This is a genomic window from Terrimonas sp. (genome assembly GCF_003075435.1).
Classification (GTDB): Bacteria; Bacteroidota; Bacteroidia; order Chitinophagales; family Chitinophagaceae; genus Agriterribacter.
In genome coordinates this window covers 1-115,343 of the sequence record NZ_QCZJ01000003.1, presented here as the reverse complement: position 1 = coordinate 115,343, position 115,343 = coordinate 1, and the positions used below count along the sequence as shown (strand labels likewise).

Genomic DNA, 115,343 nt, shown 5'->3' with positions numbered 1-115,343 from the left:
GCTGTTGTTCGGGATGCCAGCTCACAGCAACTCGCAAACACCTGGTAATGGTGTAAAAAAATTACTCCTGTACTGCTTCAAGATGTAAGATAACCAGCAGGAATATTATATAACCATGAATTTATCAAAGTAAAATTATTTACTTTGTTAAGATTAATTCATTTAATGTTAACATGATCTGAATGAAAATAATACATCGCCACGAACAGCCGCAGATCAACCGGTATCCATTTAAAAATAGAAGTTTAGCAGATATAAAAGGAGAGCAATGGAAGCCGATAGATGGTTTTGATGAGGTATTTTGGATCTCCAATAAAGGGAGAGTTAAAGCATGTGCCAGGCTCATTCAGAAAAAGTCGGGAGGCTCATACTGGATAAAAGAGAAAATTATAGGTCAAAATTTTCAAAAAACACTTAATAAATTCACGGGCGATTATACATACCAGTTATATACTGGAGTGGTTTATGAAGGCAGGCGTTGTCGTTTTAACATCAGACGGCTCGTATATCATCACTTCGTATCTCCCCTGCCTGAAAACGAAAACTCTGATACGGTAGTTTCAACAAAAAATGGAGATGGATTGAATTGCAGGGCAAATAATTTAACACTTATATCAATTTCTGCGAGACAAAAGAAAATATTTACTAACCAGCGGGGAGAATCTTCATTTAAAAAACTTACTGTTGATGAAAGAAAAAAAATTATAGAGAAAAACACCAGCAGAATGCTGGCTGTAAAACAATATAATATTGATGGAAAATTATTGAATCAGTACAAAAGCATTACTCTCGCGGCTAAAAAATCCGGTACAAACTTAGCAGGCATTTGTTTGTCTGCAGGTAAAAAAATGAAGTTTGCCGGTGGTTTTGTTTGGCGGTATGATAATGACTTTTATAATGGAGAGTATAAAAATATTGCACGTTACAGGAAAATTGTGCAATACAATCTTGCAGGAAAGAAAATCAAAACATATTCATCACTTAACGAAGCAGCAACGGCCGCAAAAGCAAACAAAAATTATATAATGCAGGTTTTAAAAGGAACAGGTAAACAAGCGGGTGGATTTGTGTGGAGGTATGAAGGAGAAGCCTATAATGGAGAGTTTTCCGATGTCAGAATAAAAAGGGCAAGAAAAATTGAAATGTTATCTCTTTCGGGAAAATTGATAAAAAGATACATATCTATTGCAGAAGCCTCAAGGCAAACAGGTGTAGACGGCACCTGTATTGTTATGGCTGCAAGGGGTTCACGTAAACATGCCGGCAATTTTTTATGGAGATATGCTGATTAGCAAACAAGATTTCTTCCCTGATGACGCATATCCCATAATGGATAATGGACATTGAACAGCCGACACACATGATCGGGAGTTAGGGCTTTGCGTAGAAGCCGGGAGTAGAATGGAACAGCGAATACAAAGGAAAACAATAACGGATATCCCCTTGCGCCACTGCATCGGCGTGATCTCCCTGAGAAAATTTTTTATACCGGGCAGAGCTCATGTAATATCTTTTCCCATTCTTCAGGGTTACTGCTTTTGGAGATAAAGCTATTTACCCCGCAACGCAGCATTTTTTCTTTCTTGACTTCGTTATAAAATACCGAAGTAGCGAGTATTTTAATTGACGGATGATGCTTACGTAAGTGTTGGGCTGTTTCATAGCCATCCATAATCGGCATATCTATATCGAGCAGGCATAGATCTGGCAGGCGAGTTGCATAGCTAAGCTGCTCCAACAGGTGTTGCCCATTGCCGGCCTGAATAATTACGCTATACCCGTGACTAAGCAAAAATTCTGTTAATGTGCTCCGCATTAAACTATGATTATCAGCAATGGCAACTGTTGGCCTGATGTTATTCATATTGATGAATTTGGTTAGTATACGATAGAGCTTCTATTATCACAAATATACAATAGTTATCATTTAAGATAACCGACAATCCTTCGTAAATCAGGACTTTTCCTACCTTATGACCAAGATCAGCAAAGAGGATAATGTGTTTCTGAAAGCATTGGGTAAACGAATCAGGGATATCAGGAAAGAAAAAGGTTTTACCCAGGTTGAGCTGGGCGATATGATTGATATGGAGAAACCCAACATGAACCGACTCGAAAAAGGAGGTACTAACCCCACTATACTGACGCTTAAAAAAATATGTATTGCGCTTGGAATAACTTTAGACTATCTGCTGTTGGGTTTGCAGCAAAATGATTAGAAGATATAACGTGCAAGCCTTTTCCCGCTTCCTTGTTGTGCTTTAATATTTTTACTTCATTGCGGGATAGCATCTATCTACGAAGCCGTTCACTTTATTTTCAGGAGATCTATCGGCAGGTATATCACCCACGGTATTGCCTCATGTGAATCCTGCGATACATGTTCGTGAGATCCTAAACAACACTTAGGCCCAATATAATCCGGAAAATCAACCATTTACCTAACTTCGCCCAGGTTATTCACAGTTATGCACATATATCCACAGAATATACAGTGCCCATTCGTAAAAACACCACCAAATTCTCTGCAAACTCAATCCTGTTAAGGCTTTTAAAAAATCTTTTGCTGTGGATAAAATAATTAAATTAAAACTTGCGTTTAAGGTGGGAAAATGTGTTATTTTGTGGGAATAAATGGGAAATTGATATAACATTTTGTAAATGATACGGTTTTTAGGGGAATATGAAGCTACACTGGACGCAAAAGGTCGGTTTCTCTTTCCAACGGGATTTAAAAGGCAGATCCCGGAAGGAGAAACCGGTAGCTTCTTTATTAACAGGGGCTTTGAGCGTTGCTTAACCCTTTACCCCATGAAAAACTGGGAGCCGATTTTTGAGGAAATGAGCAGGAAGAATGATTTTGATGCGAAGGTGCGGGAATTCAGGCGCTACTTTTTAAACGGGGTTACAGTGGAAGCGGATAGTGCTGGCAGGTTACTGTTACCCAAAAACCTGATGGAATATGCCGGGCTGCAAAAAGACATTGTATTGCTTTCCGCCATTGATAAAATAGAAATCTGGGATAAAAATAAGTACCAACAGCTCTTTGACACTTTTTCACCCGAAGCATTCAGCACACTGGCTCAGGAGGTAATGGCTAATAAACCACCACAGGCTTAGCGGAATTTGGTGAAAGGTTGAAGATAAAAAGATTCAAGTTTTCAATACCTGCCGCTTTCCGAAACGGCGGGTTTCACTTTTTTAACCGGCAACTGTGTTACAGCAATACCACATACCCGTTTTAGCAAAGGAAACGATTGACCTGCTTCAGATTAAACCTGGCGGCATATACGTTGACTGCACTTTTGGAGGGGGCGGGCACAGCAGGGCTATTCTTGATAAATTAGGTGATACCGGAAAACTCATCGCTTTTGACCAGGATGCCGACGCGAAAGCAAATATTCCCGGTGATGCAAGAATCACTTTTCTTCAATACAACTTCCGGCATGTTCAAAAAATGCTGCGCCTGCATAAAATAGCTGAAGTAGATGGCATTCTTGCTGACCTTGGTGTATCGAGCCATCAGTTCGACGAAGGAGCAAGAGGCTTTTCCACCCGCTTTGCAGATGCCGAACTTGATATGCGGATGGATCAGCGGCACCCAACCACCGCCGCAGATGTGATTAAAACTTATGGCGAGCAGGAACTGCACAAAATTTTTGAACGCTATGGCGAGGTTACCAATTCAAAAACCCTGGCCAAAACCATCGTTCAGCAAAGGCAGGTTAGTTCCCTAAAAACAGTGAATGATTTTAAGCATGCCGTTGCTTCGGCAGTGAAAGGTAATCCCAACAAATATTTTGCCCAGGTATTTCAGGCTTTACGCATTGCAGTGAATGATGAAATTGGAGCACTGGAAGAAATGCTGCAACAAATCCCCAACATCCTGAAGAAAGGCGGCCGCGCTGCCATCATCACTTTTCACAGCATTGAAGACAGAACGGTAAAAAATTTTTTCCGCTATGGCAGTTTCGATGAACCTGAAACTGATTCCATATACGGCACAAAATCCGAAAGTCCTTTTAATGTAATCACCAAAAAGCCAATATCCCCTTCAACAAAGGAGTTGAATGAAAACCCGAGAAGCAGAAGCGCAAGATTAAGAGTAGCTGAAAAAAAATAAAGGGAGATAGTAAAATGGAGCAAACAGAAAACATACCGCGAGAAAAACAGGAACAGCAAAAAGAAACTGCGCCTGCAAAGCATTGGAAAAAATGGTTCAGCAACGATTGGGTTGCCAGGAACATGTATTATTTCCTCTTTCTTGCAGTGTTGGCGGTTATTTATATATATAACGGGCATTATGCCGAAAACACCATTAAGGATATTAACAGAACGGCAAAAGAGCTGAAAGAATTGCAGTATGAATATAAAACAGTAAAGGGTGAACTGATGATGCGGGGCAAACAGAGTGAGCTGGCAAAAGCAGTTGAACCTTTGGGTTTGAAAGAATTGAAGACGCCGCCGGTTAAGATTGTGGAAAGCAGGGAGAAGTAGTAACGTTCTTTTTCCTACCCAACAGTAGGAAAAATGGTTCGTGAGACACGGGATGCAGATTCCTCCAAAGTCGGAATGACAAGCTGAGGAATAATTATTGGGCTGAATGGTAAAGCAGCAGCATAGATATAATGCCCAACAGTTGTTGACAAGCTGAAAGTTGCCCTTCCGCTTGTCATCCCGAGGCACGAGGGATCTGTTTTAAACTAACGGTATGTAACCGGTAAAAGAGATATAGATACATCGCCATCGCCATGGTTCTTGTCTCACGAACCACAAAGAAGAGATAGCTAATAGATAAATATTATACAGTACAAAACCTTGGAAGTAAAAAAAGACATATTATGGAGAGTATCGCTTTGCTTTCTGGGCATTGTGGCTTTAAGCCTGTTTATAATTGGTAAAGCATTTTATATACAACAGGTGCAGGGTGAATACTGGAAAAGCATGAGCGACAGCCTGCATTTAAGCTACCGTACGCTCGATGCCGATCGCGGTACCATTTATAGCGAGGATGGAAGTATGCTGAGTACTTCTATTCCGTTCTTTGACATACATATTGATTTTATGGCTGATGGCCTTCGCGAAAAAGAAGGCAAACGTTTTACCACCAACCTCGATTCCTTATCCATAGGTTTGAGTAAGCTCTTCCAGGATCAGTCTGCCGCCGCATATAAAAAACAATTGCAGGCAGGGTACAAAAAGAAAGACCGTTATTACCTGCTTAAGAAAAAAGTAAGTTTTGATCAATACCAGGCGCTGAGAACACTGCCACTGGTGCGGCAGGGAAGAAATAAAAGCGGCTTTATAGTGGAAGATATGGAAAAGCGGCTTACGCCATTTGGATTGCTGGCAAACCGCACTATTGGTTTAGCAAGAACTTATGTTGATAATAACAGGCAGGTTGTTACGCAAAATGTAGGATTGGAAAAAACTTATGACAGCTTATTGAAAGGCGTTTCAGGCAAAAGACTGGTAAGAAGAATTTCCGGTGGCGCATACGTGCCTGTTGAAGGTTCTGAAATTGAACCGGAAAACGGGAAAGATATAGTAACAACGCTTGATGTGAACATCCAGGATATTACGCAAACCGCCTTAATGCGCATGATGACAGACAACCAGGCGCTTGAAGGCACTGCTATTGTAATGGAAGTGGCTACAGGAAAAATTAAAGCAATAGCCAACCTGGGCTTAATGCCGGATGGCTCTTATTTTGAAAAAGATAATTACGCTTTAAAAACATCTGAACCGGGTTCTACCATTAAGCTTGTTACATTAATGTCGGTATTGGAAGACAAATATGTAACGCTTAATGATATGATTGATATTGATGGCGGCGTCTGGATGCTGAACGGCCGCAGGATACAGGATGCGGAAAAATCTCCAAAGAGCCATCTTACCATTAAAGAATCATTTGAGCACAGCAGTAACGTAGCGATGGCCAAACTAGCCTATACTTATTACAGCAAATCTCCTGCAAAGTTTGTGCAGCATTACGAAAACCTGCACCTCACTTCGCGTACCGGTGTTGATTTAAAGGAAGAGTTCAGACCAATGGTAAAGAACCCTAAACGTAAAGACTGGCATATGCAAACATTGCCGTCAATGGGTTTTGGATATGAAGTAATGCTCAGCCCGCTGCAGATACTCATGATTTATAACGCGGTAGCCAACAACGGTAAGCTCATGAAGCCATACCTCGTTAATAAAGTTGAAAAAGATGGCAATGTGCTTACCGCATTTGAACCACAGGTGTTAAACGAAAAAATATGCGCTGAACAAACACTCCATCAACTGCAGGAATGTCTTGCAGCGGTTTGTGTAGATGGCACAGCAAAAAGAGTTTTCAAAACCGCAGTATACCATGCAGCAGGAAAAACCGGAACGGCAAAAGTAAATGATGGAAATTTTAAATATACCGACGGTGTATACCAGTCTTCATTTGCAGGATATTTTCCGGTAGAGAAACCTAAATATTCCTGCATAGTTGTAATAAAAAACAAGCCTCGTTCAGCGCAGTATTTAGGGGGATCTGTGGCTGCTCCTGTTTTCAGGGAAATAGCAGACAAGTTGTATGCGGGTGATATAGAGGATATGCCGGTGTACATAGCAAAAACTGCTACGGATAGTATTAAATATAAATGGAGCGGATACAGCAGCGATACTAAGAATATTTTAAAGGAAATGAATATTCCTTTCATTGATTCGGCAGCCAAAGAAGAGTGGGGATATGTATACAACGATAATAATACACCCGGCATAAAAGCACTGGCGGTTAATGAAAATCAGGTGCCTGATGTAAAAGGTATGGGGTTGAAAGATGCGCTGTTTTTACTGGAGAACATGAACCTGAAAGTACAGGTAAAGGGAAAAGGAAAAATAATTAACCAATCTCTTGCGGCAGGTCAAACTATCGGCAAGGGACAAACGATAATGCTGGAACTGGATTAGGAGAAGGTGGAAGGTGTAGGGTGGAAGGTATAGGGTAGAAGGTGTAGGGATTAGAGAAGGAAGACAAAAGAAAGAATAATAAAAATAAAAGCAAAAGGCAGGAAGCAAATAAGAATGCAGCACACAAAAGCTGAAGGCTGATAGCTAATAGCTGACAGCTAAAACAACAAACAATGGCGGTTTTACAGGACATATTGTACAAAGTAAATATCAGGTCGGTGCACGGCAATCTCGGCGTGCAGGTAGCTGATTTGCAGATTGATTCCCGCAGGGTTTCAAACAATGCCTGTTTTATTGCTATTAAAGGAAACGCGGTTGACGGACATGCATACATAGATGCAGCTATTCAGAAGGGTGCTTCATCCATAGTGGCAGAGCATTTGCCTGCACAAAAGCAGGAAAACATTACCTATATACAGGTGGAAAACAGTGCGCTTGCCGCCGCTTATATGTCTGATAATTTTTACGGATCGCCTTCTGCAAAAATGAAAGTGGTTGGCGTTACAGGCACCAATGGTAAAACGACCATTGCCACACTGTTGTTCAAATTATTTTCCGGGTTGGGATATAAATGCGGATTGCTTTCAACAGTGCAAAACCAGGTAGGCGATGATGTTTTACCATCAACACATACCACACCTGATGCTATAAGTATAAATGCTTTGATGAAGGAAATGCTGAATAAAGGCTGTACGCATGTGTTTATGGAATGCAGCAGCCATGCCATTCACCAGCATCGTATATCAGGTTTGCATTTTGCAGGCGCTATATTCAGCAACATCACCCACGATCACCTGGATTATCATAAAACCTTTGATGAATATATACGCGTAAAAAAATCATTCTTTGACAGCCTCCCCTCGGATGCATTTGCCATTAGCAATGCGGATGATAAAAGAGGTTTGGTAATGCTGCAGAATACACAGGCGAAAAAGCATTTATACAGCCTGAGAACACTTGCTGAGTTCAAAGGAAAAATTCTTGAGAATAATCTCACCGGCTTGCTAATGAATATTAACGACCAGGAAGTGCATTTCAGGCTTATCGGTGAATTCAATGCATATAACCTGCTGGCAGTATATGGCGCCGCGGTTTGTTTGGGTGAAGAGAAATATAAAGTATTGCAGGTATTGAGCAATATTACCGGTGCGGAAGGAAGGTTTGATTATATAACATCGAAAGCGGAAAGAGTTATCGGCATTGTTGATTATGCGCATACGCCTGATGCATTATTAAATGTACTGGCAACTATTAAAAAGTTAAGACAGGGTCATGAAAAAATAATAACGGTAGTAGGATGTGGTGGCGACAGGGATAAAACCAAAAGGCCTGTAATGGCGGAAGTGGCCTGCGAGCATAGTGATAAAGTGGTGTTTACTTCAGACAATCCGCGGTCAGAAGACCCTGAAGCGATATTGAATGATATGCAAACCGGTTTACTGCCTTCTATGCGGAAAAAATATATTGCTATAACAGACAGGAAAGAAGCGATTAAAACGGCCATCAGTCTTGCATCAGCAGAGGATATTGTTTTGATTGCAGGAAAAGGCCATGAAAAATACCAGGAAATAAAAGGAATAAAACATCCCTTTGACGATAAGGAAGTATTAAAAGAAACTTTTGAATTATTGGGTAAATAAAATAACAAGCCAAAATGCTGTATCATTTATTTGAGTGGTTAAAATTTGAAGGCATAAAATTCCCGGGCAGCGGGTTAATGCAGTTTCTCACGTTCAGAATACTGCTGGCTGTTTTATTATCCCTGTTCATATCAACGGTATATGGAAAAAGGCTGATCAATCTTTTAAAAAGAAAACAGATCGGTGAAAGTGTTCGTGATCTAGGGCTTGCCGGTGAGCAGCAGAAAAAAGGAACGCCTACTATGGGTGGTATCATTATCCTGCTGGCGATATTGATACCAACATTATTATTTGCAGATCTCGATAAAGTATATATCCGTTTAATGTTGCTGTGTACCGTATGGCTGGGCTTTATTGGTTTTATGGATGACTACTTAAAAATTAAAGCAAGAAAGACAGCGCAGGCCAAAGGAGAAAATTATAAGAAGAAAGACAGCGACGGTTTAGCGGGTATATCAAAAATAATCGGGCAGATAGGGTTAGGCGTCATCATCGGCGCTACATTATACTTTAATGATAATGTGGTGGTATGGAGAGAATATTATAACCCGCAGGGAACAAACCAGGTAACAGATATTTTAAAGAGAGGAGAAAAAAAGATTGGCGATACCATTGTAACGATGGAAGGCAAAGAGCACAGGTACGCGGTTGTGAAAACACCTATTACCACTATCCCCTTTGTAAAAAGCCATGAATTTAATTACAGTCGGCTCATTACCTGGCTGGGTGATGGTATGGAGAAATATACATGGGTTGTATATATCATTGCTGTTACACTTATCATCACCGCTGTATCAAATGGGGCAAATCTTACTGACGGGCTTGACGGGCTTGCGGCGGGTGTAAGTGCATTGATTGGTGCATGTCTCGGTGTATTTGTGTATGTGAGCGGCAGCACCAGGTTTGCAGAGTATCTCAATATTATGTATATCCCCAACCTCGGGGAACTATCGGTTTTCGTGGGTGCATTTGTTGGCGGATGCATAGGATTTCTATGGTATAACGCCTATCCGGCGCAGGTATTTATGGGTGACACCGGAAGTCTTGCGCTTGGAGGCATTATTGCATCGCTTGCCATTATTGTAAGAAAAGAATTATTGATACCTATATTCTGTGGTGTGTTTTTGGTAGAAAACCTGAGCGTGATATTACAGGTGAGTTATTTCAAATACACCAAGCGAAAGTATGGCGAAGGGAGGCGCATTTTTTTAATGAGCCCGCTCCATCATCACTATCAAAAGCTGGGGTATCACGAAAGCAAGATAGCAGTAAGGTTCTGGATTGTAACCATACTCTGTGTATTATTTGCAATCGCAACATTTAAAATGAGATAATAAAATATAGAGAGAAGGATATAGCAGCATGGTAAAAAGAATGGTCATATTAGGTGGAGGAGAAAGCGGCATAGGTGCAGCCATCCTTGCAAAAAAGCAGGGATATGATGTGTTCCTTTCGGATGGAGGTACAATTCAACCAAAATATAAAAACGAATTGCTGCAATATGATATTGCATTTGAAGAAGGAAAACACAGTGAAGAAAGAATACTGAATGCAGATGAAGTAATGAAGAGCCCGGGCATACCCGAAAAAAACGAACTGGTAAAAAAGATAAGAGCGAAAGGCATTGAAATAATCAGTGAAATAGAACTGGCATACAGGTATAAAGGTGATAGCAGGATTATTGCCATCACCGGAAGTAATGGGAAAAGTACAACTACTTCTTTGATCTGGCATATATGTAAAACCGGTGGTATTGATTGCGCGTTGGTAGGAAACATCGGTTACTCATTTGCAAAGCAGGTGGCAACAGATCCGAAAGTGTTGTATGTAGCAGAGATCAGCAGTTTTCAGTTGGATGATATAAAAACATTCAGGCCGGATATAGCTGTTCTGTTGAATATAACAGAAGATCATCTTGACAGGTACGAGCACAAGTTTGAAAACTACATAAGATCCAAATTCAATATCATAAAAAACCAAACGCCGCAGGATACTTTTATATACTGCGTCGATGATCCTGTGATCACTGACTATATAGCAAGAAACCCATTACATTCTAATTCATTGCCATTTACCATGTACTACCAACTACCAAAAGGAGCTTACATTAAAGAGAATATTATGACGATACAGACAGACGGAGAAAAATTTACGACCAGTGTGTTTGACTTTGCAGTTAAAGGCAGGCACAACCAATACAACACTATGGCAGCAGCACTGGCAGGAGCAACTATCGGCATTCGCAAAGAAAAGATACGCGAAGCAGTAGAAACCTTTGAAAATCTTGAACACCGCATGGAAAATGTTACTACGGTGCGCGGTGTAAATTTCATTAACGATAGCAAGGCAACGAATGTAAACAGCACCTGGTTTGCTTTGGAAAGCATGACGCAACCTACCATTCTTATACTCGGCGGAGTTGATAAGGGTAATGATTATTCTGCTTTGCTTGAGCTGGTAAAGGAAAAAGTAAAAGCAATAGTATGCATGGGTGTTGATAACAGGAAAATTCATGAAGCATTTGGAAAGCATGTGGAAGTGATGGTAAATACAGCCAGCGCTAAAGAAGCAGTGCAGGCGGCTTTTCATTTAGCAAATAAAGGAGATGTGGTGTTGCTGAGTCCTGCCTGTGCAAGTTTTGACCTGTTCAAAAACTACGAAGACAGGGGGAGGCAGTTTAAAGAAGCGGTGAGGGAACTGTGAGGGGGAATGGTGAATGGTCAAACGTGAAACCTGGAACTCGAAATAATAGACAAAAAAGTTCTGAAACCTGATTGCTGACAGCTGATAGCTGACAGCCGATAGCTCAAAAAAAATGCAGGCACTACTAAATAAAACCAAAGGCGACAAAGTGATATGGGCAGCAGTAATACTGCTCACCCTGGTGAGTATGCTTGTGGTATACAGCAGCACGGGCACGCTTGCATATCGTTTATCCAAAAGTGCCGAATCATACCTGTTTAAGCAGTTTGCTTTTACAGCAGTTGGTTTATTGATCATTTATTTTGCCCACCGTATTAACTATACTATCTACTCAAGGGTAGCATTGGTATTATATGTTATTTCTATCCCCTTGTTGATCTATACCCTTTTCTTTGGTGCTGAAATTAATGAAGGAACAAGATGGATAAAGCTCCCTATCATCAATCTTACCTTTCAAACATCTGACCTGGCAAAGCTTGCATTATTTATGTACCTGTCGCGCCAGCTCAGCCGTTCGCAGGATGATATAAAAGACTTTAAGAAAGGATTTCTGCCGTTGATTGTGCCTGTTGGTATTACCTGCATGCTTATAGCCCCTGCAAATCTTTCCACTGCATTATTGATTGGTGCAACAAGCATAATGCTGATGTTTATTGGCAGGGTAAGCGTAAAACATATTGCAATGGTTGTTGGGATTGCTTTAATTCCATTGGTAATACTGGTAACTATTGCCACAGGGTATTACAATAAGGAAGAAGGACAAAGCAAAGAGCTTCCTGCTGTGTTGCAGATCGGTCGTATACCTACCTGGATAAAACGAATACAGGATTTTGCGTATTCCGATAAACATGAATCTGCTTACCAGGTGCAGCAAATGAAAATTGCCATCGCCAAAGGCGGGTGGTTCGGGCTTGGACCCGGCAATAGTGAGCAACGCAATTTTGTGCCGCATCCTTACAGTGATTCTATCTACTCCATTATTATAGAGGAATATGGATTGATAGGCGGTATAGCGATAGTATTCATATACCTGCTTTTCCTTTTCCGGAGCATAAGAATATTTAAAAAATGTCCTTTTGCATTTGGTGCTTTTCTGGCGCTTGCATTAAGCTTTACACTCGTGATACAGGCGCTGGTAAATATGGCAGTGAATGTAAACCTGTTTCCTGTTACCGGTGTGCCGCTGCCGCTGGTCAGCATGGGGGGAAGCAGCTTTTTATTTACCTGCCTGGCAATTGGTATTTTACTGAGTGTGGCACGGAACGCGGAAAAGATGGAAGGTAATGCGGCAACTGCCGTTAACGCATAAACTAAGAAATTATAAACATTGGCAAAAAGAATAATCATAGCAGGCGGCGGAACAGGAGGTCATATATTTCCTGCGATAGCCATTGCCAATGCATTAAAAGAAAAAGACAAGGATATAGATATACTGTTTGTGGGTGCTAAAGGGAAAATGGAGATGGAAAAAGTGCCACAGGCAGGCTACAGAATAGAAGGTTTGGATATAGCAGGGTTTAACAGGAGCTCTTTGATAAAAAATATCGGCTTGCCTTTTAAGATCATTAAAAGTTTCTTCCAGGTTAGAAACATTATTAATGGTTTTAAGCCAGATGCAGTGATAGGTGTTGGCGGATATTCAAGCTTTCCGGCTTTGCGGTTTGCACAAACCAAAGGCATCCCAACATTTATTCACGAGGCAAATTCTTTTGGAGGTAAAGCTAATATTCAGTTGAGCAAAAGGGCAAGCAGGGTATTTACAGGCAGCGATGGTATGGAACAGTTTTTCCCTGGGGAAAAAATACTGGTTACCGGCAATCCGGTGCGTAAGAGCATACTGGCCAATAGTGTAAGTAAAGAAGAAGGTTTACAATTTTTTGGATTGAGCAGTGATAAGAAAACGATACTGGTAACAGGCGGAAGTCTTGGTGCAAAATCCATCAACGAAGCTATAGCTGCAGGCATTGATGCTTTTGAAAAGAATGATATGCAGTTGATATGGCAAACAGGCAAGCCCTTCGCGGAGCAGGCAAAAAAAATGGCGGAAGGCAAAAAAGGGATATGGACCAACGATTTCATTACAAAAATGGAATACGCTTTTGCAGCGGCTGATGTAGTGATATCAAGAGCAGGCGCAATGTCGGTAGCGGAATTATGTGTGGTAAAGCAGGCGGTGGTTTTTGTTCCCTACCCTTTCGCGGCAGAAGATCATCAAACAGTGAATGCCCGCAGGCTTACGGAAAAAGGTGCAGCACTGATGGTAAAAGACAGCGAAGCAAAAGATAAGCTGGTAACAACGGCCATTGACCTGGCATTGGATGAAAATGAAAGACTGCAATTAAAAAATAATATCAGCAGGCTGGCAATAACAGATGCTGACGAAGTGGTGGCAGACGAAGTATTAAAAGTAATCAGAAAGCAGTAATCGTTTAATGAAGGAACTGAAGGACATACAGAAAGTATATTTTATCGGTATCGGCGGCATTGGCATGAGCGCCCTGGCGAGGTATTTTAAGTCGCTGGGTAAAGATGTGAGTGGTTATGACAGAACAGAAACCACATTAACACAGCAACTAACTGCTGAAGATATAAATATTCATTATACAGATGATGTGGAACTGGCGCCCAAAGACACCGATATTGTTGTGTATACCCCGGCTATTCCCAAGAATCATACGGAGTTGCTGTATTACCAGCAGCATGAATATGATTTATTAAAGCGCAGCGATGTGCTGGGCATGATCACCCGTAGTTCTTTTAATATCTGCGTAGCAGGCACGCATGGCAAGACTACTATTACAACCATGATAGCGCATATACTGCGTCACACAGGTTATGGTTGCAATGCATTTCTCGGAGGCATAGCTGCCAACTATAACAGTAATTTCTGGAGCAGCCCGAATAATGTTTGTGTGGTGGAGGCTGATGAATACGACAGGAGTTTTTTAAAACTCAGTCCTGATATTGCAGTGATCAGCGCAATGGATGCCGACCATTTGGATATATATGGAACAGCAGAGGAAATGGAGAATGCGTTTATAGCGTTCGCTGGAAAAATAAAAAAAAATGGTACCCTTTTCAGCAAGTTTGGATTAGAGCATGAACTGAAAGCTGACCATCACTATACATATAGTATTCAGCAATGGAGGGCAGATATACATGCGGAAAACATACGATCAAATAACGGAGGATATTTATTTGATGTAAAAACACCGCAAGTACTTATTAAAGATATAAGGCTATACATGGGCGGCTTGCATAATGTGGAAAATGTTTCAGTGGCAATAGGCGTAGCTAAAGCGCTTAATATAGATGATGAAAAAATAAAAGCAGCGGTAGCTGATTTTAAAGGAGTGAAAAGAAGATTTGAGTATATAGTTCCTGTGGCTGATGGTGACGGTATTGTGTATGTAGATGATTATGCGCATCATCCTGCGGAACTGGAAGCATTGCTGAGTGGAGCAAAATTGCTGTTCCCTCAAAAAAAATGCACGATTATTTTTCAGCCGCATTTGTTTAGCAGAACAAAGGATTTTGCTGATGCATTTGCGGCAAGCCTCGACTTGGCAGATGAAACAGTTTTATTACCCATATACCCTGCACGCGAGTTGCCAATGGAAGGCGTTACAAGTGAAATGATTCTGAGCAGGATGAAAAATCCCAATAAATCTATTAAGAGTAAGGAAGCATTAATGAATTGGGTAGAGCATGATTATAAACAAAATAAAAACGCTTTACTGATAACAGCCGGCGCAGGAGATATAGATAAATTGATTGAGCCAATAAAAAAAATCATCACAGCTTAAATAATATGAAACTGAACAGGAAAAAAATAGGACGGTTTATTGCAGCTACTTTATGGGTAGCGGCCGGCATATGCCTGGTGGTGTTTCTTATTGCTGCTATGCGAAAAAGAGATGATAAAACCTGTGCCGGAATAAATATTGATACCGGCGATGTAAAAAATAATCTTTTTGCCGACAAAAATGATATTACCGGAATGCTTACACACATGTCACCGGTAATAAAGGGAAAAGCAATCAAGGATTTTGATCTGCAGCAGATGGAAAAAACGCTTGAGCATAATATGTGGATAAAAGATGCTGAGCTCTTTTTCGACAATAATGAAATTTTGCAGGTTAAAATAAAAGAGCGTGAGCCGATGGCAAGGATATTTACTGCAGCAGGTAAAAGTTTTTACATAGATAAGGACTGGATGCGCCTGCCTTTAAGTACGAGGTTTTCTGCGCGTGTGCCGGTATTTACCAATTGCCCGCTAGACAAAACAAAATGGAACGCCGCAGATAGTACAGTGCTCAGCCAAATACAATCCATCAGCGAATTTTTAGAAAAAAACAGTTTCTGGACAGCACAGGTTGAACAGGTAAATTATTCGGATAAAAAACAATTTGAGCTGTATCCAAAAATTGGTGAGCATAAAATTGTATTAGGTAATGGCGCTGACCTTGATGTTAAATTCAGAAAGCTGTATATATTTTATAAAGAAGTGCTGGCAAAAACAGGATGGAATACCTATGCTTCTATTGATGTACAGTATAAAGGGCAGGTAGTAGCTATACGAAGAGATGCAAAAAAATCAGCAATAACATTAAACGATATAAATAATACCAACAATCCAACGCAACAAATCAACGACCATGAATAACGAACAACCCATTATAGTAGGACTTGATATAGGAACAACAAAAATTGCCGCTATAGCCGGCAGAAAAAACGAGTATGGCAAATTAGAGATACTTGGCTTCGGTCGTGCCAACAGCAATGGTGTGCAGCACGGCATGGTGCTGAATATTGATCAAACGATCAAAGCCATACAGGCAGCACTCGAAAATTGCTATGCTTCCAATCCTGATCTTGAGATCAATGAAGTATATGTGGGTATTGCAGGGCATCATATTAAAAGCCTGCAAACTCGTGGTGATATTGTTCGTCATAATACGGATGAAGAAATTTCCCAGGCGGAAATTGACCAGTTGGTATCCAATCAATACAAAACATATATACCGGCAGGCGACCAGATCATTGATGTGATACCGCAGGAGTTTACAGTAGATAATTTTCAAAACATTACCAACCCTATAGGATATAGCGGTGTAAAAGTTGGCGCTAATTTCCATATTATCACAGGCGACAGAAACGCGATAAGAAATATCAACAGGAGTGTTGAAAAATCGAGCCTGCAGGTTAAAGACCTCGTATTGCAGCCTTTAGCTTCAGCAGCGGCTGTTATGTGCGAGCAGGATCTTGAAGCTGGCGTTGTTATTGTAGATATTGGTGGTGGCACAACGGATATTGCTGTTTTTTATGAAGGCATTTTAAAACATACTGCTGTTATACCCTTTGGCGGAGAAAATATCACCAATGATATTAAAACAGGGTTGGGTGTTTTAAAAACACAGGCTGAACAAATGAAAGTGAAGTTTGGCAGCGCCCTGATGGATGAAGCGAGAAACAATGCCTATATCACTATCCCCGGATTACGCGGCATGACGCCTAAAGAAATCAGCGTACAGAACCTTGCAAAAATCATACAGGCAAGAATGAGTGAGATACTTGATTTTGTAACCTATCATTTAAACCAGGTAGGCATTGAAAAGAAAATGCTGAACGGAGGTATTGTGTTAACAGGAGGCGGTTCACAGTTAAAGCATTTAATTCAGTTAACAGAATATATCACAGGGTTGGATGCACGCATAGGTTTTCCTAATGAACACCTTGCTTCCGGTCATATAGATGAATTAACCAAACCAATGTATGCAACCTGTATTGGTTTAATTCTTAAAGGATATAATGTATATGAGAATACACTGGAAAAACCAAAGCTTTTAAAGTTCATAGCTAAGGAAATAAAAGAAGAAGAACCAGTGCCTGAAGCAGCAACAAAAGTGAAAGGCCTGGGTGAAGAGAAAACCAGAAAACGTAAAAGCCTGAAAGATTTTATGGATTCCATAAAAGGGGGGTTGATTGATTTGTTTAAAGAAGAAGGAGATCAGCAGTTGAAATAGCCTTTAGCTATCAGCAATCAGGTATCAGCTAATAGCTGAAAGCTGACTGCTGATAGCTCAACATACTTACAACCATTAATTCACAACATGCTTAGCAGCTTATATCATGCTGGTAAGAATAAAAATTAAGCGACAATATGATACACTTTGATTTGCCTAAAGAGAAGTCATCCATCATTAAAGTGATTGGAGTAGGCGGCGGCGGAAGCAACGCGGTAAACCACATGTTTAGCCAGGACATTGATGGCGTTAACTTCATCATCTGTAACACAGATGCCCAGGCACTTTCGCTGAGTAAGGTTCCTAATAAAGTGCAGCTTGGACCCATGCTTACACAAGGGCTTGGAGCAGGTGCCAATCCGGATATTGGCAGGCAGGCTACTGAAGAAAGCCTTGAAGAAATAAGGAGGATACTTGAAGTAAATACCAAGATGGCCTTTATTACAGCCGGCATGGGTGGAGGTACAGGTACCGGTGGTGCGCCTATACTTGCAAAAATCTGTAAAGACCTTGGCATACTCACCGTTGGTATTGTTACCACTCCGTTTGCTTACGAGGGCAAAAAAAGATTCGCGCAGGCACAGGAAGGCATTAATAAACTAAAGGATTATGTTGATACATTGCTGGTTATCAGCAACGACAAAATGCGTCATCAGTATGGCAACCTTACCATGCGTGCCGCGTTTGCCAAAGCCGATAATATACTTGCCACCGCTGCAAAGTGTATAACTGATGTGATCAACTCAACCGGACAGATAAATGTTGACTTTGCCGATGTATGCACAGTTATGCGTGATGGTGGTGTTGCCATACTGGGCAGCGCTTCTGCTGATGGAGAAAACAGGGCGCAAAAAGCCATACAGGATGCTATTAACTCTCCGTTGTTGAACGATAATGATATCCGTGGGGCAAAATGGATACTTATCAATATCAATTCTGCTGAAGGAGAATCAGAGTTTACGATGGACGAAGTGGATATTATTCAGAATTACCTGATCAGCCAGGCAGGAGAGCATACCAATGTAATACTCGGCCTTGGATATGATAATAGCCTTGACAACAAAATTGGTATAACATTAATAGCCACAGGCTTTGATCATAAAGATCCGTTTGCAAAAGAAGAAGTAAGAAAGCCTGAAGAAAAGAAGGCTCCGGAAAAAATCATACTTACGCTTGACGGGCAGGAAGTAAATAAGCAGGAAACGCCAAAAGTAGCGCTGGTAGAAGACCCGATGGCGCCTACCATTACAGAAGTTGCTGAGAATAAAAGTGTTCTGGATATAGTGAGCACATCTCCTGAAATTGATCGAAAAGAAGAGAAAGAAATATTGCATTTAGATATTTCTTCATTACCTTCAACCCCGCCTCCATCCATTGAAAAAGAAGCAAAAGAAATCACTTTGGATTTCTCGCCTAACCCGGCAACCCGTTTAGATATTAACACAACTTATATTAAAGAAGCTAGCACCACCCCGACGTCAGGTGGTTATTTGTCAAAGCCATCCAATATATATGCGGATGAACCTGTTAAAACAGATTCGGCTTTAAAAACCACGGATGACATTTCATCATCTCAAAGTAAAGAGGTTGCCGACGGGCAAACAAATGAAATGCAGATGGTGATAAAAGATTCCAATGCGGCGAACGAGCCCATCGTACCGACAACTCTAAGCGAAAGCTATTCTGTCGAGGAGCCTGCGATGCAGGACGAGGCAGAAGATCAAAAACGGAGAGCGGCAGAACGTATAAACAAGTTGCGCAATTTGTCTTACAATGCTGCGGATCCTAATAATGAGTTTGAAAATGTACCAGCTTATGTTCGCCGCAATTTTCAATTAAAAGATGCACTCGCATCAGTAGAAAAATTCTACAGTAATTATTCCGTAAAAAAAGATGAAAACGACCAAACCCAGATAAGTACTATCAATACTTTCCTGGATGGTAAACGCCCTGATTAATTTCAGGATGATATACAATGGGTGAAAGGAGCCTGCCCACTCCTTTCACCTGCTGCAAAGCAACCTGTGATATTAAATACTCACCAAATATCTTACCATCATGCCTACTATACTTATCGGCGGCGGATCGGGCTTAATCGGCCGCAAGCTTTCTAGCATGCTTTTGGAAAAAGGCTATGATGTTATTATTCTTTCCAGGAAAACAAAAACATCCTCCAACCCCAAACTTTCATACGCGCTGTGGAATACCGATAACCAGGCAATGGATATTAATGCCTTTGCAAAATCAGATTATATCATCAATCTTGCCGGCGAAGGGGTTGCCGACAAAAGATGGTCAAAAAAAAGAAAAAAAATTATTGAGGAGAGCAGGATTAAAAGTTGCGGGCTTATTGTGAACACACTTCGCAATAATGCCAATAAAATAAAAGCAGTAATCAATGCTTCAGCTATTGGCTGGTATGGTAAAGATGAAAACAATACAAGCCCTGCTTTTACCGAAGACGCCCCTCCTGCAAATGATTTTTTTGGAGAAACCTGCAGGAAATGGGAAGCGGCTATTGACCCGGTAACAGCGCTTGGAAAAAGGCTGGTGAAAATAAGGGTAGGCATGGTACTGAGCAAAGAAGCCGGCGCATTACAGGAGTTTGCAAAGCCACTCCGTTTTGGCTTTGCTGCTGTACTAGGCAATGGCAAACAAATACAGAGCTGGATACATATTGACGATCTATGCAGAATATTTATACATGCGCTGGAAAATGAATCACTGAGCGGAGCATATAATGCTGTGGCGCCAAGGCCTGTTGATAATAAAACTTTGGTAACCACCCTGGCAAAAAAGGTTAAAGGCTCTTTTTACATACCTGTATATATACCTTCATTCTTATTAAAACTTGCGGTCGGAGAATTGAGCGCTGAATTATTGAAAAGTATAACGGTAAGCAATACACGCATAAAGGATGCCGGTTTTCAATTTATATTTCCTTCTGCAGAAGCTGCTGTTAATGATCTTGTTTAAAATATTAGTTTGCTAACTTAGCTGATAGAAAATTTATTACAACACGCTGTAAATCTATTTTGATGAAACACATATTAGTATTACCGTTTCTATTATTACTGGTGCACTCCTGTATAAACCGGGAAACTGTTCATGGTAATGGTAATGAAACTACCGAATCTAGAAACCCCGGCTCATTCAAACGAATACAGTTGATGGGTTCCATGGATGTGGAGATAAAAAAAGGTGATGAACGTTCTGTTGAAATAAACGCAGAAGAGAACCTTCTCCCCTATATTGAAACAAAAGTGGAAGGTGATAAGCTTATTGTAAAATTCAGTGATGATGTAAATATTGATGCAGACAAAGATATTATTGTAAAAGTAACCACGCCGGCATTGACTGAAGCTTCGGTTATGGGTTCGGGTGATATCAGCGGAGATGGAAAATTTGAAAGTGATGATAAAATAGAGATCAATGTGCTGGGTTCCGGGAATGTAAAGATGGAATTAGATGCACCTGCCATAGAAGCAAAAGTTACAGGTTCAGGCGATATTGATATTGCGGGTAATACAAAAGATGCCACATACAACACAATGGGCAGCGGTAATATAAAAGCAAGCGACCTTAAAGCCGAAAATACTGAAGCCAAAACAATGGGTAGCGGCAACATCAGGGCTTTTGCCAGCGTTAAATTAAAAGCAACTATTATGGGCAGCGGAGATATATCATATAAAGGCGGTGGCGCGGTAACCTCTAACGTTCATGGCAGCGGCGCTGTTAAGACTATAGAATAACTTATTTATCGTTATGCAAAGTTTTCAGACTTCGCATCACTAAGTTCTCCGGAGACTTCGTCTTCTCCAAAGCTGGCAGGTTTTTAAAACCTGCCAGCTTTCTTTACCTTTGCCTCCATTTTTTTATTATGAAGATTTTAATGGTATGCCTCGGTAATATATGCAGGAGCCCGCTGGCAGAAGGTATAATGGAGCATAAAATACAGGAGTATCATCTTGACTGGCAGGTGGACAGCGCAGGCACAAATGGCTACCATGTTGGCGAAGCACCGCACAGACTATCACAAAAAGTTGCGGCTGTAAACGGTATAGATATCAGCAAACAAAGTGCAAGAGATTTTTCAGCCCGTGATTTTGAAAAATTCGATATTATCTATGCGATGGCAAAAGATGTGATTGATAAAATAAAATGGATTGCCGGCAAAAGCTTTGATGCAGGAAAAGTAAAACTATTAATGGATGAAGTATACCCCGGCAAAAAGGTAGATGTGCCTGATCCCTGGTATGGACCAGAGCCCGGCTACCATGAAGTATATAAAATGATTGATAAAGCCTGTGATAATATTATTAAAAAATACGCAGAGCAAAAAACAAAATGATCTCCCTTTATATTAAATAAATCATTCAGCATTATCAGAATAAACATATTATGAGTAAGCCCTCACTACCCCAAGGCACGCGGGATTTTGGACCTGATGTTGTACGCAAACGCAACTACATCATCAACACTATAAAAGTTGTATTTGAAGTATATGGATTTGAGCCGCTTGAAACACCTGCCATGGAAAATCTTGACACACTCATGGGTAAATATGGCGAGGAAGGAGATAAGCTTATTTTCAAAATCCTGAATAACGGGTTAAATGATCCTAAGAATATTGACAAAGCAAAACTGGCTTTTGAAAATGTGCTGCAGGGGAAGAATGATAAGCACTTAACCGAACGTGCATTAAAGTATGACCTCACTATACCTTTTGCAAGGTATGTTGCCATGAATCACGGGCAGCTGACGTTTCCGTTTAAACGCTACCAGGTGCAGCCGGTATGGCGCGCTGACCGCCCACAAAAAGGAAGATACCGTGAGTTTTACCAATGCGATGCGGATGTCGTGGGCAGTACATCTTTGCTGAATGAAATTGAACTCACCAATATTTACGACAGTGTATTTGCAACACTTGGTGTGGCAGTTGAGATAAAGATCAATAACCGTAAAGTTCTTGCAGCGCTTGCCGAAATATGTGGAGGCGCGGATAAAATCACGGATATAACCATTGCCATTGATAAGCTGGATAAAATAGGCATTGATAAAGTAAAAGAAGAACTCTTACAAAGAGGGCTTCAGCAAAACCAGGTTGACATCATTACACAATACCTTGATTTATCCGGCGATAATTTTGAGAAACTTGAAAAAATAAAAAACCTGCTTTCAGCCAGCGAAACAGGTATAAAAGGCATCGAAGAGCTAACATACATCATTAATCATCCCGCAGCTTCATCCCTCAAAAACAAACTGGTTATTGATTTTACCTTAGCAAGAGGATTAAATTATTATACCGGTACCATCTTTGAAATTAAAGCATTGGATGCTCAGATAGGCAGTATTGGCGGTGGGGGCAGATATGATGATCTCACCGGATTGTTCGGCGTGCCCAATGTACCCGGTGTTGGTATTTCATTTGGTGTAGACAGGATATATGATGTGCTGGAAGAATTAAAATTATTTCCGCGGGCTGTGCACAGCGGCACACAGGTGTTGTTTTTTAATTTGGGAGAAGCAGAGAGCAACAAGTCGTTTGAACTGATGCAGCAATTGCGCAGTAAAGCCATTTCCTGCCAGCTATACCACGAACAGGCAAAATTTGACAAGCAGTTTAGATACGCCGAAAAGAAAAATATTCCTTTCGTAGTGATGATCGGCAGCCGCGAACTGGAAAATAACGTCTGCAATATCAAAAAACTGGCAACAGGAGAACAGGTGAGCCTGCCATTAAGCGAATTAGGCGACTATTCATTTAGCTGATTTTCAACAGGAAGGCTTTGCGAATGAGCATCGACAACCCACAGCCCACAGCCGATAGCTGATACCTGATAGCTGCCTGCTGATACCAGACAGCTCTCTTTGTCATCCAATTGCAAGTTTACCAAATGCGTAAACCGGTTTTCCGCATTTCGATACTAAGGCGCTGCGCGGATGCCTATTTTTGTTGCATGATTTCGGACAAACGCTCCGGTAGTTCTTTAGAAGTGGAAAAATCCTTTAAAAATTTCGATCTCATTGGCCTTTCCGGTTTTTCTGTTGTAACCGGCAATAGTTTTACGGATGTGGCCGGCTATTTAAAATAGCATTATCTTCCAGTCGTTGCTTTCCCATCAATATGTTTAGTACTTTTAGCAAAATCATTAATAATGAAGCCGCTTACCGCAAACTATCTTAATGCAATTATATTAATAGCAGCAGGTATTTATGGTTATTTTTTGCTGCCGCTTGGCCCGGATGAAAAACGCTCAGCAACTGCATTAATTCCTGCATTCAGTGGTTTGCTGTTAGTGATACTCGGTTTTATATGGCCTTCAAAACAAAGATTAGCCGCTCATATTGCTTCAGTAGTTGTACTTATACTTTTGGTAATGTGTATTATGCGGTTTTTTAAAATTGAAGATTGGAATGCCAAGAAATATGTTTTCCTTATCTGCATCCTCAGTAATCTTATTACATTAATCATCTTTATCAGGAGTTTTGTTGCGGCGAGACTATTGAAGAAATAGCCTGAACGAAATTTTAAATTCGGTTTTGCGTTAGTTTATTATCATGTATTTTTTTAATGCGTGCTAAGCAAACTAATGGAAGAAAATTCAGTAAAAAAAGATTGGGTGAGAATCTTTTCTCCCGCTATTTTGGGAGTGATATTTTCCATTATTGGCATAATAATAAGCTATGCTGAACTCAACGGCTCAGGTGGTTGGAGTCTTTTAGGCATCATCGCCTTAGCACCTGTTGTTATCATACTATTGGCTGTGGATGTTTTTGTTAAGTTAATTTTTTTTAGATATAAGACAGCTATAATCTGGTTAGTTGAAATACTGGCTTTGGGTTCGGTATATCTTCTTTGGATATCCAGGTTTGGTTAGTAAATTTCTTTCTCTTATCTCCGTAATTTGCACCTCCTCCATGCAATTGCAAAAAACCATAGGGTATAAAATTATTTCAGAATGGCTGGCAAAGAAAAATTTTCGTGCCTTCGCTTTCCAGGAAGAAACATGGCAGCATATTATTAATGGCAAAAGCGGGCTTGTTAACGCGCCTACCGGTTTTGGAAAAACCTTTTCTGTTTTTCTCGGCGCTGTAATTGATTTTATTAATCATCATCCCAACAATTATCAAACACTCTCTTCTAATAAACTTCAGCTCATTTGGGTTACACCGCTGCGCGCACTGGCAAAAGATATTGGACGTGCTATGGAAGAAGTGATTTATGAATTAGGCATGCAATGGAAAGTGGGCATCAGGAATGGGGATACGGAAGTAAAGGAAAGACAGCGGCAAAAAAAATCCCCGCCCGAGATAATGATTATTACACCAGAAAGCATGCACCTGCTGCTTGCCCAAAAAGGGTATGCCGATTTTTTTGCCACACTTAAAATGATTGCTGTTGACGAATGGCATGAGTTGCTGGGAAGCAAACGTAGTGTGCAGGTTGAGCTTGCCATCAGCCGGTTAGTAACGATATCAAAAATACATAATCGTTCCCGGCTACAGGTGTGGGGCATTTCCGCAACCATAGGCAATCTTGAAGCAGCAGGAGAAGTACTGCTATCTTCTTTAGATGAAAATAAAAAAGCGGTTATTGTAAAAGCTGCGCTTAAAAAAAGTATTTCGGTTGAATCTATACTACCGGATGAAATTGAAAAATATCCCTGGGCAGGGCATCTTGGTATTAAGCTTGTTCAGAAAGTATTGCCCATAATAAATGAAAGCCGCACTACACTCATTTTTATTAACACAAGAGGAATGAGTGAAATATGGTACCAGGGTTTGCTTACTGCTGCACCTGATTTAGCAGGCGCAATTGCGCTGCATCATGGCAGTATAGAACCCGAACTGAGAACATGGGTGGAAGAGGCGCTGCACGCGGGTGTGCTGAAAGTCGTTGTTTGTACCGCAAGCCTTGATCTGGGTGTTGATTTTCGTCCGGTAGAAACCGTTATACAGGTAGGTTCACCTAAAGGGGTTGCCAGGTTTTTACAGAGAGCAGGGCGCAGCGGGCATCAGCCAGATGCGGTAAGTAAAATATATTTTCTGCCTACACATTCACTTGAACTGGTTGAAGCTTCTGCATTGAAAACCGCTATTGATAAAAAAATCATTGAAAGCAGGGAGCCAATGGTATTATGCTTTGATGTGCTGATACAATATCTCTGCACACTCGCTGTTTCCGACGGGTTTGAACCAGAGCAAATTTATAAGGAAGTATTATCAACACATTGCTATAAAAATATTACCCGGGATGAATGGTTACAGATATTGCAATTTATTACCGCTGGTGGCGTAGCGCTGAATCAATATGATGAATTTAAAAAAGTTGAAATTATTGATGGTATATACCGCATAACCAACAGGCGCATTGCTATGCGCCACCGCATGCATATCGGCACTATTGTGAGTGAAGCAATGCTGAAGGTAAAATTCATGTCGGGAGGATATGTAGGTGTAATTGAAGAATGGTTTATATCAAGGCTTGATCCAGGAGATACCTTTACCTTAGCAGGAAGAACACTGGAGCTTGTTGCGATAAAAGATATGATGGTACTGGTAAAAAAATCTTCTGCCAGGAAAGCGGTCGTACCAAGCTGGCAGGGTGGCAGGATGCCTTTATCTGCAAATCTTGGAGAAACATTACGGAACGAATTAAATAAAGCGGATACCACAAAAACAAAACAAAAAGAAATAGAAATATCCGCGTTGCAACCCTTATTTGCGTTGCAAAAGAAATTGTCGCATGTGCCCCGTAATAATGAGCTGCTGATAGAACATATACAAACCGATGATGGCTATCATTTATTTGTTTATCCGTTTGAGGGCAGGCTGGTGCACGAAGCGATGGCAGCGATACTTGCCTGGCGCATCAGCCAGGTAATGCCAATCACTTTTTCATTTGCTATGAATGATTATGGATTTGAATTACTGAGCGATCAGCCAATCCCTGTGGATGACAGCAATGTGTATGAATTATTTTCGCCGGGTAATCTTTTAAACGACATACAACGCAGTGTGAATGCCACAGAAATGGCCATGCGGAAATTCAGGGATATAGCAGTAATAGGCGGTTTGATTTTCCAGGGATTTCCGGGCGAGCAAAAGAAAGCAAGACACCTGCAATCTTCGGCGTCATTGCTTTTTAAGGTGTTTATGGAATATGATTCAGACAATGTATTAATACAACAGGCATTCAGGGAAGTGCTGGACCAGCAGATGGAAGAAGTAAGATTAAGAAATATGCTGGAACGTATTCAGCAGTCTTCCATTATTATTACTTTTCCTGACAACCTTACCCCGTTTTGCTTTCCTATTAAAGTAGATAGTATGCGGGAATCGCTTACGTCAGAGAAATTAGAAGACAGGATAAAGAAGATGCAAAGGCAACTGGGGGACGGATAGGAAAGAGATAAGACGTGAGAAGTGAATGTCGCGGCGGGGAGAAACCTGTAGGGCAATAGTATAAATGCTAACCATTAAGGCATGAAGGAAATTAAGAAACCCCTTAATACATCTTAACTTCTTAATGGTTTACAAAGCATACATTACGCTTCGATAAAAGCCGCGCAGCGATATACAGATGAACGTAATGCGACGCAACAGGAGCCTAATAGTATTACTGCGGCCGGTAACAAAACAGCATTAAGCATTTGATTAAAGCAAATGTAAAAACACCTGTTCAGGCACTAAAAAATATTTCTATACTTTTGCCAACTATTCAATTATTCACTATTAAAACTTACACATGAAATTGATTGCAGGCTTCCTGGTTTCTATGCTGGGTATTTTTGCTATTACTTCCTGCAACAGCAATTCATCTTCTGCAAATAATGCAGATAGTGCCGCTGTTGCTAATGCAGACGCTGCCACAAACGTGGGCACCACTGCCGGTTTTAAACTGGGTGTTCAGATGTGGACATTCAGGATGTTTCCTGTTGCTGATGCCTTAAATAAAGTAGACAGCGCGGGCATTAAGCATATTGAAGCTTTCTGGGGACAAAAACTTGGCGGCGATATGAAGGGCGAATTTGGTATTAATATGTCTGCCGAAGACAAAGAAAAACTGAAAAAACTTTTGCAATCAAAGGGTATTGACATTGTGGCAATGGGCGTTATCTCTCCCGGCACTAAAGAAGAATGGATTAAGGCTTTTGATCTTGCAAAAGAGTTTGGTTTAAAATATATTACTGCCGAACCTAAAAAGGAATTCTGGGATTTGATTGACAACCTGGGTGGCGCATCAGGAATAAAGATCGCTATTCATGATCACCCAAAACCCAATGCGTATGAGCATCCTGATTCAGTGCTTGCCGCTATACAGGGGCATCCGAATATTGGCGCATGCGCAGATATTGGTCACTGGGCACGTAATGGATTGGACCCTGTAGAATGTCTTAAAAAACTGGAAGGACATGTATATGGCGGACATCTGAAAGATATTGTAAAGTTTGATGATCCTAAAGCTGCGGATACAGTAGTAAGCAAGGGTGTAATTAATATACCTGCAGTACTTGCCGAACTGAAAAGGCAAAGTTTTGATGGCATGTTATCTATAGAACATGAATCTAACTGGTATAATAATTTGCCTGATGTGACATTTACAAGAGAATATTATGATGCGGAGGTAGGTAAGCTGAATAAGTAGAGAGAGCAATGGGCAATGGTGAATAGTGAATGAGCGCACAACTTATAACCAGAAACCCGAAACTTAAAACCAGAAACCTAAAAAGCTGATGTCCGGAGCGGTTTAAAGCTGCTTCGGATATCTTTTTATATAAACGATTTATGCTGCGCAAAGAAGCAGGCAAAACACTCAGGCTCGCCTTCCCTATCATTATTGGGGAACTGGCACAAATGGCATTGCACATTATTGACGCCGCAATGGTTGGAGCTATCAGCTATAAGCAACTTGCCGCTTCGGCATTGGTAATTAGTGCAATGAATATTCCTTTTGTATTAGGTATAGGAATGACGATTTCCGTATCTCAAATGGTATCAATGGCGCATGGTAAACGCGACGGGCAACTGGTATCTCATTATTTTTTCAACGGGTTTGTGCTTTGCACGGTAACCGCCCTGCTTATATCTCTTTCGCTGGTTTTTGGCAAAGGAATATTGACCCATCTCGGGCAGGACGTTGAAGTGGCGCAACTGGCATTACCTTTTATGCAATTGATGTCTCTGTCTATTATTCCGATGTTGTTGTTTATGACGCTTAAACAATTTACAGATGGATTGGAATATACCAGGACGGCAATGCTGTTATCCATATGCGGAATGCCTGTTAATATTTTCCTGAACTGGCTGCTTATTTACGGAAACCTTGGTTTTCCCCGGCTTGAATTAAGAGGTGCGGGATGGGCTACGTTAATTACCCGATCGCTGATGTTTATTGCACTTGCTTTGGTTGTTGCAAAGCACAGAACGTTTAGCCGCTATATGGCAGTAAAAAGTACTCAATGGAAGCTGAAATGGAAAACAATAAAGGAATTGCTGCATATTGGTGTGCCAAGTAGCTTACAAATAGGTATGGAAGCCGGCGCTTTTGCTGTATCAGGCATCATCATTGGCACTATTGGCGCGGTTGCACAGGCTGCCCACCAGATTGCTTTAAGTTGCGCTTCATTTACATTTATGGTCTCGATGGGATTAGCGCAGGCGGGTTCCATAAGGGTAAGCAATGCCTTTGGCAGAAAAGATCGTGTAATGATAAACGTTATAGGCAGAAGCACGTTGATCACAGCCTTATTTTACGGTATTTTTTGTGCAATAATCTTTTCCATCTTCAGATACCATCTTCCTGTTTTCTTTAATAAAAATGAAACTGTGATCCATCTCGCCGCGCTCCTGTTATTATACGCAGCTATATTCCAGATATCAGACAGTACACAGGCTATAGGCGCAGGGTTATTACGGGGAATTAAAGATGTGAAAGTACCCACTATGCTGGTAGTAATTGCCTACTGGATTGTTGGCATACCGGTAGGATACCTGTTTGCTTTCAAGTTTAATATGGGCGCGCCGGGTATATGGCTGGGATTGATCACAGGATTAACACTGGCGTCTGTATTTTTAGTGATAAGGTTTCTGAGAATGTCAAAAATATAGTAGTTACATATCTCTTTAATTAACACATCAAACCGTCAGTTTAATCACTATTTTCTTTTACTTTGAAACATGAACAGGAAAAATTTTCTTTCTCTTTTTACTGCAGGCATTAGCTTACCGGGCATTGTAAGCGCGGCTGAATTTCCTGAACCATCAATGATTGTTCCTCCTGCATTAAAACCAGGAGATACGATTGGCATTATTTCGCCGGCAGGGTATATAACAGAAACCGAATTGCAGCCTGCAGTTAAAAAAATGCAGGAATGGGGATTTAAAATACGCCCGGGAAAAACCATAGGTAAACGAGATTTCAGCTTTGGTGGCACTGACGCGGAACGAACTGCTGACTTTCAGCAAATGCTGGATGATAGTTCCATCAAAGCTATAATGTGTGCAAGGGGTGGCTACGGTGTTGTAAGAATTATTGACAATATAGATTTTTCAAAATTTCACCTGAAGCCGAAGTGGATCATTGGGTTTAGTGATATAACCGTTATTCATGCACATATCAACAGCAATTATAAGGCAGCTTCCATTCATTCAAAAATGTGTAACAGCTTTCCTGAAGACTGGACTAAAGCAGAGCCTTCTCAAATAGAAACCATACAATCCATAAAAGATGCGCTGACAGGCGTTAAGATGAAATACCGGTTGCCTGCTAATGAAAAAAACAGGAAAGGCATTACCGAAGGCACTTTGATTGGAGGCAACCTGAAAACCCTGGAAACATTAGCCGGAACAAAATCAGAAATTAAATCCGCGGGTAAAATTTTGTTTGTAGAAGATACCGGGGAATATTTATACAGCATTGATCGTATGTTCTGGAACCTGAAACGTACCAATAAATTATCTCAGCTTAAAGGACTTATTATAGGAGGGTTTAAAATAAAGCCTGATGATCCGGGAGAAGAATTTGGCAGAACATTATATGATATTGTTTGGGAAAAAGTAAAGGAGTATAATTATCCTGTTTGTTTTGATTTTCCCGTAGGGCATCAAAAAAATAATTTCGCATTAAAATGCGGTGTAATGCACCGGTTGAGCGTAATAGCGGATAAAGTGGAACTGGTGGAGATTTAAGCTATCAGCAGTGAGCTGTGAGCCCGAAACGCGCAACTTGAAACCAATTCAACAACAATGACTAAAATTCCTGCATATCTAAAAAAAGGAGATACCATAGGTATTACCTGCCCGGCTGGCTTTATGACTTTAGAGCGGATTGCGGTTTGTGTAAAAACCCTGGAACAATGGGGTTACAAAGTAAAAGTTGGCAGCACTTTATTCAGCACATCTGAAAACTATTTTTCCGGCTCAGATGCAGAAAGGCTTGCCGACTTTCAGCGAATGCTGGATGATGATAATATTAATGCTATTCTCTGCGGCCGCGGCGGATATGGAACAGGCAGGATTATCGAAGAAATTGATTTTAAAAAATTCAGGAAAAAACCAAAATGGATCATCGGCTTTAGCGATATTACCATTTTGCATACGCATATTTTCAGCAACTATAATACGGCAACATTGCATGCATCAATGGCTGCAGCTTTTGCAGATGCAGGCGTGAAAAGCAAAGCCATTCAATCGCTCAAAGCGGCATTAACAGGTAAACCTGCGAAATATTCAATTTCATCATCGGTTTATAATAAACCTGGCGAGGCAAGTGGCACTTTAATCGGCGGAAACCTCGCACTGCTGGCTCATGTAGTGGGCTCATCATCTGATGTCAATACAAAAAATAAAATACTTTTTATTGAAGATACCGGTGAGTATTTGTATAACATTGACCGCATGCTTTATCAATTAAAACGCAGCGGAAAGTTAAAATACCTTGCAGGGCTGGTAGTTGGCGGCTTTACTGATATGAAGGACACGCAGCGCCCATTTGGTAAAAATATATATGACATAGTGAGTGAAATAATACAGGAATATAACTATCCTGTTTGCTTTGATTTTCCTGTAAGTCACGATAAAGAAAACTACGCATTGAAAACAGGCGTGAAATGGAATTTAAAAATATCAGGTAAAAAAACAGTACTTAAGGAGATATAATATTGAGGAAAACCAAATTACAATTATCTGTCTATTTGAAAAGTATATAGACCCTACTCCAGCATATTTTATCAATAACCAGGTCTACCGTTATTTATTTCCTGAACATCTTCCAGTTAGCCAATAATATACCGCTGAAAACCAGCACCATGCCTACCACATGCACCCATGTAAAGGCCTCATGTAAAATCAATGCGGCTTCAATACTGCTGAATATTATAAGCAGGTTACCAAAAATTGCCGTTCTTCCGGCGCCTAATTTTTCAATAGCGCTGTTCCATAATAAATAGGAAATCACTGAAGATCCAACGCCAAGAAACAAAATGATATATACCAGGTTAGCGCTCCATTGCACAGGTGGCGCGTGCAGCACATCCCATATATAAAATGGTATAAGTAAAATTGTGCCCACGCTGAAAATAATACCGAGAAAACTGTTGGCAGAAATGCCGGGAGGCTTTTTCCGGGTTAAGATATTATATACCGCAAAACAGGCTGCCCCCAGTAATACCCATTTATCCCCGGTGCCGAAATGAAAGTTTACCAGGTTATGCCAATCGCCCCGGCTCAATAAGAATAAAACACCGGCTACGCAAAGCAGCACTCCTGCAAACTTCAACAAACCAATTTCTTCTTTCAAAAATATACGTGCAAGTATTATGGCAATAATAGGCGATGACGTTGTGCCGATCAAAGCAAGGTTAATAGCTGTGGTATAATGACCGCCTATATATACAAATGTGTTGAAAAGAGTTATGCCAAACAACGCCGTCCAGAAAAGATACTTCCATGAGGCAATGATGACAGTCCTTTCTTCATATATTTTTTTAAAAGAAAACGGCAAGATACAAACCGCCGCACACAACCACCTGAAAAAGGCAAGACTGAAAGGCTGGATATCATGTATTACTGCCCTGGCAACAATAAAATTTCCCGACCATATCATTACAGCTAGTAATGCCAAACCTGCTCCTGCTAACTGACTTTTTCCGGATGTGCTCATATTTGCGAGGGCAAATATAGCATTGCGCAATTACTTTGCAGTATCTGCCGGCCTGGGCGCTCCTTTCCTGTAAGAAGTAGTATCTGTTGACGGATATAAAGTATCCTTAGGTTTTGAAGAATCGTTTTTCATTACCATATCAGCACTATCAGTAACAGCAGCATTTTCCTTAATATACTTATCAGATGAAGTATTACCGCTACACGATACAAATATTATTACTGCAGCGGCGCCCAATAACTTTTTCATACAAATACTTTTTTATAGGGCAACAATAATGCTGCCATTAAACATCTGTGCAGTATGAACTATATCAATGGGGAAGAATTAACACAATGCGGACAATATCCGCACTCCTACTTCAGCAATTTGCCGAAACGCTGTAAATCAGCCATCTCCGAGGCATTCAGCATTTCATTATTATCATACTTGGCTTTTAAAAACAACACCATTTTATGTTGGGGATATTTTGCCAGTATAGCATCAATCATTTTACCGGCAGCTTCATCTTTGGTATACAGTGGCGTTGGTTTTGGTGGAGCGGATTTAAACCTTGTCGGCTTCTTTTTAATAATAGCCTCAAGCGTAGTTAATTTACTTTCCGGTATAGTGTCAACCCTGGATGCTTTGTGAAATAAACCTTCCAGCTGTTTTTTGCTTAAGCTGCCGCGTTCTTCATATTGAAATGCCAGGCTTTTTATGAACGTGGAATCCGGCCGTGCGTTAAGCACAGCTTTGAGTATATCATTAACAATATCAACATCCGGTTTTTTTCTTTGCAGCATAATAATTCAATTACCAAATCTCTTATTTTTTTAGAAATATGGCTTATATTTTTCTGTTGGGCATCCATCAAAAACAATATTATCTCAAATGCTGATCAACAATAACTTTAAGAACTCTTTAATAAAATAAAATATCCTCATTCAGATGGCATATTATCTTTGCTGCCACAAAACAAGACCCATTATGATTAAGAAAAAATTCGTGCTTTCTATTATTTTATTCACGGCCTTCACTGGTGTATTTGCACAAAATGGAGATAATAAGCTGGTCAGATTAGGTATCCGTGCAGGAGCCGGGCTTCAAACCATTTATGGTGAAGCTTTTAACGGTGATAAATTAAATAATGATTTCAGGGTTGGCTATCATGCAGGAATAACTGCTGATTTGCTGGTTACACCTGCCTTTTATCTTCAGCCTGCGTTAATATATTCAGTAAAAGGAGCTAAAAGAAGTGCTGCCGGCACTGATGTTACTGAAAACATTTCATACATAGAATTGCCGGTGAACCTCCTTCTTAAACCAGGATTGGGGAATGGCAGATTATTACTCGGCGCAGGGCCATATATTGCTTATGGCATAAATGGTTTTCAAAAGTCGGAATCCGAAAACGCTTCTGCTAAACTGAATGCAAAATTTAAAAATACTATTACTGCGGATGATATTTCAGCAGCAGATGTTTTTAATAATAATTATTATTTTTTAAAGCCTTTTGATTTTGGCGCGAATGTATTGGCAGGATATGAATTTAATGCCGGGTTTAATATACAGGTAAACGGGCAGTTTGGATTAACCAATATGCAGCCGAAAATAGAAGGCGTTACAACCGCTAATAAAGCAAATGCAAAACATCTTGGTTTTGGCATTTCATTGGGATATAAATTTTAAAAGCAAACAACTATGTAAACAGGAAAGGTTGCGTTGATTAACGCAACCTTTCCTGTTTATTGCCGGAACAAAACCACGCTTATATTATCAATACGGTTATCTGCACAGTATAAATGTATTTTCATAACTTGTTATTCATTAAAAAATAACAGCGAAGATTGCTCAATGTCTCTTTTTAATCTTATACCAGATAAGCACGATGTGCTGCAAGACCAAAATGCCCCCGTGGAAAAGAATAGCTTCAGGCATTGGTTATATGTTACTATTTTTCAAAACAGCACTTTTGCAGGTAAAATTTTTGATATTGCGCTTATCGTTCTCATTCTTACGAATGTTATATTATTAATGCTCGAAAGTGTAGAGACTGTTGCCGGTTCTTATGCCGGAGTTTTTCACATGCTCGATTATGTTTTCATGGTATTGTTTACCATTGAATATATACTAAGGCTTTACTGCGTACGTAGCGCTAAAATGTATGCCAAAAGCTTTTATGGAATTATTGATCTGCTGGCTATTTTACCTTCATACCTTGAATTTGCTTTCCCGGCCTGGCATATGCTGATGATTGTGCGGTCTTTCCGCCTGCTGCGAATATTCAGAATATTCAGGATGGTGCGTTTTTTAGATGAGAGCAGGTATATGATTTTTGCGCTGCTGCGCAGCTTCAATAAGATCATGGTGTTTCTTATTTTCATCCTCCTGCTTACCATTTTTCTTGGTTCGCTGATGTATGTATTAGAGTACAAACATAACCCCGGTTTTCATAGTATTCCCCAAAGTATTTACTGGGCTATAGTTACCATTACTACTGTTGGCTATGGCGATGTTGCACCGGTAACAGCTTTGGGAAAAATCATAGCCTCTTTTATAATGATCTTAGGTTATGCAATTATAGCTGTGCCTACAGGCATCATGTCTGCATCACTGGTTTCCAAATACAGGGATGCTGACAACGACGACAGAATTTGTTCTAATTGTAATAATAAAGACCATGCCGCAGATGCGCGTTATTGTAAAAAATGCGGACATGAGCTATAGTGATAAAATTGAATAGGTTACAATTTGTTGTATTTTAAAACAATTTACACAACGCCTATTTATCTTCGTATTGATAGAATATTCCCCCATCCAGCGCTGTCCACAAAGAAGCTCGTTGACCGCATGCTTTTAAAGCATTATTTGCCCAGATATTGCACAATCTTTCCGGGGTCAACCTCTCTTCAACGCTTCAGCGTATACCTGCAAACACCGCTTTCTCGCAAATTCATGATCAACTACAGGTTGGGAATAAGTAAGTTCCTCAAATTCAGGAACCCATCTGCGGATATATATCAAAGCAGGATCAAATTTTTTTGCCTGCAGGTAAGGGTTGAATACCCTGAAATACGGTGCTGCATCACAGCCTGTACCCGCAGCCCACTGCCATCCACCATTGTTGGCAGCAAGATCATAGTCCAGTAATTTCTTTGCAAAATATGCTTCTCCCCAACGCCAGTCAATCAACAAATGCTTTGTAAGAAATGAGGCAACGATCATGCGTACCCGGTTATGCATATAGCCAGTTTCATTCAATTCACGCATACCGGCATCTACAATAGGATACCCGGTATTACCTGTGCACCAGGCTTCAAATTCCTTTTCATTATTGCGCCATTTTATTTTATCATACCCGGGCTTAAATGATTGATATACCACCTGCGGAAAATGCCAGAGTATGCATTGATAAAACTCCCGCCATATCAATTCATTCAAAAACATGTCACTGCTTTCTAATGCCCGGCTGACGAGTTTACGGATACTTACAGTGCCAAACCTGAGATGAACACTCAATCTTGACGTTCCTTGCAGGGCAGGAAAATCTCTTTCCTTTTCATAAGACTCTAATTTTTTTGTATCAATATTTTTAGACGGAAAAACAGCCGCTGTTTCGTAAAACCCTATTTGCCCGAGAGCCGGCACAGGCTTTGAGCTTTGTTTGTAAAAATTGCTGAAAAATTGCTCAACGGGGTAGCTTTTTATATAAACTTCTTTCAGCAGAGATTTCCACTTTCTTGAATATGGCGTAAAAACGGTGTAAGGTTCACCGTTATCTTTTACCGCTTCATCTTTTTCAAAAATTACCTGGTCCTTATATGTGTGGAAAGAAATATTGTTTTCATGCAAAATAGCCTTCACTCTTTCATCCCTTGCTACAGCATAGGGTTCATAGTCATGGTTTGCAAATACATTCTCAATAGTATATTCCCTCAGCAGTGCTGAAAATATATTTTCCGGCAAACCATAGCGCACATCAAGTGTAGCTTCAAGCTTTATGAGCTGCTGTTGTATGCCTGTAAGCGCATTATGTATAAATGTAACCCTGCTGTCATGCTTGTCTTCCAGTTCATCCAGTATGGCGGCATCAAAAATAAAAACAGGAATAACGGGGTTTATATCTTTCAATGCATAATATAAACCGGTATTATCAGTTAAACGGAGATCACGCCGGAACCAGAAAATATTTACAGGCTGCATTAAAGAATTATTTACTGAAACAGGTAAACCATAAACTATGCCTGCCTCTCCTGCCAGAACTGCTGTATACTTTTGGTAAGTTTTGAAGTATATGTTTTATCCCTGAATTTCTTTACAAAACGTACACCCCGTACAGCATTGGTGAGAAACACTTCATCCGCATTAAGCAAATCATCCACGGTTAAAGGCTTTTCCTGTACATTGAACCCATGGAGCGGCAGCTTCTGAAGTAAAAATCTGCGTACCACACCGGCAACACAGCCTTCACTTAATGGTGGTGTATGTACTTCATCATTCTTTATTATAAATACATTAGCAATTGTAGCATCAGCAATACGCCCATATTGGTTAAGCACAATACAGTCGCCCAATTTGTTTTGTTTGGCATGTACTGCGGCCATCAGGTAAGGCAGAAAATTATTAGATTTTATTTCAGAAAACACATTGCAGGGTTTGGTAGCTTCTTCATATATATCAACCGTAATGCCGCCTGGTTGTTCCTTAAGATGAGGTAATTTTTGCAACGCAATACTTTGTATTATATAATTGGGGCGCATATCTTCAAGGTCATATAATCCACCGTCGCTCCTGAAAACCACCAGGCGGATTACAGCATCTTCCATGCGGTTTTTTTTACAAAGAGAAATAATATCACTCTCCAGGTGTGCAGAGGTGAAAAAATCCGGAATGTCAAACTTTAATAGTTCCATTCCTTTCAGCAATCTTTCAAAATGAAATTTTTTAAGAATGATGCTATTACTTATAACGCGCATCGTTTCAAATAATCCATCTCCATACCTGAAGGACCTGTTGTCGGGGGATATTACCGGTTTTCCTTCTCTAAAAAGCTGACCATTATGTACAAAGTAACCGCCGGGCATAATACTGATACTATTTAAGAAAAGTAAAATTACTTATTCTCGATGATACCTGCCTTAATAGCATACATAACAAGTCCGGCCATTGATTTGGCGCCGGTTTTTGATTTCAGCTTATCTCTTATAGCTTCAACCGTACGTGGGCTCAAATCAACCATATCAGCAATCTCTTTTGTGCTTTTTTCTTCACATATCAATCGCAGTATATGCTTTTCTTTGTCAGTTAATTTAACTTCTGTGTTTACAAAATTATCGTTGTTGCGTTTGGTACGCAATCCGTCAAGCAGCGCTTTATTGGTAAGATCGTTAAAGTAGTATTCGTTGGTATAGCAGGTTTTTATTGCATCATATATCACCTCTGAATCGGAGTTTTTGGTAAGATATGCATTTGCGCCCAGCTCCATCAATTTAGAGATCATAGAATGATCGTTATGCATGGTAAGCATAATAATACGGATATGCGGATACAGTTTTTTTATCTCAGGCAAACTGGTAATACCGTCCATAATCGGCATCTGTATATCAAGCAAAATCACATCTGGCTGTAAGTGCTTAAGCAGGTGAATAAGCTGCTGCCCGTTATCGGCTTCGCCAATAAGCCGAACATCCTTTTTTGAGCTAAGTGCTGTTTTTACTCCTGCGCGAAATAAAACATGGTCATCCGCAATAATTACTTTGATTGCATTTCCGGCATCCTGGATTTTCATTAATATGTCTTCTTTTCTTTCTAATTAGCGATTTAGGTGTGATTTTCATATTAGCATTCTTAATCTATCAGTCTGTTTCGCATACCATACATCACCAAACCTGCAATGGTCTTAGCTCCAACCTTCACTTTCATATTTTGCCTTACCGTTTCAATAGTTCTCGGGCTAAGGTAAACTTCTTTAGATATTTCCTCTGTAGTTTTATCATTGGCAATCAGGCGTAGTATTTTCAGTTCCTTTTCGTTGAACTTAACAGGGTTAGGATAGTATTGTCTTACCTGTTTCTTATGCTGCAATTTTAATAATACCGCTTTATTTACCAGGTCATTAAAATAAAAATCATCATTCATGCAGGTAAGAATAGCATTATAAATCTCTTCCGGGTCGGTTGTTTTGGTCAGGTACGCGTTTGCCCCCATTTCCATCATTTTGGAGATCATCTCCTGGTCATCATACATGGTTAACACAATTATCTTGATTTGCTCATATTCCTTCCTGATAAGAGAAATTGCGTTTACCCCATCCATTTCCGGCATACGGATATCCATTAATAATACATCAGGAAGCTTGATTTTCATTTTGTGCATTAAATCTTTGCCATTTTCAGCTTCCCAAATAATTTTCAGGTATTCCTTACCTCCCATTGCCATTTTTATTCCATCCCGGAAAATTTTGTGGTCATCGGCAATAGAAACCTTAATCTGGTAGTTGTTGGTTGCGGTCATGGATATTAAATTAATAGCTTTGGGTTATTAGTAGTTGATTATTATTAACTTAATTGCTTACAAACTTCGTAAATCAAAACAATTAAAACATAGTATTTATACTTAGTTAAAATACTGATTTTAAATTTAATTAAACTTCGCTAAACGTGTAAAAAAAACACATAAAACAGTATTTTCCGAATCCATAAAAAACAGCAAATTCCCGCTTGCAGAAAAATTTGCACAAATTTACCTTTGAAAACGAAGTTGATTGGCGGGATTCAGCAACCTCAGATAAATCCAATACCTGAAACCGTCCAATAATTTATTTCCAATATTTTTTGAAAAAACAAAGCAAAATCCTATGTCAATCAACTTTCATTTTAAAATTACTCACTCTATCTGCTCATAAAGTATTATCAATCTTCCGGATTCTAAATTATTTTACTACTTCACATATTAAATTAATTTTTAACACGTCAACACATAATCAGGCATTGTTAGCGCTTATTTTCCTATCTGTTTTGTAGACCTTTCAAGGAGTTACGTATTAAACCATAGTAAAAATACTATATTACAAAAGTAAATATACTTTATTTAAAAAAAACAATTTAATTATTAAGTTATTGAAAATAAATTATTTACAGTATTTTTTTCTACTTATTTTTTTTGTGTTTTCCCACCTCCTGTTGCCACTTTTATATTGAGGGTGCATATTTGATATATATCAATCCTTAATTTCTTAAACCACAAAAACTATAACTATGACAAAAAACAACAATTTGTTACAGGAAACCCCTGTATCACTCGAAAACATTGGGGAAAACATTGGATTTGAAAAAGGGGCTAAAATGGTGAAGGATTATTATGACCTTAACGGCGAAACCCATTGCCATTTTGTTGGCAAAAGCATTCTGGAGAAATTGCTTAATCAACCTGAATGCGTTGGTATAACCATTTACAAAGCGCTAAACGATAAAGGCGTTGACACTTATGTGTTTATTGGAGTTGACAGCAACGGAAAAGCTATTCTTGATTATACAGCGGTTAACTACCAGGGAGATCTGAAAAAAGAGTACGGAATCGTAGCCAACAGATTCTCAAAGAGGGAACAATGGTTTACCTGGAGTTTTTAATTTAGGGTTTTAGTAGTTATATTTGGTAAAACATCGAAATCATCGGTAGTATTTTACAAAATATAGCGGTATTATCCGATTTTTTACCCTTAGTCCTGTTTATATTTTTTTCAAAATCCAAAAAAAATTCAGGACTAAGGGTTATCTTTTTCTTACTCATCTACTATGTTTTCTTCAATCTTGTTATCAGCACGAACCAGCAATTACAGGATAAATACTTTTACCTTTTAGGCAGTGTTCATACTATTATTGAATTTACAATCCTTTCCTACTTTTTTTTCCATGTAATTGAATCCGGAAATTTTAAAAAGTTAATGTGGGGTATTACGGCAGTTGTTGGCGCCTACCTGGTTTTTTTCCTGATTACTGCTCCTCACGATGCTTTTGATTCCATTCCAACTGGTATTACATCGCTTACTTTATTAATTTATAGCATTTTTTATTTATTTGAGAGAATGAACGATCCGAGTTCTCTTTATTTATTTTCCTCACCGGTTTTCTGGATAGTTGTTGCGATCATAATATATTCAGCAGGGACCTTCTTTCCGTTTATTTATGCAAAGAATAATATGGAAGAAGCAGATTTTAAAAAAATTTATGATTTGATACATGATACACTTTATATTGTAAAAAACGTTATTTTTTCATTCGCAATTATGATTAAAACCAAACCCGAAAGAAAATACGCCGGCAAAACCATATCCAAAAAACGCTGAATTTTATAAACCCTGACGAAAACAATGATACTCCTACAAGTGCAGTCAACTACCCAACCTATTCTCCTGTTTGGTACCATGGGTATGCTTGCGCTTGCCATAGGGCTTATTGTATTCATTATTTTTCATCAACGGAGGGTTATAAGATACCAGTCGCAGTTGCAGGAAATGGAAGAAGAGCAACAAAAGATCTTGTTGAATGCCTCAATACGCTGGCAGGAGGAAGAACGGCAACGTATAGCTGCTGATTTGCATGATGATGCCGGACCCCTTCTTGCTACAGCCAGGCTGTATTTAAATGAAAACCTTGTACACCAGGATATTAACACACAGCTTCAAAGCATTTATAATGCAAAGCAAATTATTGACGATACCATACAACTGATCCGTAATATTTCTCATAGCCTTATGCCTCCTACCCTAAAGAATTTCGGATTAGAATCTGCGGTAAATGATCTTTTTCAAAAGATCAGCGGATCAGGTGTGGTAAATGCCAGTTCAAGGTTTCATGACTACAGGCAAAGATTGAGACCTGAACAAGAACTGCTGATATTCCGCGTTATACAGGAGTTGGTAAACAACATTCTGAAACACAGCGGATCCAGCTTTATTCACGTCACTCAAAATTATAATGAAGACAAATTCTTTATAAGATTGCACCATGACGGGAGAGGCATTACACAGGCTGACTTTGAAAGACTTAATAAGAGTGCTTTAGGGTTAGGACTTAAAAATATTCAAAGCCGCGCTAAAGTACTCCAGGCTAAGATTGAATTTGAAAGAGATCCGTCTGAAACATATTTTAAAGTAACATTAGAAGTGCCCATTGAAGATTATGAAATGAGTAATTAAAGGACTTAAAACCGAATAACCACTTTATGAGCATTATTAAAGTTGCTATTGCTGATGATCATAAAATATTCCGCAAAGGTGTAATTCTGTCATTGCGCCCTTACACCAATATTAAATTTGTGTTAGAAGCCGAGAATGGAGAGGAATTGCTCAATGGGCTAACTGCTGCTGAGCCGGATGTAGTTTTGATGGATTTACGTATGCCCGTAAAGGATGGCATTGAAGCAACAAAAACAATCAGCAAGGACTTTCCCAAGATTCACGTGATTGTTTTAACAATGTATGAAGACGAACGGTTTGTTTCTCACCTGATGGAAAATGGGGCCAACGGATATTTACTTAAAAGCGCTGATCCTTCGGAAATTAAAAAAGCGATTGTTGAAGTAGTAACCAAGGGCTATTACCTTAATAATTTTGTAAATAAGGTTTTACTCAAGAAATCTCATGCACGTACTAAAACCATTCCATCGCTGAATAGCGAAATTGTTGTGAGCGATAAAGAACGCGAGGTATTACGTTTATTATGCATGGAATTTACTGCAACTGAAATTGCCCAAAAAATGGACATCAGCCCGCGAACGGTTGAAGCTATTAAAGACAGGCTGATGGCAAGATTTAACGTAAAAAATACAGCGGGGCTTGTTTTTTTTGCAGTTCGCAACAACTTAATTGATTGATCTTCCTTCAGCCTTTAAATATTCTTCTATTACATTTTTTACGTCAATCTGTTGCCAGCTATAATCTATCCTGTTTGCAAACACAGGGTTTATTTCATTCATAGCCATATAACACTGGTGCATTAATGTTTCTATTGTTTTCACTCCTTCCAATGTTAATCCTGCATCCAATATGGAATTATCTTCTTTGGCTGTCGCGTCATCTTTCATATCATCCATATCATCTGTAAGCAGGTAAAATGTCATCAATGCATGCCAGGCATCAATCATTTTCTTTTTGGTATCATTATCAAAATCGAAAAAGCATAATGTAAATAAATAACTGTCTACCCTGTTAAGCGCTTTTAAAGGCAGTCCGAAATCTATGCCGTTAATAGCATTGGTTCCCGCAAAATATTGTTTAAGCTCGTTGAGCAACTGATCATTTTTTCCATAGGCGGCAGCAATCTCCACACACTCGTTGATATGCGCTTCACGACCTGTTTTTTCAAATTCCTCTTTACCGATACTATGCATAATGGCTTCTATGAAACGGGCATGCTCCTCGCTAAGTAATGCTTGTTTAGGTAAGCCCAGCCTATATTGCAGATCAACATAGGTAGGAATAAAAAGATACCCGGGCATTGGAGTTATATACAAATACCTGCCTTTCCAATACAGGTTGTTCTCCGGAATTTTCCTGTCAATAAAGAATTGGCCGATCTCCATATCAATCCCGTAAAAAAGCTTTAAATCATCTTTGCTTGCAAACATATTTCCAGGTTTCTTCCTTATTAGGAAATTTCTTTAAGAATTTGGCATACGATAAAGATCTTCCCGCCGCCGCTGTGCTTTGGCGTTTAAAGAATCTATCACAATTTTATATGCTCCCGGATGGGCTTTATAATAGTCGTAGCTATCTTTAAATTGCTGCTCCGTTATTTCATACAGCAAATATATTTTCTGATATTCTTTGCTCAGTTCAGCTTTTTTATCTTTTGATGAGTCTTTGGCAACATATATACTCACAAACTCTTCTGCCACATTCATATCAAATATCACACTGCCCATTTTATCAGAAGCAATAATATCACTGCCTGATTTACTTTTAACGCAAGCGCTTAGCAAAAACAAACAAAACACAAACATTAAATGTACTTTCATTTCAACTCCTGTTTATAACGTTCCGCGTTGGTAATATCTAATCTTTGCAGTAGTTCAGAGGCCCTAACCCGCTCCTGAGGCGGAGATTTCTTAAATACTTTCGCCAGCTCATCATTCTTTCCTAAAAAAAAGAATTGCACTCCAAATAAATTGGGATTATCAGCATTAAGTGTATTAAGGTTATTCAGGCTGTTCAGCATTTGCTGCCTGCCCTGGTTTTCATCTTCATACATTTTATCCATTCCAAGCCTGTAATATGCATAATAGGTATCATGTAATAATGTATACTTGCTATTATTAAAATTTTCTGCAAGCCAATACCTGTTACGTTGTCCGTCAAAAGCTTTCCACCCTGTTATATTACGCCCGTCGGGTGCATTGGTAACAATACTCTGCGCCTTTCTAAAAAACTGGTCGCCGCCACGGGGAGAAAAAGAATCATAATCCAATCCAAGTATCAGGTATACATAATAAGCAAAAATGGCCGTAAGATTTGATGCAGCGGGATCTGTGCCCATTACATTGTTTTCGTTAAACTCTACCTGCTGAAACTCCACATATTTAAAGGTTACATCATTATCCTGGTAATTTAATATTGGAGAAACATACGCGCTGTTATAAACAGGCCTGCCCGACTGCACAGTTAACACAGCCGCATATACATTGGATTCTACATCCTTTGTAAGGGTTAAAAGGAAATTACAGGTAATTTTTTCCTGTTGCTGGTAATTATCATTCGTCCACTTCCTGTTATTCAAAAAATTGGTAAGCGCCGTTTGTAAGGTTTGAAATGCCTTTTTATCTACAGTACTTTTAATTTGAGATGCTATTACGGTTACTTTGGCATTCAACTCCTGCCCTGCCGCAAAAAAACAGCAGTTACAGCAGCACACTATAACCAGTATTATTATTTTACGCATGATGGTATTGGATTATGCAATCAACAATATCTTTAGCTACTGCTTCTTTACTTTTTACATCAAATTTTTTCTCTTCGCCATTTTTAAAGTAAATGGTCACTTTATTAGTGTCTTTACTAAATCCGGCATCTTTATCGCGCAAAGAATTAAGTACGATCATATCAGCATTTTTTTGCTGCATTTTCTGACGGGCATTAGCCTCTTCATTATTCGTTTCTAATGCAAAACCAACCAGCACCTGGTCTTCACGTTTTTTTTCACCAAGACTTTTTAAAATATCTTTTGTTTTTTTTAACTCCAGCAACAGATTTTCATCTTTCTTTTTAATCTTTTCGTTTGCCACGGTAACCGGTGTATAATCTGCTACCGCCGCCGACATAACTGCAAAGTTCACATCTTCAAACGAATTAACACACGCATCATACATTTCCCGGGCACTGTTTACACGTACTACCTTTACCCCACTATTAAAATTAAACGATATATTGCCCGGACCGAGCACTAAGGTTACTTCTGCCCCCCTGCCTGCAAGATCATTAGCAATCGCTACTCCCATTTTACCGCTTGAGTGATTGCCAATGAACCTGACAGGATCTATATGCTCATAGGTTGGGCCTGCAGTAACCAGGACCTTTTTTCCCGCCAATACCTGCCTGTCCTTAAAATAATCTTCCAGGTATGTTATAATTGTATCAGGCTCAGCCATTCTTCCCGGCCCTACCAAACCGCTGGCTAATTCGCCCTTTTCAACCGGTAAAACAATATTGCCATATGAACCTAAAAGCGAAATGTTCTTTTGAGTAGCAGGATGCAGCCACATATCTTCATCCATTGCAGGTGCAATCATAACCGGGCAGGTAGCTGAAAGGTATACTGAAAGAAGCAGATTATCGCAAAGCCCGTTTGCCATTTTTGCTATTGTATTACAACTGACCGGCGCAATAAGCATAATATCAGCCCACCTGCCAAGCATTACGTGGTTTGCCCAGGAATCTTCTTTAAAAATATCAATCAACACTTCATTTTTTGATAGTGTTGAAATGGTAAGCGGAGAAACAAAATCTTTTGCTGAAGGCGTCATTATTACTTTTACGTCAGCTCCTTTCTTAACCAACCCTCTTATTACAAGAATGGCTTTATAAGCTGCGATGCTTCCGGTGATGCCCAATAAAATTTTTTTTCCTTTCAGCATTGAATTTGAATGATTGTAGCTTAGGATAAGATAGCCTAAAAATACAAAAGCGGCAATTGATAATTGCCGCGAAAAATATAAAGATTATATTAAAATAGTATTAGCTGAAAAGATCATTATCATTCTTCCTGAAAAAGATCTTATCATCAAAAAACTCCTGGGTAGCTAAAAGTGCCGGATTCGGCATTTTTTCATATGCTTTTGAAATTTCTATCTGCTCCTTGTTTTCATGAATCTCTTCCAGGCTATCAGTATGGCTGGCAAACTCTTCCAGTTTATTATGCAGCTCTTCCTTAAGTGCTATATTGATCTGGTTTGCACGCTTTCCAATTATAGAGATTGATTCGTACAAATTTCCGGTTTTAGCCTTAATATCAACTACATTCTTGGTTTCCACTACGTTAGCGGTTGTATTAGTACCCCATTGTTTTCTTAATCTGCTCATTGGGAGATGGTTTTTATGTTATTTTGAGACAAAGTTAAATAACGTTCGGCGTCTTTCAATAGTTTACTTTCAGGAAATCTATCCTGGAAATCCTGCACCTCGTCAATTACCTGCTGGTAACGTTCAGGCTGTTTATCAAAAACGCTTAAAGTTGCAAAACGATAATAAGATTTAACAACCCAAAGCTTAAATTCATCTGCATTAGGGGCGTCGGGATAACTATTCAGTAAGGTTGCAAAAGACACTGCTGCTGCACGGTAATGCCCGAGGTTATAATAAAGCTCTGCACTCTTATAATCCTTGGTAATCAATTTATTATAACATTGGGAGATTATTTCCTGCGCCTCTTTATTTCGCTCGGAACCGGGATGCGTATTTATAAATGTCTGCATTTGCCCCATCGCCTTCACTGTATTTGTCTGGTCAAGCTCCGGCTTTGGTGACTGCTTGTAAAAACAATAGGCATGCATATAATCAACTTCCTCAGCTTTTGCACTATTGGGAAAGTACTCCAGAAAATTCTTGAACAGGTTTTCAGCAGAAAGGTAATCTTTCATATAATAGGCACAATAGGCAAAATTATAATGAATGGCTTCAAACTTATTTGAGCCCTTAAAAACCGGGAATAAGTCTTCGTACAACTGCTGGGCAAGCCTGTATTTCTTTTTTACAAAATACTGGTCTGCCATACGAAGCTTGTATTCATAGTCTTTGCTTTTCATCACTTTAGAAAACTTAGAGCATGATGAAAACACAACAGAAAAGCCGATAAATAACGCTAAAATCTTAAATACTCTCATAAAAAGGCGGGCAAAAATAGTTTTTTTAGAACAGATTACTAGAAAATAAAAGTAATCTTATCATTTTTAGCAAGACGTTAAGGTATTGATAAAAAAACAGACCCGTTTTTTACGAGTCTGCTTCTTATTTATCTACTGATTACCAGTGTATTAATTTCTTCTTCTCAGGTTTGGATGCGGAGCAGGTACCGTATTTGGACCTTCATCTCCCAGTTCTGCAGCTCTTAAATCTACAGTATTGCAATCTCCACCGGTTTCGCCATATTTAAAGATCAGGCGATCTGAACTAATACCTTGTTTTTCAACCAGGTAATTAATTACAGTATTTACACGATCCCAGCTTAGCTGCTGTGAAGATTTAGAAGGTTCGCAGGTATAACTGGTAACCACTATGCGGCAATTCGGGTTTTGACGCAATCTGTCAGCTACATTAGCAAGAACTGCTTCAGCATCTTTGCTAACTTTAAATGCTTTTGCATTGAAAGAAATACTTGGTAAATCACCAATTCCACAATCACTTGCTCCACCTTTTTTCATCATAAACCCGTCAAAGCAAGATTCATCGGGGCATGGGCATTTACCTACGCCATCAGCATCAACAGGCTGGCAGGTTGTTGGCGTAATCAGTTCTTTGTCCTTATAATCAGGTACGCCGTCACCATCTGTATCCCTGCTCACCCCATGGCTGTCAACAGGAGCACTTGCAGGAGTATTAGGCTCCATATCAAATTGGTCAGGAACACCATCTCCATCAGCATCATCCAATACCGGTTTGGGTATTTTCATATGCTTTGGAGAATTTAACTCGCTGTAAGCGTAATCAAGCGGGTTTATCCACCATAAAGGCTGTACTGATCTTGAACCAATATTTATATTCAGACCAATGCTTGCCATATTGTAAACATCATAATCCGGGCTTAATACACGACCGCCGCCTGGCACAGTTACATTCTGCCAACGTACACCATCCAGTAAGTCATCCTTTACTATAGTCAATCTGTCTTCAATAGCCAGGTTCAGCCTGTCGCTCAACTTAAACGCGATACCAGCTCCCACAGTTCTTGAAAATCTTAATGTATTACCAAACAGCTTAGCTCTTGCATTACCGTCATTTTCTGCATCTACATTATAGCTGCCTGCATCAAGGATATTTCTCACATCCTTAATAGTTTGGCGGCGCTCTTTATAATCATTATGCGGGGAAACATTATTGAAGTTATATAAAGCTCCGCCGCCTGAAGTAACGTTTGTTTTGGTGTCATAAACTGTAGCGCCTACACCAAACAGCGCATAAAAAAGTAAGCCGTTTTTAGACTTATGGAAGCGAATATTATTTAAAGTTAAAACACCCTGTAAAGAAAGGTCCTGAACCTTTGATTTATAGTTATCAAACACATAATTGGTTCCCGGAACATATCCCGCGTCAAGCCAGGGCTGTGCATAACCTGCTGTTCTTTGTTTCCAGTTAATACCGCTGGCCATGCCATATATGTATTCAGCGCGCAAAGAGAAGAGGTATCCCAGCGCCTTTCTAACATGCACACCAAATCCCGGAGTAGGGAAATGAGAAGGCACATCACCAAAAATATTAAATGTTCCTACTTTTAAACCAACTTCCCACTGATTTCTTGGCTTTGCCGGAAAATTGTACTGATTGTTTAAAAATTCGTTATGCTGAGCTAACCTTGAAGAAGGAATCAATGAAGAATCCCGCCAATCATAACTACCAGAGGTTGTTGAAGTTTCCTGGGCAAACAAGCAAGTGTTAAGCAGAGCAAAAAAACCTACCAATAAAAAAAACCTTTTAGCTGCCATAGTTTTGTAGATAATGTGTGATAAATCAGAGTTTTCATGGGAAGGATACGCAAAAGTATCGAATGACGGGTAAATACCAAATTTTTTAAAAATATAAATTACACTGCTAATTTGCAGCCGTTTGTGGATAATTATATATTATAATAGCGTTGTTTCGCTACATTTTTTTGAAGTAAAATGAATTTAGCCAGAAAGTTAACAGCAGAAGAGCTCAGTATTTTTGAGACGAAATTCAAGGCATATGTCAAAAGTAATGTTCCTCTTCTGGACAGGATAATGCAATATATTGTAAAGAGGAAAGGGAAGCAACTCCGTCCCATGTTTGTATTGCTTTCGGCTAAGCTCTGCGGTGGCGTGAATGATGCCACATACAGGGCAGCCTCGCTGGTGGAGTTACTGCATACCGCCAGCCTTGTTCACGATGATGTAGTGGATGAATCATATGAAAGGCGTGGCTTTTTTTCCACCTATGCTTTATGGAAATCAAAGGTATCGGTATTGGTAGGCGATTATCTTTTGAGCAAAGGGTTATTGCTTTCTCTTGATGGAGGTGATTACAGGATATTACATATACTCTCGGAAGCAGTTCGGAAAATGAGTGAAGGAGAATTGCTTCAAATTGAAAAAGCACGCGGGTTGAACCTGAATGAAGCTATTTATTTTGAGATCATCAAAACCAAAACCGCTTCCCTCCTGGCTTCGGCCTGCTCTGCGGGCGCATATTCTGCTTCCCAGAACGAAGCGTTGGCTGAAAAATTCAGACAGTTTGGCGAATATGCCGGCGTTGCCTTTCAAATTAAAGATGACCTGTTTGATTATGGCAGTGATGCCATCGGAAAACCTACCGGCAATGATATCAAAGAAAAAAAGCTTACGCTTCCTTTAATATATACGCTTAATAAAGTAGCGCCTTCCAAACGCCGGGAGCTCATTTATATCATCAAAAATCAAAACAAGAATAAGGAAAAGGTAAACTATGTAATAGAGCAGGTTAAGCTGGCGGGCGGCATCAGTTACGGGCTTGAAAAAATGACAGCATATAAAAACAAAGCTATTCAGCTCTTGCACGAATTTCCTCCTTCCGAAAATCGCGATGCATTGGAAGAATTGGTAAATTACACAACCGACAGAAAACTTTAATATACAGAAAGGATGGATAAGAAATGGGCGATAAATAAAACAGATCAGCAAACCGCAAAGCACCTTAATGATGTCCTCAGAATTCATCCGGCCTTATGTAATATTCTGGCTCAAAGAAGCATTACCAATTACGAGGATGCCAAATCTTATTTCAGACCCCAGTTATCTTCTCTTCATGATCCTTTTTTAATGAAGGATATGGACAAAGCAGTAAACCGTTTGTCAGCTGCTTTTAAAAATCAGGAAAAAATACTTGTTTTTGGTGATTATGATGTGGATGGTACAACAGCGGTATCAATAATGTACCAGTTTCTGCAGAAAATATACGTACCCGCTAATATTCAATTTTATATACCCCATCGCTACCGGGAAGGATATGGCGTTTCAAAACAAGGGATAGATTTTGCGAAACAACAGGGTATAACCCTGGTTATTGCTCTCGATTGCGGCATTAAGTCTGCTGACCTGATCCGTTATGCGGCTTCGCTTAATATTAATTTCATTGTGTGCGATCATCACCTGCCCGATGCTGAATTACCCCGGGCGGCAGCTATACTGAATCCCAAGCAAAAAGATTGCCCTTATCCCTACAAAGAATTATGTGGCTGTGGTGTTGGGTTTAAACTGATAACAGCTCTTGCATCCCGGCTTCAATTACCGGATCAGGAATATTTTTGTTATTTAGACCTTGTTGCAACCGCCATTGCAGCCGACATAGTACCGATTACAGGTGAAAACAGGACACTTGCATTTTATGGCATTAAAAAAGTGAATGAAGATCCCTGTGTCGGAATAAAAGCACTGATTGAATTAAGCGGTTTTAAAAAAGCGACCCTTCATATAACTAACCTTGTTTTTGTTATCGCTCCCAGGGTAAATGCCGCCGGAAGAATGGATGATGCACGTAAAGCGGTTCAGCTTTTTATTGAAAATGACTATAAAAAAGCTTTGACCTTTGCGGCAGAGCTGCACAATGATAATGACAACAGGAAAGAGGCAGACAGCAATATTACAGAAGAAGCGCTTGAAATTATCCGGAACAGTTATGAGCTGACCAACAGAAAATCCACGGTTGTATATCAACCGCACTGGCACAAGGGTGTAGTTGGCATAGTGGCATCAAGATTGATTGAAAAATTTTATCGCCCCACAATAGTGTTAACTCAAAGTGGTGAAATTGTTGCAGGAAGTGCAAGGAGCGTTCCCGGGTTTAATTTATATGAAGCCATACACGAATGCAGGGAACATCTGTTAGGATATGGAGGACATTTTGCAGCAGCAGGCATGACCTTATTACCAGAAAAAGTTGAAGCCTTCAGCATCAGGTTTGAAGAGGTGGTGAGCGAGCGTATAGCACCCGAGCAGTTAATACCGGTTATTACCATTGATACTGAAATTGAACTTACCGACATAAAACCTGCTTTTTATAATATCATTTGCCAAATGGAACCTTTTGGACCGGATAATATGCGCCCGGTTTTTATCTGCAAAAATGTAGTTGACACCGGAAACTCCCGGGTATTAAAAGAACAACACATCAAATTTTCCCTAAAGCAGGACAATGTGATGATAAGCGGTATAGGTTTTAACCTGGCTGGAAAAATGCCCCTGCTGCTTAACAGGCAACCGGTTGATATTGTTTTTACCATCGAGGAAAATGAATGGAATGGAGAAAAAAATCTTCAACTCAAAATTATTGACTTCAGATTAAGTTCATCAATTGAAAAAATGGATTGATTATATAAAACTGTTCTGGTATTTCGGGGTAAACTGGAATTTCCGGCTGGCGATATTTATGCTCAGGCATGAAATAAAAGGTGAGAAAAAATATCAGATAAACACTACTGCCCCGGCTGAACTCCCCGATCTTACTATTCAAAACGGAGATATTTCCAAATCTTCCCGCTACGAAGCAGTAAATTTTTTTATTCTTGAAAGCTTATTACAAAAAATACAATCAATTGAAAGCCTCTCTTCTTTTTCTGACCTTGGTTGTGGCAAGGGGAGAGCATTGGTAGTTGCCGCGCATTTTGGCTTCACTCACCTGAAAGGCATAGACTTTGCAAAGGAAGTTTGTGAAGAAGCTAAACAGCATATGAAAAAATTAAAACAGGATTTCCCTAATATAAATTATGAGATCATCTGCGGTAATGTTATTGATTATATAGTAGAGCCACGGGAATCTGTTTTTTTTATGTTCAATCCCTTTGACGATGAAACGATAAGAATATTTCTTGAAAAAGTTGAAGTATCACTTCAAAAGCATCCAAGAGATATCTATTTTTTATACGCAAGCCCCAGGCATATCGAAACTTTCTTCGAGTTTGAATATGAACCCATCTATAGAAAAAGGAAATTAAAGTGGCTGGATGGTGTGATTCTCAAAAAAGAATTCCAGCTTTCAACTTAATAATTTTGAAAGGTTAGCCTTTAACCATTACCGGCTTTCTACGTTTTAAATACCACCATAACCCATATGCAGCAAGCAAGATTGCGGCAATAGTAATTACAAGCGGAACATTCACCTGTGCAGTACCATTATATAGTGATTGCGTTTTGCCAACCAGTACCAGGTGCGCCCAGTATGATGGATCGCTTTGTGCCGGGTAATCTTTTATAAAATCCAGTTTGGCAGATTTGAGGGCAGTGGTAAGGTCTTTTCCCTCATCCATATACTTATAAAAATGATTGATGATATATGCAGTAGACTGATCGTTTGCGGGCCATAAGGTAGTTATTACGCTGGGACACCCGGCATACAGCACTCCCCTGCTTAAGCTCATTACTCCTTCACCTTCTACCAACTTTCCCACACCGGTTTCACAGGCACTCAGCAACATCAACCGGGTTGAGTCAAGATTAAGATTATATAATTCATTCAGGTAAAGTTTATAACTATCATTTTTAGTTGAGTCTTCGGGATAAAATGCTATATATGACTGAGACGGGTTAGCCGGATTCATTACAGCATGTGTTGCAAGATGCAAAATGTCATAATGATTTATGCGATCAAGGAACTTTGATTTTGTAGCGCTTGTATCAAGTAATATTTTACCATTTAAACCAGCTATCTCCATTTTAGTTGCTGGTAACCTTTCCAGCAAAACAGAATCTGTGTAAGAGTATAATCCTTTATTAATAAACGGCGCGACCGCAACCAGTTTAGGTAGCTCTTCTTTTTTAATATTTTCTTTTTTGTTTATAAACTGAATAGAGAAATTATAGCTGATGGCGTAATCATCAATAAGCGCTTTCCCGGATTTGGGGTTTTTGATAATTTCAAAGGGAAAATAATAGAATACACCATCCGGTAAAATGATCCATTCTTTTTTCTTTTCAATAAGCGGGAAAACCGGCTGAATAAGCACAGCAGACAAATGCTGCACCACTGAATCGGTTGCTTTAGCATTTAGCGGCTCTACGTGTTCCAACCCTTTTTGCACCCGGGTAACCTGCTCAAGATTAAGGGAACTTACAGGAATGGTTGTAGATTGAATTTCATTATCAGTTATAGCAAAAAGGTATAAAAGACTATCAGAAAAATGGAAATCCAGGATAGCGGATTTATGATCAAGTTTATTTTTGAAGAAATGCTCATCAACCCTCACATTTTCATATACCGCAGCTTCACTATTGGTATACTTTCTAATCTTATTTTGAATAACTGATAACTGGAGTTCGTCATTTCTTTTTTCTGTTGCCAACTTCAAACCAATGCTGTCCTGCTGGTTTTGATCCATTTTAATCTGAAGTCTTGCAATCTTATATTTTAATGCTTTTTCCTCCTGGAGCAGGTCTTCAGGAATAGCGACCTTGTTCTTCACCTCAAAATCCTTTAAGTTGGCTACCAGTATTGACGCCTTGTTTTTTTGAACAACACTATATGCCTTCCATAAAAAACCTCTCTCCCCTGTTAACTTATATAACAGCATTGCCGCATCTATAGCCCTGGTGTAGGCGGTATTACTGTTACGCTTCAAAAATATTTTTGCATCATCTGAATTCATGGTATGTTCAAGATGATCTGCCAACAGTATTCCCGAAGAATAAGTATCAAAAGCCGCTTTTAAATAATCTATAGCCTGTGTTTCTGAATACAGCTTTTCAAAGCACTTTGCTTTATTTATAATAGCCTTAAAAAGATTAAATGAAGAAATTATACCCGAAAACTCCGTAGGATTACTATAGATACTGCTGTCTTTATAATCAAGCATCAATTGTGTAACAGCCTTTTGATATTGCCGGGCTGCCTCTGAAACCTTACCCGTGCTGTAGAAATAATCCCCCTTATATGTGTCGTGAATGCCTAATGCTACCCTGCTTACCTGCTTGTTACTATCAAGATTCTGTTCAAATAAGTCAATATAATATAAGGCAGAATCGTATTGATGCAATTGTAAATGGGCATAGGCAATATAATTGAGCACTTCTATCCCTTTTCCTTTTTTGCTCTCATGAAAATACCAGAGTGCTTCCGCATATTTGTTCAGGGCCATATAATTATCGCCAATACTGAGATATATTTCACTTACATTATTTTTATACTGCAGTAAATTCAGGTACCCGTTAAGCGATTCTTCATATCGGCCCAAACGGTTCAATGATGAAGCAATATTAGTTTCAAAATTTATTTTCCTGATGGTGCTGCTTTCATCATCTCCAATAATCTGAACTGCTTTTTCAAAGCAGTTTTTGCTTTGTAAATAGTTTCCTTCTTCAAAATACAGTGCCCCCAAGATATTATACAACCGTTCTAATTCCTCCTGGTATTGATATTTTTCTGTAAGCAATTGGGCTTTTTCTAAAAGAATACGGGTAGAATCAAACTTATTTTCCCTGTAATAAATCCCCCCCGCATATAATAAGGGCTTAAATTCCAGCGAATCACTCAGGATATTTTTTTGACTGATAATATCAAGTGAACGCAAATAGAACAATTTAGCAGTTTCTATATCTCCCAGCACTTCTTCCAATACCCCGCGTTTCCATAATGCATTAAATAAAAAGCTGTCCGGTAAAGTTGCATCATTATTGAAGGCAGCTATTATTTCATCAAAGTTCTTTTTAGCGGTAGCATCTGTTTCATCTGTAGGAGATGATAAAGTGAGGAGACTGTCGGCTGTTTTATAGGCATGACTTATAGCCTCCAGATGTACCGGGTCTCCGGACCGGGACAACAGGCAACATAAGGTAAAAGCTATAAGAATAATGCCTTGCTTACGCATAAAAAAAGGTAATCACAGGATTACCTTTTTAAGAACGAACAATTTTTTTAATTATTATCAACGATTTGCCACTACAACAATATGAGGAGGGCGGGGATTGGCTACCTTATCCTTACTTGATCTGAATACGAAATTCAGAATACCATTAAGAACATCCTGTATATCATTAATAAGACCCTGCGGCACATCAGACAATTTGCTGTAATAAGTAAACTCTATATCAATTTTTCTCAATGCCCCGCTGCTACAATCATCTAAACGATAGTATAATGTAGCACTTACTTTTTTCCCATTAGAAGGATTGAGCGTACCAAAAAGCCCATCCAGTACAGAACGCTTTAAACTGATCACACCAGTCCTTTTATCTACACGTATATTTTGGGCATTACAGGAAAATCCTGCAGGCGGTTCATCAGCACTGCCATTGCCATTGTCATCATCCTCATCGTCATCAAATTCGCAGCCGTTCAATGAGCCATTGGGCCCGCAAATTGGCACATAAGCCGGGTTACCATTATATATAGGATTAAGCAGGGTATCACTATCGCTTAATACATAAATACCATCTAAATAATTAATTCCGGATGTAATAACGGTTGTAAAACAGGTATCCTGGTACCCATCACGAATAAACCCGACTTTGTATTTTAAACCGCTTTCGCTTTTTGTAACATTAATCTCACCGGTATTGCCATCTATAACCAACCCTTCAGGAGTAGAAATATACTTTCCCTTGCCGGGGTTATTTACCGGAGACACTTTATAATCTTTACCGTCCAGCCATTTATAACATAATACCGAATCTCCATAGTCAGGTGGGATACAAACCGTTGGTTCAGTTGTTATAACAGTATCTGTTTGTGCCGGATCAACCGGTTTGCCTGCAGGAAGAATATCTTCGAGCTTTTTTGCGCAGGCAAAAAACATCATTACCAATATGAACAGTAAACAGAACTTATACGCTTTCATAAGTTTGGGTTGGATGAAATATAACTTTGTATTTATTACTTACAAAGTGCTAATTTAACAGCAGTATATTTACTATGCAATAAACGAATGGTAGAAATACCGGGTGATCAAAAATGAATATTGATTTTCAACCCGTTCATTATTTTAATGAAAACAACCTGAAAGATTAATTGATTAATCTTAAATGCATATTATATTAGTGTAATGTAAATAGCCCTAAAGCAAAATTTAATCTCCTTCTTTCTTTTGAAAAATACATAGCCGAATGTAAACACCATGATTACAGCTACAACGCTATCAGAAAAATAGTATTCAAACAAACCTTAAATCTACATTGCAGTTATGCGGACTGGTATATTAATTATAAGCTTTATGGCAATTTTGCCATGCTTTGGGCAACAGTTCAATGCTATTGATTCTTTACACGAAGTGCTTAAAACGCATACAAAAGAAGATACTACCAGGGTAAATATGCTTTTAAACTTTGTAAATGCTTCTATATATGCCAGGCCTGACTCTTCTTTACTTACCTATGCCGAAGAAGCATTAAGCATCTCCCAAAAAACGGGCTGGGAAAAAGGGAGGGCCAACGCACTTCAGCGGTTAGGCATTATATACTCTTTTATTTTGTCTGATAATGTAAAAGCTTACCCGTATTACCTGCAGGCACTTGATGCCAACGAAAAAGTGAACAATAAAACTTTTCAATGGCAAACATTAGCCAATATAGGGCTGCTTTTCTTTAATGCCCAGCAGTTTGAAAAATCATTGCACTATTACAAACAGGCATTGCAGATTGCAGAAGATATTAATGCAAACGAAGCAGCGATGCTGCAACTCAGGGGAAATATGGGAAATGTATATGCGGAATTACAGCAACCGGATTCTGCTTTAATATTATTCAATTATGCGATCAATACTTCCCGAAAACTTAATAATCCATTATTCTTAAGTAATTTTTTAAGTACCGCGGGAGTTGTTTTGAACAGGAAAAACCTGCTCGATTCAGCAGAAAAAAGTTTAAAAGAAAGTATAACCATTGCTGATTCTATCAATTCACCATTGGTAAAAGCGCTTTCACTGAATAATCTTGCTTTAACCTACAATCTTCAGAAAAAACCGCAGCAGGCTTTACCGCTTGCTAAACAAGGCATGGCGATCTTAGAACAACTTAATGCAACGCAATGGATAGTAATTGGCCTGCATACATTAAGCGATATTTATTATAGATCAGGCAACTACAAAGATGCCATGGATAGTTTTCAAAAATCCATAACCATGAAGGATTCTATCATCAACTCTTCAAAAAATGTGCAGATGGGCGTAATGGAGGCTACCTATGAATATGAAAAGAATAAAGCAATAACTGAAGCTGCTTACGAAGCGAAACTATCCGAACAAAAATTTAAACGCAATGTATACCTCAGCATAGCAGGATTATTAATTGCAGCAGGTATACTCTCTTTTTGGTTTTACAAAAGACGGCGGGATGCCACGATAAAACAAAAAGAAGCAGAATTAAAGGCTGAGATTTCAACCACAGAAATGAAAGCCCTCAGGGCACAGATGAATCCTCATTTTATTTTCAATTCGCTTAATTCCATAAGCGATTATATCTCCAGGAATAATATAAAAGTAGCAGATGAATATCTTACAAAATTTGCAAAATTGATGCGCCTGATACTTGAAAACTCTGAACATAAGGAAGTGTCTTTGAGTGAAGATTTAAAAGCATTGCAACTATATATGGAATTAGAAGCCATCAGGATGAATCATAAATTTTCATACGAGATAAAAGTGAGTGACGCTATTGACCAGGAAAACACGTTGGTGCCACCACTCCTGCTTCAGCCTTTTGTAGAAAACAGCATCTGGCATGGAATAGCTAAAAAAGAAGGAACGGGCAAAATTATAGTTGAGGTCAGGAAAGAAGGGGACAGGATAGTTTGCATTGTTGAAGATAACGGTATTGGTAGAACCGCAACGATGAATAAAATGCCTGCCAGCACCGGCAGGAAATCCCTGGGCATGAAAATTACAAAGGAAAGAATTGATATTCTGAATAAAACCAGGAACACTTCGGCAAGTGTTCATATACGTGATCTGGCGCAGGGAATGCTTGTTGAAGTACAACTTCCGTTGCAAGAGCAATTCTGATTAAACAGGGGCATAATTTCGACAAAATAATCATTGTGTAAGACAAACGGCATTTCATCGAAGCTTTAGGGCTGTACATCGAAATTGCCGATTTTAAAAAAAATTGCCGATTATTTTTATACCGAAATTCTAACCCGATATCATGCAAACCCGGAAGATTATATTAATTATTTTAACCTGCGTTGTTGCTGCTTTAGTTTTTTTAGGTGCTTTACCTATGCGCAGATCATACAAAGCCATTATTTCAATTAACGCCAATAATACCATAACCGGCCGTACCATCACTGATACTACCAATTGGCATACCTGGTATATAGATCCTGAAAATAAAAGAAACACTTTTCAGCATTTTGAAGTCACTTCAGATAAGAAAACCGAGAATTTCAATTACACACTTCAGAATGATAATGCGTTAAAGATTGGAGTTATTCAGCTAACCAAAAAAAATAAATGGAATACAGAGATCACCTGGATTGAAGAACTTGAAATACATGAAGGTATTTTTAAAAAGCTTAACCTGCTTTTTAACCCTTCACAGTTCAGGGAACCATTTTTTCAGAACATTGTTCAATTTAAGAACCATATTGAACATCCCGACTCCGTTTTCGGAGGAATTACTTTTGAGCGCATTGAAATGCCGTTTAATAAGATTGTCGTTAAAAACGATACTGTTCCCGTTAGCAAGATAGAAGAAGCAATATTGGATTCATACAATGCAATTATTACTCAAATTCCGCAGGATATCATAAAAGAGCCCGGCTTCTTTTTGAGCCAGTACGAAAAGATAAGCGATTCTGCTGCGTTGCTCAGTGTTGCGGTTGAAATAAATGAAACTGAAAAAGAACCCGAAGTTCCCTTTGAACTTACTGAATTAGAAAGTCACCAGGCCGTAGTAATGCGCACCAGGAGCTATTCAGATATTGATAGTGATGTATCTATTATGTATGAATGGCTTAAAAAGCATAATGAGCGCCCTGCAACTAGCTTTTGGGTAAAACATAACCCAGGCAATAATGTAGCCCTGGCATCCACGGCAAATCAGCTTACCATCATCCAGGAAGTCTATTCCCTGCAATAAAAAAGCCTTTCCAATACCGTTTTATACCTCTTCATAAGAAGGGAGTAAAATCCTGTATCAAATTTTTTATTGGAAATCAATAAATTACAAAGCTTCAATAAAAAATAGTCCTTTATTTTCTTGGAAATCATATCACTTTAGACCTACCTTTGCGCTCCAATTTTTAACCGGTATGCGGCGGGATGGCGCTGATACCAACCTGTTACCAAACAGGTAAAATAAATAAATATGAGCAAATTACATTTCACTACCAAGCATGCGAACGAGGCTACCGTGCAACATAATTGGTATGTTGTTGACGGCACCAATCAAACCGTTGGTCGCATGTGCGCAAAAATTGCTGCGGTATTACGTGGCAAAAACAAAGCCTATTATACTCCACACGTTGATTGCGGAGATTATGTGATCGTTATCAATGCAGACAAAGTTGCATTTACCGGTAACAAACTTGAAGACAAAACCTACATCAACTTTTCCGGCTATCCCGGTGGTAAAAAAGAAGAAACTGCAAAAAGCCTTCTTGCCCGCAGACCGGAAGTTGTGATAGAAAGAGCTGTGAAAGGTATGCTTCCTAAAAACCGTTTAGGCCGCAAAATTTATAAGAAGCTGTTTGTATATGCAGGCGCGGAACATCCACATACAGCACAAAAACCCGCAGCATTAAAATTCTAAATTAGTTAAACTGCTAATAGCGGTTTCGCTAATAGCGCAAAGCGTAAATAATGGAAAAACAAAAAAATGGCGTTGGCCGTCGTAAAGAAGCAGTGACAAGAGTTTTCCTTTCTAAAGGAGATGGAAAGATCACTGTAAACGACAAAGATTATAAACAATATTTCTCATTGATCTATTTGCAGAACCAGGTAGAGCTTCCGCTTAAAACAGTGGAAGGTTTAGACAAATTTGATGTAAAAATAAATGCTACCGGCGGTGGTCCTAAAGGACAGGCTGAAGCTGCAAAATTAGGTATTGCCCGTGCCTTACTTGAAGTCAGCGCCGATTACAGACCAGCTTTAAAAGCAGCAGGCTTGTTAATGCGTGATCCAAGAGGCGTTGAGCGCAAGAAATTCGGTAAGAAAAAAGCAAGAAAGAGCTTCCAGTTCAGCAAGCGTTAAGGTTTGTTTTTCAGAAGTTCAGCGTATATATCGATTCATCATCAGAATTTTTCAAATTATTAAACTATAAAAATGGAAAATAGCACTTCATTGCAGCAGCAATTACTGGAAGCCGGTGTTCATTTTGGTCACCTGCGTAAGAAGTGGAACCCAAAAATGTTGCCTTACATTTTTGCTGAGAAAAAAGGTATTCACATTATTGATCTCAACAAAACTGTTGAGAACCTGCAGGAAACTGCAGCCGCTTTAAAAAACATTGCCAAAAGCGGTAAAAAAATAATGTTTGTTGGTACAAAAAAACAGGCAAAAGAAATAGTAACAGAATGCGCTAAGCGTGTTAACATGCCTTACGTTACAGAAAGATGGTTAGGTGGTATGCTTACCAACTTTAATACCGTGCGTAAAAGTGTTAAAAAAATGCAGAGCATCGATAAAATGCTTAACGACGGCACATTCGACAGTATTACCAAGAAAGAACGTCTTACACTTAGCCGCGACAAAGAGAAAATGGAAAAAGTGTTAGGTGGTATTGCACAGTTAGGACGTGTACCTGCTGCACTGTTCATTATCGATATTGGTCATGAGCACATTGCATTGGCAGAAGCAAAACGTTTGGGCATATCTACTTTTGGTATGGTTGACACCAATTGCGATCCTAACAAAGTAGACTTTGCTATTCCTGCGAATGATGATGCTACAAAATCAATAGCGATTATTACCAATTATATTACGGCTGCTATTGCAGAAGGTTTGGCTGAACGTCAAAATGAAAAAGCTGAGGAAGAGACAGAAGAAGAAGTAGTTGAAAAAGGACCAAAGCTTGATATTGACGAAGCAGGCAATGACAGGGAAAAAGGTGGTCGTGGTGCCGGACGTGGCAGAGGCCCTGCCGGCGGCGGTGGCGGACAGAGAAGGCGCACACCTTCATCAGGTGGCGGAGCAAGACGCCCTGCAGGCAGATAATTGTATATACATACTTAAGCGATAAATCTTATTCGCCTTTTAAAATGTATTTTCTAATATTTTAAAACATTTCAGATATGTCAACTTTAACTATAACAGCAGCAGACATCAATAAGCTTCGCCAGATGACTGGCGCAGGCATGATGGACTGCCGCAAAGCATTAACTGAAACAAACGGTGATTTTGAAGAAGCAATCGACTGGCTTCGTAAAAAAGGCGCTAAAGTTGCTGCTCTTCGTGGAGACCGTGAAGCGAAAGAAGGTGTGGTACTTGCACAAACAACTGCCGATAACAAAACAGGGATAGCCGTATGCATTAGCTGTGAAACAGACTTTGTAAGCAAGAATGCAGATTTCGTAGCTTTTGCCCAGAGTATTGCAGATGCCGCTATTGCTAATAATGTAAAGAGCGCTGAAGAGCTCAACGGCGTTAGCATCAATGGTGCAAAAGTTGCAGATCTTATCAACGACAAATTAGCAAGCATTGGCGAAAAAATCGGTATCAGCAAATTCGAGCGTCTTGATGCACCTTATGTAGCTTCTTATATTCATGGCGCTAACCGTATAGGTGTATTGGTAGGATTTAATAAAGAAGCTGTTGAAGCAGGTAAAGATGTTGCCATGCAGATAGCAGCTATGAATCCTGTAGCGGTAGATCCCGATTCAGTACCTGCAGATATCGTTGCCCGTGAAAAAGCAATCGTTACAGAACAGATAAAGAATGATCCTAAAATGGCAGGAAAACCAGATGCAATGATTGAAAAAATTGCTGAAGGAAAGCTGAATGCATTCTTTAAAGAAAATACCCTTACCGCTCAGCCATTTGTAAAGGATGGCGGAAAAAGTGTAGCAGAGTATTTGAAAAGTGTAGACGGCGGTTTGGTTATTACGGCTTTTAAAAGAGTCGCTTTAGGATAAAATATTAAAGACATATATAAAGACTATCTCTTTTTGAGATGGTCTTTTTTATTTTAACACCCTGCTCTAAGAAAAACAACTACCGTAATATTTGGGTTTCTATACTTCTTTTTATTATTATAAATTGCAAATACAAATTAGTACAAATGAAAAGAGACATTGCTTTGTGTATTACTGCTATATTTTCAACTTTTTTTCCTGTTTTCAGTAATGCTCAAACCAGCGATACCTTGCATTATCCTGATGAAGTACATTTTAAAAATATTCAGCAGCTAACTTTTGGAGGAGACAATGCCGAAGCCTATTGGAGTTATGACGGCAAATCAATCGTCTTTCAAAAAACAAGCGCAAAAGACGGTATTCCTTGTGACCAGATATTTGTAGGAAAAGTTCCCCAATATGCAGGTGAAAAATTTGAGTACAAATTGATAAGTACCGGCAAGGGCAGAACAACATGTCCCTTTTTTACCAAAGATGGCAAATATATTATTTACGCTTCAACACATTTGAGCACAGATAGCTGCCCGCCTGTACCTGACAGAAAGAAATATGGCAACAAATATATCTGGCCATTATATGATAGCTATGATATTTTTATGGCTGACCTTAATGGAAAGATCGTTAAACAATTAACCAATGCCAAAGGCTATGACGCCGAAGCAACTTTATCGCCTGATGGCAACAGCATGATTTATACAAGCGATAAAGATGGTGATATTGATCTGTATATCATGAACCTGAAAACCGGTAAAGAAAAAAGGGTGACCAATACCCTGGGGTATGATGGAGGAGCATGGTTCAGTCCTGATGGAAAAAAAATTATCTGGAGAGCATCACGGCCAAAAACAGAAGAAGACATTAAAGAATACAAAGATCTGCTGGCAGAAAACCTGGTTGCGCCAACAAAAATGGAAGTTTGGGTAGCCAATGCTGACGGTAGCAATGCAAGGCAGGTAACACATTACGGGCAGGCTAATTGGGCGCCGGCCTTTATGCCGGATAATAAACGAATTATTTTTGCATCAAATCATGAATATAAAAGAGGTTTCCCATTTAACCTGTATACCATAAATGAAGATGGTAGCAACCTTCAGAAGATCAGCCGGGACAGAGGTTTTGATGCATTCCCTATGTTTTCTCCTGACGGGAAAAAAATAATTTTCTGCAGCAACAGAAATAATGGCGGCACAAGAGATACCAATATATTTATAGCGGATTGGGTAGAATAGAAAGTTATATATTTATGGGGAGAGTGCAAAATGAACTGACGTTAAATATTTGCAGCCTGCTTTCTACACTCTTCGTCTTCTACCTATCCCGTTCTCCTTACTTTACTTCTAACACCTCTTTCAATCTTATATCTCTCGACGATGTGCCAATCATAATTGTAAACGTCCCGGGCTCCACAACTTTTTTCATTTCGGCGTTCAGCATGCTCAGCATTTCCGGGGTAATGGTAAATGAAATTTGTTTGCTTTGACCTGCTCTGAGTGATATGCGCTGAAAACCTTTTAATTCCATAACAGGCCTTGCTACAGATGCAAGCTTATCTGTAATATACAATTGCACCACTTCATCGCCGGTCAGTTTGCCTGTATTCTTTATTGTACATGTTATAGTAGTGGTTTCATCAGCAGCGATAACGTTTTTTACAAACTCAGGATTACTGTATTCAAAAGTTGTATAGCTTAAACCATACCCAAAAGGAAATAAAGGTTGCCCGCTGAGATTATAATAATCATCTCCACGCCCTGTCGGTTTATGATTATATACCAGTGGTAACTGCGCTTCGTGTATTGGAAATGTAACGGGTAATCTTCCTGCAGGGTTATAATCGCCAAATAATATATCCGCAACGGCATAGCCACCTTCTTCGCCCGGATACCAAACATCTATCACACCTTTAATCTTACCCAGCCAGTTATTCATCGTAATTGCGCTGCCGCCCACTAATACCACTATAACGGGTTTACCGGTTGCGGCGGCGCGTTGTATCATTTCTTCCTGGTAGCCGGGCAGGGATAGCATAGCCCTGTCCTGAAACTCACCCTCATGTATACCCGCAACAATCACTGCGGCATCTGCTTTTTTAATAGTTGCCAGCGCCTGTTGCATTTTCTTTTCTTTATCTTTCTTTACAGCAACATCCCAGATAAGATTGATATGCGCATTGCCGACAGCTTCAAAAAATTCGATACGTATATTATATGCCCTGTCTTTCACAAAAGCATAATTAACCAGTAATGTGCTATATGTTCTTTTTATCCAGTTGTCTACCACAAGTTGATCATTAATATAAAGCCTGAAACCATCATTACCATCTAAGCCTATTTTATATGTGCCTGTTGCCGGTGCTGTTAATATACCTGTCCACCGGACGGAATAGAAGTGTTGTTCTATTTTTTCGTCGGGCGTGAATAATGTCCAGCCGAAATTAACCTGCTCATCAATTCTTGTAAATGCCGGGACGCCCTGAAAGTGTATATTATTGAAATATTCTCCTTTCAAACCAGGAATATTTTTCCCATTTTCATTATGAAGGAGATTAGCTGCATCTATAATATTCCAGTCTTTGGGTTGCACCCTACAACCTTCAGCATATAATACAGATGCTGTTTTACAGATACTGCTTCTAATGCCGTCAAGTATAGACACTTTACCATTACCAGGTCCGCTATAGCCGCCAAGCCTTGCTGCTACAGCATCTTCGCCTATTACAGCGATGGTTTTAATATTTTTGGAAAGAGGCAGGATGTTGTGCTCATTCTTTAGCAATACTATTGAAGACTGTGCCGCTTTGCGGGCAATGGCTTTATGATCTGATAAGGGCTTTGCTGCTGCCTGTTCATCAATATAGGGATGCTCAAATAAGCCAAGTTCAAATTTTGCACGAAGCACCCGCGATACCGCATCATCAATTCGCTTTATATCAATAGTGCCATCAAGAAAATGCGGAATGAATAACTTGTAATGATCGTAAGCGGTTTGAAAAATTACATCCAGTCCGCCGGTTATTGCCTGTCGGGCAGATTCAGGATAATCTTTTGCGGTATTGTGCAATACTACTGTTCCTCCTGTGGCGCCTGCATCTGAAATCACAAATCCTTTAAAGCCCCATTCTTTTTTCAATTTTTTATTCAGCAGCCAATCACTGGCACTTGCGGCTATACCATCAATGGAATTATAGGCAGTCATTATAGAGCGGGAGCCTCCGCGTTCAATGCAGGCTTTAAAAGGCGGGAGATAAATTTCTTCCAGCAATCTTTCATTAAAGTGAACAGGATAACTGTCTCTTCCTCCATCACCCACATTTGCCAAAAAATGTTTGGGCGTGGTGATGATGCCTTTTTCTTCAAATGCTTTTACAAATGCCACCCCCATTTCGCTGCTTAAAAATGGGTCTTCGCCATAGGTTTCTTCTGTTCTGCCCCAGCGCACATCGCCGGCAATATTTACCACCGGTGTAAGTATCTGCCTGATACCACGCAGTTTTGTCTCAATGGCAATAGCGTTGGCTACTTCACGCATCAGCGATGTATCGAAAGTAGCGGCAAGTGCAATGGCTTGCGGAAATGCAGTAGCACCATCTCTTACCAATCCATGTAAAGCTTCATCAAAGGCAATGATGGGAATACCTAATCTTGATTGCTCAACAAAATATTTTTGAATGCTGTTTATCTTTTTGGCAAGCGCAAAAGCATTTTCAGAGGCATTATATTTCAGCAACTGTTGTGCCGCGTCGCCATCCTTTGAGCCGGCACTAACCTGGAAACCAAATATGCCATGCTTGTATTGCCCTGCCGGAACGCCATCCAGATCTCCGGGTATCATAAATAGCTGCCAGAATTTTTCTTCTATAGTCATGCGCTGCAGCAGGTCTGCCACTCTTTGTTCCACAGGTAGTGACGGATTTTTGTAAGGAAGATTTTGTTGGGCATGGATAGTTACAAAAGCCAGGGAAAATGAAACAATAAAAGTAAAAATTCTCTTGTGCATATGCTGGTTGAGATATTAGGTGTATGAGAGCCGCTAAGGTAGTTAATATGCTTCATAGAGGTTAATGCACCCGCCTTCATCCTCTATCTCAAACTTCAAATCTCAAATTTTCCGTACCTTTTCCCTATGTTGCTAACCGTTGCTCCTGTTTGGAAGGAAGCGCCATTTATACGCCTGCTCATTCCGCTGATGACCGGAATAATTTTCCAATGGTATTACCCGGTATGGGTTGCTACATTAATCATTGCGGGTTTAACCTGTTGTATATTCTTTTTTCTTTTCAGTTTTTCCAAAGGCTATTTTTTATTCAGGCACAAATGGTTGCTGGGTATATTACTGATGAGCATGTTCTTTTTTGCAGGCACACTGATTGTTCATTTTAAAAACATTACCAACCAGCACAAATGGTTTGGCAGCGTATATCACAATAAAGCCGTGATAATAGCTGTATTGAACGAACCGCTTGTTGAGAAAAACAAATCTTATAAATCTGTTGCCGCTGTAATTGCTGTGGATAATGGAAAAAAGATTACAAAAACAGAAGGGAATATCATTCTTTATTTCAAAAAAGATCCCTTGGCAGTATCAGGGTTACAGTATGGCTCAGCCATCGTACTTAATAAACCATTGCAGCCAATAACCAATTCCGGTAATCCCGGCGCTTTTGATTACAAACGTTATTGCCTTTTCCAGGATATTACACACCAGGTATTTTTAAGCGAAAATGATTATACAATAGCGGAAGGAAATTTTCAACCTGTATACAAACAATGGTTGCAAAATTCCAAAAGCAGGTTATTGCAGATACTCAAAAAGTATATTACCGGAGAAAGAGAAGCAGGTGTTGCAGAGGCTTTATTAATTGGTTACAGAGATGACCTGGATCGCGATCTTGTACAATCCTATTCCAATACAGGCGTAATACATGTTATTGCCATTTCGGGTATGCACCTGGCAATGATATACGGGCTGCTTATTATCATTTTAAAACCATTCAGCAAAAGCAGGAAAACAAGACTGCTTCGCGGTATAATTATATTAAGTGTATTATGGTTGTTTACATTATTGTCAGGCGCCGGGCCATCCATTTTAAGAAGTGCGGTAATGTTTTCTTTTATAGTGATTGGGGAAAGTTTATCAAAGCAGGTTTCTATCTATCACACATTATCTGCTTCGGCATTCTTTCTTTTATGCTATAATCCGTTTTTTGTTTGGGATGTGGGTTTCCAGCTATCGTATACTGCGGTGCTAAGCATTGTAATTTTTTCAGGACCTGTAAGCAACTGGTTTTATTTTAAGAATAAATGGGCAGAAAATGTGTGGAAGCTAATGGCAGTTACCATATCCGCGCAAATACTCACTACGCCGTTAAGCATTTATCATTTTCACCAGGTACCTAATCTTTTCCTGTTAAGCAATCTCGTAATCGTGCCTTTGTCGGGTATTGTATTATATGCAGAGATACTGCTTTGTATTATATCATTCATTAAACCAGTTGCTGAGCTTACAGGGAAGCTTATTGCAATATTGATACAATGGATGAACGGTTTTATCAATTGGGTAGATGATATTCCTTTTTCGGTGAGCAATAACATTTCTATGTCTATCATACAAGCGTGCTTGCTATATGCTTTTATCATCTTTGTTTCATTGTGGTTAATGCATAAAAGAAATGCGATGGTAAAATATGCTGTTGCGGTGTTGCTGATTTTTAGTTGCCGCATTTCGTTGAAAAATATTTACCAGCAACAAAAGCATACCCTGATCGTATACAATACCCCCGGGTATAGCGCAACAGATTGCATCAGCGGAAAGCGGTATTATTTTACAGGCGATGATACATGCAGGAAAGAAGGGTTCTTTAGAAATTTCCATTTAAACCCTTCCCGTATTTTATACAACGTTAAACAAGCAGATGCCCTGCCGGGATTATGGAGCTCCCCTCCGTTTATCTTCTTTAAAAACAAGACCATTGTTTTGCTGGACAGTACGGTTAAAATCAGCCCTGTTCCCGGTGCTATACATGTGGATATTGTTATTGTTTCTCAAAATATAAAATACCCTGTAAGCCTTATCAGCCAGGCATTTCGGGGCAATCAATATGTTTTTGACGGGTCAAACAGCACGTGGAAAATACGGCAATGGAAAAATGAATGTGATAGTTTACATTTGCGGCGCCATTCCGTTCAGGATGATGGCGCGTTTGTACTTGATTTTTAACCTCAGCATCCGGCAGGTAAAATCCTGCGGATTACCGTAATAATATATGCAAAAGAAAATTGGCGCTGCACTCATCTCCGTTTTTTATAAAGATGGATTAGAACCTGTTGTAAAAGAGCTTAATCGTTTAGGTATCGTAATATATTCCACCGGCGGCACACAAAAATTTATTGAAGATCTGAATATTCCCTGTGTGCCGGTTGAAAGTCTTACCAGCTATCCTTCTATTTTGGGCGGCAGGGTGAAAACGCTTCACCCTGCTGTGTTTGGTGGTATTTTAGGCAGAAGAGATGTAGATCAGGATATTGCAGAAATGAAGGAGTACAAAATACCTGCTATTGACCTTGTTATTGTAGACCTGTACCCGTTTGAAGAAACATTGGCGCAGGCTACTTCTCCATCATTTGCCGGCAAACCTGAAGAAGCGGAAAAAATGGTCATCGAAAAAATCGATATCGGCGGGCCTTCCATGATAAGAGCGGCCGCAAAAAATCATAAAGATTTACTGGTTGTAGCGGCAAAGGACGATTATGCAGCGCTGGTTAATCTTCTTCAAACACAAAATGGCGAAACCACTTTAGAGCAGAGGCGTGCATTTGCAGCCAAAGCGTTTGAAGTAGTAATGCATTATGATATTGCCATCAGTAATTATTTTAATCCTGGCAAAGTTGCTCCCCTGCAGTTATCTGCTACAAAACAAGTGCTCAGGTATGGCGAAAACCCGCACCAGGAGGGTATATTTTATGGCGACCTGCAGCAGGTGTTTGATAAGCTACACGGTAAAGAGCTCTCTTATAATAATCTTGTGGATGTTGATGCGGCGGTACAGTTGATCACAGAGTTTTCGGCAGATGACAAAGATGCTGTTTTCGCCATCATTAAGCACACCAATGTATGTGGTGTTGCCGCGCGAAGCACCCTGAAAGAAGCCTGGGACGCGGCTTTGGCCGGAGATCCCGAAAGCGCATTTGGCGGCGTGCTGGTATGCAATAAAAAAGTAGATAAGGCAACAGCTGAAGCCATCAACGAGATTTTCTTTGAAGTACTGATCGCTGACGGATATAATGATGATGCGCTGGCCATACTGCAAACAAAAAAGAACAGGATATTATTAACCCTCAAGCAAAAACCAACTGCTACCCGTCAATCCAAAACTGTTTTGAATGGTGTTTTATCGCAGGAAAATGATAAAGGCAATTTTGCCGAATGGAAGGAAGTTGGCGGCAGGGAAACTTCTGCTGCTGAAAAAGATGACCTGAGCTTCGCCAATATTGTTTGCAAGCATCTTAAATCGAACGCGATAGCACTGGTAAAGAACAGGCAGTTGGCAGGTAAGGGTTGTGGACAAACCAGTCGTATTGATTCGCTGCGCCAGGCTATTGATAAAGCAAAACAATTTAAGTTTGATCTTAACGGTGCTGTATTAGCTTCAGATGCGTTTTTCCCTTTTAATGACTGTGTGCAGATAGCGCACCAGGCTGGTATAGCTGCTTTTATACAACCCGGAGGTTCTATACGCGATAAAGATTCTATTGACTATTGCGTTGAAAACAAGCTGGCAATGATAATAACAGGGTTAAGACATTTTAAGCATTAGGAGGTTTGTAGTTTATGGTTAATAGTTTAGGGCTGATATATCAACCATAAACTACAAACTACAAACCATAAATTACAAACAGTAACTCCATGAAAAATTATATCTACGATATTTACGACAAGGCAAGAGCGATCATTCAACCTGTTTATCTTCGTAATCAAAGCGACAGAACAAAAGCTATATTGGCCGTAGGTATTGTATGCTTTTTCTGGGGAACAACATGGCTCGCTTCAAAAAAAGGGGTTCAGCATATGCCCGCTTTGCAACTTGCAGGCTTCAGGCAACTATTTGCAGGAATACTTTATCTCATCTTCTTTTTTATTAAAGGCTTCCGGCTTCCCACCAAAGAGCAGTTTATTCAATTTTTATGGATGAGCTTGCTGATGATCGTTATTAATAACGGGCTCAGCACCTGGTCTATGAAATATATGCCGAGCGGGCTGGGCTCGGTAATAGGCGCCGCTTCACCCATATGGATTGCAATAATCAGCAGCTTTGTATTTAAAGAAACGAAGTTAAATGTAACTACAATCTCAGGGTTATTGCTTGGCGTAACAGGTATACTCATCATCTTTTCAGATTATATCCACGATCTTTTCAACTCTTCTTTTTCGCTGGGGGTGTTGCTGAATGTGGTAGCATCTATTACCTGGGCTTTCGGTACAATCTTTACGGTAAGAAACGCAAAGAATGTTAACCCCTATTTCAGCCTGGGCTGGCAAATGTTTATTGGTGGAATTGTATTACTCGCTGTTTCATTTTTTACAGGGCAATTCGCTTCTCCCGCACATATTGATATTACTGCCTGGGGAGCTATAGCCTACCTTGTTATCATTGGCTCAATCATAACCTATTCTGCATTTATATATGCCCTTAAAAGGTTACCTGCCGCCCAGGTATCTATATATGCGTATGTGAATCCTATTGTGGCGGTAATAGTAGGCGCTATATTAAATGATGAAAAGCTCACGTTTATAATAACCGCAGGGACCCTTGTTACAATAGCGGGTATTTATTTGGTAAATACCGGGTTTAAAAAGGAAAAGATCACACGTTGATAAATTGTAGCGAACTTTATTCTTTCACTGTCAGCTATCAACAAACATGTGAGCGACTGACAGCCTATGGCTGATTGCTGATAGTCCAAAACAAAGCCTGATATGAAAATCCTATACAGTTCATTAATTTCTTTATGCAGTATATGGCAGGCAGATGCCCAGGAAAAATGGAAGTTTCATAGCGCCGGTATGCATTACGGCATCAGCAGTATTGCAAAAGATATTAAGTCAACCGGTTTTGTTTTTTCATGGGAAGCTGTTGCCCGTAAAAACAAACATTTGATTGGCGCAGCATATGAAACGGCAACGAATATGCGGATTGCAGGAAATAAATATGCTGTTGACCAGGTAAACCTGCTGTACGGCAGAACGTTTGCCCACGCACCTAAGTTTGCGTTAAATGGATTTGTTGGAACAGGTTTTTACAGGCAGTCTTTTAAAGCAATCAATACAGATGATGCATATCAATCTGAAACTGCTGTTGGTTTAAACATAAAGTTATCTGCTCAATATTCCATATTCAAGCGGTTATACGTAACCGTAAGCCCAAGTATTACATTCAATTTTTCAAGCACCTATTTTTCATTGCCGGGAGGGCTTTGCTATAAATTCTGACAAGATCCAATCGCTTAACATAAACTTAATATTGGATACATTACAATGATTATCAGTACATTATAATACAGCATTCTATTTCCTGAAAAAAATGTTAATTGTGTGATGGATTGTTTCCTATACCTTTCCTGTATCATTAATCCACACGTTTATGTACATAGCACATACTATGTTGACGACTGCAAGTCCTGAAAAGATATGGAAAATCTGGACTGATGTAAATAACTGGAAAAAGTGGGATGTAGGATTGCGTGGAGCCAGGATTAAAGATTCCTTCAAAAAAAATGTTCATGGTGTGATTATACCTGAACGTGGCCCAAAAGCAGGTTTTAAAGTTGCTGCCTGTGATCCTAATTTTTCTTACACCGTAATCGCAAAATTTCCATTTGCTGCATTTCATATTCATCGTTATTTGGGCTATGATAACAGCAAAACAACTTTTACACACGAAGTTTGGGCTGAGGGACCATTAGCCTGGGTTTGGTGGAACGTGTTTGGAAAAAGAATAAGTAAAATGATGCCAACAACCATGAGCAATATAAAAGCGCTTGCGGAAACTGATATATAAACCAGGTATTATTTCTTCATTCCCCGATGGCAAACCGGGTATTATTAATCAACGTAGAGTCTGTAAGTGTTTGCAGAAAAGACAGCAGGTCTAACTTTTCATAGTCTGTTATGGGAATTTTATTGGCAACCAGCGGATCGGTAGTCGCGCTGCTTATAACGCTGTTGCGGTAATGATCTATAACCGCACCAACAGAATAAAACCGTCCATCATGCCCATAGGGGAATGTAGCAAATATATTTCTCAGGCTTGGCACTTTAAATTTTAAAGAATCCGCCGGATCGCCTGTTATCCGCATTCTGCCATAATCTTTTAAAACATCATCTACCGGAAGCCCGGTATTGCGGAAAGAGTCATCAGTAAACAATGGTTCAGTATGGCATGAAGCGCATTTTGCCTGGAAAATTTTATAGCCGCTTTCTTCTGCAATGGTAAATGTTGCCTGCCCTTTTTTTACACGATCGTATTTGGAATCTGATGAAACGATCATGGCGACAAATTGTGCCAGCGCCTTAAGCATGCGTTGCGAGTTGATTTCTTCGTCGCCAAAAGCAGCTTTGAACATTTGCCTGTAACCGGCATCGGCTTTAAGTTTGGTAATAATATTATCAATGGTTTCAGCCATTTCATTGGCAGCTTCTATTGGCGCCAGCGGCTGCACCTCTATGTGATTTATGCCGCCATCCCAATGCAATGTTTTCATCCATGCCACATTGAATAAACCGGGAGCATTGCGCGTAGTAAACTGGTTGTCAAAACCGTGGCTCAGCGGATGATCAAGCGTAGCAAACGCCGCAAACTGCTGATGGCAGGATGCACAGGGGAAGTTGCCGTCTTTTGAAAGCCGCCCATCATAAAATAATCTCTTACCTAACTGAAAACCCTGTTCCGTAAGCTGGTTGTTTTCAAATGTATATACCGGTTGCGGAAAGCCATCGGGTATGATAAATGCGATCGGAGTAAGTGCGTTATTTCCTCCATCCTGCTTTTTGCAGCTTTCAACCACACATAAGCCGGCAAACAGCACACCCGCAATATATAAAATTGATTTTTTCATTATTCACCCGCAATTTCCGCTATACTGAACATAACTGCATAATTATCCGCATATTGCCTGGCAAGCTCTCCGGGACTATGCACAAAAGCATTATCGCTTATTTTTAAGCTATGTACACCGCTGAACCATCTATTGATATCTGCATATACAATAATGCCGGTAGTGCGGTTACTGTTTAATTTTACCTGTTGCGTTGCAAGCGTAATACTTCTGATGCTGTTATTCGCCCCTGAAAACCCGCCAACATGATAAGTAAATTCGTGGCCGGGCATGCCAGAAAATGATGAAGTCCCTTCCAGCTTTGCCATTACATAACCGCTGTTCCATGTCCAGAACATTCCTTTTCCCGGATCAAGATCACCAGATTGCACCCCGCTTACATTATCTATACTATCAACGCCGATTTGAAAAGAAAAGCTATTGAATATACTATCTGTGGTAGTAACAGTAAATGATAAAGTATTGTTCAGCGAGGCATCGATAAGGCGATACTTTGTTTCACCGGTTACTGCCAGTATAGTATTATTATTTTTTAATGATGGATGTGCTGCATAAAAACGCAAAGCGGTTATCGAATAATCTTCCCCAAAACTATTATGATATGTTTCACCTAGAACCAAAGCCTGGCTGTTAATCACAGGCTGAAAAGTGATTTTTACAGTATACTGTTGTGTTGTGCCTGCATTACCAGCAAGCTCTTTCTGGCAGGCAAAAAGCAGCAATCCACAACTGAGTATACAGTATAGAAAAACAGTCTTCATATTAGTAGTTACATTCCATGCAGGCAGCTTCAGTCCGTATGAATATTTACTTTCTTTCTTCTATCCTTTACCTGCGATTTTAATTTCTTTTGCTCAATTCTTTTTTCCTTAGATGCTTTAGAGGGTGTGCTGGCTATGCGTTTACGTGGCTTTATTAAGGATTGATTGATCAGTTCGTTTATCTTTTTTATCACAAGTTGCTTGTTACTTAGTTGCGTACGTGCTGCCTGTGATTTTACCAGTAAATATCCTTCTGCTGTTATCCTGTTATTTAATTTTTGAAGAACTGTTTCCCTTTGCGTTTCACTTAATATTTTGGAATCAGCTATATGAAAATATCCTTCCACCATTGTTTCTACCTTGTTCACATTCTGCCCGCCTTTGCCACTGCTTCTTGCGGTTTTAAAAATGATTTCCTTCTGTATATCTATCTTGCCCATACTACAATTATTCCCCTTTTGGCTGCAGTTACTTCCGCCGCAAAACTATTTTCTTCCAAACGTACATGAAATTTTTCATTCATAAAATACACAAAGGATGAATGAAAAATTTTATGGGAGTTCCTCTTGGCTAAAAACAACAATAAATATTCAAGAGAAATTTACAAATCAATGTTAATGCTGCTGTATCAGAGGTATATTGCACAGGAAATTTACCTTTTTTCAACGATATCATCTGTATATAATATCAAAATTGTGACGCATTTTATTCGAATCAGTCTTTTAATCTGTAGCAGCCTGTTTTTCAGGCTTTCTATTGCCCAGGTTAAACCCGGTTCAATGGGGCGAACAGGTAATGGTGCTGATATAACTACAAAAACCACGGCAGGTACTGCATTAATTGGGGGTGGAGGTAATGTGCCCGGCGCTTTTAAGTGGATGATAGCCAAAAGCGGCGGTGGTGATGTGGTGGTGTTAACTGCCTCTGCCAATGATGGTTATACTAAGGATATTTATATGCTGGGAGGTGTAAATTCCGTTGAAACACTTAATATAGTCTCAAAAGAGCTGGCGGATAATGATACGGTAGCCATGACGGTTAGAAACGCTGAAATGCTTTTTATTGCAGGTGGTGACCAGTCGCGGTATATGAATAACTGGCGTGGCACAAAATTGAATGCAGCTATTAACTATCTGCTAAACGAAAAAAATGTGCCGGTTGGCGGCACAAGCGCGGGCTGCGCCATACTTACCGGTTTATATTACAGCGGCGAAAACGGCAGTGCCGTTGCTGATTCTTCCTTGCTCAACCCGTATAACAACAGGATTACACTGTATAATAATGATTTTTTACAGGCGCCTTTTTTGCAGCAGGTAATAAGCGACCAGCATTATCTTGCCCGCAAACGGGAAGGCAGGCATGTAGCCTTTCTTGCGCGTATCAGTAAAGATTTCAAAATATATCCCAGGGGCGTTGCGCCGGATGAACGCACCGCCATTTGTATAGATGAGAATGGCGTAGCGACTGTTATAGGCGAAAGCAAGGCGTATTTTATTATTACGGATAAGTCAAAAATGCCTGAAGTTTGCGAGCCGGGAAGATCTTTGCAATGGAAGCAAAAGGAACAGGCATTAAAAGTATACGAAATACAGGGGTCCGCCACGGGCAACGGCAGTTTTTCAGTTGCAGACTTTGATGTTTCCAGGGCAACTGGCGGCAAATGGTATTGGTGGTGGGTTGATAAAGGGAAATTGTTTAAGAAAGAAATGGAGTGAGCGTGCAAAAATCTTTATTCATGCATTCGTGTTAATCATTGGTTCATCCATATATTCAGTATGCTATTACAAAAAAGGAAATTATTTAACTTATGAGAGCAGTTTTACAACGTGTTTCACATGCATCGGTGGTAGTGGATGGTAATACCACCGGCGCCATACAGAATGGCTTGCTGGTGCTGATGGGTATTGAAGATGCTGATACTACAGAAGACATTGAATGGCTGAGCGGCAAAATTGTAAGCATGCGTATTTTTAATGATGATAATGGCATAATGAATGTTTCTGTAAAAGATGCAGGTGGCGATATACTTTTGATCAGCCAGTTTACATTGCATGCATCAACAAAAAAAGGCAACCGCCCATCATATATACGTGCAAGCAAGCCTGATTTTGCCATTCCTTTATATGAAAAAATGATAGCACAGCTTGAAAGTGATCTCGGCAAAAAGATACAAACAGGCATTTTTGGGGCAGATATGAAAGTATCACTTTTGAATGACGGTCCTGTTACAATAACCATTGATACTAAAAATAAAGAGTGATATTGCGGAATTTTTGGCAAAGGCTTTGCAAAACAGAAGTATCATTCTCCTAATTTAGCTTAATAAACAACTATTCATACACATGTTACAAACGGCAGAAGATATAAAAGCGCTGAATCAAAGAATACAGGTGACAGCGGCATTTGTTGACAGGCTGGAAAGTGAAATATCAAAAGTGATTGTAGGGCAGCATTATATGGTAAGCCGCCTGCTTATCGGCCTGCTGAGCAACGGGCATGTACTGCTTGAAGGTGTGCCCGGTCTTGCTAAAACATTATCCATAAAATCGCTGTCGCAGGCGATCAATGCAAAATTCAGCCGTATACAATTTACGCCAGACCTTTTGCCCGCCGATGTGATCGGCACCATGATATATAACCAGCAAAAACATGAATTTGTGGTTCGCAAAGGTCCCATCTTCGCCAACTTTATATTGGCAGATGAAATTAACCGTGCGCCGGCAAAAGTGCAAAGCGCCCTGCTGGAAGCCATGCAGGAGCGTCAGGTAACCATTGGCGAGAGCACCTATAAATTGGATGAACCGTTCCTCGTGCTGGCTACACAAAATCCTATTGACCAGGAAGGAACTTATCCATTGCCGGAAGCACAGGTTGACAGGTTTATGCTGAAGGTGTTGATCAATTATCCAAGCAGGCAGGAGGAGCAACTGATTGTAAGACAAAACCTGTCGGGTGTAAAACTGCCGGAAGTAAAACCTGTGGTGAGTGGTATGGAAATTCTACAGGCACGAGACCTGGTTCGCCAGATCTATATGGATGAAAAAATTGAAAACTATATTCTTGATCTTGTTTTCGCTACCAGGGAGCCGGCTAAGTTCAATCTTGATAAACTAACACCCCTGATTGCCTACGGAGGATCTCCCAGGGCGTCCATCAATCTTGCACTGGCATCAAAAGCTCATGCGTTTATTAATAAGCGCGGGTATGTTATTCCTGAAGATGTGAGAAGTATAGCTAAAGATGTGATGCGCCATCGTATTGGCTTAACATACGAAGCAGAAGCGGAAAATATTAATGCAGAGAATGTGGTGGATGAAGTGCTGAAAGCTGTGAATGTACCGTAAGAAAGGTACAAGGTGTAGGGTTTAAGGCCTTACACCTTATACCCTGCACCTTAATTTAAGGATTTGAAAAAAAGAGCACATACTAAAAGCAAAGACGATGACACTTTAAGTGTAGCGGAGATATTGAAAAAGGTAAAAGAGCTGGAGATTAAAAGTAAAAAACTTACTGCCAACCTTTTTACCGGTGAGTATCATACTGCATTTAAAGGAAGAGGCATGTCATTTAAGGAAGTGCGGGAATACAGCGCCGGTGATGATGTGCGCTTTATTGACTGGAATGTTTCCGCGAGAATGAATCAGCCTTTCAGCAAGATGTTTGAGGAAGAAAGAGAGTTGACAATGATGCTGCTGGTTGACATCAGCGCAAGCTCTTTATTCGGCACTGTTCATCAGCGAAAAAAAGATTTGATAACAGAAGTCTGCGCCGTGCTTGCTTTCTCAGCGGTGAATAATAATGATAAGGTTGGGGTAATATTTTTCAGTGATAAGATCGAGTTCTACATCCCTCCTAAAAAAGGAAGAGAGCATGTATTATATATTGTTCGCGAACTGCTTACTGTTAAACCTAAAAGTAAAGGAACCAACCTTAATGAAGCAGTAAGGTTTTTTAATAATGCAGTAAAGCAAAAAAGCATTGCCTTTATACTGAGTGATTTTATGGTGGAGCAATATGATGACCCGCTGCGTGTTGCCGGAAGCCGGCACGATGTGATTGGCATTAAGGTATATGATAAAATGGATATGAATTTGCCTGAAGTAGGATTGATGCAGATTGAAGACCTTGAAACCGGTGAACGGCAGTGGATAGATACCAATGATAAAATGGTTCAGTATAATTATCACCAGCAGTTTGTACAGAATGAAGAAGCCTGTAAAATCTCATTCCGCAAATCAGGCGCTGACCTTTTGTATTTAAGAACAGATGAGGACTATGTAAAAGTGCTGCAGAAATTTTTCTTAAGCCGCATGAAACCTGTAAAATGATTTTTGTTGGTGAGACAAATATGAAGAAAGGAGAAAACATAAAAGCGATTGTACTGATGCTGGTATGCAGCTTATGTGCAACATTTTTATCTGCGCAACCTGATGCCACTATCAGCGCTACAATAAAGCAACCGCAATTGCTGATGGGCGATCAAACACAGCTGGTTGTGCAAACCACAACAACCGCAGATAAGCCAGTTACTCAATGGTTTAATTTGCCTGACACATTCAACCACATAGAAATACTCAGCCGCTCGCCAATTGATTCTTCATTACAGGGCAATACTAAAATATATCACCAGTCATTTACCATTACCTGTTTTGATTCAGGAATATGGGTAATCCCTCCGCTGGTTATTCATACGGGAAATAAACAAATCAGTTCTGCTCCGCTGGAGTTAACGATCGTTCCGGCCAAGCTCACCGATAGTACGTATCATGATATACGTGATATTATTGAAGTACCCGGACAAAAAACGCCCTGGTGGTATTGGGTATTGGCAATATTATCGGCTATACTGCCTGGTGTACTTGCATGGTTGTGGTGGAAACAAAGAAAACAAAAACCTGTTGTTGCACCTGTTAATACATCCGGGTTGCCATTACTGGAAGAAACCCTGCAGCGGCTGGGTAAATTAAAAGCGCAAAATTTTCCTGCAAAAGCGGAATGGAAAAAATATTATACTGAGCTGGCAAATATTTTTAAAGCATATTATGAAGGAAAGTTTCGTGATGGCGCTTTGCAGAAAACTACAGATGAGCTATTAATGTCGGTTGACCGGCATTTATCAAAAGAGTTGTTAAGCGAGCTGGCGGAAACGCTGAGGATGGCAGATGCTGTTAAATTCGCAAAGTATCAGCCTGATATCACCAGATCAACAACAGATATTGATATTATAGAAAAGAATGTGAAAAAACTGGATAATATAAAGTAGGTGTAGCCATAAATTCCAGCGTTTGCCTGCGGCGGATAATTTAGGTTGCAACCATTAAGGATTTGAGAAACATTAAGACCAATTAACCGGCACCCTCAATGCTCTTAATTTCTTAATGTTGTACAGAATGTACGAAAATATGAGTGCATTCGTGGCAAATAAGTTTATGAAACATTAACATAATATTTTGCTGAAGGAATATTTAGACCATATAGAATTCGCTTATCCACGGGTGTTATACCTGCTGTTGCTTATACCTATACTTGCAGGATGGTATATCAGCTATTCCGGCAAAACACGCGGCGCAATGAAGGTATCATCGCTCAGGAGCTTCCGTAATACCAATTCATTCAAAAGTAAATTGCGGCATATACCTTTTGTGCTAAGGATGCTGGCACTTGCAGGTATTATAACCGCGCTTGCCCGGCCTCAAACACATAATGATGAGAGGAATGTGGAAGGAGAAGGTATTGATATTGTTTTGTGCATTGATGTAAGCGGCAGTATGCTGGCGCAGGATTTTCATCCCAACAGGCTTGAAGCAGCCAAACGCGTGGCAGGAGAATTTGTTCAGCAACGGCCAACCGATCGTATCGGGCTGGTAATTTTTGCAGGAGAAAGCTTTACCCAATGCCCTGTTACCAGCGATCACGCTGTGCTGGAGCAGCAGATCATGCAGATAGACGGAGGTTTTTTGGTTGATGGCACTGCAATCGGCTCCGGGCTTGCAACAAGTGCAGACAGGTTAAAGAACAGTGAATCGAAAAGCAAAGTAATTATATTGCTTACGGATGGTGAGAATAATGGCGGACTGATAGACCCGGTTACAGCAAAAGAAATTGCAAAATCATTGGGTATTAAGGTATACACTATTGGTATCGGCTCTGATGGATATGCTACAACACCGGTTCCGGGGCCGGACGGAAGGGTAAGCATGCAGCAGGAAAAAGTAAATATTGATGAAACCCTTTTAAAACAGATTGCTGATGAAACAGACGGTAAATACTTTCGTGCAAAAGGTGATCAAAACTTATCTGATATTTACGGAGAAATAGATCAACTGGAAAAAACAAAAATTAATATAACCACAAACCGCAGGTATACAGAACGGTTTCATCCGCTTGTATTGATCGCTATTGGTTTTCTTTTTATAGAAATGCTGTTGCGGCTTACCGTATTCAGGCAATTCCCCTAGTTGTTCTTCTTCAAAAAGTTTTCCAGCGCCTCCTTATAAATTCTTCCTACAGGCACCTGGAAATTCTTCAGCATTATTTTATTTCTTTCAATGCGTACAATTTTATGCTTTGCTACTATAAAGGATTTATGTACCCGCATAAAATGCTTCTCAGGAAAAATATCATGCATTGATTTCACAGAGCCTTTTATTACTACTTTTCCACCTGCATGATGTATAATGGCATAGTCTTTCAGCCCTTGTATATGTGTAACATCATCAAAGTTCAATTTTATTTTTTGTACACCACTCTTCACAAAAACAGAGCCGAGCTGGCCGTCATCATTTTCTATTGAAGTATGCTGATCCTTAAGCGAAAAAAAATCTCTTGCCTTTTGTATTGCCTGCAAAAACCTTTCAAAAGAAACCGGCTTAAGCAGGAAATCAATTACGCCAAGCTCGTAACCTTCATAGGCGTAATCTCTGTACGCGGTAGTAAAAACAGTAACAGGAGGATTATCAAGTTTATTAAGAAAATCTATCCCGCTCATTTCCGGCATTTCAATATCAAGAAAAATAATATCGATTGCATTTGTTGCTAAGAAATCCAGTGCGGGAACAGCGGAATTAAATACAGCTTTCAGCTTAACAGTTCCTGATTTGCCGATATACTGTTCCAGTATATCACATGCCAATGGTTCATCATCAATAACAATACATGTAAGCATTCATTAAAAATTGAGTTGCAGAGATGCGCTGAATTTATCCGCATCTTCCTTTATTTCAAATACATATTTGCCCGGGTATAGTAAATCCAGTCTTTGTTGCAGGTTAGCAATCCCGATTCCTCCTTTTGCTATATTGCTTGGGTTTGCTGCTGAAACCGGCTTATCATTCTCAATAAAAAAACAGATGCCTGTTTCACGGATATCAATCCTGATCTTCATGCTTGTTTTGCCCGTCATTTTACTTACACCATGCTTAAACGCGTTTTCAACCAGCGGAAGCAATAATAGCGGGGCGATCACATGACTATTGGTATCTCCGTTCACTTCAAATATAATTGACGCGTTTTCCCGGTATCTCAGCTTTTCCAGTGCTATATAATTCTGCAGGTATTTGATTTCCCTTTCCAGTAAAACCTGCGCATCATCACTGTCGTAGAGCATATATTCCATCATATCTGACAGTTTTAACACCGTATCCGGAGCACTGTCAGATTTTTTAAGCGTAAGGGCATACAGGTTATTAAGCACGTTAAAAAGAAAATGCGGGTTAACCTGCGCTCTTAAAAAATTGACTTCAGCCTGCAGTTTTTCAACCTTTGTTTTTTGTAATAACCTCGTTTGCTCATACCAGTCAATGCTGAGCTTCAGGGCTACCATTATACCAATATACCAGAGTGTGCTGAAAAAATTATATGATATGGTTTCCCAGAAGCGATCTCTCCGCATGGGTCCCAGCACATAACCGTATAAAAAAATATCAAACAGGCTTTGCAGGATAAGATACCCGGTAATAGACAGCAATACGCCGGCAAAGTATTTAAGATATTTTCCTTTGATAAGATATTTTGGCAGCAGGTAATGTAGGTTAAGGTATGCAACAATGATGAGTAACCCGATCCTGAAACAAACGCAGGTGATGAATGAAGGTAACCCCGCTTTTACGATCATATATTTCTTCTCGTAAATAAAAAAAGCGGTAACCATTACCCAGTACGAAGCATGCACCAATGCATATTTAAGCGGTACATTTTTTCGCGATAACGGCAGGCGAATTGTTGTATTGAAGAAATCTGTCATAAACTGCAAATACAATCAGGAAATCCGTTTATGAAAAAATAATAGATTAACAACAACTTTTAAAGAAGAACGTTATCAAGTTACTTAAAATCATCGACTGAAGAGGCTTTCCCCCCGAATTCCCTAACTTTGCAGCTTCGTTATGTCAGAAACAAAACCCGTAAAAAAATTATTTGATTTTAGTTTGCTCCGCAGGGTTTTCAGTTATGCGTCTCCGTATAAAAAGCAATTGTATTTTTCCATCTTCCTGGCAATAGCGCTGGCTGTCATTTCGCCTGTTCGCCCCTGGCTTATACAATTAACGGTAGATAAATACATAAGGGGCGGATTAATCAATTGGGTTATCATCATCACCATTATACAAATTGCATTGCTGTTACTGGAAACCGCTATGCGCTTTTCTTTTTCGTTTATAACCGCATGGCTGGGGCAAACCGTGGTTAAAGACATGCGTACGGCAGTTTATAAAAAAATTGTGCATCTTAATCTCGGGCAGTTCGATAAAACACCTATAGGTACGCTCACTACAAGAACCATTAATGATATTGAATCCATTAATGATATTTTTTCAGAAGGATTGATACCAATAATCGCGGATCTGCTTTCTATTTTCGCGATCCTGGGTGTAATGTTTTATACCGACTGGGAGCTTACTTTAGTTTGTATGGCAGTATTACCCGTATTGCTGATAGTTACCTGGTGGTTCAAAGAAAGTGTGAATGTTTCTTTTCAGCGCGTAAGAAACGCGGTAGCGCAGCTCAATGCTTTTGTACAGGAGCACATTACAGGTATGAGCATTGTGCAGGCATTTGCTGCGGAAGACAGGGAATTTGCAAAATTCAAAAAAATCAACCGCGAGCATCGCAATGCCAATATCAAAGCCATTTTTGCATACTCCGTGTTTTTTCCGTTTGTCGAAATAATACTTGCCATTGCCATGGGGTTAATGATATGGTGGAGTGCGAAAGGAGCAATAGAAGGGGAAGCCACACTGGGGGTGATGATCGCCTTCATACTTTACCTCAATCTTTTATTTCGTCCGCTCAGGGTGATCGCTGATAAATTTAATGTACTGCAAATGGGCATGGTTGCCAGTGAACGTATCTTTAAAGTATTGGATAATCCTGATTTTATAGAGAAAGAGGGCGATTACGCTCCCTCAGACATGCAGGGTAAAGTTGCCTTTAAACATGTGTGGTTTGCGTATAAAGATGATAATTATGTGCTGAAGAATATATCTTTCACTATTATGCCTGGTGAAACAACGGCGCTTGTTGGGCATACCGGCAGTGGCAAAACATCCGTCATAAGTTTGATCAATCGCTTATATCATATTCAGAAAGGTGCCATTGAAATTGATGATGTGAATATCGAGGAATACAAGCTGAATATACTCAGGAGTAAAATAGGCATTGTTTTGCAGGATGTGTTTCTTTTCTCCGGATCTATTTATGAAAATGTAACATTGAGAAATGAATCCATTACAAGAGATCAGGTAATACGTGCGGCCAAACTTATCGGTATGCATGATTTCATTATGCAATTACCTGGCAACTATGATTATAATGTTATGGAAAGAGGTAGTACATTATCGCTCGGACAGCGGCAATTGCTTTCGTTTATACGTGCACTGCTCTATAATCCTTCCATACTTATTCTTGATGAAGCAACCTCCTCTGTTGATACAGAAAGCGAGCAGCTCATTCAACATGCGATTGATACATTGATTGAAGGAAGAACCGCCATCATTATCGCCCACCGTCTTTCCACCATCCGTAAGGCTGATAAAATATTAGTGCTTGATAAAGGGGAGATAAAAGAGATGGGTACCCACAGCGAACTCCTTGACAAAGCCGGATTTTACGCGAAGCTGTATGAAATGCAGTTTGCTAAAGTGTAGCGGAAGATAAAAGGCGGAAAGTGAAGAAAGGTATAGGATATGGGGACTTACACCTTGATGCTGTTACTATTACAAACGGTTATGATTGTAGCAGCAATGAATTTTATGATATCGTTTCCCGCATTTATATTCAGCATAATATTTTTAGCGCTATTTAGAAAAGACAGCCGCAGTGCAGTAAAAATATTTTTCGCTTTCTTTTCTGCAGGCATTTATTATAGCGTACGTATTATTGATAAATACAGGGTTGCAGTTGTTTTAATATAGCTTCATGCTAAGTTTTATTATATTTGAAATGATCTCCCGTTTCTTTTGCCCCAGATAAAACCCAGGCATGAAGTATACTATAGTTATATTGCTTTTATTCCTTTTTTGTATAAGCGCTTCATTTGGTCAACATGCGGGTACGGAACATGCTGTTGTCAGGCTCGGGAACAATATTACTTCACTGGAAAAATCGCCCTGGAAGTTTCATCCCGGCGATGATATTGAATGGGCAGATCCTTTTTTCAATGATGAAGGCTGGGACACAGCACGAATAAATTTTGGTGAAGAGCAGCTTCCTAAAAGCTGGACAGGTTTCGGGTGGTTTCGTGTATGGTTGAAGAAAGCTGATACTTCGCTCACTAACACATGGGGTATATACCTCAATCATGATGGCGCATCAGAAGTTTATTTTGATGGCAGGAGGATCATGTCATTGGGGAAGCTGGGCAAATCAAAAAAAGAATCTGTAGCCGAACGCAATCCTTATTTAACCATACCGCTTGCTATAACAGATACGTTACCGCATTTACTGGCTATCCGTTATTGCAATTATCATCATTACTATCCGGATTTTGTGGGCTTTCAGGCCTGGATCAGTGACCTGCATACCATGAACCAAAAGCAAAAATCTGACCAACGCACAATGGATCAGCTTTTGATGAGCGTTGGCGCTGCCTGTATTCTTATATTGCTGCATCTTTTATTATTTATATTTTACCCACGGCAAAAAATAAATCTCTACTACGTATTGTTTGTTGCCGTTGTGGCCATTGGTTTATATGCAAGGTATCAAACCATTGTTGCTGCCCATCCTGCCATGCAGATATTTTATACCCGTGTATTTATGGCGTTTGTAACGCTGCATTTAAGCTTTGGAGTACTCCTGCTTTATTATGCGGGCTATGGCTATATTCCACGTAAAAAAACAATCATCATGTTGCTGGCTTCTGTGCCCGTTGCAATATGGTCGGTTATTAACTGGCATTATGCCTGGTACAGCCCGTTCTGGACACAATTCCAGAAATGGCATCAGAATATATTTGTACTTATATTTTTTACTGATGCGATATTGATGTTATTGCGGGTCATACGAAAAGGAAATAAAAAGCTGTGGCTGTTAGTGGTGGGTATCATCTTATTTCTTTTGCTGGGCATTTTTATCGGCTCTAACCAGCTTGGCTGGTTTACACTTAAGCAGGTATTGGTTCTCTTTGGATGGGGTAACCTGTTGATGCCTGTAGCATTCTCTATTTACCTGGCAATGGATATCGCCTCTACCAACCGAAAACTGGCTGATCAGCTTAAAGAAAACGAAAGGCTTTCTTCCGAAAACCTGGCTAAAGAGCAGGAAAAAAACAAACTCATTTCCGAACAGGCAGAGCAACTGGAAAGAACAGTTTTGGAAAGAACCGCGCAGGTACGTGAGCAAGCGGAAAGACTAAAGGAAATGGATGCCGCGAAGTCACGCTTTTTTGTGAACCTGACACATGAGTTTAAAACGCCGCTTACGCTCATCATCAATCCTGCAAAAGAATTATTGAAACAACCCGATGCGGAGGCAGCCAGGCAATACGCCGGCTTTATTTTGCAAAACAGTGAAAGGCTGTTGCAGCTCATCAATCAATTGCTTGATCTGAGCCGCCTTGAAAGCGGGCAGATGGATATCAAATATCAAAACATTGATATCATAAAATGGCTGCAGGTGCATGTACAGCAGTTTGGCTCACTGGCCGATTACAGGAGCGTGCAGCTTGGCATTATCAATAACATACCCTCTTTACTTATTAAAACCGATATTGATAAACTGGAAAAGATCGTTCAGAATCTTATATCTAATGCAATTAAATTCAGCAATGCCAATGGCAGGGTTGATGTATTGTTTGAGAAGAAAGATGACGCATATATCGAGCTAACGGTCAAGGATAACGGCATTGGTATTGCCAAAGAAAAATTGCCATATATATTCGACAGGTTTTACCAGGTGGAAGCATCCGATACCCGGACAAGAGAAGGCGCCGGCATCGGGCTGGCATTGGTAAAAGAGCTCGCTGAACTGCTTGGCGGTTCCATCAGTGTGAGTAGTACAGAAAATGCAGGTACAACATTCTCTTTAAAACTTCCCTATATACCCGCAGAGAAAAACAGTATTGAAGGAGCGGCAGGGATAAATGAGATTATCTCAAAAGATCATATTGCTCTTTTATCAAAAGTAAGGGAGGAGGCAATTCAACATGCAGACACTGTTTTAATCGTTGAAGATAATGAGCAACTGCGGCAGTTCATGGAAATATCGTTGAAAGAAAGTTATACTATTCTTACCGCAATGAATGGCGCTGACGGCATAGAAAAAGCCATAGCACACATTCCCAACCTGGTGATCACCGACCTGATGATGCCTGTAAAAAATGGTTATGAGTTGTGCGATACTTTAAAAAAGGATGAACGTACCAGCCATATCCCGGTTATTATGCTTACTGCCAAAACGGACCAGGATAGCAGGATACATGGCCTCGAAACCGGCGCAGACGCTTACCTTCCCAAGCCTTTTGATAAACGGGAGTTGCTGGCGCAGATATCCAATCTTATTCAAACAAGAAACCGGCTCCGCGATAAATACAGTAAAAACAATAACTGGCTTTCCGGCAATATTGAATTACCCTCTATTGAACAGGCATTTTTAAACCGGGTGAAAGACGCGATCAATAATAATATTGACGATATACAGTTTGGCGCGGAACAGTTGGGTCGAGAAGTGGGGCTAAGCCGCACTCAATTGCACCGCAAGCTGAAGGATATTATTGACCAAAGTCCCGGCGAGCTGATCCGCACCATCCGTATGCAAAAAGCGCATGAGCTGTTGCAGAAAAACGTTGCAACCGTGGCAGAAGCAGGCTATATGGTTGGTTATGGAAATCCCGCTAATTTTTCAACCAGTTTTACAAAGCATTTTGGATATCCGCCGAGTGAGGTTGGGAAAGCCAGCAAGCGTTAAGTAATAAAACTATAGCAATTTCCACAGGTGATTACCTGATCAAAGGAAAATCAATGACACGCTTTGACTGGTTTGAAGAGACCATAGCAAGATAGAAAAGGTAAGTTCCCTGCAACCTGGAAGCCGCCATATAATATTGTGCCTGCAACAAATTCAAAACCTGGTGCAACAATATCAAACATATTAATAATCAGTTTTTTAATTATTAAAACTTCAAAGGCATTTGCAACAACAGCAAATGCCTTTTTTTATTTGGAATGATAGTTTTGAAACTGAATAAAATATATTGACATGAAAAACTTACTGGTAACCATCACTGCGGTGTTAGCCTTTTATTCCTGCGGCAGTACCACCTCAAAAAAAACCGTTCACAGCCTCGTGGGAGAATGGGATGCGCATTTAAGCTATGAAAGCAAGCCCTATGTTTTTCTCGCCCGGTTCAGGGCAAATGGCAGCTACGATGGATTTATGGATGGGAAAAACTTTGTAAGCGGAACGTACAGGACTGCAGGAGATTCTTTATATATCACAGATGGACTTTGCAATATGGCTTACGAAGGTTTGTATAAGCTTACTTATTATGGCGATTCGCTCAGGTTTGACGTACTAACAGATACCTGCAGGCAAAGAGTAGAAGGTTCATCCGGGCTGGCAGTAAAAAGGATAGCAGGAAAATAACGCCTTACTTAAAATCAGTTTACGCATGAAAAATATAATTGTCCTTATTGTTACCGTTGTTTTTGTTGCCTGTGGCGCACAAAAAACAGAACATAATGTATTTGGTAAGTGGTCTGTAAAATTTAAAAGCGGACCGCTGGCCGAAGTCCGCTTTCATAAAGACGGCACACACGATTACATTATAGACGGTAAACTATTCAGCAGTGGAAAATCTGTTTTCAGTAATGATACGTTGAAAACATTTGATCCTATTTGTAATGACGAAGGCGAATATTATGGCATTTACAAAGTAGATTTCCTGCAGGGTGACAGCATCCGGTTTATTGCGATAGAAGATAGCTGTAAACCGCGTGTTTACGATATAAACAACGCTGTGCTGCACCGGATCAATCCTTAATGAATATTTAAACCATTAAAAAGTGAAGATCATAAGAAGGAAACCTGATGTTCCTTAACTCCTGAATGTTTTTAATTACCATGTATGCAAAATTCCATGTGGCAAAAAGTAAAATATAAAATCAACACATGAGAAAGTATTTTTTTATAATAATTATTTCAGGCTTTTTTGCTGCAGCACCTCACCTGTTTTGCAAAAGTGGCAATACTATGCCCGATAATGCAATTGCATTGGGCAAACAACTGTTTTTCGACACCATTTTATCCTCCACCCAAAAGATCAGTTGTGCCAGTTGCCACAAACCGGAATTTGCTTTTGCCGATACCAGCGCCGTAAGCCTTGGCGTGTTTAACAGGAAAGGAACCCGTAATACACCATCTGCCATGAACCTGAACAATGCCGCTTTCTTTTTTTGGGATGGAAGGGCAAAAACACTGGAAGAGCAGGCTTTGATACCTATTGCCAATCCCGATGAAATGAACCTGCCTGTTGACAGCGCCATATATCGTTTGCAGCAAAGCGCATTTTACAGGGTAGCATTTCAAAACGTATACAAAGAAAAACCTTCAGCAAAAAACCTCGGAAAAGCGCTGGCAGCATTTCAAAGCTCAATGGAAACAAACAATTCACCTTTTGACGACTGGAAAACCAGGGAGGATGAAAAGGCTGTAAGCGAATCAGTAAAAAGAGGATTCACGTTGTTTAATGGTTCTGCCAATTGCGTGCGTTGTCATTTCGGCCCGGATTTCAGTAACACCGAATTCAGGAATATCGGTTTATTTAACGGTAAAGAACTGAATGATAGTGGCCGCGCTGCCATCACTAAAAACCCGGATGAGCTGGGTAAATTTAAGATCGGTCCATTGCGCAATATTGCTTTAACCGCACCTTATATGCATAACGGCATGTTTAAGACCCTGCGGGAAGTAATTGATTATTATAATGAGCCTGACAGGTTTGTGCCTAACTCCATCAACCGCGATGTTTTACTCAACAAGCCTTTGGATTTATCGGAGCAGGATAAAACTGATTTAGAAAATTTTTTGAGATCACTCACGGGATAGCACTCATTAAAAAAGCGTTGACAATGTCAACGCTTTTTAATTATTTATAAAAACTACATTATCCCTAACCATTCCGTCTTTCAGCAGGCCTTGTTGCCGGTTTTTTTGCCGGTTGTGCAGGGCGGGGTTGTACTGCCGGTTTTGTAGCTGGCTTGGTTGTCTGTGCAGGTCTTGTTGCAGGCCGCGTTTGCGGTGTAGATGGTTTTGTTGCAGGTCTGGTAGATGGTTTCGGGTTAGCCGGTCTCGGGCTCGTTGGCCTTGAGGGAGTGGTTGTACCCGGTCTTGTTGCAGGTCTTGTTGGTGTTGTAGTGCCCGGTCTTGTTGCAGGTCTTGTTCCCTGGTTATTGCCAGGGCGTGTGGCGGGTCCGGAAGGTCTTGCAACCGGGCGGGTAACACGATCTCTTGTAATAACTGCCGGTCTGTTATTGTACACATTATTCCTTGCAATGGGCCGGGCCGGGCGTGCAACAGGCCTTGTATTCCAGTTGGGAGGGCGGTTGGTAGTTACATTCGGGTAATGAGGAGGCCTTCCCGAAGGGCGGTTACCATAATATCCCCCATTCCATCCCCAGGGGCGATATGGCGGACGGAACATGGGCGGTCCAAACCATCCCCATCCTCCGGGTCCATAATAATTGTGATAATGAAACCATCCGTAATTAAAGCTCAACCCCCAGCTTATACTCCATCCGCTCCATGGGTTATACATCATACCAAAGCCCCAGGTAAAAGGACGCGGGTAATACCAATGCCCGTACCAGGGATGGTAATGCCAGCCGGTGCCCCATACCATAGTGTTATAGTAGCGATAGCTGCCGAGGTATCCCGGTGTATAGCCAACATATACGTATTGCGGCGTTGTGTGATATACATGCACATATTTTGCATTATACGCGCTGCTGCTGGCAGGTATTTTTTCAACATCAGAAGGTCTTTCATTTGCAACCTCCCACGGCCCATCAGGATTATTACTCTTGAACCATATACCATTCTCTAACGCGTAATACTGGTTGTTCGGCGCCTGCATCACAGTAATATTGCTGTTTTCAGCAAGCAGGAGATTGGTATTTTCTATCTGCACAAATTTAGGAGCGCCATCATAGGTTACGGTGCACTTTGCTGAGCTGCGTTCAACCTTTGCCGTTTGCGGAATATTTGCATCAATGATAGCATCTTCCGCTGCTGCTGTTCCTGCCACACTTGCCAGCACGCCATCTTTTTCTGACCCATTAGGAATAGAAGCAAAAGCTGCAGGCAGCTTATCAGAAGGCACATACTCCCATGGGCCCTGTATATTGGTACTCGCATACCATCGTCCTGAAAGCAGGATAAAATTCTTTTGCGATTCAACATCCTTAAAAATTTCATCAAGCGAATTATCAACATATAACAAGGTAGAACCTTCTACTGCTTTATAGGTTGGCTCGCCCTCTGTTTGCACAATTTCCGCAGGCACAGTGCTCACTAATATATCTGTTGGCTCAGTAAATTTCACTTCCGTTTCTTTGTCTTCGCTTTCCTCTTTTTTCTCCTGTTCTTTAAGGGCAGTATCAATGGTTTTTATTTTTGATGGCAGCGTTTTCACATTTGTCCAGCCGCTTTTTACCTGTGTTGAGCTGTACCAGAAGTTGCCACCATACAGGTAGTACTTTTTATCGTCAGGATTTTTAATAATAAGGTAAGGGGAATTAACAACCCTTACCATTTTAAGGTCATCGTCCTGCTGCTCTACGGGTTCTCCGTCAAGCACAATCAACGTGGTAGGCCTGCTCCTGTAGTATACCACCGGAGGATCAGTTTTTATGCCGGATTCCGTATCGGCCTTCTCCTGTTGCAGCATATCATTCAGCCGCTTCAGGCCTATGCGGATATTCATTGGCGGCACACCACTTTCCACTATCTTTTTCAATGTTGCTTTACTGGCTTCATCCCCATCAGCAAATTTTGATTTGGTAACTGTAATCGTTTTCACCGTGGCGGTATTATTCCCCTCCGGCGCCAGGTTCGCGTCAAACCACATTACACCAAACGTGGGCTCATCGCCTGCTGTTTTACGTATAGATACTGCCGCCCTGGCTGTAACATCATTACCGGTATATTTTTCGGGCTGAGGCTCAAATATGGAAATCACTGTTCCGTCAGAAGATGTGACATCCTTTGGCCATGTATCCTGTGCATTGCCCGGCAAAAACGAAAGCTGTAACAAAAACAGCCCAAACGTTATGAATAGGAAAGATTTCATGCTGTAAAGGTTTGTGATAATTGCATAATAAATGTACTTAGTATTTATCAATGCGTAAATAAAAACTACCGGCTCCGGTTAAACGAATCATGAGTAAAAAATTTTATTGAGGCCGGCTGTATCGCCCTGGTGAAGCGATAGTGGCGACGCTCCGTTCATCTGTATCGCTCCGCGCAGCACATGGGCGGCAGACTTAAAAGGTTCAATCAAAATAACATCTGCATTCATTTTTCAGCAGATTACTCATTTAAAACAATTTTTTACACATTATGCTTTTAAAGGAAAAAATTTATTTGTATATTAATGAAAACCCTGACTTATGCATAAAAAACTCTGTTTGTTTTGCGTTGTCAGTATCAGTTATCTCACCTCGCTTACCCAACCCATTACTCAAACCATAAAAGGAACTGTTATTGACAAAGATTCCCGTCGTCCGCTTACCGGAGCCACTGTTTTTATTTCGGAAGATAGTTTGCACCGGAGTGTGGTTACCAATGAAGCAGGCATTTTTATCTTGACAAAAATACCTGTGGGCCGAAGAATTGTGCAATGTACCCATAGTGGATACGCGGATTTTGCCACCGACAATTTTGTTGTAAGCAGCGCTGGGGAAACGAACCTGGTGCTCGAGCTTGAACAGCAGTTCACACAGCAAAAGGAAATTATCATACAAACATCCAAAAACCCCAAACAGCCGGTCAACAAATTATCTGTTGTCAGTACAAGGTCGTTTACTCCCGAAGAAACGCAACGCTATGCTGCCAGCGTAAACGACCCGGGAAGAATGGCAATGAGTTTTCCGGGTGTGCAGCCAATGCGTGATTCAAGGAATGATATTGTGATCAGGGGAAATTCTCCGGCAACCATGCTCTGGAGGCTTGAAGGCGTTGATATACCCAACCCCAATCATTTTGCACGAAAGGGCTCCAGTGGTGGCGGTATAACTATATTCAGCAGCAGCATGCTCGATAATTCAGATTTTTCTACAGGTGGTTTCCCCGCAGAATATGGAGATGCATTATCAGGCGTGTTTGACATGCGTTTCAGGAAAGGCAATCCGGAAAACAACAAATACACTTTTAAAGCCAGTCTTATCGGGCTGGATTTTTCAGCGGAAGGCCCGCTAGAAAAAAACAGGAGTTCCTTTCTTGTTAATTACCGCTATTCAACACTGGGTATTTTAAGTTCACTCGGGTTTCATCTTACAGATGAACGTGAGCGTAATACCTTCCAGGATCTGTCTTTCAACCTGAATTTTCCATCAAAAAACAATCGTTCTGTATTTAATATCTGGGGTATTGGAGGAGTGAGTAAAGAAGATTATTCTGCCGTAGAGCCTCAATCAGACTGGAATGAATATGATGACTATGCCGTGTATGATTTTAAAACCAATATGGGGGCAGCAGGAATCGGGCACAGTTTGCAGGTAGGAAAAAGCGGACTGCTGAAAACTTCTGTTGCTATAATGGCACAAAAAATAATTTACAGGGATGACACGCTGAATACATCAAAACAACCATATACTATAAATGATGAGTTGTATGATAATAACCGGTTTTCATTCGCCATTTATTATAATACAAAACTCGGCAGCCGGCTTACCTGGAAAACCGGCGCATTCATAAGCAGAATAGGCTATGGATTTACCCAGGGTATATACGATTTTGATGATGCTGTTTATCGCAAAAATATTATTGATGGAGAAGGTAATACCTGGCAATGGCAACCATATACTCAATTAAGCTGGAAGCCGCTCAGCAAGCTTACTGTTAATGCAGGCATTCATTATTTGTATCTTTCACTTAATAAAACAAATTCTGTTGAACCACGCATGAGCATACAGTATAAGCTCAATGCCAGTCATAGTATAAGCTTTGCAACAGGCCTGTATGGAAAAACCCTGCCTTTAGGATCATACTTTTACAAAAATGCTGCAAACAGTTTTCCAAATCTCGATCTCGACATTATACGTTCCACACATTTTATTGCAGCCTATGATGCATTACTTAAAAAGAACTGGCGTTTTCATTTGGAAGCATACCTGCAGCAATTATCAAGGGTGCCGGTAGTGAATGATGTTAACCGTACTTTCTGGCTATTGAATATGATAGAAGGTTATGCAAACGAGGCTTTGGTGAGCAAGGGTAATGGTAAAAATATTGGCGTTGATATAACTGTTGAAAGATTTTTCTCCAGGGGATTTTTCCTGCTCGGTGGTTTTTCCATATTCAACTCCACGTTTCAGCCTTTAAACGGCAGGAGTTATAATACGCAATATAACAATCGTACCGCAGGACATTTTACAGCAGGCAGGGAATGGAAATGGCGAAAAGAGCAAACTTTTACTGCAGGTGGAAAAATGTTATATAACGGCGGAATGCCCATTACTCCATTAGCGGTAAACAATACAACAGATTCAAGAAAGCCGGTATTGAATGAATCTGCTCCATTCTCAACAAGAATTCCTGCATACTTCAGAACAGATGTAAGATTTGCGCTGCGAAAAGACAGGACAAAAACCGCATGGATGCTTACACTTGATATACAAAATGTTCTCGGCATAAAAAATACAGATGGGTTAAGCTACAGGTATGATCTAACAACCAATCAATGGGTATATAAAAAATTAGCCGGGCTGGTTCCTGTAATAGGGTATCAACTGGAGTTTTAGGAAAGTTATAGCGGAATAAATTTACACTCCTTCCAAAAAAAGTATTTTATATTTTGTTTACAGATGCGATGGCATAATTTCAATACACGAAACTGATCTTTATGCCACTCGAAATAGAACGCAAATTTTTAATAAATCATAATAAGTGGAATACTCTTCCCAAACCGCAGGGCAAACTTTACCGGCAGGGCTATCTTTTAAATGATATTCATAAAACCATTCGTGTAAGACTGAGTAATGAAAACGCTTTTATAACCATTAAAGGAAAAACAACCGGTGCAACACGAAGTGAATTTGAATACAATATTCCATTAACCGATGCGAAACAATTGCTGGATAATTTTTCCAATAATGAAATTTCAAAAACCAGGTATAATATCTCTTATAGAAGCAAGCTTTGGGAAATAGACGTATTTCATGGAGAGAATGAAGGATTAATTGTTGCGGAAATTGAACTGCAATCAGAAGGCGAACCATTTGATATACCGGATTGGGTAACGGAAGAAGTTACTCATGATCCGAGATATTACAATGCCAATCTTGCTGTATTGCCTTTTAAGCGCTGGTGAAATGACAAGTTGGTGCCTACAAGTAATAGGTTGGTGTATTTCAATTTTTCGCATGTAGATACTACTGTTACCGCAGATGCCTCGTGCCTCGGCATGACAAACTGCGCAGATAAGTTCAGCAGTAGAACAATCGTTCAGCATTTGTACTATTGTTCAGCATATATTCAGCCGCCTGTCATGCCGAAGCACGAGATATCTGCATATGATTGTTCAACACACGAAAAATTGAAATACCCCCTAATAGATAAAGTCCTGAAAAAAAACTACCTTTCATAGTATAATTTATTTGTTAACAGAAAAACGTATTGTTATGCCTATTGTAAAAGTTATTGAAGTAATTGCTTCTTCAGAAAAAGGAATTGATGATGCTATACGGCAAGCTGTTGCTGAAGCCTCTAAAACAATAAGAAATATTGATTCTGTATATGTGAAAGATATTAAAGCACATGTAAAAGATGATAAGGTTATTTCTTACGGATGTATCTGTAAAATTTCTTTCAGGGTTGATTAAGTAACTTTCTCCAAATCCATATTAATGCTTCTTCTCATAGTTCGGCGCTATAAGGAGCAATTTTTTATTGGCTTCTGTGTAAGCTTCTTTAACCTGGCTTTTATTAGCTTGTTATATGGTGATAAACCTCATAGGGTCCCTGTGCATCGAACCTGTAATGTTTGCCGGGCTGCGTTGCAGCCCGGCAAACATTACAGGTTTTTAGTCCCACTCAATACGCATCAAACGATTAAGTATTATTTTGCAATATGCAACAACTGCTTACCCATTTACACGGATTTTATAAATTAAACGAAGAAGCGCAGCAGGCGCTGGAAAATTGTTTTGAGGAAATAACATTATCCAAAGGCAGTTTCCTTGTGAGGGAGGACAGCGTTTGCAGGCATTTATATTTTTTGCAGAAGGGGGCGTTGCGCGGATTTTATAATCTTGAAGGAAAAGAAATAACTCACTGGTTTGGTTTTGAAAACGATTTTGTTACTTCCTTTCACAGCTTTATAACGGGTGAGCCTGCAGTTGAAAACCTGCAATTATTAGAAGGGAGTATTTTATATGGCATTTCTAAAGAAAAGCTTACGGGCTTGTACAATCAGTATCATGAAATAGAGCGGTTGGTAAGAATAGTGTATGAAAAATATTATATCCGCTTAGAAGAACGTTATGTAAACGCGCAGTTTAAAACTGCCGCAGAACGATATGAAGCATTGCTTACCAATATGCCGCATATTATTGAACGTGTTCCATTAGGTTATATATCTTCTTATCTCGGTATAAGCCAGGAAACTTTAAGCCGTATAAGAAGCAGGCTTTAACAAATCATGTTTTACAATTTGACTATTGTCAAAAGCAATACGCCAACCGGAAAATAGATTTGTTTCCATAAATATTTTATATGGAACAAAAACCATCCCTTCAACCATCAGCCGCGTTTATCGGCGCGTCATGGTTCGCCCTTTTAACCGGCATAACTGCATACAATATCGGTCTCTGGAATGCTGATATGCAACTCAATGAAAAAGGTTATTATTTCACCGTACTAATGTTCGGCTTATTCTCTGCCATATCCGTTCAAAAAGCTGTTCGCGACCAGATGGAAGGTATTCCTGTTACGAATCTCTATTATGGCATAGCCTGGTTCACCACTATCCTCAGTATCATATTGCTTACCGTTGGGCTGTGGAATGCTGATTTAACAAGAAGTGAGAAAGGATTCTATGCCATGTCGTTTGTGCTCAGTCTTTTTGCCGCTATTGCTGTGCAAAAAAATACAAGAGACAGTAAGTCCGGTAAAAACGAAGAAACAAAGCAGTCATCTAACAGCACAGAAATTACAGCTCATTATTCGCAGAAAATTTAAAGAGGAATAAACAGTTGGGGGTGAGTTGCTACACTCATCCCTTTTTATTGTATTTGCAGCTTATTCTGCCCGCAGCCCTTTTACCGGGTTTACCAATGCCGCTTTTATAACTTCTCTGCCAATCATTACAAGAGTAATTATCAAAAGAAATACTACCGGCACAACAAACATCCACCAGCTTAGCTGAATGCGGTACGCATACGATAAAAGCCAGTGATGCATGAGGTAACCTGCCAACGGAAGTGCAATGATCATTGCCCAGGCAAGAAGCTTTATATAATCTTTTGTAAGCAAAGCAAGCAATTGGCTTATGGTAGCACCCAATACTTTTCGTACAGACAGTTCTTTAGCGCGTTGCGCAATGATCAGGGTTGCTAATCCGTAAATACCGAGGCAGGAAATGAAAATGGCAAATACAGTGAACCAGTTAAACAGCCGCATGGTAATATTATCCTGCATATACTGTTTGTTTACTGTATCATCTACAAAAGCGTAATCAAATACTGTTGCCGGGAAATGCCTTTTAAATATGCTTTCTACTACGCTGAGGTTTGCCGGGCTTATTTTTACTGTAGTTGTATTAGCCGGGAAGGTATTCCATATCATTACCAGCGGTTCAATTGTGTTGTGCAGAGACTTGAAATAGAAATCCTTTACTACACCTACAACTTTGCCTTTGTGACCAAATCCTTCTATATCTTTTCCCACCCCCGACTGCCATCCCATTGTTCTTAAAAAGGATTCATTCACCAGAAATGCTTCGTTTTTATCCGTTATAATACTATTAGACAGGTTTCTTCCTTCCAGCAAATGCATTTGAAAAACAGGTAAAAACCAGTCGTCAATAACATAGTAGGTGCAAAGTATTTCTCTTTTCTTTCCTTCAAATGAAGTATAGGTGCTTGCCAAAGTGGCATCAGCCATGCCATAACCAACGGTAACGCCTTTAACGGCACTTTGCCGGCGGAGATCGTTCTGAAACGCTTTAACAGCACCCTGGTAGACAGAATCGCGTGGAAGAAATATATTGAGCAACTGATCTTTTGAAAAGCCAAGGTCTTTCTCCCTGATAAATTTCATTTGCTGATGGATAACTATAGTGCCCACAATTAAAACAATCGCTATGGTAAACTGTGCAATGGTTATAGATTTACGCAGCCAGACAGCTTTAATGCTAAAACGCCAGCTACCTTTTAATACACTCACCGGATTAAAACCAGACAATACAAAAGCCGGGTATAACCCTGCAAGCAGAAGCGTGGTAACAAAAATAACCGCGACCAGGATAGTTGCCGCCACTGGATCAACAGAGAGCCTGGTTTGCAAAAGTGTGTTTAAAAAAGGCAGGGTCGCCTTCACCAATACTACCGATAATAATAAGGCTCCGGTAACCAGTAAAAATGATTCAAACAAAAACTGTCTTACCAATTGAAATTTACCGGCGCCGCTTACTTTACGTATCCCTACTTCCTTTGCCCTTTCAAATGACCGCGCCGTACTAAGATTGATATAATTAAGTATAGCGATCATTAATATAAAAACGGCAAGCAACGCAAATATGTAATTCGATTGCTTATTGCCTTTTGGCGTATCCATTAATTTTCCCTGGCTGAAATGAACATCAGATAAAGGCTCTATTTCCATCTTGGCGCTGTAACCTGTAGACCCATCCGTATTTAGCAAAGGATCAATATTTTTCTTAGCCAGCGCCGTAAGCTTTTTTTCAAAATTTTTGATGTCCGCATTTTGTCTGAACAACACATAAGTGTATAAATCAAAATCATCCCATGTGGCTGTGGCCGAAAAATCGGCAGACAACAAAGCATTGATATGAATATCGGAATTGGCAGGACGGTCTTTTACAACGCCGGTCACCAATAGCGGTGTTCCATTACATACCAGGGTTTTCCCTAAAGGAGATGTATTGCCAAAATATTTTTTGGCTACGGATTGGGTCAATACAATAGATTGAGGCTTTTGCAAAGCGGCAGCACTGTTGCCCTCAATAAAATCGAAGCTGAAAACGGAAAATATATCAGCATCTGTCCTGTAAAATTCTTCTTCTTTAAAAACCTCGTTATTGCATTTTACAGCTTGAGCAGCATTGTCTAAACGCACAGCCGTCACCACTTCAGGAAAGTTTTGTTTCAAGGCATCTGCCAGTGCAGTCGGGCTTGAGGCGATCATAAAATCAGATTCAGGCGCTTTAATGGTAGACGCTACCCGCGCAATGCGGTCTGCATTCCGGTTATACCGGTCGTATGTAAGCTCAAATCGTACATAAATAAATATGATTATGCAGGCTGCAATACCAATAGACAAGCCAAGTATATTAATGCCCGAAAAGATTTTATGCTTTAATAAATTCCGCCACGCAATTTTCAGGTAGTTTTTAATCATAAGCACAATTAAATAGGTGAACCATCAACAAAAAAATCTCTGCTATTAAATTCCTTAAATAAAATAGAATAAAGATGATATGATATTTCTTTTAAGAAACTTATAACAGTAACTACCCGGTGTTTGTGTAATTACAGATATACCGATTATTGTGTGAAGTTGCAGGTTGTTGTGCTATTTAAATTCAATCTTTCTAACTTTATTTCCTTCATTTGTGTCATAGTTAAAAGTAGTAACGTACAGATTTCCATCAGCATCAATAGTAATTCCCTGAGGTCCGTTAAAGGATGCCTCCAGCCCAATTCCGTCAATATCAGCAGCCATACCACTTCCGGCTATTTTTGTTATGTTTCCTGCTTTGTCAATTTTATGAATACAATTTTTGAAATGATCAGCCAGGTAGAAATTTCCTGCAGTGTCCGGAATTGCTTCCCATCCTCCAAAATCTCCGTATGCATATGCAGGAGTGGCAGTGCCACTATTAGTAATATCATAAAGAAATCTATAGCAGGCAACCCACATTTTGCCCGTATGATCATAGAAAATATTTCTTGGTGTGATGATGTTATCTGTATATAGCACAGGGTTCATTCCGTTAATATCCGTTTTTGTTATTGTGCCCAATGTATTATTACCAATAAACAAGGAGCTTCCATTAGGGCTAACAGCAATGCCTGCAAGCGGCATCTCAGCAGTATATATTACAGACATATTTGCAGATTGATCCATCTTCATAACATGTTTATTAAAATCAGTAACAAATAAATTGCCTGTGTTATGATCAATGGCTATGTTATATGGGCTTGCAAAATCAAGGTTTCCTATTTCGTAATTTATTACGGTGCTGTCTGCAAGTGATATTTTTCGTATCAGCCTGGAGTATACATCCGCAATAAACAAATTATTGTTCCTGTCGGAAACAATGCCCCAGGGGCAATTAAATGTTGCGGTTGCCGCGCTTCCACCCTTATTGCCTGCCGTACCTGTGCCGGCGACTGTGGTAACAATTACTTTATACTCATACTCAAACTCCGGACCTTCGTAAGTCTCGTCGCCTATACTTACTGATACCCTGCCGGAACCTGCGTTTTCCGGCACCACAGCCTGTATGCTATCCGGAGTTGCTGTAATAATCCGCGCCTCTTTTTTATTGATAGTTACTTTAACCTTTGATATATCAGTAAATAAATTTTTCCCGAATGCAGTTATAGTATCTCCACCCCTGGCAGATGATGGCACAACAGACGTTAATTCAGGCTTGTTCTCTTTAATCTCTTTATTACACGCTGTAATACATTCAAATATGCTTATGGCTGCAATTGTACAGAATAGCTTAAAACTGCTTTTCATAATAGTTCCCCTTTGAATAAAACGCTAACGATTTTGTATAGAGGTTGTTGCTTAACCGGTTGCTAATATTATGGTATTGCTCATTTCGCCACATCAATTTTCACTTTCCTGTTCTTGATCTTTTCGTTTTTTATCAAATGCAGCGCATGACTTGCCTTTGTTTTACGGATAGCTACAAAAGAGAAAAAATCTTTTACATCAATCAGCCCGATGTCTTCTTTTTTCAGTTCTCCTTTCTTGCTTAAAAATCCGACAATATCAATTTTATTCACTTTATCTTTTTTTCCGGCACCGATAAAAAGCGTTGTCCATTTGGGTTTTTCCGGCAATACATCTTTCTCCGGTAGTATTATTTCTTCAGGTTCAATTAAAATATATGCAGGCATTTTTTCATCAGGCGCTAAAATAATAATAGCGGTACCACTCGCATCCATACGAGCCGTTCTGCCATTGCGGTGAATAAAGCTGTCCTCCGTATGCGGAATATGGTAATGAATAATATACCTGATATTAGGGATGTCCAATCCTCTTGCAGCCAGATCGGTTGTAACAAGTACGTTCACACTGCCATTGCGGAACTTGCTGAGCGCTGCATCTCTTTCTTTCTGCTCCATAGCGCCATGATAAAAAACATTGGTAATGCCTTTTTCTTTTATAAGATTACTGGTACGCTCTACTGCTTCACGGTGATTGCAGAATACAATAGTTGATCGATCTCCTAGAAAGCATATCAGTTTAAAAAGCGTATCTGCTTTATCATTAGCCGGGCTTAATACTTTTTTAAAAACAAGCTTTTCTGCGGGTGGGGCATCACCTGTAAGGAAATTAAGTTTAGCAGGTTGCAACAACCTGATAAACGCCGGCATATCTTCAAGATCAGTAGCAGAAGTAAGTATACGCTTTTTTATATCAGGCAGCGATTGAATAATAAAATCCATCTCTTCCTGGAAACCCAGTTCCAGCGATTTGTCAAACTCATCCAGCACAATGGTTTCAATAGTATCTGTAGTGATATTGCCTCTTCGTATATGATCTCCCAGTCTGCCCGGCGTACCGATGATCAATGCAGGAGGTTCAACCAGGTTATTTTCTTCTGTTTCTCTTTTGTGGCCTCCATAGCAGCAGGTAACTTTAAAATCTGTAGTCATCTTTTTAAACACCAGTTCAATCTGCTGCGCCAGTTCCCTGGAAGGCGTTACGATCAGCGCCTGTGTTTTTTTTAAAGCAGGATTAAATGCATGTAGCAAGGGTAGCAAAAAAGCGAGTGTTTTTCCCGAGCCGGTTGGAGACAAGAGAATTGTGTCATCATTACCGGTTACGGCTTCGAATGCAGCCACCTGCATATCATTAAGCGCTTTTATTTTCAGCCGTGCTAATATTTTTTCCAGGGAAGTATTATTGATGTTCATTTGAAGCAAAAGTAAGGAAAGAGAAAGAGGTTTCACCGTCTGCATTAATTGGCTGCTTACCCGCTTATCAATTGAACAGCATTGTAAATATCCATTAAAGTTTTTTTCTTTAATGGTCTTAATGTAAGTATTTCTTCTGCTGACTTATACCCTTCCAGTTCCTAATATCCTGTTCCATTTAATATTGGGGCATGCAAAAAGCATTATAGCTTCTATATATACAAGCTGGTCTCTGTCAGATGACCGGATTGGAGTTCAAATTACGCTCCCGGATGCACCCACGGGCCCCTGTATTCCCTCTTCAGCAACTTTGTGGCTTCCGGATCACCTACAATTTCTTTTTTTATGGGGTCATAACTTAATGCCCTTCCCAGCTTCATAGAAAGATTAGCGATAATACAACTGGCAGTTGATATATGTCCTTCTTCTATATCAGCCACAGGTCTTGTCTTATTATCAATTGCTTTCAAAAAATCCAGCATATGTAAACGGGTTGCAGGCGCCGCATTCAGCTCTATATCCGGCTCAGTTACATCTTCAGGATACTTTTCTTTTTCATACACTACATCCATATGTATTTTTTCGCCTTTGCCATTAGGAATGAAATCATATTTCATAGTGCTGCCGCAAAGCGTACCTTTTTCCCCATATAACTTAAATGCCCAGGGATATTCAGGATCGGCAGGCGTACCCCAACTGCGATGTTGCCAGATACACTCCAGTTCGTCATATTCAAATATGGCACTCTGTGTATCGGCTATATTACTCTTGCCTGTTTTATCTACATATATACCTCCGGTAGAGCTGATGCGTTTTGGCCAACCCAGTTTCAGCATCCACCGCACGGTGTCGAGCATATGCACGCACATATCCCCCATAATACCATTGCCGTATTCCATAAAAGTGCGCCACCAGCGCACATGCGGCAATCCATCGTAAGGGCGTAATGGCGCGGGGCCAGTCCACATTTCATAATCGAAAAAATCAGGTACTGCCTGAACGGGCGGGTTGCCATTATTTCGCATGTGGTAATAGCAGCACATTTCTACATGGGATACTTTTCCTAACAGTCCCGCATCAATGATGTTTTTCTTTGCCTCTATTAAATGCGGCGTGCTTTTTCTTTGTGTACCAACCTGCACCACTTTATTGTATTTTCTTGCCGCGGCAACCATTGCTTCGCCTTCCATTACATCAACACTTATGGGCTTTTGTACATATACATGCGCACCTGCCTGCAATGCGGTAATAGTATGCAAAGCGTGCCAGTGATCGGGCGAACCCACCAAAACGATATCTGGTTTTTGTTCAGCCAGTAGCTTTCGGTAATCGCCATACATGACAGGTTTTTTACGACTGGTTTGTCGCTGGCTTACCATTTCAGCCGCTTTTTCAAGCTGATGCCTGTCGGGATCACAAAGCCCTACCACATCTACAGGCGCCACCTGAATTAACCGGAACAGATCACTCTTGCCATACCAGCCTGTACCAATCAACGCCACGCGCCTCGCAGGCGCTGTGCTGAAAAAATCCATACCATTTGCTTTAAGTGAAGCGAGCGCAAGCGTTGCAGAAGCTCCACGGATAAATTGTCGGCGATTGATATTGTATTGGCTCATACAGCATAATGATTTTGTAAAGTCTGGTTTTAAAGATAGGAAGGTTTAAGGAATTTCTGCGCTGAGCTATAAACGATCACATATAAGCGGCAATTTGCTTAAGGATACCCTCCTTTTATTTTCAAAACAGTTATTCATGAAAGCAGGGCATTTCAAAGAGTTTATAATATACATCTACAGTAATTTTGCCGGCAACTTTCCGGGGGTTGTTGCAGGAAACGCTGAATGCACAATGAGTAAACAAGAGGCCGTGACCGGTAATAAAACCAGCTTAAGATCAAAAAAACTACTGATTCGTTGAAAGTATATACACATCTGCCTGAGTAAGCACAAAAATGATCAACAATCAGCAGATATTCGATATGCCTGAAGGTGTAATCCGGAAACTGAGCGGTTGAAGCATTGGTATAATCATGAGATTTGCTAGGTTTAATTTTAGAAAATATCTCGTAATAACTCACTTCTTACAGAAGGTTCCATAATGAAATCGTATAGTATGGAAACATGATGTTTTCTGAATCCGGATTTTTTACAATGCTGCAAAATCTTATGGCATTCTTCTAAACACGCATTATAAACATACTCACAAAAAGGTTGATTTTCAAACATGGGAATATCTATAAATTTGGCGTCGTTTATTCCTTTAGTGCTAAAGAAAAAAACTTCAAAGCCATCTACCGATTCGGTATCAAAATCTATTGGAACAATGCAGCCAACATAACCATCATTACCTGGGCGAAATACATACCGCTGTCCGAGATTTACCGGCAGAATGCCATTTTTAGGTAATGTAAGCGCCAATCTTGGATCATTCGAATCTATGTCCAGATCAGTTAAAAGCTTCTTTACAAGATCAAAATACCTGGACAACCATTTTTCAGAAGGGAACTGTAAAAGACTTTTAATAAGAAGCTCGTAATTGCTCATAAGTTTTGTTTTTCAACTACACAGATCTTACAGACCTGTGCGGTTACATTTTCTCTGATCTCAACCAATTCTTTATTCCGGGTAATTCAACTGACGTTGAAATAGGCCTTTGCAATATTATAGCAAAATTAAAAAGGCATTTCCTTTCGGAAACGCCTTTTCTGACCAGTGAAATGTTTATGATAAACTTTAAGCTACTTTACTATTCTGCCATACTATTTTCTGGCTTTAACAGGCCTTGTTACTGCTACAGTTTGAGCAATAGCTTCACTGCCTACACTTAAATCTTTATAACCAATTGTAGTTTGAGTAGCAAGCTCAGTATAGTTCACTTCATCCAACTCTTCACCAATAAACCAAAAACCTAATTTTACCTGCCTGCCGGTTTTACTATCTACCCCGTTTACAGAAAAGCTCATTTTCTTTTCAAGAGAATCGAGATGTGCATTTTCTATTTTCACCAATGTTATATAAGAGGTATTATTTTCAGTTATTGTAAAAGAAATATTTTTTTCAGTTACATTGATATTTGCTAACTGGTTCACTTCTTTCTCTATAAAATACGCATTACTGGCAGAGTCATATTTCACGCTCTGGTGTTGCTGAGATACAAAATGATAGTTCTGTTGAGCTTTTAAACCAGCTGTGATCAAAAATGCAACCAGTAAAATTGATATCTTTTTCATAAAGTACGGTTTCGTGTATATAAAACGGGAAACAAGCTGCGATATGATACAGGTATACCCTTATTTCGACAATAAGCATAATTTGCAGGATGAATGCATTTCATCCTGATTTACCGATTATCTGCCGTTTGATATTTATATATAAAACAACAGTAGCCGAAGTGAGCGAGGCATGTATTTTAAAAATACCCTTAGCGATTGTAGTAAAAAGCAGGGCATCTTCATTAATTATTAACAATTAGTGGCTCTTTCGTAAATTTATAGTAAACATTTATCAATTATACCGGGGAACAACATATGGAATTCATAGATTATTACAAGATTTTGGGATTGGATAAGAACGCCAGCCAGGATGATATTAAAAAAGCATATAGAAAACTGGCGAGAAAGCACCATCCTGATTTAAATCCGAATGATAAAGAGGCACACAAAAAGTTTCAGCAGATCAACGAAGCGAATGAAGTATTAAGTGATCCTGCAAAAAGAAAAAAGTACGACCAGTATGGCAAAGACTGGCAACATGCAGACGAATTTGAAAAAGCAAAGCAACATCAACAGGAAAGGGGTTACACCTCTGGTGGAGATTTTGGCGGTAGTGGCTTTGGCGGCAATTTTTCCTCAGAAGATTTTTCTTCCGGTGATTTTTCTGATTTTTTTAATACTATGTTTGGAGGCACAGCCGGCGGGGATAGCAGAAGCAGGCGGCAGGCACAGTTTAAAGGGCAGGACTTTAATGCTGATATGACCATCACACTCAGGGAAGCGTATACCACACACAAACGCACCTTCACTATAAATGATAAAAATGTGAGGATAACTGTTCCTGCGGGTATAGCAGAAGGGCAAACGATCAAATTAAAAGGATATGGCGCCCCGGGAGTAAATGGCGGACCTGCAGGTGATTTGTACATTACTTTTCATATAGAAGAGGATGCTATATTCAAAAGATTAGGCGATGACCTGTATACTACCGTTGACCTTGATCTGTATACAGCCGTACTGGGAGGAGAAAAAATGATTGATACTATAAACGGGAAGGTGAAGCTGAAAATAAATCCTGAAACACAAAACGGAACCAAAACAAGATTAAAAGGAAAAGGATTTCCTGTATACAAAGAAGAAGGAAAATCCGGTGATCTTTTTGTAACATGGAATATTAAAATCCCTACAGGCTTAACCGAAAAACAAAAAGCATTATTCAGAGAAATATCTCAATCTTAACATATAGTGATATGCATACAACAGAAGATTTAATACCACAGGAAGCATGTTGCACACAATACAACATAGCGGTATCCTTTATACAGCAGTTGAATGAATATGGCTTGATTGATATTGTTACGGTAGAAGAAAAAACATTTCTGCATAGTGGACAGTTGAATGATCTTGAAAAGTTCATCCGCCTGCATTACGACCTTGATATTAACATGGAAGGCATTGACGCAATAGCACACCTTTTAACCAAAGTAAGAAGCCTGCAGGGAGAAATTACCAACCTGAAAGCAAGGCTGCAGGTTTTTAGTATTGATGAATGAATTGAGTATCAGGGTGGATTGAGTATATAATAAAATAAGCATTCTCCTACTTGCTGAAGAATTAATCAATACTACATTCAAAATAACTATGCTGCAGAAGTTAAAAAATGGAGAACGGGTATATGGAACATGCTTCACCTCCACTGCACCGGGCTGGCCCATTATTTTCAAAAAAGCTTCGCTTGATTTTGCTTTTATTGATACAGAACATATCGCCATCGACAGGTCTGATATGGCACGCATGTGCCAGGTAATGCTTGCATATAATATTACACCGGTCGTGCGCATACCTGCACCTGATCCATATTTGGCAGGACAGTGCATTGATGCAGGAGCGAAAGGAGTGATAGCGCCTTATCTTGAATCTGTTGAGCAAATAAAAGAGTTGGTTGCCGCAACAAAATTCCGCCCACTGAAAGGAAAAATACTGAACGAGGTAATGAACAGTGAAAAAGAATTATCTGCAGATATGAAGGCATATCTTTCCAAATATAACCAGGGCAATATTTGCATAGCCAATATAGAAAGTGTGCCTGCATTAAATAAGCTGGATGAACTGCTCGGCGTGCCGGGCTTAGATGCTGTATTTATTGGCCCGCATGATCTTTCTATCAGCCTTGGCATTCCTGAACAATATGATCATCCCACGTTTGATAAGGCTGTTAAGCAGATCATTCATACCAGCAGAAAAAAAGGGTTATCTGTTGGCATACATTTTTCACTGGAACCGGAGCGGCAAATAAAATGGATACAGGAAGGCGTGGATATTGTGATACACAGTTCGGATATAGCATTATTCAGTCAAAAACTGAACAACGATATAAATATTATAAAGAAGGCCGTTGGCGACACTGAGGACGGAGGCACTAAAGATATTACGCCGGTTATCTAATAAACTTTTTTTGACAAAAATAATAGTATGCAACATATACAATGGGGTATGATTGGTTGCGGGAACGTAACAGAAAAAAAGAGTGGTGCTCCTGCTATAAATAAACTGGCAAACGCTTCTTTGGTTGCCGTAATGGCAAGAAAAGCAGATAAGGCCGAAGATTATGCAAAAAGACACAATGTGCCCAAATGGTATACAGATGTAGATGAGCTTATTAACGATCCTGATGTAAATGCTGTATATATTGCTACTCCTCCTGGCGTGCACCTGGAATATGCCGCTAAAGTGATAAAAGCAGGTAAGCCGGTATACATAGAAAAACCAATGGCAAGAAATTTTAAAGAGTGCGAAGAAATTAATCGCCTTGGTAGCGAAGCCGGTGTGCCGGTGTTTGTAGCATACTACCGGAGGACATTACCCTATTTTTTAAAGCTCAAAGAACTGGTTGACCAGAAAGTCATTGGCGATATCAGGTGCGTGAACATTACTTTACATTGGCAGCCTTATGATGATGAAGTGGGAGAAAACCCACAGCCGCGATGGAGAGTGTTCCCCGAAATATCTGGTGGCGGGCATTTTCATGATCTTGCTTCCCACCAATTTGATATACTTGAATTTTTGTTTGGAGAAATAACTTATGCCAAGGGTATAGCACGCAACCAGGCTCATTTATATAAAGCTGATGATGTAGTGGTAGCGAATTATGAATTTGAAAATGGAATTGTAGGCAACGGCAGTTGGTGTTATACTGTCAATAAAGAACAGCGTATTGACCATGGACAATTCATCGGTTCAAAAGGTAAAATAACTTTCTCATTTTTTTCAGCCACAAAAATAAAAGTTGAAACCGCTGAGGGAATAGCGGAATACGATATCCCCTACCCGGATCATGTACAGCAACCATTGCTTGAAACTATAGTAAAAGAGTTACGCGGTGAAGGTAAATGTCCGAGTACTGGTAATACCGGCGCAAGAGCCAATTTGATCATGGATTATATTACTTCCTGATGCCGGTTCACCAATACCCGCAACTTACAGTCTGAGGACGAACCGCACCAGCGTGCTACTTACTTCTTCATCAACCATATCTCCGTAACCTGTGAGCCACGTTCTCCTTCACCGCAATTCCATGTAAATACAACTTTGCCGCCTGCGGTAGCTTCGTGCGGAATATCAAATTCATACACAGGCTTTTGCCCTGTTTGCAAAAAATCATGGATCACGATATTATCATTTGCAACCAGTTTTACTTTAGACCTGAACCTACCGGTATAAGTGATCCGTATTTTGTAAGAGGCAGTTGTATCAAGGTTTTCATATTTTATCTGCAGCGGCTGATCATATAATGTATTGATCTGTGTCATCCATGCGGCAGGTGTTGTTTGCCCTGAAAAGCCCTGTGCTTTTATCTCGTCTACCCATTCTTCTCCAATAATACCAATGCCGTAAGATTTACGTGGAGATTCCAGGCTGCCCGGATCTTCAGCCCATGTTTTATTTGATATTACTTTGCTCCTGCTTTCCTCAGAACCAAAATGATCATAAAAACCACCAGGCCCCGGATCTGTACGATGCAGCATTTCATTTACTTTAGCCATCATTTCATTAGCATCAGTTATTTTTTCAAATGTATTCAACTGGTCATTGAGCCAGGGCGCATCATTCAATGGCATATCTATATTATCCATAAAATTTCCCCTGCCCGAAACGCCACCATGTTTTTCAACCGTAAGTTGTGCGCCAATAGTGCTGAATAAAGAGTCCGCTAATGTGTTGCATCTTTCCTTCAGTGCCAGCCCAACAGGTTGTTGCTTTGACTTCGCTAATATTTCTTTTGCTTCCTGAATGATAGCTGCAATAGTCTCAGGTGTTGCATTCTGCAATACTTCTCTTGCCTTTGATTCAAGCGCTGTTTCATATATCAGGCGTCTTTGTATAAGCGCGTCATAATATGCACGCAGCAGGCACATCTGAAAACGGAAATTAAACAGCATGAGTTCGGCCCGTGCTTTCTTTTCAATATCCTGCCACTGCATTAAAGTTTGTGCAACAGCTTTATTGATAAGCAATGGTCCGCGGAAATTTTTTTCAAGATTCATTATACCCTGCGCTGCTGATTCTGCAAGATCTGAACCAAAAAACAAACGACAATAGTCACGCATTGTTTCAATCACAGGTGTTTCCGGATCCCAGTCCTGGTCACTCCATACAAATTTATTTACATCATCGTTTGTGCCTTCCGAATAGCTGATACTACCAGCTCCATATTTAGCAAAAACATTGTGTATATGTTTTTCATCTTCCGGCCTTGGATTGATACACTCCCTTCCTAACGTCATCGTATAAGCGACATCCCAATCCGGCACCGGGTATTGCGCGGTATAGCTGTGTGTAATATCCGGGTACATGCGGATAGGTATGGAATCCTTCAATTGCTTTCTTAATTCTGCAACCGGAATTTTTACCCAGGGTCCAAATACCACACCACCAAACCAGGGATAACCGCTGTTGGCATGTTTTATAAAATCATCCAGCCATTTTTTTGTTGGGCGAAAAGCCTGTGTTGATACCCACACTTTTGCTTTAGGGTGCATTTGCCGCAGCGATAAAGCAATTTTACCGAGCCAGCTAAACAACTGATCGGGCTCCAGGTCGCCGGGGTCGCCGCCAGGCACAAACACGTGATCTAATTTGGGAAGCGAGCCAAATACTTCCATGCGCTCCTGTATCTCCTTTTTAAGTGAATCGCGGTTGGAATAATCCGGTCCCATATTCGGGTACCACATCCATACATCAAGATTATATGCCTTACAGATCTTTGCCTGCTCTATGATCATCTTTTCAGGACGTAGCTTCATATGTACGCTGGTATCGTCATCATCAGTACGCGGCGGCATAATTTCAATACTGTTTGCACCAAATAATGCCAACTCACGGATGTATTGATCAAATTGTTTAACGGAAAACGCGTCGTAAGAATTTGTTTTAGGACGAAAACCCAATTGATGGCCCCGGATAGGATATTTAGGAGTGGTTGAAACAGATACTGTTTCAGGTAATGATAATTGGTTATTGCGCATCTCTGCTTTCCTCAAAAACCTTCCTATGCCATATAATACGCTTCTTGCATCTTTCGCAACTATTATAACTGATGTAGTCGGTTTATGTACAATAAGTTTGAAACCCTCATTGCCCGGTTCGGGGAAATTGCCTGCCGCGGCACGAATTTCTTTAGGCAGCTTTGATGCTCTCTCATTGAGCGCAATATATATAGCGGGTTGATTTTCCCCGGGTAATTTCTCAACCACAGTAAGATCAATAGCCGTTCTTTTCTGCACTTCTTCCTTTAATACCTGCAATGGTTTTGCAAGCGAAATTGTTTTGGTATCACCAACCCAAATAACCGCGTTAGACAGATCGATGGACTGAGAATACGAGTAGTTTTTAAAGAAAACAAAAACAAATAGTACAAGCAGGGTTTTTCCTCTCATAAGTATGGGTTTATTATGTTGCAATATATAAAGATAAATGCTGGTAACATATACTCAGGCACTGCGGTGCATTTGCCTGGGGCGAGAAAACACAGTTTCTACTGCTTCATCGCTTCCAGTTTTTTCTGCATGGCAAACATTTCATCCCTCAATCTTGCCGCTTCCATAAAATCAAGATCTCTCGCTGCTTTTTCCATTTCTTTCTTAATTTTTGCGATGGCCTTTTCCATTTTGGGAACAGTCTGGTATTCTTCCTGGTCTTCAGCGGCAACAGTTACCAAGTCCTCATCAGGGGCTAATGCATAAGGTTTGCTGGTATCATAGCCTTTAATATCCAGTACAGAAGTTTGCGCGAACACCTGGTCTTTTGATTTTTTAACCGTAGTTGGTGTAATATTATGTTCAATATTGTATGCTACCTGCTTTTCGCGGCGCCGGTTGGTTTCATCAATCGTACGCTGCATACTTTCAGTCATTTTATCGGCATAAAAAATAACCAGCCCATCAACGTTACGGGCAGCACGGCCGGCTGTTTGTGTCAGCGATTTTTCATTGCGCAAAAACCCTTCTTTATCCGCATCAAGTATTGCAACCAAAGATACTTCCGGAAGATCCAGCCCTTCACGCAATAAATTTACTCCAACCAATACATCTATCTCACCTAACCGAAGTTGCCTCAATATCTCCACACGTTCCAGTGTATCAACTTCGCTGTGTATATATTTTGATTTGATATTTATACGATGAAGATATTTATCCATTTCCTCCGCCATGCGCTTAGTTAGGGTTGTAACCAGCACACGATCGCCTTTGGTAACACGCTTATCAATTTCATCCAGCAGATCATCAATCTGGTTCACACTTGGTCTGATCTCTATCGGAGGATCAAGTAATCCTGTAGGGCGAACAACCTGCTCAACCACCACACCACCTGTTTTTTCCAGTTCATAATCACCTGGTGTAGCAGATACATATACCGTTTGATTCAGCATGTTTTCAAATTCATGAAAATTTAATGGCCTGTTATCTAATGCAGATGGCAACCGGAAACCATAATCCACCAATACCAGTTTTCGGCTCCTGTCACCACCATACATACCACTGATCTGCGGTATGGTTTGATGACTCTCATCAATCACACACAAAAAATCTTTGGGAAAATAATCAAGCAGGCAGAATGGCCTTGTGCCCGGCTCACGCCGGTCAAAAAAACGGGAATAGTTTTCAACGCCATTGCAATAGCCAAGTTCACGAATCATTTCCACATCATAATTCACTCTTTCACTCAGACGTTGTGCTTCAATATATTTCCCGGAGCTTTTAAAATAATCTACCTGCCGGCCCATCTCATCCTGTATCTCATACAACACCTGCTGCAGCATATCTTTTGGAGCGAGGTATAAATTAGCAGGAAATATAGCCGCATTATCTACCGCCGCAATTCTCTTACCACTGCTGATCTCCAGCGTTTCTATCGTTTCAATTTCATCGCCAAAAAAACTGATGCGATAGCCGGAATCCATGTAAGGAAGATTAATATCAACCGTATCTCCATTTACCCGGAATGTGCCACGGTTAAAATCACCCTGGCTACGGGTATATAAAGCATTTACAAGCGAATGCAAAAAGCCCTGACGGCTGATCACCTGGTTTGTATGAATGCGTATAATACCGTTTTCAAACTCAGCAGGATTACCAATACCATAAATACAACTAACCGATGCCACAACAATAATATCCCTCCGTCCGCTTAACAATTGAGCGGTTGCCTGCAAACGAAGCTTGTCTAATTCTTCGTTTATGGAAAGATCTTTTTCTATATAAGTATCACTTACCGCTATATATGCTTCCGGCTGATAATAATCATAATAAGAAACAAAGTAACCTACTGCATTATCAGGAAAAAACTGCTTAAACTCACCATACAATTGTGCAACCAGGGTTTTGTTATGCGTGAGTACCAATGTCGGCCGTTGTACTTGCTGAATAACATTCGCCATAGTGAATGTTTTACCGGAGCCGGTAACACCAAGTAAAGTTTGATGTTTTTCTCCCTGCAATATTCCTTCAGTGAGCTGCCGTATTGCCTCAGGCTGATCGCCGGAGGGCGTATATGATGAATGTAGTTTGAAAGGCATGAAAAATAATATATGTTTTGAAAACCATTAAGAAGTTAAGGTATATTAAGGCGTTTTACTTAATTTTCTTAATTCCTTAATGGTTAAGAACTAATAGTGTTCCCGGGAATAACACGAGATTAAGAAAAAGTAATGATTTTAGAAGGAGCAGCATTACGCAAATAAAAATTTGCGAATCCGTTTTCAAATATTTCTTCCAGGTATTTTGATGAATAGCTCATTAAATTGTCTACTCCTTTTTCAGGAGAGAGCTTCTCCAATGCTTCCTGGCCATTAACTTCTTTAAAATCCCGGATACCCATTTGAAAAGATGCTATCTCCGCTGCTTTATTCATATAAGCGCTGTTGGCAATAAACTTACACTCCTCTAGAAACTCCGGTTTGTACACCATTTCATCCTCATCTTCGTTTATTTCCACTATATCTTTTACTCCAAATTTTTTGTGCTGTGCAATTAAAAAATGTTCCAGGTCAATTGCCTCATTCATCAATTGTGATTCTTCTTCATCTCCCTCTTCATCTCCTAATGCCGCATTATCTATCATCTCCACACCAAGAAATGCAAGCTGTAATAATAGCCTGTATTGATTATTGCTCAATTCTATTTTCTGCATATGTACCTATTTATATCAGCAATTTACTGCTATATTTTTGAAGAAAGAGAATTCAATCGTTTCTTAACAGTGTATTTCTGCAATGCGGGTATTGTATTATTAACATATACCTCCCCTGATTATATTTTAAAAACTATATTGTATATAAAATACCGGGTATGATTCGTATTGCCATGCTTATATTCACCATATTTATTCATACAATTTGTTTTTCGCAGAAAAAGCAAACGCTTATCAGTAATGATGATTTACTTTTTTTAAAAACCATTACAAGCGCAGTTATAGATAGTTCCAGAATTTTACCGGGACAGGCAATTCCTTCTTTCGGTGAAAATAATACCGGCGGAGTTTTGATAAGGCCCGGAGGCCGAAATGCTTATCCATCATTCTGGATAAGAGATTATGCGATGGCGTTAGAAACAGGCTTTATTACAGCTAAAGAACAAAAGCACATGCTCTTACTTGCAGCTTCTACCCAATGCGATCAAACATGGATCACAAAAAACGGGAGCCTCATTCCGCTGGGAGCCATTGCTGATCACATCCGTATTGATAATAGTTTGCCTATTTATTATCCCGGTACATATAGCTATGAAGAGCAGGGAACAAAACAATTTGGAATGACTCCTCCTTATTGCGACCAGTTTTATTTTGTTCACATGGCATACAATTATGTAAAAACAACTTCAGATGTTGTTTTACTCAATAAAGATATCAATGGAACCCGTTTGATAGACAGGTTAGAGATCGCATTTAAAGTCCCTCCTGCCAGGGCAGATAATCATATTGTTTACACTAATGATGCTTTCAGGGGAGTAGATTTTGGATTCAGAGACGCGGAAGAAATTACAGGAGATCTTTGTTTTGCTTCTCTTTTAAAATACCGGGCAGCCAGCGAGATGGCTGAATTGTTTACAATGATTCATCAACCCTTAAAAGCTGATCGATACAAACAGATTGCCGCAGCTATAAAAAAAGCGTTGCCTTCAACTTTTGCAGATGAAAAAGGTATGCTGCGTGCTTCAACAGGAAAGAGCAAACAGGCAGATACATGGTCAACAGCATATGCTGTGTGGCTTAACGTTCTGGAAGGAGATGATCTTACCAAAGCGTGCCAGGCATTATCAGATGCGTATGAAAAAGGTACACTGGCATATAAAGGAAATATCCGGCATATACTAGACCTCTTGTATTAATTGAAAAAGGCATATAATTCATAATTGTAAATGCCAGCGATTAAATTTACTCTTAATCCAAAACGTTTTCTTCTGTTACGGTATCGTTCGCCCAGTATTTTGAATACTTT

The 115,343-nt window shown here is 39.9% G+C and carries 102 protein-coding genes; 68 read left to right on the top strand and 34 right to left on the bottom strand.

Translation table 11 applies throughout. The annotated features are described in order from the left end of the window. Positions 1-182: 182 nt before the first annotated feature. Complete coding sequence (locus DC498_RS05160) at positions 183-1,292, top strand: NUMOD1 domain-containing DNA-binding protein (RefSeq protein WP_116873076.1); 1,110 nt, start codon at positions 183-185, stop codon at positions 1,290-1,292. Between the two features lie 191 nt (positions 1,293-1,483). Here DC498_RS05160 and DC498_RS05155 read toward each other — a convergent pair whose 3' ends face one another. Beyond that, a complete protein-coding gene (locus DC498_RS05155) occupies positions 1,484-1,864 on the bottom strand; it encodes a response regulator (protein WP_116873075.1) in 381 nt (126 codons plus the stop codon). Between the two features lie 109 nt (positions 1,865-1,973). Between DC498_RS05155 and DC498_RS05150 the strand changes: the two genes are divergently transcribed. The 25 genes from DC498_RS05150 (at position 1,974) to DC498_RS05020 (ending at position 31,480) form a co-directional block, all read left to right on the top strand. After that, on the top strand, positions 1,974-2,219 hold the full coding sequence (locus tag DC498_RS05150; protein WP_116873074.1) for a helix-turn-helix domain-containing protein: 246 nt from the start codon (positions 1,974-1,976) through the stop codon (positions 2,217-2,219). Between the two features lie 442 nt (positions 2,220-2,661). Further along, positions 2,662-3,120 (top strand): division/cell wall cluster transcriptional repressor MraZ, encoded by a 459-nt coding sequence (gene mraZ / locus DC498_RS05140; RefSeq protein WP_116873072.1) that lies wholly within the window; start codon positions 2,662-2,664, stop codon positions 3,118-3,120. 94 nt (positions 3,121-3,214) lie between these two features. Continuing rightward, positions 3,215-4,123, top strand: coding sequence for a 16S rRNA (cytosine(1402)-N(4))-methyltransferase RsmH (gene rsmH, locus DC498_RS05135; protein ID WP_116873071.1), 909 nt, complete (start codon positions 3,215-3,217; stop codon positions 4,121-4,123). 14 nt (positions 4,124-4,137) lie between these two features. Then, the gene (locus DC498_RS05130) at positions 4,138-4,497 is read left to right on the top strand and encodes an FtsL-like putative cell division protein (protein WP_116873070.1); all 360 of its coding nucleotides are present in this window, start codon (positions 4,138-4,140) and stop codon (positions 4,495-4,497) included. 321 nt (positions 4,498-4,818) lie between these two features. Beyond that, positions 4,819-6,948, top strand: coding sequence for a penicillin-binding protein (locus DC498_RS05125; RefSeq protein ID WP_116873069.1), 2,130 nt, complete (start codon positions 4,819-4,821; stop codon positions 6,946-6,948). 173 nt (positions 6,949-7,121) lie between these two features. Next, positions 7,122-8,588 (top strand): UDP-N-acetylmuramoyl-L-alanyl-D-glutamate--2,6-diaminopimelate ligase, encoded by a 1,467-nt coding sequence (locus DC498_RS05120; protein ID WP_116873068.1) that lies wholly within the window; start codon positions 7,122-7,124, stop codon positions 8,586-8,588. A 14-nt stretch (positions 8,589-8,602) separates the two neighbouring features. After that, positions 8,603-9,922, top strand: a complete 1,320-nt coding sequence (gene mraY, locus DC498_RS05115) for a phospho-N-acetylmuramoyl-pentapeptide-transferase (RefSeq protein WP_116873067.1) — start codon at positions 8,603-8,605, stop codon at positions 9,920-9,922. 40 nt (positions 9,923-9,962) lie between these two features. Beyond that, positions 9,963-11,291 (top strand): UDP-N-acetylmuramoyl-L-alanine--D-glutamate ligase, encoded by a 1,329-nt coding sequence (murD, locus tag DC498_RS05110; protein ID WP_240627864.1) that lies wholly within the window; start codon positions 9,963-9,965, stop codon positions 11,289-11,291. Positions 11,292-11,403: 112 nt separating this feature from the next. After that, positions 11,404-12,600, top strand: a complete 1,197-nt coding sequence (locus tag DC498_RS05105) for an FtsW/RodA/SpoVE family cell cycle protein (RefSeq protein ID WP_116873065.1) — start codon at positions 11,404-11,406, stop codon at positions 12,598-12,600. Positions 12,601-12,618: 18 nt separating this feature from the next. After that, the gene (gene murG / locus DC498_RS05100) at positions 12,619-13,716 is read left to right on the top strand and encodes an undecaprenyldiphospho-muramoylpentapeptide beta-N-acetylglucosaminyltransferase (protein ID WP_116873064.1); all 1,098 of its coding nucleotides are present in this window, start codon (positions 12,619-12,621) and stop codon (positions 13,714-13,716) included. A 7-nt stretch (positions 13,717-13,723) separates the two neighbouring features. Then, on the top strand, positions 13,724-15,097 hold the full coding sequence (gene murC, locus DC498_RS05095; protein ID WP_116873063.1) for a UDP-N-acetylmuramate--L-alanine ligase: 1,374 nt from the start codon (positions 13,724-13,726) through the stop codon (positions 15,095-15,097). Positions 15,098-15,102: 5 nt separating this feature from the next. Then, complete coding sequence (locus tag DC498_RS05090; RefSeq protein WP_116873062.1) at positions 15,103-15,957, top strand: cell division protein FtsQ/DivIB; 855 nt, start codon at positions 15,103-15,105, stop codon at positions 15,955-15,957. Continuing rightward, positions 15,950-17,317, top strand: a complete 1,368-nt coding sequence (gene ftsA / locus DC498_RS05085) for a cell division protein FtsA (RefSeq protein ID WP_116873061.1) — start codon at positions 15,950-15,952, stop codon at positions 17,315-17,317. The genes DC498_RS05090 and ftsA overlap by 8 nt, the downstream gene beginning before the upstream one ends. A gap of 137 nt (positions 17,318-17,454) precedes the next feature. Then, entirely contained in the window at positions 17,455-19,275 is a 1,821-nt protein-coding gene (gene ftsZ / locus DC498_RS05080; protein WP_116873060.1) for a cell division protein FtsZ, read from the top strand. Between the two features lie 100 nt (positions 19,276-19,375). Further along, positions 19,376-20,293, top strand: coding sequence for a TIGR01777 family oxidoreductase (locus DC498_RS05075; RefSeq protein WP_116873059.1), 918 nt, complete (start codon positions 19,376-19,378; stop codon positions 20,291-20,293). 62 nt (positions 20,294-20,355) lie between these two features. Then, a complete protein-coding gene (locus tag DC498_RS05070; RefSeq protein WP_116873058.1) occupies positions 20,356-21,069 on the top strand; it encodes a head GIN domain-containing protein in 714 nt (237 codons plus the stop codon). A gap of 128 nt (positions 21,070-21,197) precedes the next feature. Then, entirely contained in the window at positions 21,198-21,668 is a 471-nt protein-coding gene (locus DC498_RS05065; protein ID WP_240627862.1) for a low molecular weight protein-tyrosine-phosphatase, read from the top strand. 50 nt (positions 21,669-21,718) lie between these two features. Further along, the gene (hisS, locus tag DC498_RS05060) at positions 21,719-23,089 is read left to right on the top strand and encodes a histidine--tRNA ligase (RefSeq protein ID WP_116873057.1); all 1,371 of its coding nucleotides are present in this window, start codon (positions 21,719-21,721) and stop codon (positions 23,087-23,089) included. A 386-nt stretch (positions 23,090-23,475) separates the two neighbouring features. After that, positions 23,476-23,835, top strand: a complete 360-nt coding sequence (locus tag DC498_RS05050; protein ID WP_116873055.1) for a hypothetical protein — start codon at positions 23,476-23,478, stop codon at positions 23,833-23,835. Positions 23,836-23,910: 75 nt separating this feature from the next. Continuing rightward, complete coding sequence (locus tag DC498_RS05045; protein WP_116873054.1) at positions 23,911-24,198, top strand: hypothetical protein; 288 nt, start codon at positions 23,911-23,913, stop codon at positions 24,196-24,198. Between the two features lie 40 nt (positions 24,199-24,238). After that, positions 24,239-26,725, top strand: a complete 2,487-nt coding sequence (locus DC498_RS05040; protein WP_116873053.1) for a ligase-associated DNA damage response DEXH box helicase — start codon at positions 24,239-24,241, stop codon at positions 26,723-26,725. Between the two features lie 343 nt (positions 26,726-27,068). Then, a complete protein-coding gene (locus DC498_RS05035) occupies positions 27,069-27,968 on the top strand; it encodes a sugar phosphate isomerase/epimerase family protein (RefSeq protein WP_116873052.1) in 900 nt (299 codons plus the stop codon). Positions 27,969-28,108: 140 nt separating this feature from the next. Further along, on the top strand, positions 28,109-29,431 hold the full coding sequence (locus DC498_RS05030; RefSeq protein ID WP_206197531.1) for an MATE family efflux transporter: 1,323 nt from the start codon (positions 28,109-28,111) through the stop codon (positions 29,429-29,431). Positions 29,432-29,500: 69 nt separating this feature from the next. Then, the gene (locus tag DC498_RS05025; protein ID WP_116873051.1) at positions 29,501-30,511 is read left to right on the top strand and encodes a S66 peptidase family protein; all 1,011 of its coding nucleotides are present in this window, start codon (positions 29,501-29,503) and stop codon (positions 30,509-30,511) included. 57 nt (positions 30,512-30,568) lie between these two features. Further along, on the top strand, positions 30,569-31,480 hold the full coding sequence (locus DC498_RS05020) for a S66 peptidase family protein (protein ID WP_116873050.1): 912 nt from the start codon (positions 30,569-30,571) through the stop codon (positions 31,478-31,480). A 94-nt stretch (positions 31,481-31,574) separates the two neighbouring features. Here the strand turns inward: DC498_RS05020 and DC498_RS05015 are convergent, their stop codons facing one another. The 3 genes from DC498_RS05015 to DC498_RS05005 all read right to left on the bottom strand — a co-directional run bounded on the left by DC498_RS05015 (position 31,575) and on the right by DC498_RS05005 (position 33,268). Further along, entirely contained in the window at positions 31,575-32,483 is a 909-nt protein-coding gene (locus DC498_RS05015; protein ID WP_133176768.1) for a DMT family transporter, read from the bottom strand. 30 nt (positions 32,484-32,513) lie between these two features. After that, positions 32,514-32,732: a hypothetical protein gene (locus DC498_RS05010; RefSeq protein WP_116873048.1), complete on the bottom strand. Its 219-nt coding sequence runs from the start codon at positions 32,730-32,732 to the stop codon at positions 32,514-32,516. 107 nt (positions 32,733-32,839) lie between these two features. Next, positions 32,840-33,268 (bottom strand): hypothetical protein, encoded by a 429-nt coding sequence (locus DC498_RS05005; protein WP_240627860.1) that lies wholly within the window; start codon positions 33,266-33,268, stop codon positions 32,840-32,842. A 184-nt stretch (positions 33,269-33,452) separates the two neighbouring features. Between DC498_RS05005 and DC498_RS05000 the strand changes: the two genes are divergently transcribed. Next, positions 33,453-34,154, top strand: coding sequence for an outer membrane beta-barrel protein (locus DC498_RS05000; protein WP_165813757.1), 702 nt, complete (start codon positions 33,453-33,455; stop codon positions 34,152-34,154). A 225-nt stretch (positions 34,155-34,379) separates the two neighbouring features. Beyond that, positions 34,380-35,192 carry an ion transporter gene (locus DC498_RS04995; RefSeq protein ID WP_240627858.1) on the top strand — a complete coding sequence of 271 codons (813 nt, stop codon included), beginning with the start codon at positions 34,380-34,382 and terminating at the stop codon, positions 35,190-35,192. Positions 35,193-35,363: 171 nt separating this feature from the next. On the opposite strand, the gene DC498_RS04985 is transcribed toward DC498_RS04995, so the two are convergent. Genes DC498_RS04985 through DC498_RS04970 form a run of 4 tightly spaced genes read right to left on the bottom strand, consistent with a single transcriptional unit; the run spans position 35,364 to position 38,978 of the window. Next, entirely contained in the window at positions 35,364-36,668 is a 1,305-nt protein-coding gene (locus DC498_RS04985) for a cryptochrome/photolyase family protein (protein ID WP_116873044.1), read from the bottom strand. 35 nt (positions 36,669-36,703) lie between these two features. After that, positions 36,704-37,549, bottom strand: a complete 846-nt coding sequence (locus tag DC498_RS04980; RefSeq protein WP_116873043.1) for an aminotransferase class IV — start codon at positions 37,547-37,549, stop codon at positions 36,704-36,706. Positions 37,550-37,578: 29 nt separating this feature from the next. Further along, complete coding sequence (locus DC498_RS04975; RefSeq protein ID WP_116873042.1) at positions 37,579-38,253, bottom strand: response regulator transcription factor; 675 nt, start codon at positions 38,251-38,253, stop codon at positions 37,579-37,581. Positions 38,254-38,312: 59 nt separating this feature from the next. Continuing rightward, complete coding sequence (locus tag DC498_RS04970; protein ID WP_116873041.1) at positions 38,313-38,978, bottom strand: response regulator transcription factor; 666 nt, start codon at positions 38,976-38,978, stop codon at positions 38,313-38,315. Positions 38,979-39,721: 743 nt separating this feature from the next. Between DC498_RS04970 and DC498_RS04965 the strand changes: the two genes are divergently transcribed. The 4 genes from DC498_RS04965 (at position 39,722) to DC498_RS04950 (ending at position 42,338) form a co-directional block, all read left to right on the top strand. Next, a complete protein-coding gene (locus DC498_RS04965; RefSeq protein WP_116873040.1) occupies positions 39,722-40,093 on the top strand; it encodes a hypothetical protein in 372 nt (123 codons plus the stop codon). Between the two features lie 314 nt (positions 40,094-40,407). Beyond that, a complete protein-coding gene (locus DC498_RS04960; RefSeq protein ID WP_116873039.1) occupies positions 40,408-40,809 on the top strand; it encodes a hypothetical protein in 402 nt (133 codons plus the stop codon). Between the two features lie 24 nt (positions 40,810-40,833). Further along, the gene (locus tag DC498_RS04955) at positions 40,834-41,661 is read left to right on the top strand and encodes a sensor histidine kinase (protein ID WP_116873038.1); all 828 of its coding nucleotides are present in this window, start codon (positions 40,834-40,836) and stop codon (positions 41,659-41,661) included. A 26-nt stretch (positions 41,662-41,687) separates the two neighbouring features. Next, positions 41,688-42,338, top strand: a complete 651-nt coding sequence (locus DC498_RS04950; protein WP_116873037.1) for a response regulator transcription factor — start codon at positions 41,688-41,690, stop codon at positions 42,336-42,338. Here DC498_RS04950 and DC498_RS04945 read toward each other — a convergent pair. From DC498_RS04945 to DC498_RS04915, 7 genes are all read right to left on the bottom strand, one after another. Further along, positions 42,327-43,091, bottom strand: coding sequence for a hypothetical protein (locus tag DC498_RS04945; RefSeq protein WP_116873036.1), 765 nt, complete (start codon positions 43,089-43,091; stop codon positions 42,327-42,329). The two genes, DC498_RS04950 and DC498_RS04945, sit on opposite strands and share 12 nt — an antisense overlap. A 33-nt stretch (positions 43,092-43,124) precedes the next feature. Further along, a complete protein-coding gene (locus tag DC498_RS04940; protein WP_116873035.1) occupies positions 43,125-43,481 on the bottom strand; it encodes a DUF4296 domain-containing protein in 357 nt (118 codons plus the stop codon). Next, positions 43,478-44,401, bottom strand: coding sequence for a DUF4835 family protein (locus tag DC498_RS04935; protein WP_116873034.1), 924 nt, complete (start codon positions 44,399-44,401; stop codon positions 43,478-43,480). The genes DC498_RS04940 and DC498_RS04935 overlap by 4 nt, the downstream gene beginning before the upstream one ends. Then, entirely contained in the window at positions 44,394-45,593 is a 1,200-nt protein-coding gene (coaBC, locus tag DC498_RS04930; protein ID WP_116873033.1) for a bifunctional phosphopantothenoylcysteine decarboxylase/phosphopantothenate--cysteine ligase CoaBC, read from the bottom strand. Before coaBC ends, DC498_RS04935 begins: the two co-directional genes overlap by 8 nt. A gap of 100 nt (positions 45,594-45,693) precedes the next feature. Further along, the gene (locus DC498_RS04925) at positions 45,694-46,038 is read right to left on the bottom strand and encodes a DNA-directed RNA polymerase subunit omega (RefSeq protein ID WP_116873032.1); all 345 of its coding nucleotides are present in this window, start codon (positions 46,036-46,038) and stop codon (positions 45,694-45,696) included. Next, on the bottom strand, positions 46,035-46,838 hold the full coding sequence (locus DC498_RS04920) for an outer membrane protein assembly factor BamD (protein ID WP_240627854.1): 804 nt from the start codon (positions 46,836-46,838) through the stop codon (positions 46,035-46,037). The genes DC498_RS04925 and DC498_RS04920 overlap by 4 nt, the downstream gene beginning before the upstream one ends. 150 nt (positions 46,839-46,988) lie before the next feature. Then, positions 46,989-48,653, bottom strand: a complete 1,665-nt coding sequence (locus DC498_RS04915; RefSeq protein ID WP_116873031.1) for an OmpA family protein — start codon at positions 48,651-48,653, stop codon at positions 46,989-46,991. Positions 48,654-48,830: 177 nt separating this feature from the next. On the opposite strand from DC498_RS04915, the gene DC498_RS04910 reads away from it, so the two are divergent. The 3 genes from DC498_RS04910 to DC498_RS04900 are packed head-to-tail and all read left to right on the top strand — an operon-like array spanning position 48,831 to position 52,203. Next, positions 48,831-49,793 (top strand): polyprenyl synthetase family protein, encoded by a 963-nt coding sequence (locus DC498_RS04910; RefSeq protein ID WP_116873030.1) that lies wholly within the window; start codon positions 48,831-48,833, stop codon positions 49,791-49,793. A 12-nt stretch (positions 49,794-49,805) separates the two neighbouring features. Further along, positions 49,806-51,530: a single-stranded-DNA-specific exonuclease RecJ gene (recJ, locus tag DC498_RS04905; RefSeq protein ID WP_116873029.1), complete on the top strand. Its 1,725-nt coding sequence runs from the start codon at positions 49,806-49,808 to the stop codon at positions 51,528-51,530. Next, a complete protein-coding gene (locus tag DC498_RS04900) occupies positions 51,514-52,203 on the top strand; it encodes a class I SAM-dependent methyltransferase (RefSeq protein ID WP_116873028.1) in 690 nt (229 codons plus the stop codon). Before recJ ends, DC498_RS04900 begins: the two co-directional genes overlap by 17 nt. A 13-nt stretch (positions 52,204-52,216) precedes the next feature. Here the strand turns inward: DC498_RS04900 and DC498_RS04895 are convergent, their stop codons facing one another. After that, complete coding sequence (locus DC498_RS04895; RefSeq protein WP_116873027.1) at positions 52,217-55,018, bottom strand: CHAT domain-containing protein; 2,802 nt, start codon at positions 55,016-55,018, stop codon at positions 52,217-52,219. Positions 55,019-55,075: 57 nt separating this feature from the next. After that, positions 55,076-55,987 (bottom strand): hypothetical protein, encoded by a 912-nt coding sequence (locus DC498_RS04890; protein ID WP_133176767.1) that lies wholly within the window; start codon positions 55,985-55,987, stop codon positions 55,076-55,078. 372 nt (positions 55,988-56,359) lie between these two features. Here DC498_RS04890 and DC498_RS04885 point away from each other — a divergent pair, with 372 nt between their 5' ends. The 7 genes from DC498_RS04885 to DC498_RS04855 all read left to right on the top strand — a co-directional run bounded on the left by DC498_RS04885 (position 56,360) and on the right by DC498_RS04855 (position 63,443). Further along, on the top strand, positions 56,360-58,144 hold the full coding sequence (locus tag DC498_RS04885; protein ID WP_165813756.1) for a tetratricopeptide repeat-containing sensor histidine kinase: 1,785 nt from the start codon (positions 56,360-56,362) through the stop codon (positions 58,142-58,144). Between the two features lie 142 nt (positions 58,145-58,286). Beyond that, positions 58,287-59,222: a hypothetical protein gene (locus tag DC498_RS04880; protein WP_116873024.1), complete on the top strand. Its 936-nt coding sequence runs from the start codon at positions 58,287-58,289 to the stop codon at positions 59,220-59,222. Positions 59,223-59,450: 228 nt separating this feature from the next. After that, positions 59,451-59,894: a 50S ribosomal protein L13 gene (rplM, locus tag DC498_RS04875; RefSeq protein ID WP_116873023.1), complete on the top strand. Its 444-nt coding sequence runs from the start codon at positions 59,451-59,453 to the stop codon at positions 59,892-59,894. Between the two features lie 50 nt (positions 59,895-59,944). Next, entirely contained in the window at positions 59,945-60,334 is a 390-nt protein-coding gene (rpsI, locus tag DC498_RS04870) for a 30S ribosomal protein S9 (protein ID WP_116873022.1), read from the top strand. Positions 60,335-60,406: 72 nt separating this feature from the next. Continuing rightward, the gene (gene rpsB / locus DC498_RS04865; protein WP_116873021.1) at positions 60,407-61,297 is read left to right on the top strand and encodes a 30S ribosomal protein S2; all 891 of its coding nucleotides are present in this window, start codon (positions 60,407-60,409) and stop codon (positions 61,295-61,297) included. A gap of 77 nt (positions 61,298-61,374) precedes the next feature. Beyond that, positions 61,375-62,214: a translation elongation factor Ts gene (tsf, locus tag DC498_RS04860; RefSeq protein ID WP_116873020.1), complete on the top strand. Its 840-nt coding sequence runs from the start codon at positions 61,375-61,377 to the stop codon at positions 62,212-62,214. 146 nt (positions 62,215-62,360) lie between these two features. After that, entirely contained in the window at positions 62,361-63,443 is a 1,083-nt protein-coding gene (locus DC498_RS04855) for a TolB family protein (protein ID WP_116873019.1), read from the top strand. 97 nt (positions 63,444-63,540) lie between these two features. Here DC498_RS04855 and DC498_RS04850 read toward each other — a convergent pair whose 3' ends face one another. Further along, the gene (locus DC498_RS04850; RefSeq protein WP_116873018.1) at positions 63,541-66,210 is read right to left on the bottom strand and encodes a glycoside hydrolase family 3 protein; all 2,670 of its coding nucleotides are present in this window, start codon (positions 66,208-66,210) and stop codon (positions 63,541-63,543) included. A gap of 126 nt (positions 66,211-66,336) precedes the next feature. Between DC498_RS04850 and DC498_RS04845 the strand changes: the two genes are divergently transcribed. The 5 genes from DC498_RS04845 to DC498_RS04825 all read left to right on the top strand — a co-directional run bounded on the left by DC498_RS04845 (position 66,337) and on the right by DC498_RS04825 (position 72,268). Then, entirely contained in the window at positions 66,337-68,430 is a 2,094-nt protein-coding gene (locus DC498_RS04845) for a ComEC/Rec2 family competence protein (protein WP_116873017.1), read from the top strand. A 46-nt stretch (positions 68,431-68,476) separates the two neighbouring features. After that, positions 68,477-70,027 (top strand): bifunctional phosphoribosylaminoimidazolecarboxamide formyltransferase/IMP cyclohydrolase, encoded by a 1,551-nt coding sequence (gene purH, locus DC498_RS04840; RefSeq protein ID WP_116873016.1) that lies wholly within the window; start codon positions 68,477-68,479, stop codon positions 70,025-70,027. Between the two features lie 89 nt (positions 70,028-70,116). Beyond that, positions 70,117-71,085: a DMT family transporter gene (locus tag DC498_RS04835; protein WP_116873015.1), complete on the top strand. Its 969-nt coding sequence runs from the start codon at positions 70,117-70,119 to the stop codon at positions 71,083-71,085. Positions 71,086-71,187: 102 nt separating this feature from the next. After that, positions 71,188-71,700 (top strand): hypothetical protein, encoded by a 513-nt coding sequence (locus DC498_RS04830; RefSeq protein ID WP_116873014.1) that lies wholly within the window; start codon positions 71,188-71,190, stop codon positions 71,698-71,700. 151 nt (positions 71,701-71,851) lie between these two features. Next, complete coding sequence (locus tag DC498_RS04825) at positions 71,852-72,268, top strand: polyketide cyclase (protein WP_133176766.1); 417 nt, start codon at positions 71,852-71,854, stop codon at positions 72,266-72,268. Between the two features lie 16 nt (positions 72,269-72,284). Here DC498_RS04825 and DC498_RS04820 read toward each other — a convergent pair whose 3' ends face one another. The 3 genes from DC498_RS04820 to arfB are packed head-to-tail and all read right to left on the bottom strand — an operon-like array spanning position 72,285 to position 74,526. Next, on the bottom strand, positions 72,285-73,325 hold the full coding sequence (locus tag DC498_RS04820) for a cytochrome-c peroxidase (RefSeq protein ID WP_116873012.1): 1,041 nt from the start codon (positions 73,323-73,325) through the stop codon (positions 72,285-72,287). Then, positions 73,325-74,086 (bottom strand): MbnP family protein, encoded by a 762-nt coding sequence (locus tag DC498_RS04815; RefSeq protein WP_133176765.1) that lies wholly within the window; start codon positions 74,084-74,086, stop codon positions 73,325-73,327. Before DC498_RS04815 ends, DC498_RS04820 begins: the two co-directional genes overlap by 1 nt. 29 nt (positions 74,087-74,115) lie before the next feature. Continuing rightward, positions 74,116-74,526 carry an alternative ribosome rescue aminoacyl-tRNA hydrolase ArfB gene (gene arfB, locus DC498_RS04810; RefSeq protein ID WP_116873010.1) on the bottom strand — a complete coding sequence of 137 codons (411 nt, stop codon included), beginning with the start codon at positions 74,524-74,526 and terminating at the stop codon, positions 74,116-74,118. Positions 74,527-74,703: 177 nt separating this feature from the next. Here arfB and DC498_RS04805 point away from each other — a divergent pair, with 177 nt between their 5' ends. The 6 genes from DC498_RS04805 to DC498_RS04780 all read left to right on the top strand — a co-directional run bounded on the left by DC498_RS04805 (position 74,704) and on the right by DC498_RS04780 (position 80,544). Beyond that, positions 74,704-75,801 (top strand): cyanophycinase, encoded by a 1,098-nt coding sequence (locus DC498_RS04805; RefSeq protein ID WP_165813755.1) that lies wholly within the window; start codon positions 74,704-74,706, stop codon positions 75,799-75,801. 92 nt (positions 75,802-75,893) lie between these two features. Further along, positions 75,894-76,346, top strand: a complete 453-nt coding sequence (gene dtd, locus DC498_RS04800; RefSeq protein ID WP_116873008.1) for a D-aminoacyl-tRNA deacylase — start codon at positions 75,894-75,896, stop codon at positions 76,344-76,346. Between the two features lie 82 nt (positions 76,347-76,428). Then, the gene (locus tag DC498_RS04795) at positions 76,429-77,430 is read left to right on the top strand and encodes an AAA family ATPase (RefSeq protein WP_116873007.1); all 1,002 of its coding nucleotides are present in this window, start codon (positions 76,429-76,431) and stop codon (positions 77,428-77,430) included. A 63-nt stretch (positions 77,431-77,493) separates the two neighbouring features. Further along, positions 77,494-78,414: a DUF58 domain-containing protein gene (locus DC498_RS04790; RefSeq protein ID WP_116873006.1), complete on the top strand. Its 921-nt coding sequence runs from the start codon at positions 77,494-77,496 to the stop codon at positions 78,412-78,414. Between the two features lie 20 nt (positions 78,415-78,434). Next, positions 78,435-79,349: a hypothetical protein gene (locus DC498_RS04785; protein ID WP_165813754.1), complete on the top strand. Its 915-nt coding sequence runs from the start codon at positions 78,435-78,437 to the stop codon at positions 79,347-79,349. Positions 79,350-79,536: 187 nt separating this feature from the next. Continuing rightward, on the top strand, positions 79,537-80,544 hold the full coding sequence (locus DC498_RS04780; protein ID WP_116873004.1) for a vWA domain-containing protein: 1,008 nt from the start codon (positions 79,537-79,539) through the stop codon (positions 80,542-80,544). On the opposite strand, the gene DC498_RS04775 is transcribed toward DC498_RS04780, so the two are convergent. Both DC498_RS04775 and DC498_RS04770 read right to left on the bottom strand, forming a co-directional pair. After that, positions 80,541-81,251 (bottom strand): LytR/AlgR family response regulator transcription factor, encoded by a 711-nt coding sequence (locus DC498_RS04775; protein ID WP_116873003.1) that lies wholly within the window; start codon positions 81,249-81,251, stop codon positions 80,541-80,543. The two genes, DC498_RS04780 and DC498_RS04775, sit on opposite strands and share 4 nt — an antisense overlap. A 3-nt stretch (positions 81,252-81,254) precedes the next feature. Further along, a complete protein-coding gene (locus DC498_RS04770; protein ID WP_116873002.1) occupies positions 81,255-82,328 on the bottom strand; it encodes a sensor histidine kinase in 1,074 nt (357 codons plus the stop codon). 142 nt (positions 82,329-82,470) lie between these two features. Here DC498_RS04770 and DC498_RS04765 point away from each other — a divergent pair, with 142 nt between their 5' ends. From DC498_RS04765 to DC498_RS04735, 5 genes are all read left to right on the top strand, one after another. Further along, positions 82,471-84,228 (top strand): ABC transporter ATP-binding protein, encoded by a 1,758-nt coding sequence (locus tag DC498_RS04765; RefSeq protein WP_116873001.1) that lies wholly within the window; start codon positions 82,471-82,473, stop codon positions 84,226-84,228. A gap of 334 nt (positions 84,229-84,562) precedes the next feature. Then, positions 84,563-87,487: an ATP-binding protein gene (locus tag DC498_RS04755; RefSeq protein ID WP_116872999.1), complete on the top strand. Its 2,925-nt coding sequence runs from the start codon at positions 84,563-84,565 to the stop codon at positions 87,485-87,487. 291 nt (positions 87,488-87,778) lie between these two features. Next, positions 87,779-88,165 (top strand): hypothetical protein, encoded by a 387-nt coding sequence (locus DC498_RS04745; RefSeq protein ID WP_116872998.1) that lies wholly within the window; start codon positions 87,779-87,781, stop codon positions 88,163-88,165. Positions 88,166-88,190: 25 nt separating this feature from the next. Then, on the top strand, positions 88,191-88,562 hold the full coding sequence (locus tag DC498_RS04740; RefSeq protein ID WP_116872997.1) for a hypothetical protein: 372 nt from the start codon (positions 88,191-88,193) through the stop codon (positions 88,560-88,562). 128 nt (positions 88,563-88,690) lie between these two features. Next, positions 88,691-89,626 (top strand): cytochrome-c peroxidase, encoded by a 936-nt coding sequence (locus tag DC498_RS04735; RefSeq protein WP_116872996.1) that lies wholly within the window; start codon positions 88,691-88,693, stop codon positions 89,624-89,626. Between the two features lie 64 nt (positions 89,627-89,690). Here DC498_RS04735 and DC498_RS04730 read toward each other — a convergent pair whose 3' ends face one another. Both DC498_RS04730 and DC498_RS26095 read right to left on the bottom strand, forming a co-directional pair. Then, positions 89,691-91,868 carry a hypothetical protein gene (locus tag DC498_RS04730; protein ID WP_133176764.1) on the bottom strand — a complete coding sequence of 726 codons (2,178 nt, stop codon included), beginning with the start codon at positions 91,866-91,868 and terminating at the stop codon, positions 89,691-89,693. 87 nt (positions 91,869-91,955) lie between these two features. Then, positions 91,956-92,096: a hypothetical protein gene (locus DC498_RS26095; RefSeq protein ID WP_165813753.1), complete on the bottom strand. Its 141-nt coding sequence runs from the start codon at positions 92,094-92,096 to the stop codon at positions 91,956-91,958. A gap of 91 nt (positions 92,097-92,187) precedes the next feature. Between DC498_RS26095 and DC498_RS04725 the strand changes: the two genes are divergently transcribed. The 5 genes from DC498_RS04725 (at position 92,188) to yiaA (ending at position 96,976) form a co-directional block, all read left to right on the top strand. Then, positions 92,188-94,539, top strand: coding sequence for a TonB-dependent receptor (locus DC498_RS04725; protein ID WP_116872994.1), 2,352 nt, complete (start codon positions 92,188-92,190; stop codon positions 94,537-94,539). 101 nt (positions 94,540-94,640) lie between these two features. Then, positions 94,641-95,108, top strand: coding sequence for a CYTH domain-containing protein (locus DC498_RS04720; protein ID WP_116872993.1), 468 nt, complete (start codon positions 94,641-94,643; stop codon positions 95,106-95,108). Positions 95,109-95,418: 310 nt separating this feature from the next. Further along, complete coding sequence (locus tag DC498_RS04715; protein ID WP_116872992.1) at positions 95,419-95,619, top strand: dodecin family protein; 201 nt, start codon at positions 95,419-95,421, stop codon at positions 95,617-95,619. A 248-nt stretch (positions 95,620-95,867) separates the two neighbouring features. Further along, on the top strand, positions 95,868-96,431 hold the full coding sequence (locus DC498_RS04710; protein WP_116872991.1) for a Crp/Fnr family transcriptional regulator: 564 nt from the start codon (positions 95,868-95,870) through the stop codon (positions 96,429-96,431). Positions 96,432-96,511: 80 nt separating this feature from the next. Continuing rightward, the gene (gene yiaA / locus DC498_RS04705) at positions 96,512-96,976 is read left to right on the top strand and encodes an inner membrane protein YiaA (protein ID WP_116872990.1); all 465 of its coding nucleotides are present in this window, start codon (positions 96,512-96,514) and stop codon (positions 96,974-96,976) included. A gap of 60 nt (positions 96,977-97,036) precedes the next feature. Here yiaA and DC498_RS04700 read toward each other — a convergent pair whose 3' ends face one another. The 6 genes from DC498_RS04700 to DC498_RS04670 form a co-directional block, all read right to left on the bottom strand. Beyond that, complete coding sequence (locus DC498_RS04700; protein WP_116872989.1) at positions 97,037-99,376, bottom strand: ABC transporter permease; 2,340 nt, start codon at positions 99,374-99,376, stop codon at positions 97,037-97,039. Positions 99,377-99,550: 174 nt separating this feature from the next. Then, positions 99,551-100,726 (bottom strand): IPT/TIG domain-containing protein, encoded by a 1,176-nt coding sequence (locus DC498_RS04695; RefSeq protein WP_116872988.1) that lies wholly within the window; start codon positions 100,724-100,726, stop codon positions 99,551-99,553. An 80-nt stretch (positions 100,727-100,806) separates the two neighbouring features. Continuing rightward, the gene (locus tag DC498_RS04690; protein ID WP_116873240.1) at positions 100,807-102,135 is read right to left on the bottom strand and encodes a DEAD/DEAH box helicase; all 1,329 of its coding nucleotides are present in this window, start codon (positions 102,133-102,135) and stop codon (positions 100,807-100,809) included. Between the two features lie 260 nt (positions 102,136-102,395). Then, positions 102,396-103,754, bottom strand: coding sequence for a Gfo/Idh/MocA family protein (locus DC498_RS04685; RefSeq protein ID WP_116872987.1), 1,359 nt, complete (start codon positions 103,752-103,754; stop codon positions 102,396-102,398). 435 nt (positions 103,755-104,189) lie between these two features. After that, positions 104,190-104,681 carry a hypothetical protein gene (locus DC498_RS04675; RefSeq protein ID WP_116872985.1) on the bottom strand — a complete coding sequence of 164 codons (492 nt, stop codon included), beginning with the start codon at positions 104,679-104,681 and terminating at the stop codon, positions 104,190-104,192. A gap of 215 nt (positions 104,682-104,896) precedes the next feature. Then, on the bottom strand, positions 104,897-105,367 hold the full coding sequence (locus DC498_RS04670) for a hypothetical protein (protein ID WP_116872984.1): 471 nt from the start codon (positions 105,365-105,367) through the stop codon (positions 104,897-104,899). A 297-nt stretch (positions 105,368-105,664) separates the two neighbouring features. Here DC498_RS04670 and DC498_RS04665 point away from each other — a divergent pair, with 297 nt between their 5' ends. The 4 genes from DC498_RS04665 (at position 105,665) to DC498_RS04650 (ending at position 108,802) form a co-directional block, all read left to right on the top strand. Next, positions 105,665-106,588, top strand: a complete 924-nt coding sequence (locus DC498_RS04665; protein ID WP_116872983.1) for a DnaJ C-terminal domain-containing protein — start codon at positions 105,665-105,667, stop codon at positions 106,586-106,588. Positions 106,589-106,599: 11 nt separating this feature from the next. Then, a complete protein-coding gene (locus DC498_RS04660) occupies positions 106,600-106,902 on the top strand; it encodes a chaperone modulator CbpM (protein WP_116872982.1) in 303 nt (100 codons plus the stop codon). A gap of 88 nt (positions 106,903-106,990) precedes the next feature. After that, positions 106,991-107,794: an HpcH/HpaI aldolase family protein gene (locus DC498_RS04655; RefSeq protein WP_116872981.1), complete on the top strand. Its 804-nt coding sequence runs from the start codon at positions 106,991-106,993 to the stop codon at positions 107,792-107,794. A gap of 27 nt (positions 107,795-107,821) precedes the next feature. After that, a complete protein-coding gene (locus DC498_RS04650; RefSeq protein WP_116872980.1) occupies positions 107,822-108,802 on the top strand; it encodes a Gfo/Idh/MocA family protein in 981 nt (326 codons plus the stop codon). Between the two features lie 59 nt (positions 108,803-108,861). Here the strand turns inward: DC498_RS04650 and DC498_RS04645 are convergent, their stop codons facing one another. The 3 genes from DC498_RS04645 to DC498_RS04635 all read right to left on the bottom strand — a co-directional run bounded on the left by DC498_RS04645 (position 108,862) and on the right by DC498_RS04635 (position 114,037). Beyond that, positions 108,862-111,285 (bottom strand): hypothetical protein, encoded by a 2,424-nt coding sequence (locus tag DC498_RS04645; protein ID WP_116872979.1) that lies wholly within the window; start codon positions 111,283-111,285, stop codon positions 108,862-108,864. Between the two features lie 98 nt (positions 111,286-111,383). Continuing rightward, on the bottom strand, positions 111,384-113,423 hold the full coding sequence (uvrB, locus tag DC498_RS04640) for an excinuclease ABC subunit UvrB (RefSeq protein WP_116872978.1): 2,040 nt from the start codon (positions 113,421-113,423) through the stop codon (positions 111,384-111,386). Positions 113,424-113,542: 119 nt separating this feature from the next. Beyond that, complete coding sequence (locus tag DC498_RS04635) at positions 113,543-114,037, bottom strand: hypothetical protein (protein WP_116872977.1); 495 nt, start codon at positions 114,035-114,037, stop codon at positions 113,543-113,545. 158 nt (positions 114,038-114,195) lie between these two features. Here DC498_RS04635 and DC498_RS04630 point away from each other — a divergent pair, with 158 nt between their 5' ends. Continuing rightward, complete coding sequence (locus DC498_RS04630) at positions 114,196-115,233, top strand: hypothetical protein (protein WP_116872976.1); 1,038 nt, start codon at positions 114,196-114,198, stop codon at positions 115,231-115,233. Positions 115,234-115,343 lie beyond the last annotated feature (110 nt).

What these genes read in the sequence shown, in the direction of transcription:
- DC498_RS04665 (WP_116872983.1), top strand. Translation starts at nt 105,665, where the DNA reads ATGGAATTCATAGATTATTACAAGATTTTGGGATTGGATAAGAACGCC.
- DC498_RS04940 (WP_116873035.1), bottom strand. Translation starts at nt 43,481, where the DNA reads ATGAAAGTACATTTAATGTTTGTGTTTTGTTTGTTTTTGCTAAGCGCT.
- DC498_RS04720 (WP_116872993.1), top strand. Translation starts at nt 94,641, where the DNA reads ATGCCACTCGAAATAGAACGCAAATTTTTAATAAATCATAATAAGTGG.
- coaBC (WP_116873033.1), bottom strand. Translation starts at nt 45,593, where the DNA reads ATGCTGAAAGGAAAAAAAATTTTATTGGGCATCACCGGAAGCATCGCA.
- DC498_RS04695 (WP_116872988.1), bottom strand. Translation starts at nt 100,726, where the DNA reads ATGAAAAGCAGTTTTAAGCTATTCTGTACAATTGCAGCCATAAGCATA.
- DC498_RS04805 (WP_165813755.1), top strand. Translation starts at nt 74,704, where the DNA reads ATGCTGCTGTATCAGAGGTATATTGCACAGGAAATTTACCTTTTTTCA.
- DC498_RS04650 (WP_116872980.1), top strand. Translation starts at nt 107,822, where the DNA reads ATGCAACATATACAATGGGGTATGATTGGTTGCGGGAACGTAACAGAA.
- rpsB (WP_116873021.1), top strand. Translation starts at nt 60,407, where the DNA reads ATGGAAAATAGCACTTCATTGCAGCAGCAATTACTGGAAGCCGGTGTT.
- DC498_RS05030 (WP_206197531.1), top strand. Translation starts at nt 28,109, where the DNA reads ATGCTGCGCAAAGAAGCAGGCAAAACACTCAGGCTCGCCTTCCCTATC.
- DC498_RS04985 (WP_116873044.1), bottom strand. Translation starts at nt 36,668, where the DNA reads ATGCAGCCTGTAAATATTTTCTGGTTCCGGCGTGATCTCCGTTTAACT.
- uvrB (WP_116872978.1), bottom strand. Translation starts at nt 113,423, where the DNA reads ATGCCTTTCAAACTACATTCATCATATACGCCCTCCGGCGATCAGCCT.
- DC498_RS04935 (WP_116873034.1), bottom strand. Translation starts at nt 44,401, where the DNA reads ATGCGTAAAATAATAATACTGGTTATAGTGTGCTGCTGTAACTGCTGT.
- mraZ (WP_116873072.1), top strand. Translation starts at nt 2,662, where the DNA reads ATGATACGGTTTTTAGGGGAATATGAAGCTACACTGGACGCAAAAGGT.
- DC498_RS05075 (WP_116873059.1), top strand. Translation starts at nt 19,376, where the DNA reads ATGCCTACTATACTTATCGGCGGCGGATCGGGCTTAATCGGCCGCAAG.
- DC498_RS05090 (WP_116873062.1), top strand. Translation starts at nt 15,103, where the DNA reads ATGAAACTGAACAGGAAAAAAATAGGACGGTTTATTGCAGCTACTTTA.
- DC498_RS05040 (WP_116873053.1), top strand. Translation starts at nt 24,239, where the DNA reads ATGCAATTGCAAAAAACCATAGGGTATAAAATTATTTCAGAATGGCTG.
- DC498_RS04785 (WP_165813754.1), top strand. Translation starts at nt 78,435, where the DNA reads ATGAAGAAAGGAGAAAACATAAAAGCGATTGTACTGATGCTGGTATGC.
- DC498_RS04710 (WP_116872991.1), top strand. Translation starts at nt 95,868, where the DNA reads ATGCAACAACTGCTTACCCATTTACACGGATTTTATAAATTAAACGAA.
- DC498_RS05005 (WP_240627860.1), bottom strand. Translation starts at nt 33,268, where the DNA reads ATGCTGCAAAGAAAAAAACCGGATGTTGATATTGTTAATGATATACTC.
- DC498_RS04880 (WP_116873024.1), top strand. Translation starts at nt 58,287, where the DNA reads ATGCAAACCCGGAAGATTATATTAATTATTTTAACCTGCGTTGTTGCT.
- murC (WP_116873063.1), top strand. Translation starts at nt 13,724, where the DNA reads ATGAAGGAACTGAAGGACATACAGAAAGTATATTTTATCGGTATCGGC.
- DC498_RS04835 (WP_116873015.1), top strand. Translation starts at nt 70,117, where the DNA reads ATGAAAAATTATATCTACGATATTTACGACAAGGCAAGAGCGATCATT.
- DC498_RS04825 (WP_133176766.1), top strand. Translation starts at nt 71,852, where the DNA reads ATGTACATAGCACATACTATGTTGACGACTGCAAGTCCTGAAAAGATA.
- DC498_RS04730 (WP_133176764.1), bottom strand. Translation starts at nt 91,868, where the DNA reads ATGAAATCTTTCCTATTCATAACGTTTGGGCTGTTTTTGTTACAGCTT.
- murD (WP_240627864.1), top strand. Translation starts at nt 9,963, where the DNA reads ATGGTCATATTAGGTGGAGGAGAAAGCGGCATAGGTGCAGCCATCCTT.
- DC498_RS04765 (WP_116873001.1), top strand. Translation starts at nt 82,471, where the DNA reads ATGTCAGAAACAAAACCCGTAAAAAAATTATTTGATTTTAGTTTGCTC.
- DC498_RS04830 (WP_116873014.1), top strand. Translation starts at nt 71,188, where the DNA reads ATGAAAATCCTATACAGTTCATTAATTTCTTTATGCAGTATATGGCAG.
- DC498_RS04660 (WP_116872982.1), top strand. Translation starts at nt 106,600, where the DNA reads ATGCATACAACAGAAGATTTAATACCACAGGAAGCATGTTGCACACAA.
- DC498_RS04980 (WP_116873043.1), bottom strand. Translation starts at nt 37,549, where the DNA reads ATGCCCGGCGGTTACTTTGTACATAATGGTCAGCTTTTTAGAGAAGGA.
- DC498_RS04925 (WP_116873032.1), bottom strand. Translation starts at nt 46,038, where the DNA reads ATGAGCAGATTAAGAAAACAATGGGGTACTAATACAACCGCTAACGTA.
- DC498_RS04910 (WP_116873030.1), top strand. Translation starts at nt 48,831, where the DNA reads ATGAATTTAGCCAGAAAGTTAACAGCAGAAGAGCTCAGTATTTTTGAG.
- DC498_RS26095 (WP_165813753.1), bottom strand. Translation starts at nt 92,096, where the DNA reads ATGAATGCAGATGTTATTTTGATTGAACCTTTTAAGTCTGCCGCCCAT.
- DC498_RS04895 (WP_116873027.1), bottom strand. Translation starts at nt 55,018, where the DNA reads ATGCGTAAGCAAGGCATTATTCTTATAGCTTTTACCTTATGTTGCCTG.
- DC498_RS04630 (WP_116872976.1), top strand. Translation starts at nt 114,196, where the DNA reads ATGATTCGTATTGCCATGCTTATATTCACCATATTTATTCATACAATT.
- DC498_RS04975 (WP_116873042.1), bottom strand. Translation starts at nt 38,253, where the DNA reads ATGAAAATCCAGGATGCCGGAAATGCAATCAAAGTAATTATTGCGGAT.
- DC498_RS04740 (WP_116872997.1), top strand. Translation starts at nt 88,191, where the DNA reads ATGAAAAATATAATTGTCCTTATTGTTACCGTTGTTTTTGTTGCCTGT.
- DC498_RS04950 (WP_116873037.1), top strand. Translation starts at nt 41,688, where the DNA reads ATGAGCATTATTAAAGTTGCTATTGCTGATGATCATAAAATATTCCGC.
- arfB (WP_116873010.1), bottom strand. Translation starts at nt 74,526, where the DNA reads ATGGGCAAGATAGATATACAGAAGGAAATCATTTTTAAAACCGCAAGA.
- DC498_RS04970 (WP_116873041.1), bottom strand. Translation starts at nt 38,978, where the DNA reads ATGACCGCAACCAACAACTACCAGATTAAGGTTTCTATTGCCGATGAC.
- DC498_RS04645 (WP_116872979.1), bottom strand. Translation starts at nt 111,285, where the DNA reads ATGAGAGGAAAAACCCTGCTTGTACTATTTGTTTTTGTTTTCTTTAAA.
- DC498_RS04775 (WP_116873003.1), bottom strand. Translation starts at nt 81,251, where the DNA reads ATGCTTACATGTATTGTTATTGATGATGAACCATTGGCATGTGATATA.
- recJ (WP_116873029.1), top strand. Translation starts at nt 49,806, where the DNA reads ATGGATAAGAAATGGGCGATAAATAAAACAGATCAGCAAACCGCAAAG.
- DC498_RS05050 (WP_116873055.1), top strand. Translation starts at nt 23,476, where the DNA reads ATGAAGCCGCTTACCGCAAACTATCTTAATGCAATTATATTAATAGCA.
- DC498_RS04965 (WP_116873040.1), top strand. Translation starts at nt 39,722, where the DNA reads ATGACAAAAAACAACAATTTGTTACAGGAAACCCCTGTATCACTCGAA.
- DC498_RS04670 (WP_116872984.1), bottom strand. Translation starts at nt 105,367, where the DNA reads ATGAAAAAGATATCAATTTTACTGGTTGCATTTTTGATCACAGCTGGT.
- DC498_RS05010 (WP_116873048.1), bottom strand. Translation starts at nt 32,732, where the DNA reads ATGAAAAAGTTATTGGGCGCCGCTGCAGTAATAATATTTGTATCGTGT.
- ftsA (WP_116873061.1), top strand. Translation starts at nt 15,950, where the DNA reads ATGAATAACGAACAACCCATTATAGTAGGACTTGATATAGGAACAACA.
- DC498_RS04655 (WP_116872981.1), top strand. Translation starts at nt 106,991, where the DNA reads ATGCTGCAGAAGTTAAAAAATGGAGAACGGGTATATGGAACATGCTTC.
- DC498_RS05105 (WP_116873065.1), top strand. Translation starts at nt 11,404, where the DNA reads ATGCAGGCACTACTAAATAAAACCAAAGGCGACAAAGTGATATGGGCA.
- DC498_RS04715 (WP_116872992.1), top strand. Translation starts at nt 95,419, where the DNA reads ATGCCTATTGTAAAAGTTATTGAAGTAATTGCTTCTTCAGAAAAAGGA.
- mraY (WP_116873067.1), top strand. Translation starts at nt 8,603, where the DNA reads ATGCTGTATCATTTATTTGAGTGGTTAAAATTTGAAGGCATAAAATTC.
- DC498_RS05015 (WP_133176768.1), bottom strand. Translation starts at nt 32,483, where the DNA reads ATGAGCACATCCGGAAAAAGTCAGTTAGCAGGAGCAGGTTTGGCATTA.
- DC498_RS04735 (WP_116872996.1), top strand. Translation starts at nt 88,691, where the DNA reads ATGAGAAAGTATTTTTTTATAATAATTATTTCAGGCTTTTTTGCTGCA.
- yiaA (WP_116872990.1), top strand. Translation starts at nt 96,512, where the DNA reads ATGGAACAAAAACCATCCCTTCAACCATCAGCCGCGTTTATCGGCGCG.
- DC498_RS04690 (WP_116873240.1), bottom strand. Translation starts at nt 102,135, where the DNA reads ATGAACATCAATAATACTTCCCTGGAAAAAATATTAGCACGGCTGAAA.
- rplM (WP_116873023.1), top strand. Translation starts at nt 59,451, where the DNA reads ATGAGCAAATTACATTTCACTACCAAGCATGCGAACGAGGCTACCGTG.
- DC498_RS05120 (WP_116873068.1), top strand. Translation starts at nt 7,122, where the DNA reads ATGGCGGTTTTACAGGACATATTGTACAAAGTAAATATCAGGTCGGTG.
- DC498_RS05025 (WP_116873051.1), top strand. Translation starts at nt 29,501, where the DNA reads ATGAACAGGAAAAATTTTCTTTCTCTTTTTACTGCAGGCATTAGCTTA.
- DC498_RS05000 (WP_165813757.1), top strand. Translation starts at nt 33,453, where the DNA reads ATGATTAAGAAAAAATTCGTGCTTTCTATTATTTTATTCACGGCCTTC.
- DC498_RS04755 (WP_116872999.1), top strand. Translation starts at nt 84,563, where the DNA reads ATGAAGTATACTATAGTTATATTGCTTTTATTCCTTTTTTGTATAAGC.
- DC498_RS05130 (WP_116873070.1), top strand. Translation starts at nt 4,138, where the DNA reads ATGGAGCAAACAGAAAACATACCGCGAGAAAAACAGGAACAGCAAAAA.
- DC498_RS04795 (WP_116873007.1), top strand. Translation starts at nt 76,429, where the DNA reads ATGTTACAAACGGCAGAAGATATAAAAGCGCTGAATCAAAGAATACAG.
- DC498_RS04770 (WP_116873002.1), bottom strand. Translation starts at nt 82,328, where the DNA reads ATGACAGATTTCTTCAATACAACAATTCGCCTGCCGTTATCGCGAAAA.
- DC498_RS04920 (WP_240627854.1), bottom strand. Translation starts at nt 46,838, where the DNA reads ATGAGAGTATTTAAGATTTTAGCGTTATTTATCGGCTTTTCTGTTGTG.
- DC498_RS05160 (WP_116873076.1), top strand. Translation starts at nt 183, where the DNA reads ATGAAAATAATACATCGCCACGAACAGCCGCAGATCAACCGGTATCCA.
- DC498_RS05045 (WP_116873054.1), top strand. Translation starts at nt 23,911, where the DNA reads ATGGAAGAAAATTCAGTAAAAAAAGATTGGGTGAGAATCTTTTCTCCC.
- DC498_RS04850 (WP_116873018.1), bottom strand. Translation starts at nt 66,210, where the DNA reads ATGCACAAGAGAATTTTTACTTTTATTGTTTCATTTTCCCTGGCTTTT.
- purH (WP_116873016.1), top strand. Translation starts at nt 68,477, where the DNA reads ATGCAAAAGAAAATTGGCGCTGCACTCATCTCCGTTTTTTATAAAGAT.
- DC498_RS04915 (WP_116873031.1), bottom strand. Translation starts at nt 48,653, where the DNA reads ATGGCAGCTAAAAGGTTTTTTTTATTGGTAGGTTTTTTTGCTCTGCTT.
- DC498_RS04685 (WP_116872987.1), bottom strand. Translation starts at nt 103,754, where the DNA reads ATGAGCCAATACAATATCAATCGCCGACAATTTATCCGTGGAGCTTCT.
- hisS (WP_116873057.1), top strand. Translation starts at nt 21,719, where the DNA reads ATGAGTAAGCCCTCACTACCCCAAGGCACGCGGGATTTTGGACCTGAT.
- DC498_RS05155 (WP_116873075.1), bottom strand. Translation starts at nt 1,864, where the DNA reads ATGAATAACATCAGGCCAACAGTTGCCATTGCTGATAATCATAGTTTA.
- DC498_RS04945 (WP_116873036.1), bottom strand. Translation starts at nt 43,091, where the DNA reads ATGTTTGCAAGCAAAGATGATTTAAAGCTTTTTTACGGGATTGATATG.
- DC498_RS05150 (WP_116873074.1), top strand. Translation starts at nt 1,974, where the DNA reads ATGACCAAGATCAGCAAAGAGGATAATGTGTTTCTGAAAGCATTGGGT.
- DC498_RS04855 (WP_116873019.1), top strand. Translation starts at nt 62,361, where the DNA reads ATGAAAAGAGACATTGCTTTGTGTATTACTGCTATATTTTCAACTTTT.
- DC498_RS04820 (WP_116873012.1), bottom strand. Translation starts at nt 73,325, where the DNA reads ATGAAAAAATCAATTTTATATATTGCGGGTGTGCTGTTTGCCGGCTTA.
- DC498_RS04955 (WP_116873038.1), top strand. Translation starts at nt 40,834, where the DNA reads ATGATACTCCTACAAGTGCAGTCAACTACCCAACCTATTCTCCTGTTT.
- DC498_RS04675 (WP_116872985.1), bottom strand. Translation starts at nt 104,681, where the DNA reads ATGAGCAATTACGAGCTTCTTATTAAAAGTCTTTTACAGTTCCCTTCT.
- rpsI (WP_116873022.1), top strand. Translation starts at nt 59,945, where the DNA reads ATGGAAAAACAAAAAAATGGCGTTGGCCGTCGTAAAGAAGCAGTGACA.
- DC498_RS05065 (WP_240627862.1), top strand. Translation starts at nt 21,198, where the DNA reads ATGAAGATTTTAATGGTATGCCTCGGTAATATATGCAGGAGCCCGCTG.
- DC498_RS04745 (WP_116872998.1), top strand. Translation starts at nt 87,779, where the DNA reads ATGAAAAACTTACTGGTAACCATCACTGCGGTGTTAGCCTTTTATTCC.
- ftsZ (WP_116873060.1), top strand. Translation starts at nt 17,455, where the DNA reads ATGATACACTTTGATTTGCCTAAAGAGAAGTCATCCATCATTAAAGTG.
- DC498_RS05035 (WP_116873052.1), top strand. Translation starts at nt 27,069, where the DNA reads ATGAAATTGATTGCAGGCTTCCTGGTTTCTATGCTGGGTATTTTTGCT.
- DC498_RS04960 (WP_116873039.1), top strand. Translation starts at nt 40,408, where the DNA reads ATGTGGGGTATTACGGCAGTTGTTGGCGCCTACCTGGTTTTTTTCCTG.
- tsf (WP_116873020.1), top strand. Translation starts at nt 61,375, where the DNA reads ATGTCAACTTTAACTATAACAGCAGCAGACATCAATAAGCTTCGCCAG.
- DC498_RS04700 (WP_116872989.1), bottom strand. Translation starts at nt 99,376, where the DNA reads ATGATTAAAAACTACCTGAAAATTGCGTGGCGGAATTTATTAAAGCAT.
- DC498_RS05020 (WP_116873050.1), top strand. Translation starts at nt 30,569, where the DNA reads ATGACTAAAATTCCTGCATATCTAAAAAAAGGAGATACCATAGGTATT.
- DC498_RS04890 (WP_133176767.1), bottom strand. Translation starts at nt 55,987, where the DNA reads ATGAAAGCGTATAAGTTCTGTTTACTGTTCATATTGGTAATGATGTTT.
- dtd (WP_116873008.1), top strand. Translation starts at nt 75,894, where the DNA reads ATGAGAGCAGTTTTACAACGTGTTTCACATGCATCGGTGGTAGTGGAT.
- DC498_RS04885 (WP_165813756.1), top strand. Translation starts at nt 56,360, where the DNA reads ATGGCAATTTTGCCATGCTTTGGGCAACAGTTCAATGCTATTGATTCT.
- DC498_RS04815 (WP_133176765.1), bottom strand. Translation starts at nt 74,086, where the DNA reads ATGAAGACTGTTTTTCTATACTGTATACTCAGTTGTGGATTGCTGCTT.
- DC498_RS04635 (WP_116872977.1), bottom strand. Translation starts at nt 114,037, where the DNA reads ATGCAGAAAATAGAATTGAGCAATAATCAATACAGGCTATTATTACAG.
- DC498_RS05070 (WP_116873058.1), top strand. Translation starts at nt 20,356, where the DNA reads ATGAAACACATATTAGTATTACCGTTTCTATTATTACTGGTGCACTCC.
- DC498_RS04725 (WP_116872994.1), top strand. Translation starts at nt 92,188, where the DNA reads ATGCATAAAAAACTCTGTTTGTTTTGCGTTGTCAGTATCAGTTATCTC.
- DC498_RS04845 (WP_116873017.1), top strand. Translation starts at nt 66,337, where the DNA reads ATGTTGCTAACCGTTGCTCCTGTTTGGAAGGAAGCGCCATTTATACGC.